At 45.9% G+C, this 103,216-nt stretch carries 87 protein-coding genes and 1 tRNA gene (1 of these 88 running past the window's edge); 47 read left to right on the top strand and 41 right to left on the bottom strand.

Translation table 11 applies throughout. The features are described from left to right. The 4 genes from QUA54_RS04600 to QUA54_RS04585 form a co-directional block, all read right to left on the bottom strand. On the bottom strand, positions 1-2,873 hold a 2,873-nt coding region (locus tag QUA54_RS04600), incomplete at its 3' end, for a HEAT repeat domain-containing protein (RefSeq protein WP_333413561.1). 232 nt (positions 2,874-3,105) lie between these two features. Further along, positions 3,106-4,041, bottom strand: coding sequence for a fused MFS/spermidine synthase (locus QUA54_RS04595; protein ID WP_333413560.1), 936 nt, complete (start codon positions 4,039-4,041; stop codon positions 3,106-3,108). Between the two features lie 84 nt (positions 4,042-4,125). Then, complete coding sequence (locus QUA54_RS04590; protein ID WP_333413559.1) at positions 4,126-4,734, bottom strand: adenylate/guanylate cyclase domain-containing protein; 609 nt, start codon at positions 4,732-4,734, stop codon at positions 4,126-4,128. Between the two features lie 10 nt (positions 4,735-4,744). Next, positions 4,745-5,476 (bottom strand): response regulator, encoded by a 732-nt coding sequence (locus QUA54_RS04585; RefSeq protein ID WP_333186678.1) that lies wholly within the window; start codon positions 5,474-5,476, stop codon positions 4,745-4,747. Between the two features lie 325 nt (positions 5,477-5,801). Here QUA54_RS04585 and QUA54_RS04580 point away from each other — a divergent pair, with 325 nt between their 5' ends. Further along, positions 5,802-6,161: a hypothetical protein gene (locus QUA54_RS04580; RefSeq protein ID WP_333413558.1), complete on the top strand. Its 360-nt coding sequence runs from the start codon at positions 5,802-5,804 to the stop codon at positions 6,159-6,161. Positions 6,162-6,316: 155 nt separating this feature from the next. Here QUA54_RS04580 and QUA54_RS04575 read toward each other — a convergent pair whose 3' ends face one another. The 4 genes from QUA54_RS04575 to QUA54_RS04560 form a co-directional block, all read right to left on the bottom strand. Then, on the bottom strand, positions 6,317-7,225 hold the full coding sequence (locus tag QUA54_RS04575) for an ABC transporter substrate-binding protein (protein WP_333413557.1): 909 nt from the start codon (positions 7,223-7,225) through the stop codon (positions 6,317-6,319). A 320-nt stretch (positions 7,226-7,545) separates the two neighbouring features. Then, entirely contained in the window at positions 7,546-8,331 is a 786-nt protein-coding gene (locus tag QUA54_RS04570) for an ABC transporter ATP-binding protein (protein WP_333413556.1), read from the bottom strand. 142 nt (positions 8,332-8,473) lie between these two features. After that, the gene (locus QUA54_RS04565) at positions 8,474-9,466 is read right to left on the bottom strand and encodes an iron ABC transporter permease (protein ID WP_333413555.1); all 993 of its coding nucleotides are present in this window, start codon (positions 9,464-9,466) and stop codon (positions 8,474-8,476) included. Positions 9,467-9,513: 47 nt separating this feature from the next. Next, complete coding sequence (locus QUA54_RS04560; RefSeq protein WP_333413554.1) at positions 9,514-10,068, bottom strand: methyltransferase domain-containing protein; 555 nt, start codon at positions 10,066-10,068, stop codon at positions 9,514-9,516. Positions 10,069-10,244: 176 nt separating this feature from the next. On the opposite strand from QUA54_RS04560, the gene QUA54_RS04555 reads away from it, so the two are divergent. The 3 genes from QUA54_RS04555 to QUA54_RS04545 are packed head-to-tail and all read left to right on the top strand — an operon-like array spanning position 10,245 to position 12,659. Then, the gene (locus QUA54_RS04555) at positions 10,245-10,691 is read left to right on the top strand and encodes a SufE family protein (RefSeq protein ID WP_333413553.1); all 447 of its coding nucleotides are present in this window, start codon (positions 10,245-10,247) and stop codon (positions 10,689-10,691) included. A 14-nt stretch (positions 10,692-10,705) separates the two neighbouring features. Beyond that, on the top strand, positions 10,706-11,611 hold the full coding sequence (locus QUA54_RS04550) for an alpha/beta hydrolase (protein ID WP_333413552.1): 906 nt from the start codon (positions 10,706-10,708) through the stop codon (positions 11,609-11,611). Beyond that, positions 11,589-12,659, top strand: coding sequence for a DUF6282 family protein (locus tag QUA54_RS04545; RefSeq protein WP_333413551.1), 1,071 nt, complete (start codon positions 11,589-11,591; stop codon positions 12,657-12,659). Before QUA54_RS04550 ends, QUA54_RS04545 begins: the two co-directional genes overlap by 23 nt. 75 nt (positions 12,660-12,734) lie before the next feature. Here QUA54_RS04545 and QUA54_RS04540 read toward each other — a convergent pair whose 3' ends face one another. From QUA54_RS04540 to QUA54_RS04525, 4 genes are all read right to left on the bottom strand, one after another. After that, positions 12,735-13,667: a hypothetical protein gene (locus QUA54_RS04540; protein WP_333413550.1), complete on the bottom strand. Its 933-nt coding sequence runs from the start codon at positions 13,665-13,667 to the stop codon at positions 12,735-12,737. A 191-nt stretch (positions 13,668-13,858) separates the two neighbouring features. After that, positions 13,859-15,034: an ATP-grasp domain-containing protein gene (locus tag QUA54_RS04535; RefSeq protein ID WP_333413549.1), complete on the bottom strand. Its 1,176-nt coding sequence runs from the start codon at positions 15,032-15,034 to the stop codon at positions 13,859-13,861. A gap of 23 nt (positions 15,035-15,057) precedes the next feature. Then, positions 15,058-16,122, bottom strand: coding sequence for a DMT family transporter (locus QUA54_RS04530; RefSeq protein ID WP_333413548.1), 1,065 nt, complete (start codon positions 16,120-16,122; stop codon positions 15,058-15,060). Positions 16,123-16,264: 142 nt separating this feature from the next. Next, positions 16,265-16,765 carry a thioesterase family protein gene (locus QUA54_RS04525; protein ID WP_333413547.1) on the bottom strand — a complete coding sequence of 167 codons (501 nt, stop codon included), beginning with the start codon at positions 16,763-16,765 and terminating at the stop codon, positions 16,265-16,267. 142 nt (positions 16,766-16,907) lie between these two features. Between QUA54_RS04525 and QUA54_RS04520 the strand changes: the two genes are divergently transcribed. Continuing rightward, positions 16,908-17,759 carry a universal stress protein gene (locus QUA54_RS04520; RefSeq protein ID WP_333413546.1) on the top strand — a complete coding sequence of 284 codons (852 nt, stop codon included), beginning with the start codon at positions 16,908-16,910 and terminating at the stop codon, positions 17,757-17,759. A 120-nt stretch (positions 17,760-17,879) separates the two neighbouring features. Here QUA54_RS04520 and psbM read toward each other — a convergent pair whose 3' ends face one another. Further along, the gene (psbM, locus tag QUA54_RS04515; protein ID WP_015177760.1) at positions 17,880-17,993 is read right to left on the bottom strand and encodes a photosystem II reaction center protein PsbM; all 114 of its coding nucleotides are present in this window, start codon (positions 17,991-17,993) and stop codon (positions 17,880-17,882) included. A gap of 24 nt (positions 17,994-18,017) precedes the next feature. On the opposite strand from psbM, the gene QUA54_RS04510 reads away from it, so the two are divergent. Then, positions 18,018-18,143: a hypothetical protein gene (locus QUA54_RS04510; protein WP_333413545.1), complete on the top strand. Its 126-nt coding sequence runs from the start codon at positions 18,018-18,020 to the stop codon at positions 18,141-18,143. A gap of 153 nt (positions 18,144-18,296) precedes the next feature. Here the strand turns inward: QUA54_RS04510 and QUA54_RS04505 are convergent, their stop codons facing one another. From QUA54_RS04505 to QUA54_RS04480, 6 genes are all read right to left on the bottom strand, one after another. After that, on the bottom strand, positions 18,297-18,593 hold the full coding sequence (locus QUA54_RS04505) for a 2Fe-2S iron-sulfur cluster-binding protein (protein ID WP_333192449.1): 297 nt from the start codon (positions 18,591-18,593) through the stop codon (positions 18,297-18,299). A 147-nt stretch (positions 18,594-18,740) separates the two neighbouring features. Then, on the bottom strand, positions 18,741-20,636 hold the full coding sequence (locus QUA54_RS04500; protein WP_333413544.1) for a TolC family protein: 1,896 nt from the start codon (positions 20,634-20,636) through the stop codon (positions 18,741-18,743). Between the two features lie 141 nt (positions 20,637-20,777). After that, the gene (locus QUA54_RS04495; protein WP_333413543.1) at positions 20,778-22,163 is read right to left on the bottom strand and encodes a TIGR03279 family radical SAM protein; all 1,386 of its coding nucleotides are present in this window, start codon (positions 22,161-22,163) and stop codon (positions 20,778-20,780) included. A 521-nt stretch (positions 22,164-22,684) separates the two neighbouring features. Continuing rightward, entirely contained in the window at positions 22,685-25,243 is a 2,559-nt protein-coding gene (locus QUA54_RS04490) for a sigma 54-interacting transcriptional regulator (RefSeq protein WP_333413542.1), read from the bottom strand. Positions 25,244-25,721: 478 nt separating this feature from the next. After that, entirely contained in the window at positions 25,722-26,492 is a 771-nt protein-coding gene (locus QUA54_RS04485) for a class I SAM-dependent methyltransferase (RefSeq protein WP_333413541.1), read from the bottom strand. A gap of 142 nt (positions 26,493-26,634) precedes the next feature. After that, positions 26,635-26,970: a hypothetical protein gene (locus tag QUA54_RS04480; RefSeq protein ID WP_333413540.1), complete on the bottom strand. Its 336-nt coding sequence runs from the start codon at positions 26,968-26,970 to the stop codon at positions 26,635-26,637. A gap of 74 nt (positions 26,971-27,044) precedes the next feature. On the opposite strand from QUA54_RS04480, the gene QUA54_RS04475 reads away from it, so the two are divergent. Beyond that, positions 27,045-28,403, top strand: coding sequence for a tetratricopeptide repeat protein (locus tag QUA54_RS04475; RefSeq protein ID WP_333413539.1), 1,359 nt, complete (start codon positions 27,045-27,047; stop codon positions 28,401-28,403). A 432-nt stretch (positions 28,404-28,835) separates the two neighbouring features. Here the strand turns inward: QUA54_RS04475 and QUA54_RS04470 are convergent, their stop codons facing one another. Beyond that, the gene (locus tag QUA54_RS04470; protein WP_333413538.1) at positions 28,836-29,738 is read right to left on the bottom strand and encodes an undecaprenyl-diphosphate phosphatase; all 903 of its coding nucleotides are present in this window, start codon (positions 29,736-29,738) and stop codon (positions 28,836-28,838) included. 447 nt (positions 29,739-30,185) lie between these two features. On the opposite strand from QUA54_RS04470, the gene QUA54_RS04465 reads away from it, so the two are divergent. The 3 genes from QUA54_RS04465 to QUA54_RS04455 all read left to right on the top strand — a co-directional run bounded on the left by QUA54_RS04465 (position 30,186) and on the right by QUA54_RS04455 (position 33,089). After that, a complete protein-coding gene (locus QUA54_RS04465) occupies positions 30,186-30,800 on the top strand; it encodes a thylakoid membrane photosystem I accumulation factor (RefSeq protein WP_333413537.1) in 615 nt (204 codons plus the stop codon). 149 nt (positions 30,801-30,949) lie between these two features. Next, positions 30,950-31,882, top strand: coding sequence for a trypsin-like serine protease (locus tag QUA54_RS04460; RefSeq protein WP_333413536.1), 933 nt, complete (start codon positions 30,950-30,952; stop codon positions 31,880-31,882). A gap of 145 nt (positions 31,883-32,027) precedes the next feature. After that, positions 32,028-33,089: a mannose-1-phosphate guanylyltransferase gene (locus QUA54_RS04455; RefSeq protein WP_333413535.1), complete on the top strand. Its 1,062-nt coding sequence runs from the start codon at positions 32,028-32,030 to the stop codon at positions 33,087-33,089. 94 nt (positions 33,090-33,183) lie between these two features. Here the strand turns inward: QUA54_RS04455 and QUA54_RS04450 are convergent, their stop codons facing one another. Continuing rightward, complete coding sequence (locus tag QUA54_RS04450) at positions 33,184-33,900, bottom strand: hypothetical protein (RefSeq protein WP_333413534.1); 717 nt, start codon at positions 33,898-33,900, stop codon at positions 33,184-33,186. A 644-nt stretch (positions 33,901-34,544) separates the two neighbouring features. Here QUA54_RS04450 and QUA54_RS04445 point away from each other — a divergent pair. The 9 genes from QUA54_RS04445 (at position 34,545) to QUA54_RS04405 (ending at position 42,355) form a co-directional block, all read left to right on the top strand. Beyond that, complete coding sequence (locus QUA54_RS04445; protein WP_333413533.1) at positions 34,545-35,249, top strand: DUF1003 domain-containing protein; 705 nt, start codon at positions 34,545-34,547, stop codon at positions 35,247-35,249. Positions 35,250-35,392: 143 nt separating this feature from the next. Further along, positions 35,393-36,127 (top strand): cadmium resistance transporter, encoded by a 735-nt coding sequence (locus QUA54_RS04440; protein WP_333413532.1) that lies wholly within the window; start codon positions 35,393-35,395, stop codon positions 36,125-36,127. A 110-nt stretch (positions 36,128-36,237) separates the two neighbouring features. Then, on the top strand, positions 36,238-36,864 hold the full coding sequence (locus QUA54_RS04435) for a hypothetical protein (RefSeq protein ID WP_333413531.1): 627 nt from the start codon (positions 36,238-36,240) through the stop codon (positions 36,862-36,864). 128 nt (positions 36,865-36,992) lie between these two features. Then, positions 36,993-37,235, top strand: a complete 243-nt coding sequence (locus QUA54_RS04430) for a hypothetical protein (RefSeq protein WP_333413530.1) — start codon at positions 36,993-36,995, stop codon at positions 37,233-37,235. A gap of 452 nt (positions 37,236-37,687) precedes the next feature. Next, a complete protein-coding gene (locus tag QUA54_RS04425) occupies positions 37,688-39,340 on the top strand; it encodes an AarF/ABC1/UbiB kinase family protein (RefSeq protein WP_333413529.1) in 1,653 nt (550 codons plus the stop codon). A 263-nt stretch (positions 39,341-39,603) separates the two neighbouring features. Continuing rightward, the gene (locus tag QUA54_RS04420) at positions 39,604-39,810 is read left to right on the top strand and encodes a hypothetical protein (protein WP_190661448.1); all 207 of its coding nucleotides are present in this window, start codon (positions 39,604-39,606) and stop codon (positions 39,808-39,810) included. 233 nt (positions 39,811-40,043) lie between these two features. Next, positions 40,044-40,988 (top strand): UV DNA damage repair endonuclease UvsE, encoded by a 945-nt coding sequence (gene uvsE / locus QUA54_RS04415; RefSeq protein ID WP_333413528.1) that lies wholly within the window; start codon positions 40,044-40,046, stop codon positions 40,986-40,988. A 105-nt stretch (positions 40,989-41,093) separates the two neighbouring features. Next, the gene (locus QUA54_RS04410; protein ID WP_333413527.1) at positions 41,094-41,765 is read left to right on the top strand and encodes an SOS response-associated peptidase; all 672 of its coding nucleotides are present in this window, start codon (positions 41,094-41,096) and stop codon (positions 41,763-41,765) included. Between the two features lie 203 nt (positions 41,766-41,968). Beyond that, positions 41,969-42,355, top strand: a complete 387-nt coding sequence (locus QUA54_RS04405; protein WP_333413526.1) for a VOC family protein — start codon at positions 41,969-41,971, stop codon at positions 42,353-42,355. 120 nt (positions 42,356-42,475) lie between these two features. On the opposite strand, the gene QUA54_RS04400 is transcribed toward QUA54_RS04405, so the two are convergent. Together QUA54_RS04400 and QUA54_RS04395 are read right to left on the bottom strand one after the other, a co-directional pair. Next, positions 42,476-43,093 (bottom strand): CP12 domain-containing protein, encoded by a 618-nt coding sequence (locus QUA54_RS04400; protein WP_172190894.1) that lies wholly within the window; start codon positions 43,091-43,093, stop codon positions 42,476-42,478. A gap of 99 nt (positions 43,094-43,192) precedes the next feature. Beyond that, the gene (locus tag QUA54_RS04395; protein ID WP_333413525.1) at positions 43,193-43,561 is read right to left on the bottom strand and encodes a hypothetical protein; all 369 of its coding nucleotides are present in this window, start codon (positions 43,559-43,561) and stop codon (positions 43,193-43,195) included. A gap of 27 nt (positions 43,562-43,588) precedes the next feature. Between QUA54_RS04395 and glpX the strand changes: the two genes are divergently transcribed. The 3 genes from glpX to QUA54_RS04380 all read left to right on the top strand — a co-directional run bounded on the left by glpX (position 43,589) and on the right by QUA54_RS04380 (position 49,295). Next, on the top strand, positions 43,589-44,626 hold the full coding sequence (gene glpX / locus QUA54_RS04390; protein WP_333413524.1) for a class II fructose-bisphosphatase: 1,038 nt from the start codon (positions 43,589-43,591) through the stop codon (positions 44,624-44,626). Positions 44,627-44,771: 145 nt separating this feature from the next. Then, positions 44,772-46,064, top strand: a complete 1,293-nt coding sequence (locus QUA54_RS04385; RefSeq protein ID WP_333413523.1) for a glutamyl-tRNA reductase — start codon at positions 44,772-44,774, stop codon at positions 46,062-46,064. Between the two features lie 222 nt (positions 46,065-46,286). Next, a complete protein-coding gene (locus QUA54_RS04380) occupies positions 46,287-49,295 on the top strand; it encodes a UPF0182 family protein (protein WP_333413522.1) in 3,009 nt (1,002 codons plus the stop codon). Between the two features lie 146 nt (positions 49,296-49,441). Here QUA54_RS04380 and QUA54_RS04375 read toward each other — a convergent pair whose 3' ends face one another. From QUA54_RS04375 to QUA54_RS04360, 4 genes are all read right to left on the bottom strand, one after another. Continuing rightward, on the bottom strand, positions 49,442-50,185 hold the full coding sequence (locus QUA54_RS04375) for a hypothetical protein (protein WP_333413521.1): 744 nt from the start codon (positions 50,183-50,185) through the stop codon (positions 49,442-49,444). Positions 50,186-50,323: 138 nt separating this feature from the next. After that, entirely contained in the window at positions 50,324-51,274 is a 951-nt protein-coding gene (locus QUA54_RS04370; protein ID WP_333192738.1) for a PIN domain-containing protein, read from the bottom strand. A gap of 240 nt (positions 51,275-51,514) precedes the next feature. Further along, on the bottom strand, positions 51,515-53,146 hold the full coding sequence (locus QUA54_RS04365) for a site-2 protease family protein (RefSeq protein ID WP_333413520.1): 1,632 nt from the start codon (positions 53,144-53,146) through the stop codon (positions 51,515-51,517). 345 nt (positions 53,147-53,491) lie between these two features. Continuing rightward, positions 53,492-53,565 (bottom strand) — tRNA-Arg (locus QUA54_RS04360). Between the two features lie 940 nt (positions 53,566-54,505). Between QUA54_RS04360 and QUA54_RS04355 the strand changes: the two genes are divergently transcribed. The 3 genes from QUA54_RS04355 to QUA54_RS04345 all read left to right on the top strand — a co-directional run bounded on the left by QUA54_RS04355 (position 54,506) and on the right by QUA54_RS04345 (position 57,949). Beyond that, positions 54,506-55,183, top strand: a complete 678-nt coding sequence (locus QUA54_RS04355) for an Npun_F0813 family protein (protein WP_172190886.1) — start codon at positions 54,506-54,508, stop codon at positions 55,181-55,183. A 539-nt stretch (positions 55,184-55,722) separates the two neighbouring features. Further along, positions 55,723-56,787, top strand: a complete 1,065-nt coding sequence (locus QUA54_RS04350) for a hypothetical protein (RefSeq protein ID WP_333413519.1) — start codon at positions 55,723-55,725, stop codon at positions 56,785-56,787. Positions 56,788-56,941: 154 nt separating this feature from the next. Further along, positions 56,942-57,949: a hypothetical protein gene (locus tag QUA54_RS04345; protein WP_333413518.1), complete on the top strand. Its 1,008-nt coding sequence runs from the start codon at positions 56,942-56,944 to the stop codon at positions 57,947-57,949. Here the strand turns inward: QUA54_RS04345 and QUA54_RS04340 are convergent. Both QUA54_RS04340 and QUA54_RS04335 read right to left on the bottom strand, forming a co-directional pair. Beyond that, complete coding sequence (locus QUA54_RS04340; RefSeq protein WP_172190883.1) at positions 57,946-58,221, bottom strand: lipopolysaccharide assembly protein LapA domain-containing protein; 276 nt, start codon at positions 58,219-58,221, stop codon at positions 57,946-57,948. The genes QUA54_RS04345 and QUA54_RS04340 overlap by 4 nt on opposite strands. A gap of 365 nt (positions 58,222-58,586) precedes the next feature. Then, the gene (locus QUA54_RS04335; protein WP_333197749.1) at positions 58,587-60,020 is read right to left on the bottom strand and encodes a phosphoglucomutase/phosphomannomutase family protein; all 1,434 of its coding nucleotides are present in this window, start codon (positions 60,018-60,020) and stop codon (positions 58,587-58,589) included. Positions 60,021-60,901: 881 nt separating this feature from the next. On the opposite strand from QUA54_RS04335, the gene QUA54_RS04330 reads away from it, so the two are divergent. After that, the gene (locus QUA54_RS04330) at positions 60,902-61,996 is read left to right on the top strand and encodes a hypothetical protein (RefSeq protein WP_333413517.1); all 1,095 of its coding nucleotides are present in this window, start codon (positions 60,902-60,904) and stop codon (positions 61,994-61,996) included. A 48-nt stretch (positions 61,997-62,044) separates the two neighbouring features. Here QUA54_RS04330 and QUA54_RS04325 read toward each other — a convergent pair whose 3' ends face one another. The 3 genes from QUA54_RS04325 to nagA all read right to left on the bottom strand — a co-directional run bounded on the left by QUA54_RS04325 (position 62,045) and on the right by nagA (position 64,904). After that, positions 62,045-62,437 carry a DUF423 domain-containing protein gene (locus QUA54_RS04325; protein ID WP_333413516.1) on the bottom strand — a complete coding sequence of 131 codons (393 nt, stop codon included), beginning with the start codon at positions 62,435-62,437 and terminating at the stop codon, positions 62,045-62,047. Positions 62,438-62,768: 331 nt separating this feature from the next. Next, positions 62,769-63,455: a magnesium protoporphyrin IX methyltransferase gene (bchM, locus tag QUA54_RS04320; RefSeq protein ID WP_333192757.1), complete on the bottom strand. Its 687-nt coding sequence runs from the start codon at positions 63,453-63,455 to the stop codon at positions 62,769-62,771. Between the two features lie 219 nt (positions 63,456-63,674). Next, positions 63,675-64,904 (bottom strand): N-acetylglucosamine-6-phosphate deacetylase, encoded by a 1,230-nt coding sequence (gene nagA / locus QUA54_RS04315; protein ID WP_333413515.1) that lies wholly within the window; start codon positions 64,902-64,904, stop codon positions 63,675-63,677. Between the two features lie 218 nt (positions 64,905-65,122). Between nagA and purE the strand changes: the two genes are divergently transcribed. Together purE and QUA54_RS04305 are read left to right on the top strand one after the other, a co-directional pair. Beyond that, the gene (gene purE, locus QUA54_RS04310) at positions 65,123-65,644 is read left to right on the top strand and encodes a 5-(carboxyamino)imidazole ribonucleotide mutase (protein ID WP_333413514.1); all 522 of its coding nucleotides are present in this window, start codon (positions 65,123-65,125) and stop codon (positions 65,642-65,644) included. Positions 65,645-65,727: 83 nt separating this feature from the next. Next, positions 65,728-67,329: an ammonium transporter gene (locus QUA54_RS04305; RefSeq protein WP_333413513.1), complete on the top strand. Its 1,602-nt coding sequence runs from the start codon at positions 65,728-65,730 to the stop codon at positions 67,327-67,329. Positions 67,330-67,630: 301 nt separating this feature from the next. Here the strand turns inward: QUA54_RS04305 and QUA54_RS04300 are convergent, their stop codons facing one another. Then, positions 67,631-68,233, bottom strand: coding sequence for an IS607 family transposase (locus tag QUA54_RS04300; protein ID WP_333413512.1), 603 nt, complete (start codon positions 68,231-68,233; stop codon positions 67,631-67,633). 282 nt (positions 68,234-68,515) lie between these two features. On the opposite strand from QUA54_RS04300, the gene QUA54_RS04295 reads away from it, so the two are divergent. From QUA54_RS04295 to QUA54_RS04260, 8 genes are all read left to right on the top strand, one after another. Beyond that, entirely contained in the window at positions 68,516-69,427 is a 912-nt protein-coding gene (locus tag QUA54_RS04295) for an SGNH/GDSL hydrolase family protein (protein ID WP_333413511.1), read from the top strand. A gap of 418 nt (positions 69,428-69,845) precedes the next feature. Next, the gene (locus QUA54_RS04290; RefSeq protein WP_333413510.1) at positions 69,846-71,279 is read left to right on the top strand and encodes an ammonium transporter; all 1,434 of its coding nucleotides are present in this window, start codon (positions 69,846-69,848) and stop codon (positions 71,277-71,279) included. Positions 71,280-71,549: 270 nt separating this feature from the next. Further along, positions 71,550-72,755 (top strand): 4-hydroxy-3-methylbut-2-enyl diphosphate reductase, encoded by a 1,206-nt coding sequence (locus QUA54_RS04285; protein ID WP_333413509.1) that lies wholly within the window; start codon positions 71,550-71,552, stop codon positions 72,753-72,755. A 732-nt stretch (positions 72,756-73,487) separates the two neighbouring features. Next, positions 73,488-75,446 (top strand): CHASE3 domain-containing protein, encoded by a 1,959-nt coding sequence (locus QUA54_RS04280; protein WP_333413508.1) that lies wholly within the window; start codon positions 73,488-73,490, stop codon positions 75,444-75,446. After that, positions 75,409-75,870 (top strand): response regulator, encoded by a 462-nt coding sequence (locus QUA54_RS04275; protein ID WP_333413507.1) that lies wholly within the window; start codon positions 75,409-75,411, stop codon positions 75,868-75,870. The genes QUA54_RS04280 and QUA54_RS04275 overlap by 38 nt, the downstream gene beginning before the upstream one ends. A gap of 177 nt (positions 75,871-76,047) precedes the next feature. Further along, positions 76,048-77,523, top strand: a complete 1,476-nt coding sequence (locus tag QUA54_RS04270; RefSeq protein WP_333413506.1) for an ATP-binding protein — start codon at positions 76,048-76,050, stop codon at positions 77,521-77,523. A gap of 422 nt (positions 77,524-77,945) precedes the next feature. Then, positions 77,946-80,864 (top strand): response regulator, encoded by a 2,919-nt coding sequence (locus QUA54_RS04265; RefSeq protein WP_333413505.1) that lies wholly within the window; start codon positions 77,946-77,948, stop codon positions 80,862-80,864. A gap of 124 nt (positions 80,865-80,988) precedes the next feature. Then, positions 80,989-81,486 (top strand): hypothetical protein, encoded by a 498-nt coding sequence (locus tag QUA54_RS04260; RefSeq protein WP_333413504.1) that lies wholly within the window; start codon positions 80,989-80,991, stop codon positions 81,484-81,486. A 73-nt stretch (positions 81,487-81,559) separates the two neighbouring features. Here QUA54_RS04260 and QUA54_RS04255 read toward each other — a convergent pair whose 3' ends face one another. The 3 genes from QUA54_RS04255 to QUA54_RS04245 all read right to left on the bottom strand — a co-directional run bounded on the left by QUA54_RS04255 (position 81,560) and on the right by QUA54_RS04245 (position 86,175). Continuing rightward, positions 81,560-81,925 carry a response regulator transcription factor gene (locus QUA54_RS04255; protein ID WP_039886668.1) on the bottom strand — a complete coding sequence of 122 codons (366 nt, stop codon included), beginning with the start codon at positions 81,923-81,925 and terminating at the stop codon, positions 81,560-81,562. Positions 81,926-82,234: 309 nt separating this feature from the next. Next, complete coding sequence (locus QUA54_RS04250) at positions 82,235-84,568, bottom strand: polysaccharide biosynthesis tyrosine autokinase (protein WP_333413503.1); 2,334 nt, start codon at positions 84,566-84,568, stop codon at positions 82,235-82,237. 134 nt (positions 84,569-84,702) lie between these two features. Next, positions 84,703-86,175 carry a polysaccharide biosynthesis/export family protein gene (locus tag QUA54_RS04245; RefSeq protein WP_333413502.1) on the bottom strand — a complete coding sequence of 491 codons (1,473 nt, stop codon included), beginning with the start codon at positions 86,173-86,175 and terminating at the stop codon, positions 84,703-84,705. Between the two features lie 205 nt (positions 86,176-86,380). Between QUA54_RS04245 and QUA54_RS04240 the strand changes: the two genes are divergently transcribed. The 3 genes from QUA54_RS04240 to QUA54_RS04230 all read left to right on the top strand — a co-directional run bounded on the left by QUA54_RS04240 (position 86,381) and on the right by QUA54_RS04230 (position 90,460). Then, complete coding sequence (locus QUA54_RS04240; RefSeq protein WP_333413501.1) at positions 86,381-87,799, top strand: O-antigen ligase family protein; 1,419 nt, start codon at positions 86,381-86,383, stop codon at positions 87,797-87,799. Between the two features lie 130 nt (positions 87,800-87,929). Next, entirely contained in the window at positions 87,930-89,267 is a 1,338-nt protein-coding gene (locus QUA54_RS04235; RefSeq protein ID WP_333413500.1) for a flippase, read from the top strand. Beyond that, complete coding sequence (locus QUA54_RS04230) at positions 89,264-90,460, top strand: hypothetical protein (protein WP_333413498.1); 1,197 nt, start codon at positions 89,264-89,266, stop codon at positions 90,458-90,460. Before QUA54_RS04235 ends, QUA54_RS04230 begins: the two co-directional genes overlap by 4 nt. 39 nt (positions 90,461-90,499) lie before the next feature. Here QUA54_RS04230 and QUA54_RS04225 read toward each other — a convergent pair whose 3' ends face one another. Both QUA54_RS04225 and QUA54_RS04220 read right to left on the bottom strand, forming a co-directional pair. Beyond that, positions 90,500-91,201, bottom strand: coding sequence for a CatB-related O-acetyltransferase (locus QUA54_RS04225; protein ID WP_333413496.1), 702 nt, complete (start codon positions 91,199-91,201; stop codon positions 90,500-90,502). 13 nt (positions 91,202-91,214) lie between these two features. Continuing rightward, positions 91,215-91,925, bottom strand: coding sequence for a glycosyltransferase family 2 protein (locus QUA54_RS04220; protein WP_333413493.1), 711 nt, complete (start codon positions 91,923-91,925; stop codon positions 91,215-91,217). Between the two features lie 620 nt (positions 91,926-92,545). Here QUA54_RS04220 and QUA54_RS04215 point away from each other — a divergent pair. The 6 genes from QUA54_RS04215 to QUA54_RS04190 all read left to right on the top strand — a co-directional run bounded on the left by QUA54_RS04215 (position 92,546) and on the right by QUA54_RS04190 (position 98,650). Then, positions 92,546-93,454, top strand: coding sequence for a glycosyltransferase family 2 protein (locus QUA54_RS04215; RefSeq protein ID WP_333413492.1), 909 nt, complete (start codon positions 92,546-92,548; stop codon positions 93,452-93,454). Between the two features lies 1 nt (position 93,455). Then, the gene (locus QUA54_RS04210; RefSeq protein ID WP_333413489.1) at positions 93,456-94,613 is read left to right on the top strand and encodes a glycosyltransferase family 4 protein; all 1,158 of its coding nucleotides are present in this window, start codon (positions 93,456-93,458) and stop codon (positions 94,611-94,613) included. A 115-nt stretch (positions 94,614-94,728) separates the two neighbouring features. Then, the gene (locus tag QUA54_RS04205) at positions 94,729-95,958 is read left to right on the top strand and encodes a glycosyltransferase (protein WP_333413487.1); all 1,230 of its coding nucleotides are present in this window, start codon (positions 94,729-94,731) and stop codon (positions 95,956-95,958) included. 59 nt (positions 95,959-96,017) lie between these two features. Then, a complete protein-coding gene (locus QUA54_RS04200) occupies positions 96,018-97,100 on the top strand; it encodes an NAD-dependent epimerase/dehydratase family protein (protein WP_333190622.1) in 1,083 nt (360 codons plus the stop codon). Positions 97,101-97,175: 75 nt separating this feature from the next. Then, positions 97,176-98,021 (top strand): WecB/TagA/CpsF family glycosyltransferase, encoded by an 846-nt coding sequence (locus QUA54_RS04195; protein WP_246276971.1) that lies wholly within the window; start codon positions 97,176-97,178, stop codon positions 98,019-98,021. Positions 98,022-98,497: 476 nt separating this feature from the next. Further along, positions 98,498-98,650 carry a hypothetical protein gene (locus tag QUA54_RS04190; RefSeq protein ID WP_333413484.1) on the top strand — a complete coding sequence of 51 codons (153 nt, stop codon included), beginning with the start codon at positions 98,498-98,500 and terminating at the stop codon, positions 98,648-98,650. Positions 98,651-98,790: 140 nt separating this feature from the next. Here the strand turns inward: QUA54_RS04190 and QUA54_RS04185 are convergent, their stop codons facing one another. The 3 genes from QUA54_RS04185 to QUA54_RS04175 form a co-directional block, all read right to left on the bottom strand. Then, positions 98,791-99,750 (bottom strand): DUF362 domain-containing protein, encoded by a 960-nt coding sequence (locus QUA54_RS04185; protein WP_333413482.1) that lies wholly within the window; start codon positions 99,748-99,750, stop codon positions 98,791-98,793. Positions 99,751-99,875: 125 nt separating this feature from the next. Next, positions 99,876-100,202 (bottom strand): hypothetical protein, encoded by a 327-nt coding sequence (locus QUA54_RS04180; RefSeq protein ID WP_172190955.1) that lies wholly within the window; start codon positions 100,200-100,202, stop codon positions 99,876-99,878. Positions 100,203-100,374: 172 nt separating this feature from the next. Then, entirely contained in the window at positions 100,375-101,799 is a 1,425-nt protein-coding gene (locus tag QUA54_RS04175) for an aspartate ammonia-lyase (protein ID WP_333413481.1), read from the bottom strand. A gap of 365 nt (positions 101,800-102,164) precedes the next feature. On the opposite strand from QUA54_RS04175, the gene QUA54_RS04170 reads away from it, so the two are divergent. Both QUA54_RS04170 and QUA54_RS04165 read left to right on the top strand, forming a co-directional pair. After that, positions 102,165-102,614: a hypothetical protein gene (locus tag QUA54_RS04170; protein WP_333413479.1), complete on the top strand. Its 450-nt coding sequence runs from the start codon at positions 102,165-102,167 to the stop codon at positions 102,612-102,614. A gap of 263 nt (positions 102,615-102,877) precedes the next feature. Continuing rightward, positions 102,878-103,216 carry the 5' end (the start) of a hypothetical protein gene (locus QUA54_RS04165; RefSeq protein ID WP_333413477.1) on the top strand. Its footprint extends 1,527 nt past the window's final position, so only the first 339 of its 1,866 coding nucleotides appear in the window; it begins with the start codon at positions 102,878-102,880; its stop codon lies off the right edge, out of view.

Genomic DNA, 103,216 nt, shown 5'->3' with positions numbered 1-103,216 from the left:
GAGTCTGAATCTTCAACGAGTTTAAGTAATCCCGGAATCGCCCGATAGTCACCGATTTTGCCTAAGGCATCTGCCGCGCTCCTACGCACATAAGAGTCTGAATCTTCAACGAGTTTAAGTAATCCCGGAATCGCCCGATAGTCACCGATTTTGCCTAAGGCATCTGCCGCCCTCCAACGCACATCATAGTCTGAATCTTCAACGAGTTTAAGTAATCCCGGAATCGTCTGCTCGTCACCGATTTTGCCTAAGGCATATACTGCGATCATACGCACATAAGAGTCTGAATCTTCAACGAGTTTAAGTAATCCCGGAATCGCCCGCTCGCCACCAATTTTGCCTAAGGCCTCTGCCGCGTTCCTACGCACATCATAGCGTGAATCTTCAACAAGTTTAAGTAATCCCGGAATCCCCTGCTCGCCCCCAATTTTGCCTAAGGCCTCTGCCGCGATGTTACGCACATCAGAGTCTGAATCTTCAACAAGTTTAAGTAATCCCGGAATCCCCTGCTCGCCACCGATATTGCCTAAGGCATTTGCCGCCCTCCAACGCACATCATAGTCTGAATCTTCAAGGAGTTTAAGTAATGCCGAAATCGCCTGCTCGTGACCGATTTTGCCTAAGGCCTCTGCCGCGATCTTACGCACATCAGAGTCTGAATCTTCAAGGAGTTTAAGTAATGCCGGAATCGGCTGCTCGTCACCGATTTTGCCTAAAGCATCTGCCGCGCTCCAACGCACATAAAAGTCTGAATGTTCAACGAGTTTAAGTAATCCCGGAATCGCCTGAACGTCACCGATTTTGCCTAAAGCATCTGCCGCGCTACTACCCACATCATAGTCTGAATCTTCGTCTGAATCTTCAAGGAGTTTAAGTAATCCCGGAATCGCCCGATAGTCACCGATTTTGCCTAAGGCATCTGCCGCGCTACTACGCACATCATAGTCTGAATCTTCAACGAGTTTAAGTAATCCCGGAATCGCCCGATAGTCACCGATTTTGCCTAAGGCATCTGCCACCACCCTACGCACATAATAGTCTGAATCTTTAACGAGTTTAAGTAATCCCGTAATCGCCCGATCGTCACCGATATTGCCTAAGGCATCTGCCGCGCTACTACGCACATGAGAGTCTGAATCTTCCACGAGTTTAAGTAATCCCAGAATCGCCCGATCGTCACCGATTTTGCCTAAGGCCTCTGCCGCGCTACTACGCACATAAGAGTCTGAATGTTCAACGAGTTTAAGTAATCCCGGAATCGCCCGACCGTCACCGATTTTGTCTAAGGCAACTGCCGCCCTCCAACGCACAGAATAGTCTGAATCTTTAACGAGTTTAAGTAATCGCGGAATCGCCCGATCGTCACCGATTTTGCCTAAGGCATCTGCCGCGCTACTACGCACATGAGAGTCTGAATGTTCAACGAGTTTAAGTAATCCCGGAATCGCCTCATCCGATCGCACTTCCCCCAAAAGCCCAACCTTCAACCACCCCGGCACATCCAACCCATCCACCAACCCAACCGTGCGCTTCTGAAACTCCCGCTGCACCTCCCCCGCCAGCCGCGCCCCCAACATCAAATCCACCTCCAAAGCCAGCCGCACCACCCGCACCGCCTGCACCTCATCCCGCAACAACGACAGCATGAACGCCAGAGGCTCCGTCCATTTAAAATAATTCAAATAGAAATGCTGCAACCGTTCATCATCGATCGCATCAATATGCCTTTCAACCAACAGTTTCAGCAACGCCCGCCCCGCATAATACTCCTGAAATAATTGGTGATGAAACTCAATTTCCTCCGGCTTTGCCGCCACCTGCAACAGATGGTGCTCCAGCAAATCCTCTAGCCACTCCTTCGCCTTGGTTGGCGCATCCAGCACCCCCCGATCGCGCAACCAGCACTCCAAAATCCCCTCAGCCAGATCGCGAGAAATCGCCACCCAACCATCCGTGGGGCGCTGCGAGTCGCCCTGCAACATCACAAAAGCCAACTGCTGCAAAACCTCCGACTTGAAGCGCCGAAAACCATCCGAAACCCACGCACCGCCTTTAAACTCCTCATACTGGCGATCAAACTCCTGAAACAACTCGCCCTTACTCTGGGGAATTTTCCCGGTATTTTTAAACACCTTACACATCATTTCCAGTAGTAACGGCGTTTCGGCAATCTCTCGCAGGCGATCGCCCAATTGTCGCAGCAGCGAATCCCCATGTTGCGGCAAATGCTTGTGCACAAACTCCCGCATCTGCGGTTCCGTCAGCGCGCACATCTCCAGCTTTTTCTCAATGCCCAAAGATCCGCCCAGCGCCAAATCCCGCGTCGTGAAAATCATCGCCGTATCGGGATTGTCGTCGTGGAATAGCTGCAAATCCTGCCGCCTTTGTTGCGATGGCATCTCATTCACGCCATCCAGCAACAGCAGCAACCTGCCATCCAGCAGCAAATCATCCACCTCTTCCGGGCAAACTCTCAGCTTTGCCTGTCGAAATTCGGCACAGATAGCTTCTAAAATCGAGCGATCGCTCCTCAACTGCACCAACACCGGAATCGGTCGATCGCCCTCATTGAGCGCTTCTAGTGCCAATTCCCACCGAAAACGCTGCAAAACCGTCGATTTTCCCGAACCGGGCTTGCCCACTAGCAGCACTTTTCCCTGCTGCACGTACTTGCGGAGTCCCGCCAGCACTTCCAGCCGATCGATTTTCGTTTCTGGTTTATTTTTTGCGGATGGAGGTTGCGATGAATCCTCCGGTGGAATTTCCACCTCCACCTCCACCTGTAAATCCGTCAGGGTGTAGAGATGCTGTTGTTTTTTATAAGACTCAACCAGGAATTGCAGATATTTAGGAAAATCAACTGGTGTCGCCATTTGATTATAGATTTTAGAATATGGGTTGATTATAGAATTTTTTCTCGATCGGCGATCGATGCTGAAAATTTGGGAAAAAAGTAGCATCAATATTCTGTGTGAGTAACCATCATCTCGATCCCCCCTAGCCCCCCTTAAAAAGGGGGGGACAAGAACTTACTCAAAGTCCCCCTTCTTAAGGGGGATTTAGGGGGATCGAAACTTCGATAAAAGCGAGATATTATTATCAATATCAGAATAACCAGCAATCAAAATAACCAGGGGGCGGCGCATCGTCATGCAAAATTTGAGTTCGATCTAAATTAGCTACAGCTTCCGCCAATTCTGTACCTAATTTTACTTCCTGTGCTCTCTCTGTTAATGGAAATGAAAATTGATAGCCATCTTGCAAATATTTTGCCCTAGCAACAATCTCGTCTTTCTCTAAAATAGCGCTGTTAGTACCAATCAAAACGCTGTTAATGTCCTTCCACGGACACAAGTACACCTGAGAAAACACGCTTTGAAAAGTCTTGATTTTTTCCGCATAAAACTCATCTCTTTGCAACAGATTTACCAGCACAACTCCCTCACTTGACAAGCGTTTTTCGCAGAGTTGATAAAATTCTTTCGTGGCCAGCCGGTGCGGAAAGTAGCCGTTGCCAAAAAATACGTCGGTCATGATGATATCGTACTGCTTATCGGGTTTTTGCTGTTCCAGATACTCTCTGCCGTCTTGAATTGTCACACTCAGCCGATCGTCCAACTGCACCCCAAAACACTGTGTAGCTGCTTCGATCGCGATCGGATCGACATCCGCACATTCTATAACAGTTTCGGGCAAATAGTGGTGCAACACTAAGGGAATTCTGCCGCCGCCAAAACCAGCTATGTAGATTCTTTGAGGTTGGTTTTGCCACACTAAACCCAACATCATCGCCTGAGTATATTCAGACACTAGATGTAAAGGATTGTTGAAATCGCAAACAGATTGCAGTAAATCTGTATGCAAATTAACTTTTTCTACTAAAGATAGCTTAATGTGCGATCGATCTTTTGTGACTGCAACATAGTGAACACCAGAATCTTTGCAAAAAATAACTTTGTCTGGCTGTTGTTGCAGCCAAGCCAGCCGCTGTTGAATGGCAGCTAAATTCATACGTTGCCAATTTTGGCGATCGTCAATCATGTAATAGCAAATCCCACTTATTTCTTAGTCTGCGCAGGCGGACGAAAGTTTGTGTAAATGCGATTTTAATCGCGAATATATAAATTAAGCAGACAGTATCCGTTTGTATGCCACCAACTCCAAACCCGAAATCGAAAAATCCACTCTTTCCCAATCTTGCTTGTCACCTTCCAAATTTTCAAAGGCTGCTGAGGTGAGCAAAATCTCTCCCCGTTCCGCTAAATCCTCTCCCAGCTTCGATGCCAGATTAAATTCGGAACCGTACATATCCTCTCCTTCCAGCATCAAAACATCGCCGCAACCAATACCAATGCAGAGGTGAATGTCCATTTCCGGCGGCAGTGTCGTGTTAACAGCCGCCGTTTGTTTCACAGAGTCGATCGCAGATTCCACCGCCGATTTTACATCGGTAAATACTGCAAAAATATTGTCCGCTTCCTCCTTGACTACAGTACCGCCACATTCGGAAATTATCGGTTTGACAATTCCGTGCATCCGGTGAATCATTGCCAAAAAATGAATGATTCCGTAGCGGACTGTCGTGCGCGAAAATCCCGACATATCCATTACTAAAATTGCGTAATTTTTGCGGAAAGTGGCATTAATTTTTTCATCAATTTCAGCCATTCTTTCGGGATGTTCGTTTCTTTCTTGCAGCAACTTTTCCAAGTTAGCCCGGTTATTTGTTTTCATTGAAGTTTATTTAATTTAATTCCCAATCGCGACACAGTTCTTGAGGGCGGCCAGCCGGATGAACCGCACAGTTTAGCCCGTCCCTACCGTAATAATAATCGCAGACTTTGCAAGGTTTAGTTTGCTCTAATTTTTTCCTCAAAATTGCCCGGATTGTCTGAACTCGGTTGCGATACTTGTTGGCATTCGAGTGACTCGGTTCAATTGCCAAAGCTTGCTCGAAAGCTGCTAAGCTGGAATCGTACAATTTAATAATTTGGGGGCTGTATTTTGTCCAAGCATCGGCGTGGCTTTGATAAAGTTCGACTGTATTTAAATTTAAAATTCCGTATTCAGTCCAAGCGTCAGCAGAAGCTCGATCGAACTTAATATTGGCATTGAGCAAAACTTTTTTGATCGTTGCCAAAAGTTCCCTCGGCTGCCAAGGTTTGCTAACATAAGCCTCGGCGCGATCGCCCTGGAACCTGGAAAATAAAGCTAACTGCTGTCCCTTCCCTGTTAAAAATACCACCGGTATGTTCCGAGTTTCGGGATTAGCTTTAATTAAACGGCAAACGCCGTAGCCGTCTAAACGGGGCATTATGACATCTAATAATACTAAATCGGGGCAATTTTTCTCAATTTTATCCAGCGCTTCCACACCGTCAGATGCCTGAATTACATTCAATCCGCTGCATCTCAACTGATGTGAAATGCACTCGCGCTGGCTGCGGGAATCTTCCACAACTAAAACTGTACTCATCACTCCTCACCTAATTTTTGAGGTAAACTTGTCCGCTGCTGCGAGTTGTCCTTGCTGAAATCAGTTTACCCGCATAGGATGAATTTGTTATCACTCGCAATCTAAATTTACTCAAATTGCAACAAATCTTAAACAGGGAAGCAAAGGTGATACTTATCAGAAAATGCTGGTTTTCAATAGGCGGATAATTGTTCAAGGTTTTGGTAGCAAATATGCGGCTTTTAAGCCTTAATAACGGCAAATCGTACTGATGTCGGACGAAAACATTGTTGAATTGCAACAGATAATCGGCTACTGTATACGTTGAAGTTCTGAAGGACGACAAATGAATCGATTGCTCCTCACTTTATTGGTAAGTCCAACGCTGTTTGGATCTGTGATGTCTTTAAGCGCGATCGCAAATCCCGCTCAAATTGGCGAAACACCAAGCCAATCGGCTGATTCGCCCAAGTGCGTGCGATCGCCCCACACTCAGCGCCTGACTTGCGTGCGCCTCCCCGCCAAAACCGCTGCTGCTAATTCTCAACCAAAAATCAGTTGGCAGGGCCCTGCTGACGAACAGGTGGCAATGCTGGACTTTTCCGAAGAAGAAAGCGATGCCGCCGTGGCGATGTTTGGCTGCGACTGCCCGGCTTGTATCAATTCGCTGCGCCTGTTGCGCGGTGTGCCGCTGTTACCGGTGTAAGGCCGATCGATCGGACAGCATTGGGAATCAGGCTCAAAAACCAGGTTTCCGATCGCTGCGCGCTTTTGAGTGCCTTTAGCTTTCTCCTTTTTGAGAAATTGCAGTCAATTTGTTCCATGATTTCTAGAGATTTTGTATCTCTCAAAATCGGGTCTCTACTTTTTAGCTAGAACTTGTTTAAGTTGAGCAGTTGCTTGCTCAATTTTTTCGATACTGCCTGGGTTGACCAATCCGTAGTAGTCAAAAACGTAAACTCGATTATTTTTTGTGGCTGTTAGTTGATTCCAAAATGAATCAGATTTAAATTGGTCTAAAATTCCTTCTCCCCGATCGACTATAATGATTACTTCGGGATTAGCCTCTAAAACCTTTTCCGCTGAAAGCGTCACGTAGCCTCGCACGGGGCTATCTCCTTGCAATTGGGCTGCGACATTTTTCACGTTAAACTTACCCAGCAAATCTCCAGCCCAACTGCTTTGATTCGGCGATAAAATCGGTTGTCTGCTTACCAAAACTAAAGTGGCGGGCTTTTGATTCGGGATGTCTGCTAAAAATGTTTGGTAGCGTTTTAACAGGGGTTCGGGATTCGTATTGAGGGATTGAGCTAAAGTGGTTGTTAACTCTTCTAGGGATTTCCAGCTATCAACTTGAGTGAGTAAAGTTTTAATTCCAAGCTGCTGCAATTTTTGCATTGTTTGGTCGTGAAATCCCGACGCACCTACCACCAAATCCGGTTTCAATGCGATGATTTTTTCCAAATTGGGAGGGGTGCGTTCGCCAGTGACTGCGGTAATTCCTGTAAATTTGGAGTTGCTGCTGACTAATTTGCTGCCGGGAATTCCTACAAGTTTGGTTTTGTCGAGTTGATGGATAATATCGGCGGTTAAAGGTGTTAAAGCTACAACTTTTTCTACAGATTCGCTGTTAGTTGTTTGTGGTTGATTGGCTGATGGCGAAACAGCAGGAGTTGATTGCTGAAGTTGTGGTGGAGTTGCGGCGGAGCAAGCGGCAAATGCTAAACTCAGCAGCAGGATAGCGGTACGAGAAAACAAAGTTTTGTACATAGTTTAGGCTGGAGTGACAGCGAGTTTAGGCGCGGTAAAGACAGAATTGACGGGAAGTTCGATCGCACTTTAGCGCTTAATGATTTAAATATCAATAGTTTACGGTAGATTTTGTATAAAAAACCGCCTTTGTTGCCTGAATGCAAATTTTTTAAGTATCTCTTAAGTTTTATTCCACCCTTGGGAATCAAGACTAGGTAATAGTTTAAAGCCTGTGGCACTCAGATAGAACAGCGGATTGCGGCAATCAGTTAATAGAAATAATTATGAGTAAATTGAGAACTTAGTGCTAGGGCAAGGTTATACTTATCATAAAAATATTAAGTGTGAAGAGTAGGAGCGATCGCACAAATCTGCAAGCCTACAGAAGTTTCTAAAATGATAGCTTCTACGCCAAAAATCTCAGCTAAATTATCAGGAGTTAAAACTTCTGCAGGAGTTCCTACACAAAAAAGTTCTCCTTTATTTAACATAGCAATCCGCGAACTGTACCTAGCAGCTAGGTTAATTTCATGCAGCACTGTAATAATCGTCAATTTTTGTTTTAAATTTAGTTTGTTAAGCAACTCTAACAATTGCAACTGATAGCAAATATCTAAATAAGTAGTAGGTTCATCTAATAGCAAAACTTGCGGATTTTGAGCCAAAGCTAAGGCGAGGAAAGCGCGCTGGCGTTCGCCTCCTGAGAGTTGTTCGACGGGGCGATCGCGAAATTCCTCAATCCCAGTTTGAGCGATCGCAACTTCCACCTTGTCCGCATCTTCTTTGCTCAATTCCCACTGCCACCAACCCTGATGAGGAGAACGCCCCAAACTAACTAATTGCCTTACCGTCAAACCTTCTGGCACTGTTTGCTGCTGCGGCAAAATCGCTAATTTTTGAGCGACAACAGCCGCAGGTTGAGTATGAATTGCTTTGCCATCAAGCAACACACTTCCTTGCTGCGGAGTTAGGATGCGGCTAACTAACTTCAAAAAAGTAGACTTACCAGAACCGTTGGCACCGATGAGACTCAACCACTCACCAGGTTGCAAAGATAAAGTAATGTTGTGGGCGATCGCAACTTCGCCGTAACCCCCAGTTAAATTTTGAATTTCTAAAGACATTATATTTGGTTATTTGTTATTTGTTATTGGTAATCGGTAATCGGTAATTAATTTTGCGTCTTCCTTCTTCCCTCTTCCTTCTTCCTTCTATCCTTTACATCCGTTACATCATCCGTTGCCGAACTTCCTTCTTCCTTCTTCCCTACTGACTAGAACGCCGATAAAGCAGCCAAACAAACAGCGGAGAACCCAACAAAGCCGTAACCGTACCCACAGGCAATTCTACCGCACCCAAACGAGCCAAAAAATCCGCAAAAGTCAACACCCAAGCACCGCCGATCGCACTCAGCGGCAACACAAACCGATAATCATTACCAACCAACAAACGCACGCCGTGAGGCACAACCAATCCCACAAAACCAATCAATCCGCCGATGCTGACAGCACTCGCAGCTAGCAAAGTAGCAACACCCCCAATCAACAAGCGCGATCGTACCAGCGAAACCCCCAAACCAACAGCTAAATCGTCGCCCAAAGCCAGCAAATTTATCGATCTCCCCAAAAAACATCCTAACAGCAAAGCAGCCAAAATATAAGGTGCAGCAACCTGCAAATCTGACCAACCGCGACCGTTCAAACTGCCGATCAACCAATTCAAAGCAGCTTGCAAGCGGCTGTCTTCAGCTAACAGCAGCAGCGTAGTTTGTATTGCCCCAAACAGAGAACTCACAGCCACACCAGCTAATACTAAACGTTCAACAGAAATCCCCGTTTTAGTTTTTCCCAAAAAGTAGACCAGCATCGAAGTTAAAATAGCGCCTATCCAAGCCGCCAAAGGCACCCAAGTTTGAAATATTCCCAAAGTCAGCATGGTAATCGCAACCAACCCTGCACCAGCCGAAATTCCTAATACAAAAGGATCTGCTAAACCGTTGCGGAGCAACCCTTGCAGCAAAGCCCCGGACATTCCTAAAGCTGCACCAACCGTCAGCGCGGCCGCAACTCTGGGCAAACGCAATTCCCAGAAAATAGTTTGATTGACAGCATCGCCTCGGTGCAGAAATGCTTGCCACAATTGATCGGCACTCATCGGCACCGCACCAAAAGAAAGCGAAAGGGCGATGGTTAACAGCAAACCCAATCCTAAGAATACAACTGCCTGAAAAACTCGATATTTTAGCCAGATTTTTTTCACAATATATTATACCGCTTTGCTTTTAGATAAATAGCCTTTTTGCAGAGTTATTTCTGTGCGATCGCCCAAACTACCAAGGGAAAATCCGGCTCGTTTGCTAGCGAATGAATGGAGGGATTGTAAAGTTCCCACCTCGCAAAGTTTGCCACCACACAAGCTCGGTTTCCCCACGCTCCTGTTTGAATGTTTTCTAAATTAAAACCGCATTCAGCAAGCAAGTATTTGATGCCAGTTTCTGTCCAGCGAGAGCAGTCTGTAGGATAATCGTGAATGCGAATTAAAAATGGTGTAGTTATTAAAAAGTAACCGTTGCTGTTGAGCATTTTATATATATTTTTGCCTGCGCGGTAAGGCCAAAGTAAATGTTCAAATATCTGCTCGGCAACGATCAAATCAAATGTTTCGTCGAGGCAAGACTCGCAAATATCAAAATCGGGATATTTGAGCGATTTATAGCTTTTGAAAGACTCCCAATTACCCCAACTATTTCCAGAAATTTCTAATACATTCAATCCATCGGGCTGCAAGCTTTTAACTATGCTGCGCGTTTCGCGGTTCATTACGACTCGACACCAATCTTCGTTAACAGCACTAAATACCATATTTCCTCTGTTTTGAATGCTCGAACTCGTTAACTACAATAACAATAACCCATTCACCTGAAGACGGCTTCAGCGCGACCAGATGAGTGCAGAGCAACGCCGATGTTGCAAATCGAACACACCTGCTGCTACAATAAAATTTATAATATTAGCAAAATAAACTGCTACTTGGAATCATGTCCGCAAACACCGCGCTACCCGCAGCCTTAGCTAAAATCGTCCAGCGCTTTCAGCGACACTCCGATCCGAAACAGCGCTACGAACAACTGCTGTGGTATGCCAAGCGACTCCCAGCATTTCCCGAAAGCGACAAACTGCCTGAAAACAAAGTTTCTGGCTGCGTATCGCAAGTTTATATTACTGCAAATTTAGCAGACGGAAAAGTTTTGTATCAAGGCGATTCAGACGCTCAGTTAGTCAAAGGATTAGTTGGCTTGCTGGTGGAAGGTTTGAGCGGATTAACGCCTGCTGAAATTGTCAGCATTACCCCAGATTTTATTCAAGACACGGGATTGAATGTGAGTCTGACACCTTCCCGCGCTAACGGATTTTACAACATTTTTCAAATGATGAAAAACAAGGCACTTGCTTGTGAATTGAACAAGCAAGCCGAAGCAAATTAAAAGAATAAACAGCCATGACTCAAACTACAGATTTAACAAAATCAAGTTCTGGCAACTATCCCGCCGCAGTTCAAGAATATCTGTGGAATTGGAAAGAAACCCAAATCAAAGTTATTTACGAAACCAGAGGACAGGGAAATCCTGTATTGTTGCTGCCGGCATTCAGTACGGTTTCCACGCGAGAAGAAATGCGTCCTTTAGCAGAATTGTTAGCTCCTAAATTTCAAGTTGTGAGCTTAGATTGGCCGGGTTTTGGCGAATCTGATCGCCCGCGAACCGACTATCAACCGCAATTATACCATCAATTTCTCAAGGATTTTGTTGAGGCAATTTTTAATAGTCCGGTTGCTGTAGTTGCAGCAGGTCACGCTGCGGGTTATGCGATGCAATTAGCGCAATCAAAGCCCAATGTTTGGTCAAAGATTGTGTTAGCTGCGCCGACTTGGCGCGGGCCTTTGCCGACGATGAGCAAACAGCAAAGCAGGTGGCATGGAATCGTGAGAGAATTAGTACGATCGCCCTTAATCGGTCAATTCCTTTACAAACTGAACACTGCGCCGTCATTTCTCAGTCTCATGTACCGCCGCCACGTCTATGTCGATGCTGCAAAAGTCACGCCTGATTTCATCCAAAGCAAATGGCAAGTGACGCAAAAACCAGGTGCTAGGTACGGTTCCGCCGCCTTCGTGACTGGTGGTTTAGATCCGGCAAAAGTGCGATCGGAATTTACAGATCAATTTCAACAGTTAGCAGTGCCGGTGATGGTTGTAATTGCTGAAAATGCGCCGCCCAAATCCAAGGCTGAAATGGAAGCATTAACGGAATTACCGGGTGTTGAATCGCGAGTTATTCCCGGTTCTTTGGGTATGCACGAAGAGAATGCAGCAGATTTAGCAAATGCGGTTAAATCTTTTTTATAAATTGCTTGAAATTTCCACTTCTCCAGTCCGCGCAGGCGGACTTTGTTTGTGTAGCCCCGAATTATATTCGGCGGTTTACTATTTGGCGGTTTATATCATCAGAATAACAGCGGTATTTTGGCTAAGTTTTTCTTCTTTTTCTTGGCCACTGTATGCTTTAGGAGATCCGCCGTTTGCTAACTCACAAGAGAGTATTATTGAAGGTGCGATCGACTTTCACATCCATTCTTCTCCTGATGTGATTCCCCGCAGCTTAGACGATTTTGAGGTAGCTAAGTCAGCGGCGCGATCGCACATGAAAGCTGTTGTATTGAAAAATCATTATGCCAGCACCGCAGCGCGGGCAGTTTTGGTTAATAAAATAATACCAGAAATCCAAGTTTTCGGGGGAGTCGTTCTCAATTATGCTGTGGGTGGCATTAATCCCGAGGCTGTAGAAGCAATGCACCGCATCGGTGGCAAATACGGTAAAATAGTGTGGCTGCCAACGGTTGATGCTGAGCATCACTTGCAGGTTTTTCACAAGTCGGGAATTGGGATTAAAGTTGCGGAAAATGGCAATGTTTTACCGGAAACAGCAGCGGTGTTGAAGATGGTAGCAAAAGAGAATTTGGTATTGGAAACCGGTCATATTTCCTCAGAAGAAGTGATGGCGGTTGTCACTGAAGCCAACCTTCTCAACATTAAGAACATCCTGATTACCCACGCAATGGCAGATGTACCCGGTTTGTCCTTAGAAAATATGCAAAGAGCCGCCCAGATGGGAGCTTTTCTAGAACTAGCATTTGTTAACGATTTGATGGGAGAAAATGCTGCTGATGAGGGACACAAAAACTGGCATCAAGTTTCTATTAGCAAGATGGCAGCAGCGATTAAACTAATCGGAGCCGAGCATTTTGTTATGAGCACGGATTTGGGCAGAAAACCCGATCCTTTACCTGCAGAAGGCTACAAGTTATTTGTAAAAAAATTGCTAGAGGAAGGCATTTCTCAACGCGAAATAGATTTAATGATGAAGGAAAATCCAGCTCGATTGTTAGGAATTTAGGAGTAATATTATGTCTCATGGCATAACTATTCTAAAGTTTGTAGCGAGGACTTTTGTCCTATCTTTGATTTTTCGTCAATTTGGCTCTACTTCAAGTTCTTGAGATTCTTTCTCGCCCGCTGGGGAGTTTGTTTGCAATTCGGAGAGCTGCGAATTTAGCTGCAAGCGTTCTTGATAGACGGTTTCTAAATGATTTTCTAATTCCGCTACTTGAGATTGCAGTTGATTTTGAGCCTGATTAGCTATATAGATTTGATTTTGAAATTCCGAGATTTGAGAGTAAAGGTACGATCGCTCTCTGTTAGCTGTTTCTAATTCCGATTGCAGTTGCGATCGCTCTTTTTCGACTACTTCCTGTTGAGCTTGCACGCCCGAAAGTTGAGACTGAAGTTCCTCCCCCTCTTCAATCGAGCGATCGAACTTAATTTGAATTTCCAACAACTGGCTTTGTAGCTGCAATCTGGTTTGACTAGCAGTTTGCAACTGACTCTCAAATTCAGACAGCAGAGCGTGAAATTGAGAACGTTCTGCATCAACCGCCTCTAACTCTGCTTGCATTTCCAGCAATTGATCGTTAAGCTGCGATCGCTCCTGCTCCGCAACTTCTAACTGATATTGAAGTTCTGCCACTTCTGCTAACTGCGACTCAGCTTGTTGAGCATTTTCTAACTGCAATTCAGCAATCAGAGAATCAATTTGCGATCGCTCCTGGGCAATTCCTCCCAAAAATTCTTCCATTTCCGACACTCGATTATTTAAAAAATCTTGCTCGCGAGTCACAGTTTCCAAGCGACTTTGCAACTCGGACAATTCAGAATTTAGCTGATTTTCATCCTCCATCTTTTGCCGCAATTCCAAATTCCTGGAATCCAACTGAGCCTCCAAATTCGAGATGGCTTCCTCCGAACCCTGTATACGCACCAAATTGCGGGAATTTCGCTTATTCAAAATTAGCCAGCAGACTAAGGCCCCAGCTCCAAATCCTATTAATACAAGTAATGCTTCCATTTGTTGTATCTAATTGATATAAATTGATTAATCTTGATGCTTGCCCAAAAAATGGACATCAACAAATCGCTATCTTACTCAAAGCTATCACAACTTGCAAGCCTGTATTAACTTGGTTCAACAATTTATATTTATTGACAAATACCTTTTGTTTACAGGTAAGGTGCGCCATACGCACCCTGCAAGCCCGATTAATGCAGCAAATCCACAATATGAGGAATAATCTCGATATGCTGAGTCAGCAAATAATCCAACCTATCCGCTAGTAAACTAAAAATTAAATCGTTATAACTCATCCCGTATTCCCCCAAACCTAAAACCACCAAACTCGTCACATTTTCCCCTGGGTGTTTCAGATCCGGTTTGGGATTTGCTTCCAAAACATAAAGCGAGCCATCAGCATCACTTCGGACATCAATCCGCACCAAACTATTCAAACTAAACTCCCAATAAATTTTTCGAGCTAACTCAATTAACTTTTGTTTGAGTTCCGCTTCCTCACCGCCCATCAACCGTCCTCGATCGGCCGTAATCGCTTTTTGATCCATAGAAGTAAAGATGCGTTCGTCAGGAGCTAGCACCCGCTCGATCGTCGAAAAAGCAAAGGGTTTTGTATTTTTATCAAATCTGCCTTTAGCATAAGTAACATAGCCGCAAACCGCTACACAAAATTCTCGTCCCGGTAAATACTTCTCAATTAAAGCAGTATTGTGAGTTGCTCGGTGAACTTCCGAAACGGCCTGAGACAAACCCTCAACTTTTTCTACAAAATGAACGTGCAGCGAAGCGCGGCCGGATACTGGTTTAACAACAAACGGCCCTTGATAGTCACCAAAAGCAATGGCAAAACGCTGATGCAAATGAGGCTGCAAAATCCCTTGAGAAGGATGCCAAGTCATAAAAGGAGCAGTTTTAATTCCAACTGATTGCAATTCCCGTTTAAAAGCGTGTTTGTTATCTAACGTTGAACTGTTTAAAGGATTGTGACCGACATAAGGCATTCCCAACATTTCTAACAAAGCGGGAGTGTGACAAACAGGATTATAGCCCTGGACTCCGCCAGTATTTAGCCACACTAAATGGATATTTTTTTGTTTGAGTTGTTCCGGCAATTTCATGTCGTCTGGCAAGACAAAGACGTGGTTGAAGCCAATTTTTGCTAATGCTTTAGCAATCTCGCGGGCTACGACTTCGTAACTCTTCCAAGAGCGAGGATTGTGAGTTTTGTAAATCACTGATCCGGGGCGATCGCAGTCGCCGCCGAACACTACAGCAATCCGCAATTTAGCAAACAGCACCTCCAAATATTGAGGGAGCAAACTAAAGTCATAATGCCAGCGATTCATGCTAATTGATGTTGGGTTCATTTAAGTATGTTTTCCTTTGTGTTTCATTTTTGAGCGACCGAATCGCTAGATTTTCCCAAATATATTCCAGCCAAAACCACAGAAAAAGCAAACCAATTAAACAAGCTCAAACTTTCCGAAAACAGCACCCAAGCCATAATAGCGGTAATTACGGGTTCTAGCAGCAGGAAAAAAGCTACAAATCCCGACGACAAACGACCGAGACTGTGGATGAGCAGTCCCTGACCGAAAGCTTGGCAAATCACCGCCAAACCAATAACAGTCAGCCATCCCTGCCAAGAATAAGGGAAAACTCGATCGCCCGCCAGCAGAACCAGTGGCAAAACCAATATACTGCCAATGAAACATCGCCATATCAATATAGTTGTTGCCGGAAACTTGGTTCGCAAATGTTCTGAAATTAGCAGATTTCCTGCATAAAACATCGCCGATAAAAGAGCAGCAATGTCACCGGCAAAATTGTCTCTCGCAGCTTGCAAATCGTCCATGCCGATCGCAATTGCGCCGGACAAAGCCACCGCCAGTCCCACCAAAAACCTGTTGTCAAAGCGCCGCCCCAACAGCAGCCATCCCCCCAAAGTAGTAAATAAAGGAGTTAAGTTTCGCAGTACAGTAGAATTAGCGACATTAGTCTGACTCAGCGACCAAGCCCAGAAACCCACAGAAGCAGAAGAAACCACGCCTACTGCTGTTAACAGCATCACATCTTGCAGAGTGTAGTTCGATCGCCCTTCAACTTCAGCCCCAGACATTCGGCGACGCGCAGCACCCGCACCGTTCCACAGTCCAAATACCACAGTTGCTATCCACAAACGGTTAAAAACAGTAGCATTCGGGCTGATTTCCCGTTCGCTCAACCTCATAAAAATCGCAGCCAGCGACACAGCCAGTAGCGCCGCCGACAGCGATGCGATCGCCCCAAATTTACCTTGACTGTCAGCTAATTCACCATTTTTTAAATTTTCCGGGCTTCCAGAAACAATACTTGTCTTTTCTTCAGTTATTAAGGCAGACTTTAACTCATTATCCTCCAAAATATTGCGTTGAAGTTCAATATTTTGCTCTGGTAATCCCAGTTTTTTTGACATTATTAAAAGTTCCAATGAAGGCAGAAGGCTGTTGTGTAGGGTGCGTGACGAAATAAAATTTGGGCGGCGAAGGGAGTGACTCAAAAGTCACGCACTCTACTTACTAGGGCTGCACAAACTATTTTGTATAGTTAACAGCAGCTTAGGTTGAAGGTTTAACAGAAAGCCTTGTCAAAGCCTCCTTCAGCGCGGGCGGCAATTGGCGGATAATCTTGCCCTTGTCGCGATCGACACCAACCAAAGTTACCTGTGCCGTCACATATAACTCCTGAGTATCAGCCGATCGAATTTCGTAATCCCAAAGCAGCCGCACACCCTCGCTAGCAGCTATCCGCGTTCTGACTGCCACAGATTGGCCCATTTTTACAGAGCGGTGGTAGCGCAGCGAAAGTTCCACCACGGGCAATTCCAAACCCTGCGCCACCCAGTCTGCATACTCGATGCCGAGAGAGCGCAAACTTTCCACCCTAGCTTCCTCCATCCAAGCCAGATAAGTCCCGTGCCAAACCACACCGCTGTAGTCAGTATGGTGAGGGTACACTCGCACCAAATATTCAAACCAGCCCTCAGAGTCGATCCCGCGGCGATTTTGAATGGCACCAGTCGGTGCGAGTTCTGGTTGAGTTCGATCGTTCTCTAACACGTTACAAATTGTTCCAAAACGCTACATTTCTACAAATCATAAAGCAAACTTCAGGCTTATGCTTGACATTAAGCAACTCGAGTACCAACGCCCTAGTTAGAGCGTCGCACAAGAAAACTCAACTATTTTTACCGCCAAAACTATGATAGAAAAAATTTTAGTAGCCGTAGCCGGTCGCGGCTTGTGCGAAGAGATGTTTAATATGTTGATGGACATCCCTTCCTTGCAACAAACCTCTGTCACCGTCTTGCACGTCGTGCCGCCCCAAGTAACTTCCGATGGCATGGCCGAGAAGTTGGAAGAAGGAGGCAGGATTTTAGCACAAGCAGTCCAGTCTTTGAAAATAGATCCCAGCAAAGTCAATCCCCGGCTCAAACAGGGAGACCCGAAAACAACAGTTTGCCAAGTCGCAGAAGAAGAAAAATCCGACTTAGTAATTATGGGTTCTCGGGGACTCGGACGGCTGCAATCGATTTTGGAAAACTCAGTCAGCCAGTACGTTTTCCAGCTAACATCCAGACCAATGCTGTTAGTAAAAGACGACATCTACGTCAAAAAACTCAAGCGCGTCATGGTGGCGATCGACAAATCAGAAGCTGCCAAACAGTCATTGCAGCTTGCGCTATCTTTGGTCAAAGGAGTCAGTGGCGGAGAGATAATTTTAGTACACGTCACCAAAGATTTGACGGGAAAATCCACCGAAGATTCAACAGCAAGTGCTGAAAAAGACTCGGTATTGGCTCCAGCAGTAGCAATAACGAAACAAATGGGAGTTAGCTACCGCTGTGTGAGTGCTACAGGCAAGCCAGGGGAAGAAATTTGTCGGATTGCAGACGACTTGAATGCCGATTTGTTGGTGATCGGTTCCCCGGATCGGCGGCCCAACGTTGCCAAAAGCTTTGTGGATATCGATCGACTCCTGGGAAATTCGCTATCAGACTACGTGCGAGTTTATGCCAACTGTCCCGTCTTGCTAGCCCGCACAGTCGCCTAGACTCTCATCGTTAACACTTAGCAGCCAACACTCAACATTTAACAAAAAAAGCGCCTCAGCAAAAAGCTGTTGGCGCTTTTTTTTGCAAGCAGCAAAGGCAGACAGAAATAGCAGCAGTTGCTAATCTTTTCTACCTTGACGGCTAGCTGTTTGAATGTACAGAATGATTAGAAAAACACTGGGAACCAATACAAAAAGAATGGTTGCCACAAACCCTAAATCGTTAACTTCCATGAAGACGCTCGCCTCTATCGGAAAATGGAAAAACACACACAACTAGGATATCACTCAAAGGCAAAAGGCAAACTCGAAGACAGAAGGAGAGCTTGCGGACAAGCGTCGAAACCCGGTTTCTGCCTGGATGCCTCGCTGCCCAATCTTTAATTTGTCGTAGAAACCAAGTTTCTTTTCCTAAGCTAGAAAAAGGCGTAATTATACAGTGAAATAGGAAAAAAAAACAAAATTCTTGCATTTTGCATTTTTCTTTCCTTCTGCATCTCTAGCATCCCTAGCGTTCAGCGTTGTGCCTTCTGAGAGTCACGGCTTAGTCTTCACGCTGACCTCGCCGTTGACCGTAGCTTGACAAGCCAACCGATAGTTTTCGGGCTTTTTCTTGAGCTTGCGGTTTTCAAAATCAGTGCGGGGCGACAGATTTTCACTTCCCTCGACAATTTCCACAATGCAGGTGCCGCATTGACCTATGCCCCCGCAATTCATCATCTTTCCCGAAAACGTGTACAAATCGATGCGGTTTTCTAGAGCTTTGAGCCTCAAATTCGCTCCGTCTGCTGCGATGACTTCCTGATTTTCCTTCACAAACTTGATATTGGCCATTGCCGATTCCTTAACGCAGTTGACATGGAACTCTCTTACAAAATATTAACTAATGTGTCGGACGTTTAATACCCGATGTCTAATTGCCTTGGTGATTAAAGGACGCGCGTGCGTAGCTATCGGGTAGGGAATTGTCCCAACCCAATCTCAAGGAGCATCCGAGAGGTTATTAGTGGGAAGATTGCTCACAGCCCGCTGAAGAGACGAAAGCCCCAGGTTGTAGGTGACAATTGCTGACAAGCGGTTTCTCTCAGCCCTAGTCAAATCAGTTTCTGCCTGAATCACATCCGTCTGAGTACCCACGCCAGCTTGAAACCGCAGTCTCGCCAGACGCAGAGCTTCCCTTGACTGCAAAACTCCCGCCTCAGAAGTTTCGATATTCTCAAAACTCGACTCCAAGCCAAAATAAGCTTGTTCCACTTCCCGACGCACCTGGTTGCGGAGTTGGTCGAATCGACTTTCGGCGATCGTAATCTCAGCATCCCGCTGTCTCGCCCTGGCGTTCGCCGCGCCCCCGTCGAAGATACTCCAAGTCAGACTCGCCCGGATCGAATACCCGTCTGCCCAGCCGCGAGCAGCATACGGGTTCGGGTTATCAGGGTCTTGTCCCAGTACGTTGTAACTACCCCCAACGCTCAGTTGAGGCAAACGCCCCGCCTGAATCGATCGCCTCTGCTGCTTGCTGATATCCCTCTGCACCAACTGCTGTTCCAACTCGGGGCGATTCCTAAAAGCCTGCACGATACTCTCTTCCAAAGACAGCCTCCAAGAGCCCGCTTGCTCTACCGGGTCAGCCGCTGTCAAGTTCGCCGACTGGCTGATATTCAAAATCTCAGCCAGACGCCGCTGGGCAACTCGCTGATCGCGACGGGCAACTGACAGTTGTTGCACTTCGTTAGCCAAATTTGCCTGAGCCTGCAACACAGCAAACCGGGTTCCCACCCCGGCCCGTTCCAAAGCTTCGGCATCCCGCAAACTTTGCTGGGCATTTCTGACCGAAGCTTGGCGGATGGCAACTTGTCCGTCCGCGTTTTGCAAGGTGTAGTAAGCCTCAGCAGTGTCGAAGCGGAGTTGCTCGGCTTGGCGTTCCACATCCAGTTCCCGAAGGCGCAACTGTTCCTCTGCCGCGCGGATGTTAGCGTTCCTGCCTCCGAACAAATCGATGTTGTAGCTCAACTGCAAAGTGCTGTTGAGACTGTTGCTGCCGAAATTTGTGCCGGCTTGGAGGGGGGGCTGCCCGGTTCCGTTAGCCCGAGAGTTGAACTGGCGCTGCGTCGCCCGGATTCCGAGTTCTCCGCCGGCACTCACAGAACGGCTGGCGTCCATTTGAAAATTCAGGTCGGGATACAGAGCAGCTTGCTGTTCGCGCAAAGCGGATCTGCTTTGTTCCACTTGCTGTCCGGCGATTTGCAAAACTTGGCTGTTGCGGCGGGCGAGGTCGATCGCCTGCTGCAAGGTAATTGACTCTGTTTGCTCGATCCTGACATCCTCGGGGTTTGTCGGAAACAGCAGCGGATTCGGGTTGGGTTCCAGGGAAGCCGGAGGGTTGGTGTCTAAAATGCCCCTCGGAGTGAGAGGGGGGAAACTTTCGTTCGGAGTGCCCCGGATAATTTGTACCGGGGAACTCGGCACAGGAACATTGTTGAGAGGGCTCGGGGAAGGCTGCTGAGCGTCTGTCGGTCCCAAACCTCTTATAGGTGTCGAACCTGCCTGAGACAGAGTTGATGGGGAAGCCGGAGCAGCCTGTTGAGGCTTTGATGCTTGCTCGGGCTTGGTTGGGGGAGTTGATGCGATCTTCGCTCCCCCTTGCTGCTGAGACTCGGAGGTTGGCGGGTTAAGGGCGATCGACTGTTCGGGATCTGAGGCTGATTCTGGCGCTGCGTTCGAGGTCGATCGAACATTCTGCCCTAATTCGAGCTGATTGCTAAGGGCTAAACTGTCCTGAGATTGAGCCGGAGGCTGTGCTGAAGCACTCTGTGCGGCGTTGCTGAAAGTAATTGCAGCGCCCACTCCGACTACGATGATTTGACGAAAAACACGCATAATTTTTTAATTACTCTGCAATCCTAGAGACAATTTTAGAGCAAGATTGAGGTCTCAAGTTTCTAGTCTGTAGCCTGAACTCGACGGTTACAAGTCACAATTACCATACTCATCTTAACTTTTGAATGTTCGATTCAAAATTTAGAATTTAACTTCAGCAGTTGCCAGACCGATCGCCGCCGAGATTAGTTCCTCTACTCCGCTAACCGGCAAAATCCGGGTTTTCAGCAAGCTGGCGAGCTGTTCGAGAGTCATGTCGTCGAGAAAACGAGGTTCCCCCTGTTTTAGCATCACCGACGGCAGCAGGATGCCATCTCCCAAGTCTCGCCCCTGCAAAGCTTCCAGCAAATCTTGCCCGGTGAGCAAACCCGTGACAGTGATAGTTTGTCCCCAGTAGCGGCTGCACAGTGCTGCCATGTTGACGGACAAGCCGGGAATTTGGTTTAGTTGTTGTACGATCGGCTCAAAAGCTTTTTCTACAGCATTCCCCACCACCCAAACCAACTTTCGCGCAGGCTCGACTTGCATCGGTTGCAGCTTCTCAAAAGCCGTTTCAAACTGCTGGATAAACTGGCGGATTGAACCCACACCGTTACCAATTTGGGGATAATCTTCGTAATCAGCAGCCGACGGCAAATCTAAACCAGCTATTAAAAACCACTCGTCAGCCAGCCAAATACAGCGCGATTTTGAATTCTGCTTTTTCGCCTTTGGGCCGCCCTTTCCTTTACTCAAAAGCACTTGAATTTTCTGCACTTGCTCGATTACTTCTCGCGCTTTTTCCGCAGTAACTGCGATCAGTTCATCTTCCGCTGGGCGAAAGCGAGTTAAACCCACGGGCACTACAGCCACCGATGCTACAGCGGGATTATTTCCGGTATGAAACTTTGCCAAATCTAACAAAGTGCGTTCTAAATGTTCGCTATCATTAATACCGGGACAAACAACTACTTGAGCGTGAATTTGCAAGCGGCGTTCTTGAAACCATTTGATTTGTTCTAAAATCTTGCCAGCGCGGAGATTTTTTAACAGCCTAATTCGCACTTCCGGTTCGGTAGCGTGCACCGAAACATAGAGAGGAGAAAGCCGCATTTGTTCGATTCTGTCCCACTCTTTTTGAGTCAGATTTGTGAGAGTGAGATAGCTACCGTAAAGAAAGCTGAGGCGGTAGTCATCATCTTTTAGATACAAAGTTTCGCGCTTTCCCGGAGGCTGCTGGTCGATAAAGCAAAAAGGGCAGCGGTTGTTGCACTGAATTAGTCCATCGAAGAGAGCTGTTTCAAATTCCACTCCCAAGTCTTCGTCATAATCTTTTTCTATTTCTAACTTGTGACTTTTGCCTTTGGCATCTAAAACTTCTAGTTCAAGAAATTCATCGGCGCACAGGAATTGATAGTCGATCAAGTCGCGGGGTTTTTGACCGTTGACGGCGACGATTGAGTCTCCTGGTTCAAATCCGATTTCGGCGCAGATGCTGTCGGGGATAACTTTGGTGATCAGGGCGGGCCGGATTGATAAGTCGCTCATAAGTTCGGGATTAATTATTGGGTGAAATTGAGTTCTTTACAGAGTTTTTTGAGGTTTTCATGTGTAAATATAACCCTCGTACTATCTTCCATTCACCTGTCTCAATTATACAGGTTTAGTTTAGTTTAAAAAGCTGAATCGGACTAGGACTGTATCACTATCCACAGCAAAAGCGCGAACCATTCATTTTATTAGCAGCAACAGGTTTATTCCTATTAGCCCTTGCATTCCGTACTGTCGATCGGGCAATTTGCCCTTTCTTGTCAAGTGGGACTCATTTCCTGTGGCATCTTTGTAATGGTGTTTTCCTGTACCTGTCAGCACGAAGTCCGATCTTAAATTGTCAGAAAAAACTCAAAACTAAAAGTAGAGGAGCGTAACATACAGCAGATTCCATGTTGATGAAGTACACCGTAAGAACGATGGAGCGAGGTAGGGACACGGCAGTGCCGCGTCCTCTATCTGTGCTGATTATCGTCCTGCTTTGCACGGGAATAATAATATATCGCGCCTACTCACTCTCAGGTTCCTACGATCGCATACCACAAACTCAGCATCAGGCACAAACTCGCTAAATGTTGTGGAATCAAAGATTTAATTGAGCGCTTGGCAATTTGTTGAGTCACAAATATTGTAACTAATAATGATACAATCAAAGTTAAACCTTGCAAGAAACTAATCACCGCTGGATCGCCAATAAAACTCGGTAAATCGTCTCTAATTTGTCCGAAAGTGGCAAAAGCTACAGGAATCACTCGACCGCCTTCCTGCAAACCCAATCGCCAATAGTGAGCCAAACTACCGCCCCAGACTAAGGGTAAATAACCGTAGGCGAGAGAGACAAATGAGAGGGGTTTGTAGGTTGTAAATGGCATGGTTTCTGCTTGTCCCAATCGATAAATTGCCTGCATGATTGCGTAGGCAATTAGGGGAATCATCGGCGGGATAATTAACACTGCGATCGACAGTCCTAAATGAGGTAAAAATTGCTCTAAATTGATGCCCAGCCCCAACCAACTATTTATCTCCGGCAAGCGATGCAGATAAATACCGCCTAATAATAGAAATAACAGGGCAACTTCATAACTGTGAGGAACGTGGGTAGTCCATAATTCGATGCCGGGAGGGCGCAGATTTAATTCTACCGATCGATGCGGACAAGCTTTCAAGCAAGTCATGCACAACACGCAATCTTTATTATCGGTTAATTGGGCGGGATGGGAATAGATCGGACAGCCATTAGTAGTTAATCCTTCCCCCAAGCCGGGGCCGCCTTTGTAACATTGGTAGGTGCTGCATTCCGCCGCGCAGGTTCCTTGTTGGGCGCGCAGTTCGATAATTGAGAGTTTAGCAAATAATCCATTCATTCCCCCGATCGGGCATAAATAACGACACCAAAATCGCCTCTCGAAGATTAGGGAAAAAATTACCGCTCCGGCGGTGATGAGCAACAACAAACAACTGGATAAATAGGCGGTATTTTCTAAATTCCACAACTCTTCCCACAGAAATATCAGAGTAAATAGTCCAAATAGAAGCCAGCCACCCCATTTTTCGGCTCGTTGGCGCGGCCATTTATTGAGAGTTCGAGGGAAAATTTTTAGCGATAGTTTTTGGACGATTTCCCCATAAATCATAAAAGGGCAAAAAGCACACCACAATCGCCCGATGATGGGGAATAATAATAAAATTAACGGCCACCACCACGCCCAAAAGATATTTAGGGCAAAATTATGTTGTCGATCTTGGGGAGCAACAAACAGGATAATTACCACCAATGCAAACACCCAGGTGGTAAACCAATAATTCACGCGATCTGGATACCAATCGCTCCGTAAAAATTGCCGAAATTTTGGATAAATATTTAATAAATTCACCCGAAACTTTTGTTTCTTCGCTGCCTGGGCCCAAAACACTTCTTCAGTTAATACCTTACTCCCCTGTGCTTGAACTAAGGCGCGATCGACCATTCCCTGCAATTCCTGCAAATTACCTGGAAAATCGTAGGCTTGTAAGCGGCGAATTGCTTCCGGTGTAACTTTGGGCTTGACTAATTTCTTTTTGCGACCAATGATATTGAGATAATAGTTGACTTGTGCCTCTAAATCTGTTTTTCGCACCCGCAAGGATGGGACTTTAATCTTGTGTTGTGTCAGCTTATCTAGCTTGGGCTGCACAATTTCTGAGATTAAAATTATCCGGGCCTTACTAGAACGCGGTGGTCGCGGTATTTGTCCTTCCTTGACAACTGGCGTATAGGTTCCCTCGGTTAATAATTGCTGAATTTGGGGGCATAATTGAGCGGGTAATTCTTGCACGTCATTTAAAATTAACGTCCCTTCTCCCAACCATTCCAACAGCCCCGGTTTGCCGCCCAACCGCCCGAATAATTCTGCTCCATTGCTCTGAAGTAAAGCACTTTTAATCTGAATAATTGGCTCGTTGCGGCGATGGGAACCGAAATGAATTAAAGCAGCTAAATTATCTTTTTCTAAACCAGGTTCGCCAGAGATTAATACCGAGCGGCTGTCACTCGATGCCGTGCGAATTTGTTGGCGCAATTTCACTGCATAACGACTATTGCCAATGACTCCTCGTTTCGCCCTAGGTACTAGATAGCTGCGGAGGGCATTTTGACGCTCTCGTTCGTAGGCAATTTCTGCTTCTAGCTGCTCTAATTTCGCCGCCAAACGTTGAGCGTAGGCTTCGGCGATCCGTGGATATCTTGCTAGCAAACCACGCCAGCGATCGGCACTAATTACCCAAAATTGACACTCTGTCCGAGCAATAATTCGACTATCCGCAGGTTGCGATCGTTGAAGGGCCGATAAATTGACGATCGCCCCCGGTAATAAACTACTCCCCCACATTAAACCCGGTTGTTTGCGGTGGTATCGATCGGCTTGTCCTCGTTCTAGGATATAGAGATTAGTGACGGGCGTATCTTCTATTACCACTCGAAATCCAGGGGGAAAAGTTGTCATCTCCATTTCACCCGCGATCGCCTGTAAAATCTCGCGGGATAATATGCCTAATTCGGTGCTCGATTCGAGCCAGTTAACTAATGTTTCGGTAGACATCGCTTAGTGTCGGCGAAAGCCGAATCGTGGTGGTTGGTGTAGGATATATATTTTTGGGCGTTGCTGATTTAAGGTATGACTGGCTCAATATGCAAGTCAGAGAAACCAGTATCCACAAAACTTCGGGATTTTCAAGTTACTTTTTTCATACCCTGATTAAGCAACGCCCAATATCGATAGCTTGTTAAATTTGTGCAGTCATAGTGAATCCTCCATTTAAAATTTTCGATTTTTAATTGTTACTCACTTTTGATTATTTGGCGAACGTGATTTAAATGCTGAACAGCTTATAACGGGGTTTAAGAATAGTCATTGCAGTTCCCTGTCATAGTAGACTTAATTATACACTTTTAAATTGCCATAAGAATGAAGGAAACTTTAGCCGATCGCGATCGGGAGCTTGGCTTGACGCACATTATAGGAATTAGCAGCAGCACTTGAATTGCGATCGGCATTACCTAATTCCATTTCCCGCTAACTATAGCTTTGCTTTCTCGCCAACAATCACAGCGATCGGAACCGCATAATGAACTTCATTTCCTCGTTCATGTGCGCCAACCCCCAGATTGTCAACACCAATATCCTCTCTAAAAATTTGTCGCACCTTATTGTCATCGCCGGGATTTGGGAAAGAAGCAGCTAACTGCTGTTCAAGCTCTAATTCTACCTTGTAAAATGCCAAGTTGATATTTTGAAGATTGGCATTCGCGACTAATTGGGGCAACTCTTCCAGAGTCAAGGCGCGAGTATGAGATGGATCGCGCAACTTCTCAATCCGGTCATAAGCATTCACTTTATCCGGTGGCATCGCAACATCAGCAATCAGAATTCGACCGCCCGGACGACACACGCGAACCATCTCCGACAACACAACATCTGGCCGCAAAAAATGATGGAAAGCGTAACGACTCAGAACAATGGAAAAACTATCATCCGCAAATGGTAGCATCTCGATATCGCCTTCCTGCCATGAGAGATTAGTCAAGTTTTTTTGCTGTGCCAAAATCTGGGCTTGTGCGATCATTGCTGGTGTTAAATCAATGCCAATAACGCGACTGGAAACCGCAGCAAAAGCACAAGCAACAATACCCGGGCCGCAAGCAACATCTAGAACTGTGTCTTTGTCAGAAACACTCGCCATTTCTATGAGCAGGTACAGAGACTCTTGATTTGTGTGAGCGTACAATTTAGAGAATGGAATTGCCTGACGAGTGAACTGGTCGATGATGGATTCCTGATGTGCGGTCATAGTTTAGGATGTGGCTAGCGGAGAATGTTTACAGTTTAACTTGTCTAGGCTGAATTTGGCGATCGGGCGATCGCTAAATTCATCCTAGGCGAGTGAATTGTCTTTAACAGAATTGACTTGTGTGGTTACTGAATAAACAGCATTATATTTTTTCCATAAACAGTCCTGCAATCTGCACATTAAAAGTGATTCCCGATCGCCGAGGCTGCCATCCGAGTCGCACCGCTTGCCCTATCCATTGTGCTGCATCAGAGGGTGTTACTGGTTTCACTTCGTTAATATCCACCAAACATTGAGGATGAGGTCGATCGGTGAGGATAACTAACACCGAACCCTGTTTTTCAGCGTGTTCGACACCAACATGAATATTTCCGCCAGCGTAGCATGATTGCGTATAAGTAGCTTGTCTTCGGATTAGCCAGATGAAAGGCTGCCCATCAACAATTATTTTTCTTGTTCCTTTTTTCGGTATTGACATAGTTTGCTAAAGTCGATCGCCTTTACAATCAGGCTCAGTTCTGGGTTGTGAATTAATCTGAGCTGTGAGAGAATATGTATCAAAAATATGTATTTATGAAACTCAAAATTTTGAAGGGACTCCTGACAGGGTTAGTTGTTTCTGCCAGCACAACAGCGCTCTTTTGTCAACCCAGCCGTGCGGGGAATCATAGCTTTTTGTGCAACGGTACTCTCAAATATATTAGCACTGGGATTCTGAACGGAGAACCAGTTTTCAATCAGGGGATTCCGATTAATACCAGTTTGAGATTATTAGCATCAGCTCAAGTGGATGTAGGGGTAAAGATTCGCAGTGCGTCTGCGGCGGCTGCGCCCAAAGCTGAGGATTTCTTTATTCAGGGTGAGGAAAAATATGAAAAAGGAGATTATCAAGGCGCTATAGCCGCTTACACTCAAGCCATCGCGCTTAATCCTAATTATGCAGAAGCCTACAACAACCGGGGAAATGCCCGCTATATTTTAGGAGACAATAAGGGTGCTGTAGCCGATTTCAACGAAGCTTTGCGAATTAATCCTAACTATGTAGAAGCCTACATCAGCCGGGGAAATGCCCGCGATGACTCAGGAGACAGCCAAGGTGCACTCGCCGATTACAACGCAGCTTTACGAATTAATCCCAACGATACCTCAGCCTACTACAACCGGGGAGTTACCCGCTATCGTTTGGGAGACAACAAGGGTGCTGTAGCCGATTACACCGAAGCTTTGCGAATTAATCCTAACTATGCCTCTGCCTACAACAACCGGGGAATGGTGCGCTCTCAATTAGGAGACAGCGAGGGTGCTGTAGCGGATTTCAACGAAGCTGTGCGAATTAATCCTAACTTATCCCAAGCCTACGGCAACCGGGGACTTGCCCGCTATAGTTTAGGAGACAAGGAAGGTGCGATCGCGGATTTCAACCAAGTTTTACAAATTAATCCTAACGATGCTCTTGCTTATTACCACCGGGGGAATATCCGTTATGTTTCAGGAGACAACCAGGGTGCACTTGCCGATTTTAACGAAGCTTTGCGAATCAATCCTAAATATGCGCAAGCGTACATCAACCGGGGGAATGCCCGCGATGATTTAGGAGACAGCCAGGGTGCTGTAGCCGATTACAACGCAGCTTTGCAAATTAATCCTAACTTTGCCGGTGCCTACTTAAACCGGGGCGTTACCCGCTTTCGTTTAGGAGACACGCAAAGTGCTGTAGCCGATTACAACGCAGCTTTGCGAATCGATCCTAACTTAGCCGGTGCTTATTTGAGCCGGGGACTTGCCCGCGCTAAAGAGGGAGACAAACCCGGGGCGATTCAAGACTTTCAGAAAGCAGCAGATTTATTTCAGCAGCAAGGCGATCAGAGTAACTATGAAAAAGCCATTAACAATCTGAGGAAACTTCAATAAACTGCAAAAACTCCCCAAAGGTCGATCGCACTACTAATCGCTAAAAAATAGAATACCCAGAGTCCCGACTTCTTTAAAAATTTGAGGATCTAATTAAACATTATCAGCATCAGATAGTTTAAATTTTTTTGTATTTTTTGTTACTCTAGCCCGTCTGAATGAGCTGTGTAAATAAAAGAAAAGTGGTAAGCTCAAATTCACGAAAAAAAGGGGTCAGACAAATCGTTCGCCTTCCTCTTTAACGGCACGCGCGCACATTTTATCTAAATCGTCCGATCTAAGTTTATTTTAGACTGCATGAATAGATTCTCTGGCTGTTGAGGTTTCCGACTTTCTTTCATTCATAATAATTTTGTAATTCGGCGTTCTAGTTCTTAATTCTACCGAGTTCAGAGCGACTTATGTCGCTCCTACTGCTCTCGGATTTACTTTTTAAATATTGTTCACTGCCCCACCTGCAAGAGCGGTCAAAATGGCGACGCCAAATGCCAGCCGATACCACACAAACACCCACGTATTTTGAGTTTGCAGGAACTTCATCAGCCACGCGATAGACAAATAAGAAAACACAAATGCCGAAATCGTTCCCACTATAAAAGCTGCAACTCCAGCATCGCCGATTCCTTCTCCCAAAGCACCCTTCAATTCCACTAATCCAGCCAGAGTAATGGCCGGAATTCCCAATAAAAAAGAAAACCGCGCGGCCGCGGGTCTTTCTAATCCCATAAACAATCCTGCTGTTAGGGTAGAACCCGATCGCGAACACCCCGGAATCAATGCAATTGCTTCAGCTAATCCCATCAAAATGCCGTCTGGGACAGTTAACTTTTCAAAAGGGCGCGAGCGCCTGCCAGTTTTTTCTGCTATTGCTAACAGCAGCGACATGACTATCGAAGCAATCGCGATGCTGGCTAAACTTCTGAGTGGCGACTTGTCAAAATCTGGAACCAATGCCTTGATTAGCAGCCCAAAAAAGACTATAGGTATTGTTCCCAAAACAATTCCCAATGCGATCCGAAACTCTTGCGATTTGTAGTCGCGCCGCACCAGGGCATCTACAGCACCAAAAGTTATATTTGTCAAGTCTTTCCAGAAATACCAAAGCACTGCAACAATGCTGCCCAACTGAATAACAGCAGTATAAGCAACCCCCGGATCGCCCCATCCTAGGGCGATCGGCACTACCTTCAAATGAGCGCTGCTGCTGATGGGCAAAAACTCTGTTAATCCTTGTACAATTCCTAAAACAATCGCCTGCACCAGATTGATTTGAGCGGGCCCGGCAACATCAGCCGCGGGCGTTTGGGCGAGGAGTGCCTCAAGCAAAGCTATCATTAGTTGTGAATTCCCAGTTATCAGTTTCTAGTAATCAGTTGAATTTAAGAGGATGTTTTAAAAGTCTGGTCAGGTATAATTTAGCCCTGATGATTGGGCTTAACTGAGACGATAAATCAAGGTTTGGGCCCGTACTTAGATGCTTCTTTGTGCCAACTATGAGGTCAAACGACCCTTTTAAAACATCCTCTAAGATCTTGCACTCTTCTGGGAAGCTAGAAGCCCACCCCACCAAAAATAAATTTTATTGTGGCGCGGACACTTCCAGCCCGCCCTAGTTCTCTTCGGTCAGTAGAATCACCGTGTCGATCGCTACAACAAGCAAAATATGATAGTCGATCCGAAACTACTTTAACCTACTCAACAACATTTGCCTACATTGGGGTGATAAAATTATCAAAGTTTTTGCATCGGATTTCGCCAGCATACAGCAACTGCCAACAACCTATGATACTTCCTGACAAAAAAAAATCAATTGTTACTGCTGCTTCTGGCCTGGGCTTGCTGCGGCGAATCTTGTCAGCCAGTCTTTTAACAGTGGCGATCGCACTTAGCTTGATACTGCTAACCGGCACGCCACCAGCCTTCGCAACTCTCACAGACGATCGCTATGACGGTACAATCTTTGCCCTCTACGCCGGCAACGGTTCCCTAGTTCCTCCTAAAGTCAAACTCACAGATTCTTTCAAACGCAATAAACCCGTATTGTTAGTGTTTTACACTGACGACAGCAGCGACTCCAAGCAATACGCGATCGTCGTCTCTCAACTCCAGGAATTTTACGGCCGCGAAGCCGATTTTATGCCTATAACAGTTGACTCTTTGCCTCCGCAACCGTCACCGAAACTCACCGAACCGAGCCATTACTACGAAGGTTACGTACCTCAAACTGTCATTCTAGACCAATCGGGAAAAGTAGTTTTTAACGAGAAAGGACAAATACCCTTTGAACAGGTAGATGATGCTTTTCGGAAAGTATTTGACTTGCTGCCCAGAGAAAAATCACTCCCGCGCAAACGCCGTGTCGTGAACGAACTTAACGTCGAATTGTCGACGAAGTAAAATATTGCAATAAGAGGACACGGCACTGCCGTGTTCCTACCCGGATTAATTGTATAAAAACTGCGCTGCCGTCTCCTGATTGTATGTAACATTAATTCCCATAGTACCGGATTTAATATAACAGCTATTCAATCAATTCAACCTCAAAAATGAAGTCAGCAATAAAAGTTTTATTAATGGCTGTTTTGACTGTATTGTTAGTTTTAGAAACAGCAGAAATCGGGCGAGCAATAATTAGTGCTTTTGGTAACAGCAGTTCCCGCAAACCTTTAGCTTTCAATCAATATACAGGCGTCGCCTATCTCGAACCCACTCAATGTACGGGTTCGCTGCTAACAGGAGGATTGTACGTTCTCACGGCCGCCCACTGTCTGAACGGAGGCGGAGTCAAGGTTCCTGCAGAAACGGCAATCAAAGCAAATTTTAAATTGCCTAGCGGTGAAGTTAGGATCTCTGTTAGCAATTATTATATTCATCCGGGTTGGAATGGTTATGAGTCAGAAGTTGGCAACGATATTGCTATTTTAAAACTGAAAAGGGTCGCACCAAAAAGTATTCAACAGTACGATATAAATAGAAACAAGAATGAAGTCGGCAAAGTATTGACAAAGGTGGGATACGGATATATAGGTTTAGGTGCAAAGGGACAAGATGAAAATTCTAATTCTGAGGCAAAAAGATATAGCGGACAGAATCGCTATGATGCTTTAATTGATGTTTTGAAAGATGCTACAGAATCAGATATGTCCGATTTGGTTTTGGGAAGTCAATTAATCTTTGATTTTGACGATGGAAGTGCGGAACGGGATACTTTGGGGAGGCATTTTCCGAAGTTGCGCGATCGAGGTTTGGGGAAAAATGAGATAGCTACGGCTAGCGGAGATTCCGGCGGGCCTTCGTTTGTCGATGGGAAGATTGCGGGGATTAGTTCTTGGGGTTATAGCGATCGGGGATTTTTCAAAACAAACATCGCCGATATTGATAAAATTGACGACAATGGCAGTTTCGGGGAAATTTCCGGCGACACGCGGGTATCGTTTTATGCTAATTGGATTGACAAGATGACCAAAAATCCCTCCTAGGCATTTTTAAAATCCCTACTAAATAAAAAACGTAGCGCGTTAACGCCACGCTGCCAACAATTAATTAGTTCGATCAATTATATCACGAGCGTTTCAATCCCTCAAGTCTCAGGCAAAATAGATCAGAACCGTTTAACTTCAAATCATGACCAAAACCTTAATTCCCGTAATTCTCGCCGGCGGTAAAGGCGAACGTTTCTGGCCACTAAGTCGCAAACAGCGGCCCAAGCAGTTTTTGAGTCTCGACGGTAGCGGCAAGAGTTTGCTGCAAGCAACTGCCGATCGACTATTAACATTAGGTAACGGTTGGGACGATTTGTGGGTGGTAACGTCGGAAATGTTGGCGGCGGGAGTCCGCGAACAGTTGCCGCTGCTGCCTCCTGAGAATTTGCTGGCGGAACCAGAGGGTCGGGATACGGCGCCGGCGGTGGCCTGGACTGCTATAGAAACTGCGAAGCGTTACGGTGAGGATGCGGTGGTTGGTTTTTTCCCGGCGGATCACTGGATTGGGGAACCGGAGGAGTTTGAGAAGACTTTGGAGGCGGCGGCTGATTTGGCGAGAAATCAGGATGCGATCGCCACTTTGGGAGTAAAACCGAGTTATGCTTCGACTGGTTACGGCTACATCGAACAAGGCGAGGAAATTGGCAGTTTTGGGGGTTTTCCGGCCTATCGGGTGGCGAGGTTTACGGAAAAGCCCGATCGCACAACTGCTGAAGAATTTGTAGCCAGCGGCAAGTTTAGTTGGAACGGCGGAATTTTTGTATTTCGAGTCGGAACAGTCTTGACAGAATTGCGAAATCATGTACCGGAAATGATGGCAGCTTTGGAGGCAAAAGGCGCGCAGGCGTACTCAGAATTACCCAAAATTAGCATCGATTACGCGCTGATGGAGAAGACGCAAAAAGCCTGTGTTCTGCCCGTAGGCTTTAGCTGGGACGATTTGGGAGATTGGAATGCGATCGGCCGTTTGCTGCAAGGAGACAAGCCCAATGTGGAGTTAGCAAAACACGTCGGAATTGACACCAAAGGCGGGATTTTCTATGCAGCCGATGAGAATGAGGTCATTGTCACCATTGGTTTAGAAGATGTGGTAGTTGTCAGAGATGGCAATGTGACTTTGATTGTGAAAAAAGAGAGGACGCAGGAGATTAAACAAGTAATTAAGGTGTTGGGAGAAGATGACAAGTTGAAAGATTTGTTGTGATGTAAGTACGGCACAGATTGGGCAGGCGAATACAAAGGATTAATCACTCTTTATCCAGAATTTCGTTTTTTAATCTGTGTCGTACTTTACTATTCTACTTTTGTTGTTCGCACTTCCACAGAAGCCATTTTTCTAGCAGAGTCATAATTAAAGCCTTTGCTTCTGATAGTGGCATAGGTTCTTTTGGTGGATCGTTGTTGTTGTTATCGACACCATGGCGTGCATCATCACCAATTGCCCTTTGACTATTAGCAGTATGCGTGAATAGGCTAATCTTATTTTTAGTCCACTGTTGAATCTTTTTTTTACCAGCATCATTCTGGACAATTTCATAAACTTTGTAAAGATTAATCCAGTTAGGTTCAAACTCCGTAATTTGTCTGAAAACATTTTTAACTATCTCGTCTTCTTCTGCCAGCTTCATCCAGGAGTCAAACTCTAAAATAGGGATTATATCTTGACCGCCTTCTAGTTGGATAGAAACAGAACAACTTGAACCAACGTTAATTGTGGCTGAAAGCGCACGCCACCCATGACGCTTACCTTCTTCGTCAACTTCGTAGATCATATCAGGCTTAAGAAGTGGAAAATCTGTAAATTTAATCCTTGCAACAGCACTTATGTCTCGAAGAGGTTTAGTAGCTTCCCAATATACAGCAGAGTGATTCGTTAGTGATTCCCAGCGCGAAGAAGTTAGGTAATATTTACTATTGTCTGTGATTAAGCTAAATTCATCTGATGAACGCAGCAAGTTCGACAAATTGTCAAAATCAGACTTTTTAACATCTTCTAGTAAAACTAGCCATTTCATTGAAAAAACCTCCTAATCCTAATTTTGAATAAAATACAACTTTATAAATCAACTCGGCTGGACGGGATCACCCTCGCAAGTAGTCTGGGGCGACTTTCGCCATGAAATCTCGTTTGCGACTTCCCGTTAAATTTTGGGCTGCATCGAGGAATCTCGCGAATCATTGCATCACTCAGTATCTTCTGGCTTTTTTGCGATTTTAGGAGAGGCAATCGCCAATGGTGGCATTGCCTCTCCTCTATTGGGCCTGGGACTTTATTTTTTCCCAAGTCCCCAACTGCGTAAACGCGCTTTACGTCCACCTCCCCTGGCACGCTGACGGGGTTGCTGGAACAAGCGCCGGCTCATACAGCGCAAGGCGCCGCAAGAGGGCATCCAAGGCTTTCTGGTTTAATTCGGTCATCGCCCGCAGGAATCGGTCAAGGTGAGCGCGTACGTTCCATGTTGAGCCTTCCCCTCACCCTGTCTCGTTCTTCCTATTCTCTCCTATTTCGCAACAAGCCTATAAATTGAAGTGATTGATTTGATAAAAAAGAACATTTGCTCTTATGAGTCGAGGTTGACTAAAGTAAAGCCATGAAAGAAAAACGCCAGCGAACATTAACCAGTCAGCTTCAACTAGACTTTCACCCGTGAGGTTTGCCATGAAATCCACTCAATCCAAAAGCGTTAATCCAAAAGTGAAAACCGCCAGCCATCAAATGCCTTTACAGCTTACCCTTCAAAAACCAGAGGAAAAAGCCTTAACTCGCGGACAGCATTTAGCAGATACCCTAGCAGCGAAAGTGGGTTCGTGGCCGTTTTTGATTGGACAGACAGTAGTCCTCGCCGGGTGGGTGGGCGCGAACCTGACACCGGGCCTTCCTCACTGGGATCAGCAGCCCTTCATCCTGCTCAACTTAGTATTCTCTTTTGCCTCTGCTTACACTGCACCGATTGTGTTAATGAGTCAAAACCGCCAGTCGGATGACGAACGCGAACAAAATCTCTACAATCATCAAGTTAATCTCAAAGCTGCTCACGATGTGGTATTACTGCACGAAAAGATCGATCGATTAAGCCACCACATTCCTGACTTAATGGAAAAGCTCAATCAGCAACAGCCATCTGTCAGTCCCATCAAAGTGATGGTGATGCCAGCCCCCGTTAAGGCAATTACCGAAGGTAATGAAGCAGCTAAGCCGTCTGCTTCCGATCGGAAGCAGAAGCCTGAGGTTCCCATCCTACTTCCCCAAGTATTTAAATCGAAATTTGACTCATCTAAATATGCAGAAGTGATGCCAATTTTACTTCCTACTCAAAAGCCCTTAACACATTCGGTATCCGCGTCAACCTATTTCAAGCTGTGACAATCGACTTTATTACTCAGTGAATGAGAGCGTCAGTTTAGCCAATCTGTCAAGTAACACTTTTAATACATAAAACTCCTCAAGATCAATTAATTTTCGGCACTTTTCCAGCAATCCTACCATCACCATCTAGGCAGTTAGATATGAACCCCTTGATTACCGCTATTTCCACAGGTTTTACAGCTTTCACCGCCACAAATTTAGATGATATTGTCATCTTGCTGCTGTTTTTCTCCCAAGTCAATGCTGTTTTTCGGCGCCAACACATTGTTACAGGACAATATCTTGGCTTCGCAGCACTGGTGCTGCTTAGTCTTCCTAGCTTCTTTGGCTGTATGATGGTGCCGCGCCCTTGGGTGGGGATCTTGGGGTTAGTACCAATTGCCATTGGAGTCAGCCGCCTGGTTAATCGAGATACAGAGGCGGATGATGAAAATACAGCTACAGATTCGCCTCCATCCACTATCTTTGCTAGTATTTTATCGCCACAAACTTATAGTGTAGCTGCGGTTACATTTGCTAATGGAGGTGATAATGTGGGGATTTATGTCCCGTTGTTTGCCAACTGCACTTGGGATAGCCTGCTAGTGATTCTGAGCGTCTTTTTCTTGCTAGTGGGTGTCTGGTGTTATGTGGCGTATCAACTAACTCGCATGAGCGCGATCGCGACCCTACTTGTCCGCTACGGTAATTCCCTTGTTCCCTTCGTTCTAATGGGTCTGGGTACGCTGATCCTGCTCGATAGCCATACTCTAGAGAATCGCGATTTAACGGTAGTTACTTTAGCTATCAGTTGCTTGTGGCTGCTGATATTGCTTAAAGACAGTTATCAATCGTTAGAGACTGCACCTAAAATCGAAAAATTTGAGGTAAACTAGGGTTCAAGTTTCCTCCACTTTGCTGAAGTTGAAAAATAATTTATAATTTCAGCAAAGTGGAGGGGTTTTCTAAGAACAAACTCTGATTTCTTACACAAAGGACAACAAAAATGAGCAAGTTTTTCAAAGTAATTCTGGTGGCTTTAGTGCTTTTCGTAAACTTAGCTGTAGCTCAGCCTTCTTGGGCCGGCAAGGATTTCACAAAGGGGGCTGACTATGCGGAAGTGACACAGGAATTGAATCAACTTTTGTCAGCTCAGAGCGATCCTTCGACTGCGGGTTATACACCTGAACAGTACCAACAGCGGTTGGGAGAATTGCAAATGCAGAAGTACGTGATCGAAACTGCTAAAAAGCGGGCTCAGTGTCGTAATCAAACTGGGCAAACGCTGGCAGTTTATGCGAATAAGCAGAAAAAATCGCCGACGCAACTTTATTTCCTGGCAGCCGGTGAGATTACAGATGATGATTGGGATTGCGATGGTATTTACTTGCCAGCAGAGACTCAAGCTACTTTAGGCCCGGCGACTGAGCCACTTTCTTTGGCTGAACCGGTTGCTATTAAGGTTGTAGATGGTACGCAGCTAGTTGCTACAACGAATCCAGCAACGGGTGGTATTCAATTGAATGTTGCCCCTGCTAAAGTTTTTAAAGCGGGTGAGACAACTTGGGCCCTACCCTCGTTTTCTCAGGCCCAGATTAATGCACAAGTTCCTACGCCGCAACTGATTGATTAATCCTTCTTTAGGAACGCTTAATAGTTGGGGACTTGGGAAAAAATAAGGTCCCAGGCCCAAAAGAGGAGAGGCAATGCCACAATTGGCGATTGCCTCTCCTCTTTTTTAGATCGCAAAAAAGCCAGAAGATGCTGAGTGATACAATCATTCGCGACATTCCTCGATGCAGCCCAAAAGTTAACGGGAAGCCGCAAGCGGTCAACTCGGCTGCAAATATGACGTGGAAGGGACTCAAAGCAATTGTACATTTGCTAGAAACGACCTATGAAAAAGGGATTAACGTTCTATCTCAGGAACTAGAAAAGTACCTCCGCTTCTGGCTTCGCTCTTCCATCCTGCCTAAATCGGATATCGCAATTGTTCCCACTTGATTGGGATTTTATTTAATCGCCAGTCGCTTTCTGGTAAAAATACTTTAGGCTGTTTCTCAATCAACTTATTCCACTCTGCGGAATCGACAGAGGGCAACATCTTTTCAATATATTTTACAACTAGGGAATGCAAAATATTTTTTCCATTCTATAGACAATCCTGTGCAATTCAATTTCTTATAACTATAAGTAGCACAGGATTTTAGCTACACAAACTAACAACAAATAAGAAAAATATTCATCAGCAACCTGTATCTGATTATCAAATGCTGTAAGAGTGTAAACGATGAGGAGTATGCCAAAGCCAAAAATCGATCGCCCCCACACCCCAAAGTTCTCACGCCCATTCCCACTATTTCGCCCAAGTTATTCCCCAAGACACTGGTCAGCCCGGTCAACAGCGCTATCCTAGTAGTTATATAGCCCTTAAACCCGATCGACCCGGAGGCCCCTTGTTCAGCCTAGTTCAAAACACTTCTCGCAAAGGAGAAATTCTAGAGGTCGTCTTCCGCAACGGTTGGGACTACATGAAAAGCCTCCTAACCGGTCGCAAAACCGACGCACCCAGTCTCCCAACTCCAGCAGTTCTCCGCAATATCCTCGTCGAATTAGGCCCAGTTTTTGTCAAATTGGGGCAATTGCTGAGCACCCGTCCCGACCTTTTACCTGCCACCTACATCGAAACACTCTCCACGCTGCAAGCGGAAGTACCGCCCGTACCGTGGTCGGAAGTAGAAGCAATCGTCCGCCAGGAACTCACACAATCTCTCGAAAATACCTTCGCCAAATTTAACACTGAAGCCGTCGCCGCAGGTTCGATCGCCCAAACCCACAAAGCTACTTTAAAAGATGGTCGCGAAGTCGCCCTCAAAGTTCAGCGCCCCGGTATTGATATTGTCATCGAACAAGATATCGCCGTGCTCCGAGGTTTGGCAGAACTTGTGATGCTCACAGACTTCGGTCAACAATACGATATTGTCGCCTTAGCAGAAGAATTTGCGATCGCCCTGCGTGCAGAACTAGACTTCATTCAAGAAGCCAGCTACACAGACGAACTGCGCCGCAATTTATCTAAAAGTAAATGGTTTGACCCCACACAAGTTGTCCTACCAGAAATTAACTGGGAGTTAACTACAAAAAAACTTTTAGTAATGGAGTGGCTGAACGGAGTCCCGATTTTGTTAGGCGATTTGCAAGGAATTCGCCACAAAGGAGATGTAAATGCCGAACGCGAAGAAATTACAACGCTGCTTTGCCGCGTTTTCTTCCAGCAGTTGTACATCGACGGATTCTTTCACGCAGACCCGCATCCCGGCAATTTATTTTATCTCAAAGATGGCCGGATAGCCCTGCTAGACTGCGGCATGGTCGGCAGATTAGACCCGCGCACTCAGCAAAATTTGACAGAAATGTTGCTGTCAATTGTCGATTTAGATGCTCAGCGCTGCGCTCAATTAACTTTGGAAATGGCAGAATTTGCTCAGCCGACAAGTTTAGTTAATCTAGAGAACGATTTAGCTCGAATGCTCCGCAAGTATTACAATGTGAGCTTGTCGCAAATGAACTTGTCGGAAATTTTTTATGAGGTGCTGGAAATCACCCGCAAAAATAAAATTCGGCTGCCCAGCAATCTCGGTTTGTATGCAAAAACTCTAGCTAATTTGGAAGGACTGGCGCGCTCTTTTAATCCGCGGTTTAATATTGTAGAGCAGGTGAAACCGCTGATGACCGATATGTTTCGGCGTCAGTTATTAGGAGATGACCCGGTGCAAGCTCTGCTGAGAACTGCCCTGGATCTGAAAAGCTTATCTTTGCAATCTCCGCGACAGGTGGAAGTGCTTTTAGACCGGGTTACTTCGGAAACTTTGAAGTGGAACTTGACACTAAAAGAACTCGATCCGCTACGCCGCACTCTGGGGGATTCTGCGAACCGACTTTCTTTTAGTATTGTTGTGGGTTCGCTGATTATAGGGGCTGCAATTATTTCTTCTAACGCGCAAACTTCTCAGCTATCTTTTCTGAGCACTGGTTTGTTTGGGGCGGCGAGTTTTTTGGGTTTTTGGTTGATTATTAGCATTCTGCGATCGGGTCGTTTGCGCAGTTGATTGGAAAAGGGAAAGGGGGAAAATTAGGAGATATAGCTATCCATTCGGAAAACGCGCAACTGGCTTTTTTTGTGAACGACGAACCGCAAAGACTTTCTTGACGGCTATGTTGAGAAGAGAAGAGAAAGATTTCACAATTGATGCAAGGAGTGCTATAGCATCCTCAACAGTTAAGCAACATCTCTGACTTAAGATAGGCGATCGCCCGCAGCAGCTAAGTCTAAGCTAGAAATTGTTCCATAAACCTAATTGAGGAAAAAAAGATGAGTAGCGGTCACGCCAGCCATAAAGGCTCTTCCACAAAACCCAATACCAACACTAACGGTCAAATTACATCCCCTGCTGACCAACCCGCTGACCCGCTAAATCAAGAAACATCCGGTTATCCGTTCCATAACGAAGCAATGGAAAATCCTGTTGCCACCGCGCGGCCCGACGAAGAGGCTGAGTCTGGCGAAGAACAGCAATAGTTATATCGATTAAATTGGCATCGATATGCTATCTGCGACGCGGTTGATTAGAGGTTTGATAAAAATTAGGTTTCTACTAATTACATCTTGCACTTCCAGAGTCCGCCAGCGATTTCAATCTCTGCCGGACTCTTTAGGCAGGTTTAGTAGTACCTTACAGCTTCACGACAAAGGACTAAAGTCCTTACGACAAAACTATTTAACCTAAAATTCAAGTTAGGAATTATTGATAAATGAGCGGGATTAATCAAGTATTGGAAAAGGACAAATTGCCGGAATTGGGATTAGTCTGCATTACGACTTCTGATGCAGTTCGCTTTCGTACTGTCACGCGGAAGCGACTTTTACAGCTTTCGGAAATTGAACAAGAAACGGTATTGCGCGAGCTTTATGCAGACAACTTAAAACGACTTGACAAAGCGATCGACTTCTGTTCTGTTAATCAGATAAAGCTCTACCGCATGACTTCTGCACTGTTCCCTTTTGCAGATACAGATTTGGGGGAAGCAGTGCTACACTCCATGACTGAGGAATTGCGGAATACCGGCGATCGCGCTTTGTCTTTGGGCATCCGCTTGGTACTCCACCCGGATCAATTTGTCGTCCTGAGTTCCGACAAGCTTTCTGTGGTTGAAAACAGCATTAAAATTCTTGCGACTCATGCTTTAATTTTAGATATGTTGGGACAGCCCCGATCGCCCCAGGCACTGATGAACATTCACGGCGGCAAGAGCGATCGCACTTCGCAGCTCAAATCAGTCATCCGCGACTTGCCAGAATCCATTCGATCGCGCTTAACCTTTGAAAATGACGAATACGCTTACAGTTCCTCGGAAATTTTAGAAGTTTGTCTCGATACCGGCGTACCAATGGTTTTTGACGCCCACCACCACGTCATTCACGAACATTTAGAAACTTACGACGATCCCAGCGTTCCCGAAATGCTCGCAGCAGCCCGCACAACTTGGTCTGTTCCTGAATGGCAATTAGTACACATATCGAATGGCAGAGAATTTTTTGCCGATCCGCGCCACAGTGATTTAATTACAGAAATGCCTAATTGCTATTATCAAGCTCCTTGGATTGAAGTAGAAGCTAAATTCAAAGAATTAGCGATTGAAAAGTTGCGCGCCGAATGGTTGTCTGCGAATGTTCCACAATTTAGCAATGTCTCTTAGGGTGGGGTTTTCAAACCATCTTTGCCTAACACCAATAATCTCGAAAACCCGCCCCGCCCAACGGTAAATCGCAATCTACCTTTTTGTTAATACCAATTATAAATTATGTGCGGACGATACACTTTAACTACTTCAGGTCAAATCATAGCCGAATTCTTCAAACTGTCGGCAGTTCCCGATATCAAACCGCGATACAACATCGCCCCAACTCAATCAGTTGCCACAGTAACAGTTGAACCAGAAAAAAGCCAGCGACAGTTCCAATTTATGCGCTGGGGTTTGATTCCCAGTTGGGCAAAAGACATCAAAATAGGCAGCCGCATGATTAACGCGCGATCGGAAACTGTAGCCGAAAAACCTGCTTTTCGCAGCGCCATCAAGCACAGGCGGTGTTTGATAGTCGCTGACGGCTTCTACGAATGGCAGCAGCAGGGAAAGAACAAACAGCCTCACTATTTTCAAAAGGCAGACGGCGAACCTTTTGCTTTTGCCGGTTTGTGGGAAAATTGGGAATCTCCAGAAGCAGAAAAGATTGTATCTTGCACTATAATTACTACGGCTGCTAACGAAACAGTGCAGCCGATGCACGATCGAATGCCGGTGATTCTCTCCGACAGCGATTGGGAACAGTGGCTAGATCCTTCTGTTAAAAATTCTCAGGATGTTTTGCCGCTGTTAAAGCCGTATGCTTCCGAAGCCATGAAAGCAAAGGCGGTGAGTGCGATCGTCAACAGTCCAACTAAAGACAGTCCAGAGTGCATTCAACCCATAGAATAAACCTATAATTAAGCACCGCCTGCTGTAAAACCAGGCAAATAAACTTGCTTTCACTATAATCATTGGAAGTGACAAAACCGAGATAGGGTGGGTTATAATCTAAGATAATTTTTGAGTTGTAGCTTTGGTTCTATCAGCCACAGTTTAACTCACTGGTTATTTTCTCAAAGACTTTTCTTCATCTTAAAATCAGGGAAAACAATATGATCGGATACGTTACACTCGGTAGCAACGATATTGAAAGTGCAGCAAAGTTTTATGATACTTTGCTTGCTGAAATTGGCGCTCGACGATTCATGGAATTCGACGGATTTATCGCATGGAGCGTTTCTCCCGATCGACCAGCACTTGCTATTACAAAACCCTTTGATGGTAACACAGCAACTGTTGGCAATGGAGTAATGATAGCTCTTCAAGTTGACAGTCCAGAAAAAGTCAACTTAGTTTATAACAAAGCGATCGAACTTGGAGCTAAGGATGAAGGAGCTGCGGGACCAAGAGGCGTGTTGCCAGGGTTCTATGCGGGATATTTTCGGGATCTTGATGGGAATAAGCTCAACGTGTTTTGTATGACTGAGCCAAACACTTAAGATTTTTATTTTTCGTGAGGCTGGCCGAAAACCAGCTATTTCCGATTGTTAGCTATTAGTTATCAATCTTTAAATAAGAGTTGATAACTAATAACTAATTACTAATGACTAATAACTAAATTAACTCTCGTACATCCGCGCTTCAGCCGCCTCGGGATTTTCCTCGCAATACTCGTCAAAAGCCGTTTTCTCAAGCTTCATCGATCGCTGGTGAGAAGCCTCAGCCTGCATTTCCTCTACAATATCCCACGCTACCGCGCACTCTCTAGAAGTAGCGCCTTTCTCGGCACAGATAGTTCTGGCATCCCCGATCGCCCGTTCGATTTCTTCCTCAAATAAAACACTTTTCGGCTTCTCGACAAAATCGCTTTTTGTCAAGATATCGGTTACTGAAATAATGCCCAGCAGTTTGTCTTTAATTACCGGAGCTCGGCGGATTCGGGTATTCGCGAACAACCTCGCCACGTATTCCACGCCCAAGTCGGGATTCACCGTGATGCACGGTTTGGTCATAATCTCGAAGACGCGGACTTTCTGCGGGTCTACTCCGTAGGCTGTTACTTTGTAAACAATATCCGTTTCCGTGACAATTCCGTAGGCGTCTTGTTCGTGGCGGCGTTCCACAATTAACGCGCGCAAACACAGTTCGTTCATCATCGCCACCGCTTCAGCTACAGTTGCCGAACCGCGAATGGTAACAACATCTGTGGTCATAATATCTTGGGCTTTCATCATCATTTTTTATTGCTTCCTGCTTATAAAGTCTAGTGCGTCCCGATTTTGGGCTGTCCTTTTGATTTGTCATCCATCATGAGGACTGACCCTCAAAAACCCGGTTTATACTAAAATATTGGGTTTAGTAACGATAAATCCGGTCAGCAACTGGGTTCCTGATGAATCGTGCGATCGCAAACTAATCATAAAACCTTTAACGGCACTCGGGATGACAAGTTGCCTGAAACCGCCGATCGATCCCCCGGAACCTCCGGAAACCCGCGAGTTCCCGCTCAGACGTGCTTTTTGTGCGATCCCCCAAGCAAGAGTGAAGTATGGGGGCGATCGCTCCTTGAGCTTGTTTGACTCAGATTTTCCAGCCCCAGGCTCAAAGAAGCAAAAGTTAACACAAACTAACCAACTGCTTGCGCTCGCACAGATCCCCGCCTCTGATAAACTTGATTGCTGGGAGTGCAAAAGAGCACAAGGCACGCATCAGAAGTTGAGAGGATCTAGTTCGTGGACAATGTAATCGGTTTAGAGATTATCGAAGTAGTTGAGCAGGCAGCAATCGCTTCCGCTCGCTTGATGGGCAAAGGCGAAAAAGATGAAGCCGACAGAGTGGCTGTAGAAGCCATGCGGGAGCGCATGAACAAAATTCATATGCGCGGTCGCATCGTGATCGGCGAAGGCGAACGCGATGACGCACCCATGCTTTACATCGGCGAACAAGTAGGTATTTGTACCCGCGAAGATGCCAAAGAAATCTGCAACCTAGATGAATTGATCGAAATTGACATCGCTGTTGACCCCTGCGAAGGTACTAACCTGGTTGCTTACGGTCAAAACGGTTCGATGGCAGTTTTGGCAATATCTGAAAAAGGTGGTTTGTTTGCTGCTCCCGATTTCTACATGAACAAATTGGCTGCTCCTGCTGCTGCTAGGAATCATGTAGATATTCGCAAGACGCCAACCCAAAACCTCCATATTATCTCTGATTGCCTCGGCCGCAGTATTGAAGATTTGGTGGTGGTCGTGATGGATCGCGATCGGCACAAAGGTTTAATTAATGAAATTCGGCAAGCGGGTGCAAGAGTTCGGCTGATCAGCGACGGCGACGTTTCGGCAGCGATTTCTTGCGCGTTTTCTGGTTCCAACATCCACGCACTTATGGGTATTGGCGCAGCACCCGAAGGCGTGATTTCCGCAGCAGCAATGCGCTGCTTGGGCGGTCACTTCCAAGGGCAGTTAATTTACGATCCGGCTGTTGTCAAAACTGGTTTGATCGGTGAAAGCAAAGAAAGCAATATTGCCCGCCTGAAAGACATGGGCATCACAGACCCAGACAAGATTTACAATGCTGAAGAGCTGGCATCTGGAGAAACAGTTCTGTTTGCAGCTTGCGGGATTACCCCCGGAACGCTGATGGATGGAGTTCGCTTCTTTGGCGGCGGCGCTCGCACTGAAAGTTTGGTAATTTCTTCTCAGTCGAAAACAGCTCGATTTGTGGATACAATCCATATGTTTGACCAGCCGAAATCTTTGCAATTGAATTAGTGATTAGTTAGTTGTTAACAGTTAAATGTTAACAATTAACAGTTAACTGTTAACAGTCACCGATGATCAGCAATTAGCGATAAACTAATAACTAATAGCAGGTGACTGTTAACAACTAAGAAAGAAATAGTGACAAATCACAGATATGAATATTGCAGTCGTAGGTCTCAGCCACAAAACAGCGCCGGTTGAAGTTCGCGAAAAACTGAGCATTCCAGAACAGAAAGTTGAAGCGGCGATCGCCCAATTGCGCGGCTACCCGCACATTCAAGAGGTTGCCATCCTCAGCACTTGCAACCGCTTAGAAATTTATATCGTTACCAGCGAGTCGGAGCCTGGTGTGCGAGAGGTTATTCAGTTCCTTTCCGAATGCAGTAAAGTTCCTTTGCCGTCTTTGCGCCCTCACCTGTTTATTTTACTGCACGAAGATGCGGTGATGCACTTGATGCGAGTGGCTTCTGGGCTAGACAGTTTGGTGCTCGGAGAAGGACAAATTTTGGCTCAGGTGAAACAAACTCACAAACTCGCCCAGCAGTACAAAGGTGTAGGCAGAATTTTAGAGCGCTTGTTCAAGCAAGCTCTCACAGCAGGGAAGCGAGTTCGCACGGAAACTAGCATCGGTACCGGTGCAGTTTCGATCAGTTCAGCGGCGGCAGAATTGGCTCAAATGAAGGGTCAGCATTTAGCAAGCAGCAAAATTGCGATTATCGGTGCTGGCAAAATGTCGCGGCTTTTGGTGCAGCATTTGCTCTCAAAAGGAGCTAGCCATATTTCGATCGTCAACCGCTCTGTGCGGGGCGCCCTGGAGTTGGCCGGCCAGTTTAAAGATGCTGAATTGCACCTGTATCAGCTCTCAGAAATGATGCAGGTAATTGCCAGTTCCGACTTGGTTTTCACCAGTACGGCAGCTACCGATCCCCTGTTAAATAAAGCTAAATTGGAAGCTGCTTTAGACCCAAATCGCCCTTTGATGTTGGTGGATATTTCTGTGCCGCGCAACGTTGACTCGGATGCGAACGAACTCGCTAATGTGCGATCGTTTAATGTGGACGACTTGAAAGCAGTGGTAGCTCAAAATCACGAAACCCGCCGCAAAATGGCAATGGAAGCTCAGGGCTTGCTGGAACAGGAAGTAGAGGCTTTCGATCTCTGGTGGCGCAGTCTGGAAACTGTTCCTACAATTAGCTGTTTGCGGGATAAGATAGAATTGATTCGGGAACAAGAGTTAGAAAAAGCTTTATCGCGTCTTGGTTCGGAATTTTCGGAGAAACATCAAGATGTGATTGAATCTTTAACAAGGGGGATTGTGAATAAGATTTTGCACGATCCGATGGTACAGTTGCGCGCTCAGCAGGATATTGAGGCGCGGCGGCAAGCGATGCAAACTTTGCAAACACTGTTTAATTTGGATGTGGATGTCAATCAGCAGTACAGCTAGTTTGTCATTAGTCATTGTCATTAGTCATTAGTCGGTTGACAGGAAAGCAGTTAGCCGTTGACTGGAAAGCAGAAGTCATATTATGTCCGGTCAATTACCATGAATAAAAATGCCTCCAACCCTTGTGGCAAAAGCATCATTCGGGAGGGTAAATTGCTCGAACCTGATATCAGTTATCATTCAACCAATAACTAATGACTAATAACTAATGACTAATAACTAATGACTAATAGGCGAATTTATCAAATAATCCTACTGATTGCGGGGCTATGGCTGGTTTTTGAATTTGCCTCCCGCATTGCGGCAGAAATTCTGTGGTTTCAGGAAGTTGGATATCTTCAGGTTTTTCTGTTAAAGCTGAAAACTCAAGGGTTGCTGGGGGCGATCGCAATTGCTGTTTCTTCTGCCTTTTTATTCGGAAATTTGGCTTTAGCCCGCCGCCTGCAGCATCCCGCAGAGAAAATGAAATCGCCGGTTGCGGGGGCGCTATTCGCTTCACTGAGGGCGAACAAAACGGGGAAGAATTACGAATTACCGGTTGCTAAATCCCAAATTACCTTTTCCTGGCTGCTGTTGGCGGTATTCGGATTGAGTTCGATCGCAACTTTGACAGTAATTCACTGCGGGCTGTTAGCTGCAAACAGCCTCACCTATTTCGGTATAGCTGACAAGTTGCCTGCACCGTCGGTGCAATTGGGAATACAGTCAATCCAGCAAATAGGGGTGCAGCTATTTTCTCGCTGGTGGGAGTTGGGCTTGCTGCTGGGGACAATGTTATCTATAGCAATTAAGCCTGATTTTTGGCTGCGGGCGATCGCCCTTTTTCTCAGTTTGGCGATCGGGCTGATTGCCGCCAGTCGCTGGACAAACGTTTTGCAATATTTGAACCCTACTAATTTTAACACAACCGACCCTCTTTTTAATCAAAATATTAGCTTTTATGTATTTATTTTGCCAATCTTAGAGTTGCTAGGATTCTGGCTGACAGTTGTATTTTTGTACGGTTTAGTATCTTGTGCTTTAACATATTTGCTGTCGAGAAATAGCCTGAGTCAAGGGGTATTTTTGGGGTTTTCTCGATCGCAGCAGCGGCACTTGTACGGGTTGGGTGCAGCTTTTATGCTAGCCGCCGCATTCCGCTACTGGCTGGGGCGCTACGCATTGCTGTATTCGCGGGGAGACGTTACTTACGGGGCAAATTATGCTGACGTGACGGTGCGGCTGCCCTGCTATGGATTTTTGAGTATTTTGGCGGGGGCGATCGCACTTTTGATGCTGTGCCAGGTTTGCCAACTCAAAATTAACAATGAACTCATAAAAAAGATTATTTTAGCATGGCTAAGTTTAAGTTTTTTGGGAAGTTGGCTGCTGCCAACAATTGTGCAGCAACTCCTCGTTAAGCCCAACGAACTAGCACGAGAAGAGCCGTACATCCAGCACAGCATTGCCTTTACTCAAGAAGCCTTTGACCTCAAACAAATTGAAATAAAAACTTTCGATCCCGTCGGGCAACTTACTTATTCCGACTTAGAAAAAAATAAACTTACTATTAGCAACATCCGGCTGTGGGACAAACTACCGCTGCTGCAAACCAACCGACAGTTACAGCAAATCAGACCCTATTATACATTCCTTGATGCCGATATCGATCGCTACACAATCAAAAATGAAAAAACAAAAAATGGAGATGCGGAAAGCCAACAAGTGCTTCTGGCAGCGCGGGAATTAGATTACACAGCAGTTGCCCCCGAAGCTCAAACTTGGGTGAACGAACACCTGGTTTACACTCACGGTTACGGCTTTACTCTTTCTCCCGTAAATACAGTCGGTGTAGGCGGTTTACCCGATTATTTGGTCAAAGATATTGGAGTTGCAGCCCAGAAAGGAGAGACTGCTTTGGAAATAACGAGCGATCGAATTCGGGCCAGTATTCCGATCGGCTACCCGCGAATTTACTACGGCGAAGTAACCGATACAGACGCGATGACAGCCACAAAAGTCAAAGAATTCGACTATCCCAGCGGCGAAGACAATGTTTACAATACTTACAGCGGTAGGGGCGGAATTGCGATCGGCTCTATGTGGCGGCGCTGGCTGTTTGCTAATTATCTCAAAAATTGGCAAATGGCGCTGACCCGCAATTTTACGCCAGAAACTAAATTGCTGTACCGCCGAAATATTAACAAAAGAGTCCGGGCGATTGCTCCTTTTTTGCGCTACGATTCCGACCCGTATTTAGTAGTAGCAGACGCCAATCTTAGCAAAGATGATATAGAAAAAGAAAAGGATGAAAATGGCAACGAGATTAAGGCTTCACCCTCGGTCACCGATCAATCTCCCAACTATCTTTACTGGATTATCGATGCCTATACAGCCAGCGATCGCTATCCGTATTCTGACCCGGGAAATCATGAGTTTAACTACATCCGCAACTCCGTTAAAGTAGTGATTGATGCCTACAACGGGTCTGTTGACTTCTACGTTGCCTACCCCTCCGACCCCATTATTAACAGTTGGATTGCTATTTTTCCCGGACTCTTCAAGCCCCTTGACAAAATGCCTCCGGCTCTCCGCAAACATATCAGATATCCAGTAGATTTGTTGAGCATTCAATCGGAACGCTTGCTAACTTATCATATGGAAGACCCGCAAGTATTTTACAATCGGGAGGATTTGTGGCGAGTTCCCAACGAAATTTATGGCAGCGAACAGCAGCCCGTAGAACCGTATTATTTAATTACGAAACTGCCAACGGAAACAGCAGAAGAATTTATTTTGCTGCTCCCATTTACACCAGTAAGCCGCAACAATTTAATTGCTTGGATTGCAGGGCGATCGGATGGTAGCGATTACGGAAAATTGCTGCTGTATCTGTTTCCCAAGCAGCGATTAGTTTACGGCCCGGAACAAATAGAAGCTTTAATTAACCAAGATCCTGTTATTTCCGAACAAATATCTCTCTGGAATCGCCAGGGTTCCAAAGCAAATCAAGGAAACTTATTAGTAATTCCGATTGAACAATCTTTACTGTATGTGGAACCTCTTTACTTAGAAGCCGAGCGCAATAGTTTGCCAACTTTAGTCAGAGTTATTGCTGTCTACGAAAACCGCATCGTCATGGCAGAAAATCTTAATTTGGCACTCAAGGCACTTTTTCAGGCAACATCTACCAATAAACCCGCAATTGTGCGACCTGTAGAAGGAACTAAACCAGCTTTAAAGAGTGAATGAACCGATATTGACGCTCTTGATGCACAGAGAAAATACAGCGAAAATATAAGAGAAAGAGAGAAATTTATTTAGCTTTATGGGTCTGAGATTATTTACATCCACCTGTTTCACTAGGGCATTGCTCATGTAAACTACTGAGATTTCTGTTAGTTAGCCGCCTTGATATCCTGCCACCAAACATAGACATAGGGCCACATCAATCTCTCGTCTCCTGCAGAATCTAGTTTCACTGTCACCTCATAACGGTCAATATGCGTGAGTTCGCCAGTTTTGCCATTCAAATACAATTGTTTGAGATTGTCGGTGAGAATTTCTACCCTTTGATTCAACAGCGGAAGCATCTGGGTAGAAGAACCCTGAAACGGATTTTTGCCTTTGATCACATAGCTGCCCATCAAAGATAAGTACATTGAAGCTAGGAAAAATATTGTACATAAACCCACAATTACCAGTGTTTTTTGTTGTGGAAAACTGGTATAAACGCTCGCATATCCTACGCTCATAGTTCCAAAAAACAACAAATTTGGCAGGTACAGCCCATCTTCCAGAAACACCCTACCAAAAAATATGAGGGCTACCTGAAAACCAAATAATGCAGCCACCCAACTCCACCCAGTTAGCAACGATGCAGATAGTAGCCAATTCATTGCTACAGTAAGGGCGATCGCCATTACTATTGCCCCAAGTGGTGCTGCATAATCGTACTGTCTGAAGGGAAGAAGAACAAAAAATACTAAAGCATAAGCAAAACCCGCAAAAGCCAGTGCTAATCCACTAATTATTTGGTTCCAGTTCAGCATGACGAGGGATTTTTGGAGCGGTAAAGTAAAGCGTTCATCTTCTCTTCTGATAGTAGCCGTTGAAAATTCCCAGCGGACTAAGGGCAGCAACTCTAATCGTAGGGTGCGCCACGAGCAGCTTACCGCTATATTTAGGGGAGCGAACCAATTTGTTAGCCTCGCGTGCTATCCCAGTTTCCAAAGGCAGAAGTCAGCAGGATCAGAAGGTAGAATTTTCAGAAAACCAGATTATTTAGGGTCGATCGACTTAACAAATTGTTGCACAGGCTGCGGTAGAGCCGGCACAAAAGTCTTTCTAAAACCCTTAACATCGAACACTCGCCACAAAATACCCACCGCTACCGTCAAGAAAAATAACGCTCCCAAAAAATTGAACGCACTAGACAGGAAACCGCTGTTCCTTTTTGGCGGAGGTGTAATATGTTTCAGCCGATATACAGCCGGCTCGTAATCTCTGGACTCCTCGCGACTGCGGGACGGGGTTTTGGGGCGGGCACTCGCACTGCGCATCTCAGTCAAACCCGTTTTATGAGTTTTACTAAAACTGCTGGACGACTTCAATTCAGAAGCGCCGCGCGTCCCCGTTAAGTTGCTAGCAGAAGCCCCCGTTTGGCCTACCGCAGCCTCCTGAATTCTGCTGTTAGAGCGCTGAGTCGATTTGCGATCGGCGAGGCTGCGCATCAAACTTTGCAATTGCTGAGTCGCCGCCGGCGGGCGTTCCCCTTTCCTCGCCCAATTTAACAGCATCGCCCCGGTAATCCCGCAGAGATTCGCAGCCCCCACAGAAGCCAGCCGCTTCAGCAGAGGCTGGCTGTTGGACACAAAAATCACCAAAGTGTCGGGGTGTTCCTGAGCCAAACCGTAAACGCACTGAGCCGTCGCTACCACGAGCATTGCTGGCTTGCTTTGATTTTTGATCGAAGGTTCCAGAGCTCGGTGTGTTTCCTGAGCGTCAGTTGCAATCCAGCCGCTGTCGGCAAAAAAGCGCATAAACTCTCTAGCTACTTGCTCTTGAGCTTTTTCCACCGCTTGCCCTGTCAGACGATCTATTTCGTCGTACACTACTTCCGGAATATAGCAAGTCCCCACCTTGGCATATTCTTGCCAAACTTGAGTTCTGCCAGCCATTAAAACATCTGCATCAAAAGTTACCAATACAGGAGGAAGTTGATTAGCCATGACTTTATCCTATAGGCTCAGATAAGTTATTTAAACTCGATCTATCAAGTTTAAACAACTTTTGGGTTATAAAAAAATCAACTTTTGGTAATAGATAAATTGCCTAGGGCGGGGATCTTAATTGGAAATTAGTAGTTAGGAACCCGATCGCCCGAATTTCCCCAGTTCGATCGCTCAATCCCTATATTCCACTAATTTACCGCAACCCAAGAGCCTATTACCAAAGACGCGCGGCTACTGTTAGTTCCCGATTCCCAGACGGCCCGCCAAAGCCGGAGTCAACGGCAACAGCGCAGCAATCATCAAGAACAAAGCTAGCAAACCCAAAGCCGCGCGAGCGTCGTCAGGCTCAGTTAGCTCGTTGAGGCTCGGCCGCTCCAGATTCCGCTGTAAAATCAGAATCACGATCGCCCAATACAGAGCCAAAGGATTAACTAAAGAAGCGATCGCCAGCACCACAAACGTCGCCAAAGTAGCGCGACTTGCTATTTTCCGACCGTAGATGGCTTGCACGATTCTACCCCCGTCCAACTGTCCCGCCGGCATCAAATTAATCGCCGTTATTACCAAGCCCAACCAACCGATAACTACCAGCGGGTGAACGTCAACAATCTGCTGCTGCAAGGCCGAACCCAAAACCACTTTTGCCAAAGTTCCCACCAAAACCGAGCCCTTGAAAAATTCTGCGGGAATTTGAAACAAACTGCCGGGGTGAGACAGCAGCAAACCCGTTACCAGCATTAGCAGAGAAACTATTCCCCCAGCGGCTGACCCGGCAAAAGCGATGTCAAACAAAACTTTACGGTTGGGCAGCAGCGACTCAAAACGGTCGATCGCTCCAAAACAACCTATCTGCAAAGTTGGTATAAAAAACGGCCAACTCAAGCCAACTTTGTACCGATTTGCCAGCACTCGGCGAGCGATTTCACCCGAGCCTAAAACCGCCCAAATTCCCGCTGCAATTGGCAGAACTTCTAGATATCGACCCGGCGAGTTAAAGAAATCGAAACCTAGCAGCAAACCGCCTGTCTCTAAGCTAGTAGCAATTGTTGCCAGCAGCAGCACGACTGCTAGGATTTTTTGAGATACGGTAGTTGGCTGCGGGTCGTTGGTGCTGGGCAAGATAATAACTACTGGCTTGTCGTCCTGATTTTCTACTAAAAATAGGCGGTAGCGATCGTTTAATCTTTCTTCCAAACTTGCCGTCAAACGTGAGTGTACTTGTTCTGGATCTCCCCGGAGATTGCCTTTCAAGATTACCCCATCTTGATAGGGAATCGTGTCTGTGGCAAAGAAAGTATCAATTCCAAAGATGCCTTTAATTGCCTTGAGGTCTTCAACTGGAACGGGAATTATTTCTGATTCATTATTCGCAGGTGACGAGGTGACGATCTTAATGGTTTCTGGGCCAGGTGGTCGCTGCGACTCAGGGGCCGAGAAAGCATCGCTTTGCGACTTTACCTCAGCAGCATCGGGGGGCGATCGCAGCACTGCATCGGATGCAGCCTTACGCAATTGCCGGCCCAGATAAATGTACAATCCCGTGGATGCCACCAGCAGCAACAATACCGCAACTAGATTGAGGTAAATCCCGGCGGCGAACAAACCAAAGAACAGCAACCAGGGACTCATCAGCGCAACTGACTGCAACCAAGCCAAAATTCCCAGTTTGCCAAAAGGTCTGGCGCGATAAAATCCCCAACCCAGAATTCCCAGAGCAACTAATACGAGCGCAATTGTTGCCGTATTTTCCGATGCAACTATAGGCATTCCGGCTGCTTGCGCGAATAGGGGCTCTAATCGGTCGATCGCGCTGCGGTCGAGTAATAGCATTAAATTTTGGGGAATATGAAATAGAGTTGTTGGGAACATATCCAAACCTGTCGGAAACTAGCCTGATTACTAAGGATAACCCCTGAGGGCTAATCGGCCTACAACCTGCTGCTGGTGCTGTTTGAACATCGCAGGCTCTAGGCTATTGACACAATAGACTTGTTATGATACCACATCGGCTATAGCAAACATATACTCAGAAGGGTAGCAGTGTCGATCGCCCGCAAGCGGGAAGATGAGCCCTGGTTTGGCAGGCGGGGCTTTTTCAAGGATTTGTTTCGGATTCGAGCATCCGAAACAAATCCGAAACAAATAAGATTTCAACCGCTCTCTCCTTTTCGGGAAAAAAGTGCTGAAACCCTTGATATCACTAAGTTTGTGTAACGGGTACGGCAGGACTTGAACCTGCGGCTCGCTGCTTAGAAGGCAGCTACTCTATCCAACTGAGTTACGCACCCAACTCAAAAATCGCTAACAAGATTATTGTATCGGTGCAGTGTGCGATCGAGCAAGTAAATAATGTTATGACTTTCGCATAAACCGGTTTGATGTACGAAAATAGGGGGTGGATCGCGAGGGATCGGGAAAAAAACCAAGGTGATGAGAGTGCTTGTGCGTCCAAGAGTGTATCTGACAAAAGCTGGAGCGACTCACCTGCAAACAGCACAATTGTAAATTTCCAATCAAAACTAGGTACGGCGTGAACTAATGTCAGGTATTTAGAGGTCGAGTTAAAACCCAAATATTTTGTCGATCGGATATCTCCATAAAATAAGACGGGGTTCAGACATGATAAGAGTCACAGGTGCTTTTTCGGAGATGTAGATCTGTTATGTTAACATCCGATAGTGGTAAAGCCTAAAACGCTGACCGCATTACCGAAAAACCAGAGATCGTCCCCTGATTTTAGGCATGAGTTGAGCCATAATGACTAATTTGCTGATATTTAGTTATGTTTCCTAACATTGTGCTCGACTTGATATTTGATAAAAATGTGGTAGAACTAGGATTGAAAGACTCAGGTGAAAATCCTTGATGCTATGGAGCCTGTATATAAGCTTCCTGTACGGCATTAAAGCAAAAGAGTCAATCGACCGCTCGGCACGAGCGCGAAAATCAAGCGTTGCCAGTACAGCAGTTGTAAATTGTGGGCGGGCGATTTTCATTCGTGCATTGATTGATACCCCAAGGCTGAGAGACAATCTCAGCTTAGATACTTGTTAGCATTGGTTAGCAAAAAAGTATCGTAACGCTTGAGGAGAGCACCATCTCTGGGTGATCGGGAGCAATCCTGCTAATTTAAGTGGACTCGCGGAATCAAGAATCCCCTCGCCTTTAGGCATGGGGAGTGTCAAAAGCACAGCACCTCGGCCATGACAGGAGTCAAATCGCAGTGTCATGTTTATTCTGAAACGGCAGGATGTTGAAATAACCAATTTTCAACACCCAAAACGGGATCAACAAATTCCCATTCTCAATTATCAGGGGCAGACTTTTCGCCTAATCAGCGCCTTCAACGGCAAGCAAGCAGAAGACGCCAGAGCCTTGTGGCGGGACTTAACCGACAACCGAGGCAAAGCCTGTGTTCTGCTAGAAGAGCCGGATCGATATAGCGTCTGGGGAAAAGTCCGTTTAGATCAGCTTGCCGGTGAAGAACCGGCAGGTAATGAAGCAGCAGCCAAAGCACCGCTGTTCGCGCAAGGTTGTCTGCTGCTCCTCCAAGCTGTTTACTTCGATGTAGAAGACCTCTTAGGTGCAAGGCAAGCCGCATCGTTTCAGAAAGATATCGCCAAGGTATTTCAGCAGGGAAACTTCCCCCAGGCAGACTCCGCTGATGCGATCAAAAATTGGCTAACCGTTAGTCCATTGCAAAATCACAAGGCGCCCCCTTGGCAAGAGCAGCATCTCAAGACCTTATTGCAAGAACTCCACCGTTTGGGTAAATCATACTTTGGCGATACGGGATTCGCTGAGGGAGTGAGCGATGTGCTGCAAGATATGCCAGCAGCGGATCGCACTCAGTTTATAGATTGGCTGAAACAATCAGCCCTCAACAAGTTGTGGATCGCAGCATAGAAGATCTTTGACAATTGCTCAGACAATTGCGCCCAGATAATTGCACTGTAGGGGGTACGCGATATACAGGTTGGATTACCAACGTGTATTAAGCAACCAAATTGTTGAGTCGTTTTGGAAGCCAGTTAATGTCTGGCAATTTAACTAAATTTCGATCGCTCGCACTTCCCCACCCATAATCATTGATAGGAGTCGGGGAGTGCGGAAGTAAAAAAACAGATACAGCAACATTTGAGGGTATAATTTCTGAGATAGATTTGGTACTGTAAAAGCCTTAATGGTTGAGACATATACCGTATTTCTATCATTTATTTCCGGGCAAAAGATCGACTAACGACTAATTCCTTGAATTAGTAAATAGATATTATTCTTGCTTAGTCTTTCTAGAGTGTAGGAGGGCAAAAGTCCCAAGGACACGCTGAGGACGCCAGTTTTTCCGGGAGCGTCAGACAAAGGTTCTGTTGCGAAAGAATCCTCATCTACAATCAAAGATTGAGATGGGGTGCGTTCAACCGCTAGTTATGTCTCGTGGAATCCCTATGAGTAGCACTTCAGAAAAGTCATCTACATCTTCATCTTTACTGTCAGCTCAGACCCTAGTAATTGCGGGCATTGTCTGGGCTGTAATGGCACTGCTGTTCTTTTTGCTGTTCAGCGTCCCCTTCTCAGCAGAAGAGGGTTTACCTCTTTGGTACTCGATCGGCACTTATATTTTTGAATGCGGAGCATTCTTAGGAGCTACTTTAGTATGTTTTAGAAACTGGCAAAGCCCGCACATGGTCAGCGGGCGCAACGTCTGGCTGGGCATTGGTCTGGGGATGCTGTTCTATTTCATAGCCAACGTGCTGTTCGGGATTTGGGAACTCTATTTCGAGTTAGACCCGGACGTGTCTCCAGCAGATGCGTTTTATCTGGGAAGCTATGTGGTACTGATCGGGGGCATGGTTCTAGCTGTGACTTCCAAGCGCCTGAATCTAGAAATTTGGCAGTGGGGTTTGTTAGCGGGAATTGCAGCCTTCGGGATTGCTGTAGCTATCTGGGTTGCTGCACCTGACTCTTGGAGGGCACAGCTAGGAATGGCTCCCGCAACCACTCAGGAAGTAGCGACAGAATCTGCACCAACAACCGCGGCCACCGGAAGAGCGCCTGCTTTGGACAATTCGTCCAAGTTACAAGCAAAAGGAGCAGCAGCGACTGATGCTGAATCAGCACCCGCAGAAGAAGAAGAAGCAGCAGAAACCAAAGCTCCCGCATGGGTGATGGCACTTGACAAGCAACTGTCGCCTCACAAAAATGCAATCAATTTGTTTTACATCGTCGGGGACGTTTTTCTGCTGATTATTGCTACTGCACTGCTGCTGGCGTTTTGGGGAGGACGTTTTTCCCAATCGTGGAGGATGATTGCGGCTGCAACTTTTTCGCTTTACATCGCAGATATGTACTTTAAATGGCGCGATACTCAGGCTGAGGGTGCTTATCAAAGTGGCAGTTTGCTGGAAGTCTTTTTTGTTTTCAGCGGCATCCTGTTCGGGATTGGAGCTATCTTGGAACATGACATCTCAACCCGTTCTCGCCAGAACAGGCGCAGTCGTCGCGCAGCGTAGCGATTTGAGATTCGAGTTGCTTTGGCAAGCGATGGAGACGCGAAAGCTTTTTTGCCCTTGTCGGCATCTCCGATCTTGAAATCGAAGATGAAAAATCACAGTTCGCTGACTGCTAGCCTGCGTCTTTTCACGTCTTTTTGCTGGAAAACTTGGCATGACGCCTACAAAACTCTCCGATTCAGACAAACGGGAACTCATCAGGCTGTACCGACAGTCAAACGAGAATACTATCACTCTGGCAAAGCGCTACGGAGTGAGCAGTTCGACTGTGAGGCGCATCATTCAGGGGGCTTTGTCGGAGCCGGAATACGAATTTCTCGTTCAGCAAAAACAAAAGCGTTTGTCCGATCGCACAAATGTTTCTGAACCGACAGAGGCGACTACAGAGTCGTCGGCAGATCGCGAAACCGATCCTGTAGGTGTCCCCCTGTCGGAGTCAGTCCCAGTCCCGCAGTCAGCCTCAAATTCGAGACCGACGATCCGAAAGCGTTCGGGACCGGCCCCTGAACCAGTTGCAGAACTCGAATTTCGAGGAACTGTAGAGTCTGATTTGGATGTTTCTGATTTGCCAGATGCCCAGGCACCCAATCTTGGCGATCGTAGCCACCGCGCTGTTGTGACTGGTGAATTAAAGGCAATGCTGCCAGCAGAAGGGCTGCTGGCAGGTGAAGATTTTAGCGATTTTGAGGAAGATGAGGAGGAGGATGAGGAGGAGGATGAAGATGATTTAGATGATGACTTCGACGAAGATTTAGATGATGAAGACTCTCTGTTTGAAGGCAGTCTGCTGGGTTCAAGATCGTCGGGCGAGTCGATCGAGCTTCGGGCTACAGGGCTGATTCAAGTTTTGCCTTTAAGCGAAGCGTCTCTTCCCAAAATTTGTTATTTGGTGGTCGATCGGGCAGCGGAGTTAATCACCAGACCTCTAAAAGCTTTTGGCGAACTGGGTCAAATTCCGGCAGCGGAGATTCGCGAGAAAACCCTGGCAGTGTTTGACAATCACCGAGTGGCCCGCCGATTTGCTACTCGCAATCAAAGGGTTTTCAAGATTCCTGACAGCAGTATGCTGCAAAAAGCGGCGCCTTATTTGCTAGCTAAGGGAATTACTCGGTTGCTGATTGACGGTCAGGTATATTCCCTCGAAGGGATCAAATCTACTTAATATTGTACGGTGTCGGATTCTTCTGGATTTGCCTGAAATTTAGGACGCGAGTTTTGGGAATCTGAAAGGTTCCACAGCGGTTGCAGTAGCGCACCTCCGATCAGTCCTGCACTCATGCTGATTGCCAATACTATTCCTACTGGCATTTGTATCGATTTAAAAAAGATAAAGTTTAAGGATACTGGGGCGGCGTTCTGCACAGAGATAATGCCGATCGCGCTTGCTAAAATTGCTACTAAAAAACTAATGGCGAGCAGAGGAATTGTTTTCATAAACGGGTTTACAGGCTAATAATTTAACTTATATACTTGTTTTATAATCTAAATCTGTGTAAAAATTTTAGTTTTGCAAACAGCCCACTAGATAAAAGCATACAATAAGATTAGGAAAAAGTCAAGTAGATGCGGAAAAGATTGAGTATTTTTTATCAACTAAAAGTCAAACAAACATAAATAAATTTACACATACCAAACTTACACAAATCCAAGTGTATTGCAAATATATAACTGGCCCAGCATTATTGATGATGAATGTTCAGAGGCTTTATAAGATTTATAAAAAATATGTAAGGTGCGCATTGCGCACCTTACAATCTCAAGCGGTAGGAGAAAAACCCCGGGTTGGAATAGGTAGAAATTTAAACAGGTTCTAGCTGGGAAATTACCTTTTCCATGTATTGGGCAACTTGGGTTTCTTTTTCCACAGAATTTGTTTCCATGTAAACGCGCATTAAGGGTTCAGTTCCCGAAGGGCGCAGCAGTACCCAGCCGCCGTCTTCCAGATAAAGTTTAATCCCGTCTTTGCGGCCGATTTCCTTAACACCAATACCTGCTACTTCTGTGGGGGGATTCTTGGTAAAAGATTCCAAAACGGCTGCTTTGTGGGCGTCATCTAGGTGCAAGTCCAAGCGTTTGTTGTACAGGGGGCCGTCGGCTTCTTTAATGGCTTCTTCGACTAGCTGAGAAAGCGGTTTTCCTTCATAGGCGATCGCCTCGGCAACTAGCATATCAGCCAAAATCCCGTCTTTTTCGGGGATGTGACCCAAAACGCTCAAACCGCCAGACTCTTCGCCACCGATGAGCACCGCTGTTTCCCGCATTTTTTCGCCGATGTATTTAAAGCCGACTGCGGTTTCGTAGATTGTTAAACCGTACTTGGCGGCCAAATTGTCTAGCAAGTGAGTAGTTGCGACGGTACGGACGATCGCCCCAGTCAAGCCTTTATTCTTAACTAAGTGACGCGCCAGCAGCAACAGCACAGTATTTGGAGTCAAGACATTTCCCAACTCGTCAACAATACCAAAACGATCGCTGTCGCCATCCGTAGCCAAACCCAAATCCGCCGAATCCTTCTTAACAGCTTCCACCAACTCGACTAACTGTTCCCCCTTGGGCTCGGGCATTCCGCCGCCAAACAGCACGTCGCGGTAGGTGTGAAAACTTTCGACATCGCAGCCGCAGTGTTCCAAAACGCCGTCGAGATAGCCGCGAGAAGTCGAGTAGAGAGCGTCGTACTTCACCTTCAACTTAGCAGAGCGAATCCGCTCCACATCTATCAAAGTATAAAGAAACTTGAGATATTCGGGTTTCGGGTCAAAACTGGAGATTTTATCGTTGTGGCTGCCTTTGGCTGGGGCATCAGAAGCACCAGCAATATTGGCCACAATTGTATCAGTAATTTCCGGGGTTGCCGGGCCCGCGTAGTCGGGGATGTATTTGATGCCGCAGTAAGGTGCGGGATTGTGCGAAGCCGTGAACATCAGGGCTCCTGCGGAGTTTAGATGCTTGGCGCTGTAAGCAATGACTGGTGTGGGGCAATCTCGATCGACCACTTTCACCGTCCATCCCAAATCTGCCAATACTTCTGCCGCGGTGCGGGCGAACTCGTCTGCCAGAAAGCGGGTATCGTAGGAGACTAGAACTGGACGGTCTTTGGTGTAAGCGGTTTCTAGGTAACTGGCGATCGCCCGGGTGACTTTTCGCACGTTGGCAAAAGTAAAGTCATGGGCAATCAGTCCCCGCCACCCATCGGTTCCAAACTTAATTTCTGTTGAATTGCTGCTAGCGCTCATTTTATCCACTTCCTCTCGTCCTACTAATCCTACCCGAAGGCATAGCCTTAAAGAGCTAGTGGCCGTGCTGTTTTTGAGTAGCGATCGTCCGTGGGGCCCAATTAACCCCATCTTATGGCTATGGGGGCAAGCTCTCTCTTTAGGATGAGGACTCGAACCAGCCGGAGTTGATAATATTGAAGAGCGATCTGGCAAGCCTATCTAAATTCCGGTTTTGAAAGGTGGTTTGGCGATCGAATAAACGCTTCAATAAACGCCTATCAGTTGCGGGCGATTGGAAAAGCTAAAAAAAAGCTAAAAAAAAGCTAAAAAACCGCGATGGCAATGGCATTAACTAAACGCACATCAATTCTATTGTAATCTTAAATTTAATTATTTATTTATAAAAGCAGCTTGTTTTAGTTGTGACCGTTTCCTAACAAGCGCAAGGCTAAAAATAAATTTTTCATTTAGCTAGGGAAATAAATTAATCTAAATCACCGCTCGCTGGTGCTTTAGCATAGGTTATTTGAGAAACTAGGGCGATCGACCAAAGCGCTCCTCAACAAAGATCAAGTATTTCAAGCAGCAGTTTTTTTGAGGCAGACTTGACTTTAATTCTCAGGTTATAAGACCAATTAAATTTATTTATAGCCCTCTTTATAGGTCAACAAAATAAATTAAGGTCACGATCACAGGGTGAGGGTGATCGATCGCACAATAAATAGCGTTATTAACGTGCAGCTTGTAAAAAATGCAGGCATTAGAGCCAAATTGCTTAAATATATAAGCATAATGGTAGATGACTGTCAGCTTACAAATGCAGAAGATTGTAGTTAACAACGTTGTTAAAAATTAGGGGAATCGATCGGGTGCGACTTTATAAAAAAACGAGGTTTATCATGACGGGTATTTCCCAACTATCTTCAAAGTCTTTACCGACAGCAGACAAAATTGAACAGGGCGACAGTTTGGCGTCTAGGGATATTACCGGATCGGACACTCACAAACTCGCAGAGGCTAAAGGCGTCAGCGTTTCTTCCTTCGCAGTTAGCTGGGCAAAAAAATATTACAGTATAGTTGCGGCACGAGAAAACCAAGCGCCACGCCAAATTCCCCCAAGCCCAGAGTCAACCTATTTTGAGGGAAATCGAGCTAAAATAGTTGACAAATTGACAAATACCCTGAAATTAGCCAGCGAGATAGCTTGGAATAGAGTAGAAGCTCTTTTAGGGGAACAAATAGAGCGGCACGGGATCTATCCGAGCTTAATTAATCCTTTAGAAATTGTGGCAGACTCTCGCACCTTATATCGCAAAGCAATAGACGCTTACGCGGAGAGAGAACCTATTTTTCGCTTGTCAGTGCTGGTGGGAAAAGATATTATCCAAGTCAGGCGGAAATATTCACAGACCGATCCGTTAGTGCTGGCATTTGTGACGGTGGAGTTTCAATACACTAGCAAAATCTTGTTAGGATGTCTTTCGGAGTCAGAGCGATCGAAATTTGCACCCTACTTAAAAATTGTAGACGACTACCTGCACATTCCCTACGGAGAGATTAACGAGGCTGCGACGAATCACTCTCCAAATTCAAGAGCTCTATTAGCTGTTCAGCATTTGTGGCAGCATAAAACTGAGATTGCTAGTGCAGTGTACGAGCGCGCTAGTTTCCAGCATCAAGGATACCGCAGCAGCAGCGGGTATTTGACCGATCGAGAGATAAAAATTTCTGGTATCCGGGATGTCGAGATTTTTCAAAGCTATTTGTGCTGGTGCGTTTTGGAAGGTAGTATTCGCCCGGTACAGCAAGAATTGTTTCCCATTTGCGTGATGTTGTACCCCAAACTTCATGTAAGTTGGGAGTTAGTGCAGGATATGCTGCTGATTTTGTTTTGGGAAATATGCGATCGGCTTCCCGCTGAAGATTTAACGGTATTTGTACCTTACTTGCGTACTGTGACTGAGATGTTTTCGAGTGATGTGTTTGAAAATTAGGTAATTGGAAATTGGGAATTGGTAATTGCCTCAAAATTTACCAGTTGCCTATTTAAAACTAAAAGCTGCGACTGCCAAACATCCCCAACCGACAATAAAAGCAACTCCGCCCAGCGGCGTAATTGCACCCAGCCATTTGATGTCAGTCAAACTCAGGGCGTACAAACTGCCTGAAAAGATGATAGTGCCGGCAATAAAAGCCCATCCAGCCACGGCAAAAAAGGTTTGAGACTCTTGGGCGCGGCTCAAGAGTAAAGCGACGAGTAATAGAGCTAGGGCATGGTACATTTGATAGCGGGCGCCAGTCTCAAAAATTGCTAAAGCTCGATCGCTCAATTGATTTTTCAAAGCGTGGGAGGCGAAAGCACCGCCTGCAACGGATAAACCTCCGAATAAGGCTGCGGCTGCTATAAAAATGCGCATTAAAATTAGCGTTGACATAATATTTATTTAATTGGGAAGAAGGAAGAAGGAAGAAGGAAGAATGAAGAAGGAAGAATGAAGAATGAAGAAGGAAGAAGGAAGAATGAAGAATGAAGAAGGAAGAGGGAAGAATGAAGAAGGAAGAGGGAAGAAAGAAGAAAGAAGGAAGAGGGAAAAACATCTAATTTTTGATATCGAAGGTGCGCGGTGCGTGCCTTACTTGTCATTGCGAACGTCCGCGAAGCAATCGCAGAGTATGGAGGTTCACTGGCGTAACTCTGGAAAGGGAAGGTGCGCGGTGCGCACCCTAGGTTTACGATCAATTAGCTTTTTTGCAGATATTTTTAACCTATTTCCGCACAGCTTCCAGCAAGCGAGAATAATAAAAGCTAGTGCTATTCATGGCTGTTCTTTTAACAACAAAGCCGTTGCTTTCTAAGATTTTGATAATATCTGCTTCGCGGTGCTGGTAAGCGCGGGTAGTTTTGCTCGGGCCGGGGAAAAGTTCGCCAAATTTTTTGAGGGCGGTGAGTGCTAAAGTTTTGGGGGCAAAACTGATAATTAGTCGCGATTGGGCGATCGAACTTAGGTGAGCGATCATTTCCGCAGCCTTATTTTGAGGATAGTGGATCAGCACGTCCAAACATATTACTGTGTGGAAATTGCCGGTTAAAGCTTCCAAATCTTGGGCGGCGAAGGAGATGTTGTAGAGCTTGCCGGGAACTGCTGTCGATCGATCGTAGGCTTCTGCTACCATCTTTTCAGAAATATCGCTAGCGCAAACAATTGCCCCAGCCTCAGCCAGAGGAATGCTCAGAGATCCCACACCGCAGCCGGCATCGCAGACGGAAAGCCCGGGCAAATTGCCGTCAGCTTGCAGCCATTCGATGACTGTATCCACCGTTTTCTGGTGCCCGGTGCGGATGTCTAGCTGAACTTTATTGACTTTGCCATCGCCGTAAATTCGCTGCCAGCGATCGAATCCCGTCGAGTTAAAATACTGTCTAACTATAGTCTTGTCGTCTACCAAATTCATCGATCTGCCTGCTGCTGAGTTATTGCCAACGGTTAGATATTATATAGCAATCCGGTTCGGAAAACGCGCAACTGGCAACCATCGATCGATTTTAGATTGGCGATTTTAGATTTTAGATTAAAACCGCCAATCTAAAATCTAAAATCGATCTCGTAATACCAGTTCCCACATTCTTAATTCTTCAATCCTTTAATCTAAAATCTAAAATGGTGTAACGGGTTAAAAGAGTCGATGCCAAGCCAATTCCTTTGTCGCCCCATTTAAATTCCAGCGCAACAATTGAGTGGCCGATTTGCCAATAATTCCGGAAACTCCGATCGCACTTCTCGGAGATTCAGTTGCCAGCGCGATCGCACTTTCGGCGTCGCAAATCCCCCATTTCACCAAATTCTGCACTCCCGCCAACAGCGGCAGAGTTGTGCCTGCCAAAGTAGCAGATTCCAGGGGCGAGTGGTAATCTAATCTGACCCAAGCCGTACCTTTTCTGACTTCAATTTGTCGGGAATCCCAAGGATAAACACCCTCAGGCAAACCCAAAGGAGCCAAAGCATCGCTCACTAAAAAAACGCCTTTTTCATACCTACCAGCGCGCAGCAAAAAATCAATCATTGTCGGAGAAACGTGCTTGCCGTCAGCAATTAAACCGCATTTTACGCCCGGAGAAACGATCGCCGCTCCCAACAAACCCGGTTCTCGGTGGTGCAAACTCGGCATCGCATTAAAAGCGTGAGTTACCATTGAAGCTCCCCGAGCAAATGCTTGCTGGGCTTGCTCAGCCGTCGCTTGGGAGTGTCCGAGGCTGACGGCAATTCCCAAACTTTGCAAATAGGAAATGACTTCGCCCGTGCTGTCTAACTCCGGCGCTAAAGTAATTATTTTGACAATATCGGCACAATCTCCTAAAACTTGCTTGACATTTTCTATAGTTAGCGGTAATAAAAACTCAACTGGGTGAGCTCCTCGCTTCTGGGGGTTGAGAAAAGGGCCTTCGAGGTGAACACCGAGAATTTCCGCTGTTTTGGTTTTATTGATTGCCGGAGCAGCGGTTTGTACAGTGCGGATATAATCAGCTATCGTCGAGAGCGATCTCCGAAATTTATCGAGCGAAGTTGTTACCAAAGTCGGCAAAAAAGCATCGACTCCCTGATTCCACAAAAATTGACAAATTTTCGGCAAAATTTCAATTTGCTTGCTTTCTAAATCGGGGAAAGCAAAACCCAGGGCCCCGTTAATCTGCAAGTCAACACCGCCCAGAGAAAGCCAATCGCCTGCTACATCAATCACTTGCAAATCGGGAGGACAAATCCGTTTAAATACGGCGTCCATCGGCCAAACTTCTTGAATGATGCCCGTTTCGTCAACAGCAAGCATCTGCAAATCCTTGTAACCCGGGAGGCGAGCATTGAGAATATCTGTGGGGGCGGCAGTTGGGGTTGTGGCTTCAGTCATCCGATTTTAGATTTTAGATTTTAGATTTTAGATTTTAGATTGGCTCCGATGGATAAATCTGGAGGCTGCTTATGAGGATGCGGAGCTTTTTGCTTTCTGGATGGTGGCTTGTAACCAAATTGCTTTCGAGCCTGACTTTTGCTACAAAATATCTAAATTTGAGTTAACGCCATAATTTAAAATTACCATTAATCTGAAATCTAACATCTCAGCATTGCATGAATGAACCAACAGTTGGAATTATCATGGGTAGCGATTCGGATTTGCCAACCATGTCTGAAGCGATCGCAGTTTGCGAAGAGTTCAGCGTTGCTTGCTCCGTGGCAATCGTCTCCGCGCACCGCACCCCCTCGCGCATGGTGGAATACGCCCAAACCGCGCACCAACGGGGCTTGAAAGTCATTATCGCAGGTGCCGGGGGAGCGGCGCACCTCCCAGGCATGGTAGCATCTTTAACGCCCTTGCCAGTAATTGGGGTGCCTGTACCGAGCCGCCACCTGCAAGGGGTAGATTCGCTGTACTCGATCGTGCAAATGCCAGCCGGGATACCCGTAGCCACAGTGGGGATCGGCAACGCTAAGAATGCTGGCTTGCTGGCAGTTCAGATACTAGCAGCTCATCAGCCAGAATTGCTAGAGCGAGTCCTGAATTACCGCAAAACCTTGTCCGAATCTGTAATGAAAAAACAAAATCAGCTAGAACAGCTAGGCTATCAAAACTATCTCAATATGAACAAATAATCCATAAACTTTTGTAGTAAAATTGGAAAGTTTTCCGAATATTGCTGAGCTTACTAGCCGTAAAGAGGGTGAAAGTGATTAAAATGACTGTCGGAAAGAAAAAGTCGAAACAAGTCAGGCGGGAGTCTTTAAATTTGCCAGCAGCTAACTTTTTGACCAAAGTTAACAGGTTCAAGAAATTACAAAGGACGATCGCCCGCCTCAGTCCAAGTTGGCAAGCCTGCATACCTTTAGCTGCAATCATCGTCTTGGTGTGGGGATATGCCGCGGTAGCCCAAACAGCTCCCGCGCCAACCACCGAGGAACAATTAGCAAGCCTTAAGGTGGGCATGGATACCATGTGGGTCATGGTTGCTGCGATGCTAGTGTTCTTTATGAACGCCGGTTTCGGTATGTTGGAAACCGGTTTTTGCCGCCAAAAAAATGCAGTCAACGTGCTGTCAAAAAACTTGATTGTTTTTGCGCTTTCTACGATCGCATTTTGGGCGATCGGCTTTGCGTTAATGTTCAGCGACGGCAACGGTTTTATCGGCAGCAGCGGCGGATTTTTTCTGTGGAATGTAGCCGACAACAGCCCCGCCACAGGAGACGCTTATCAAGGCATTTTCGACTCGCTTAACTGGACGGGAGTCCCCCTCAACGCTAAATTCTTTTTCCAATTAGTTTTTGCGGGAACTGCTGCCACGATCGTTTCTGGAGCAGTTGCAGAGCGAGTTAAATTCATTGACTTCTTAATTTTCTGCTTGCTGCTAGTAGGCATTGCTTACCCAATTACCGGACACTGGATTTGGGGCGGAGGCTGGCTCGCAAAAGCCGGCTTCTGGGATTTTGCAGGTTCGACAGTGGTTCACTCGGTAGGCGGTTGGGCTGCTTTGATGGGAGCGGCATTTTTGGGGCCGCGGATCGGCAAGTACCGCGACGGCGATACTGTGGCGATGCCGGGACACAATATGAGCATTGCCACCTTGGGCTGTTTGATTCTGTGGTTGGGTTGGTTCGGGTTTAATCCCGGTTCGACAATGGCAGTCGATCCAAATGCGATCGCCCACATTGCGATCACCACCAACACCGGCGGCGCCTTCGGGGGAGTTGCTGCAACGATTACAGCTTGGCTGTACCTGGGCAAACCCGACCTTTCCATGATTATCAACGGCATCCTCGCCGGCTTAGTCGGCGTAACAGCTAGCTGCGCTTGGATCAACGTGCCCAACTCTGCCATAATCGGCACGATCGCCGGTATCCTGGTAGTTTTCGCAGTCACTTTCTTTGACAACTTGAAAATTGACGACCCTGTAGGGGCAACTTCAGTTCACTTAGTCTGCGGCATCTGGGGAACTCTGGCGGTTGGGCTGTTTGCGGACGGGCCTACAACTGGACTTTATACCGCAGGCCCGGCAGCCGGATTGCTCGTGGGCGGAGGTTTCGGTCAACTCTGGGCGCAGTTGGTCGGCATTATCTCTGTAGGCGGGATGACTGTGCTGCTGAGTACGATTTTTTGGATGGCACTCAAAGCTTTGCTGGGTATCCGCGTTTCTGCTTCAGAGGAGGCTGAAGGTTTGGATATCGGCGAACACGGGATGGAAGCTTACACCGGGTTTGTGAAGGAAACGAGCTTGGACAACAGAAGTGAGAGCAGCTACGGCGGTTATGCTGGGGGTTCTGGGGGGAGGACTACCAAACTGTAGAGCGTGCGAAGAGATCGCTCTATTCAGCTTTCGTGTCTTAAATTAGCTATTTATAAGCTAATTCACCCCTTTATTCAGAAAAACCAAAATCTGAAATAGCCGCCAACTTATGGCTGTCTATCGTTGTGCTCGCGTTTCAATCTTCAATGCGAACGCGGGCATATTTTTAATTGTTAGTTTACTTTTAATAGCTACATATAGCAGTTTTCGAGTGCCTGAGATCTGCGCCGATAATTAGTAATTGGTAATGGGGAAATGGGAATTGAGAATCTGTAACTGACGAGCGTTGCTGTTGTATTGGTTAGAGTTGATCGGCAATTGCTTTAAGTTCTTCAATGATGCGCTTATTCTTGGAATTCCTGCTGCCATAAATGCCGGCTGAGAACACGGTGATTATTTCTAGTACATCTTTAGCTAAATCCTCCTCACAGCTAGCATCTTCGGTTTGATTGATAATCACTACCTCTGTCCCAAAGTGTTCGCACAAATTAAAAATTAGTTCAGAACCAAATCTCAGCATTCTGTCTTTGTGAGTTAACACCAACCTTTCTACTTGATTGTCTGCGATCGCCCGAATTAGACGTTGTAAACCCCGCATACTGTAATTTACCCCAGAACCCACATCATCAATGATTTGGAATTGCCAGCCGTGAGATGCACAAAACAATTCCAAAACTTGTTTTTGTCTGTCTAAATCATCTTTTTGGTCGTGACTGCTAACCCGAGCGTAAGCAACCGTTAAAGCGCCGTTGGGTTTTAAGCCGAGAAGATGAGCTAGGTCATAGCGTCTGTGACCGTTAGCCGTGCGTTCCGGTATTAGCTTGCCTTCGGCTTCCCACCTGCGTAAGGTGGAAGCGCTCACACCTTTAATTTTGGCTGCTTCAGTTATAGTTAATTTTTTCATTTTTGGATTTTAGCATCAGAAATGAGTAAGTTCGATCAGTTTTAGATATATTTGTGTGGAGTGCTGCGGCTTTGACAAATCCGATTTCGGTGCAAGAAAGTTTGGTAGCCAGATTTTTTATGGTAAAGTAGTGCGAAAAAGCAAAGTTCTGCATCGCCGCCCTTGCCCAACACAGCACAGTGCTTGATTCTTACAAGAATTGAGGCTTTAATTGAGCGGTAAAATTTGATGCAGCAATGAGTGCAAATTATTCGGTGTGATGCCTGCAGATAGCTTGAGTTTATGGAGAAGTTTGGAGGAGGTAGCAGAAGTAGAACTCATAAATCCCTCTTAGGGATGGAAGTTAGCCGATCGAAAACTGTTCCGGTTTGGGCTTTGCTATCTTTGGTGACGAACGGTGTACTGATGCTCACAGTCGCTCAACTACTGCTGCGGGGACACAACTTGACAGAAAGCTTCCAGGCCAATGATGCGGTGACGGCAGAAAGCGCCCAGGAACAAATTGACCAATCGGTGACCTCTGCAAACGCAGTGCTAGACGTTCCCGTTCCAGGACCGCGACATAAATGGACTTACCAGCAGTGGGTGACGCAGTTGGGTCGCGAAGCTGAGGCGGCGGCGGAGAATCGACCCTCAAGACTGAGTGTTTTGGCTGGGGATTCTCTGAGTATGTGGTTTCCGACCAAGCTGTTACCAGTCGATCGAATTTGGCTGAATCAAGGGATTTCGGGTGAGACTTCCGTGGGTTTGCTGAAGCGGTTGCAGTTGTTCGATCGAACTGCGCCGGATACGGTGTTTGTGATGATCGGGATTAACGATTTGTTGCGGGGGGCCAGCGACGAAGGGATTTTGGACAACCAGCGGCAGATTATTCGCGATTTGCGGTGGGCTCACCCCAAAGCAGAAGTAGTTGTGCAGTCGATTTTGCCGCACAGCGGGGAACAAGCTACTTGGGAAAATCGCGATCGGCTGTTGGCAATTCCTAACAGTCGGATTCGGGCAATAAATCGGCGGCTGAAAGAAATTGCTAGTTCTGAAAATGTTTTGTATCTGGATTTGTACCCGCTGTTTGCGGATGCTGACGGCAATTTGCCAACCGAACTCAGCACAGACGGCTTGCACCTTAACGATCAAGGTTATCTGGTTTGGCGATCGGCCCTGCAACTGTTCGGTCAGATGCAGTTGAAAAATTAGTCATTAGTTAAAAAAAAGATGTACGAGGAAGTCATATTCTTCCCAACTCTCCCACTCTCCCCCTCCCACTATCCTCAACTCGCCCTCCCCAAATACTCTGCTGTCACGGGCTATGTCAAGTAACGACGGATAGATGAAGAAATATGATCGTTAGCTATTTAGTATAGGGTGATACAGAATTCCTGTTTGTACAAATGGTGCAATCCAAAAGGCATAGACCATTGGATTGATAGTTGACGAATTTAGATGAGTCCGGCTATACGAAGTCGGGGGTTGAGGATGGGGGAATTATCTATTGAAGATTTGTTCCGCTAAAACAGGGACTTAAAACCAAAGCACTATTGCATCTAAAATTCTCGCATCTAAAATCGGCCCGGTCTTCCCTGAAAATTGCTGAGTATGAGAAGGTACAACTAACGTGATCAAAAAAAGTTTAACGATCGGCATCATCGCCCTGTGGCTGTTAAGCGTACCGCTGACGGACAATGCCTTAGCTCAAGCTGCTGATGCAGCACCTGCAGCGGTGGCGCCTAATCCGATCGACACCGGCGATACGGCCTGGATGTTGGTCTCCGCAGCACTGGTATTGCTAATGACACCGGGGCTGGCGTTTTTCTACGGGGGACTGGTGCGATCGCGCAACGTCCTCAACACCATGATGATGAGCTTAGTCATGATGGGACTGATCGGCGTCACCTGGACGCTGTGGGGCTACAGTTTGGCATTTGACGTTTCCACTCCAGCGTCCGAAGGCTTTGGGCAAGGGATCGAAAGCTTCATCGGCGGCTTCGACTGGATGTTCTTGAACAACGTCACGGCGGACAAACCAGATCCGATCGGCTACGCACCGACAATACCCCACCAAGTCTTCATGGTGTACCAGATGATGTTCGCCATCATCACTCCCGCACTGATTTCCGGGGCGATCGTCGAACGGGTAACATTTAAAACCTATTTTTGGTTCGTGCTGCTGTGGTCTACCTTCATCTACTCTCCTTTAGCCCACTGGGTTTGGGGTAGAGGCTGGCTGCAGGCGATCGGCTCTCTGGACTTTGCCGGCGGCACAGTGGTACACATTAGTTCCGGTGTCTCTGCGGTTGTCGCAGCTTGGGTAATCGGGCCCCGCAAAGACCACTTGAACAAGCCCCACACCCCCCACAACGTACCCTACGTCTTGCTGGGAATTGGGATGCTGTGGTTTGGCTGGTTTGGCTTCAACGGCGGTAGCGCTTTGGGTTCTGGTTCTTTAGCCACAGTGGCTTTTGTCACCACCATGATTTCAACAGCAGCCGGCGGTTTAACTTGGACAATCGTGGAATGGGTGCTCAGAGGCAAACCGACAGCAGTGGGAATTGCTAGCGGTTTCCTAGCGGGATTGGTGGGCATCACACCTGCGGCTGGATTCGTGCTTCCAGTCGGGGCGCTTTTGATCGGATCGATCACTTCCGTTTGCTGCTTCTTTGCCGTTAGTTTCCGGGCTAAGCTGGGATTTGACGACTCTTTGGATACATTCCCGATTCACGGCGTCGGCGGGACTGTGGGCGCGATTCTGACTGGCGTGTTTGCGACTAAAGCGGTTAACGCTGCCGGAAATGACGGGCTGTTTGCCGGGAATCCGGCGCTAATCGGCACCCAGTTGGTAGGCATTCTAGCTACTTACGTGTTTGCGGCTGCGGGCACTTTTGTGATCCTGAAAATTTTGGGGCAGTTTATGGATCTGCGAGTGCCGTCATCTGCTGAAGACCAAGGTTTGGATATCGGCCTGCACGGGGAAGAAGCTTACGGTGAGGATTTTGCCGGCGGTTTCAGTTCGTTGGAATCTGGTTCTCCTTTTTCGCCGAAGAAAATTTGAAACTATCATAAGACTGACGCACTCAAGCCTGTGAAACCCGGTTTCTTTGTAGATTTATCGGCTCCCAAGCAGATTTTTCTAAGAAACGGGGTTTCTTTGCCGGATTTTGCGCCGAAGAAGGTTGGAAGCTAGGATTGGCAGTCAAAGTCAAAAATACTTGTGTAGCCCCGTTTTGCCGTTGTTGCAGACGGGGTTTTCAAATTTGAGATAGGAATTCTCCAATGGTTCTAAAATCAAAGGTAATTAACCTAGATTGCAACTCGATACCGCATGGATACTAAAGCTTTTAAACGATCGCTCCAACAGTCTGAAAACTACCACCGCAAGGGTTTCGGACACGAAGCTGAGGTAGCTGGCGTGATGCAGACGGCTTATCAAAGCAGTCTGATCCAGCAAATTCGCGACAATAATTACAGGCTCGAACGCGGCGCAGTCACGATCCGGCTGGCTCAGGCTTTTGGGTTTTGCTGGGGGGTGGAACGCGCTGTAGCTATTGCTTACGAGACTCGCCAGCATTTCCCCTCCGAACGGATTTGGATTACTAATGAGATTATTCACAATCCCTCTGTCAATCAGCATTTGCGGGATATGGAAGTTGGTTTTATTGCTGTTGAGAAAGGGCAGAAAGATTTTTCAGTTGTCGATAGCGGCGATGTGGTAATTTTACCGGCTTTTGGGGCGAGCGTGCAAGAAATGCAGTTGCTTAATGATAAAGGCTGCAAGATTGTTGATACTACTTGTCCTTGGGTTTCTAAGGTTTGGAATACTGTTGAAAAGCACAAAAAGAGAGATTGCACTTCAATTATTCACGGTCAGTACAAGCATGAGGAAACTGTTGCTACGAGTTCTTTTGCTGATAAGTATTTGATTGTGCTGAATTTGCAGGAAGCTGAATATGTCAGCAATTATATTTTGCACGGGGGCGATAGGGCTGAGTTTCTTGCTAAGTTTAGTAAGGCTTATTCTGCTGGTTTTGACCCGGATCGGGATTTAGAAATGGTGGGAATTGCTAACCAAACTACTATGCTCAAAACTGAGACAGAGAATATTGGCAAGTTGTTTGAAAAAACGATGATGCGGAAGTTTGGGCCTGAGAGTTTGAACGAGCATTTTCAGAGTTTTAATACTATCTGCGATGCGACTCAGGAACGGCAAGATGCTATGTTGAGTTTGGTTGAGGAAAAGTTGGATTTGATGCTGGTGATTGGGGGTTTTAATTCTTCTAATACTACGCATTTGCAGGAAATTGCGATCGACAAAACTATTCCTTCTTATCACATTGATTGTGCGGAGCGCATTTTACCGGGAAATCGGATCGAACACAAGCCTTTGGGGGGAGATTTGGTCGTAACTGAAGGTTGGCTGCCGGATGGTAAAATTGTGGTAGGCGTGACTTCTGGTGCTTCTACGCCTGATAAGGTTGTTGAAGATACGATCGATCGCATTTTGGCGATGAAAGCCGCTGCGGTTGCCTAATTATATCGTTTCCGCTGGCATCGGAATAATCATTTTTCGAGTGCAGTGCGATCGTCTGGCTATGTTTGCGAGGCAGACGCTCGATCGCGCTCGCAAACATAGTATTATTCCGATGTTACCGGATTTGATATTCAACTAATTTCAACCAATTAATGCTCGGCTTTTACCCGCTCGCTTGCATTTCTTATAATATTCACCCGCGCGATCGCCTCTGTGAATTTCTCCCCTGCGTCCAACGAATTAATTTTTAAATAAAATATTAAAAATTAGCCTTTTTTTGGGGTAAAAAGCTTGACGTGGCTGGCTCGATAATGTATTATTTAATAATGGGAATAGTGCCAAAATTTAAATTTATCTCACCACTCCCATTATCTAAAATATACCCCAAAAATCCACTTAAGTCAACAGGTAAAAACTCTTTTCTTTGCGCCGCGATTTGAAACTGTGAAAGCAGCATAATAGATGCAACAAAACATGGTGAATAAAGCTTTGTTAACCATCCTAGATCGTGTGGTGGCTGCCTGAATCAGGCGATGTAAGAAAGCGATTTCTTACATCTCCGACTTAAGGGGGATGCGAGGAGGAGCGTGGCTAAACGAAAGACAAGATCGATCGCACATTTGATCCTTAAATTTATAGGCTTTTGCCGCCTGCTTGCACGCGCCAAAAATTCGGATACTCTTAATCCAGCTAAAATAAAAGAAAAAGCAGGAATCGCGTGCCGAGTATGTCATGAAACAATCGCTGACTAGCCAAATCACCGCAGGTATCGGAATGGCCGTGGCGCTGTTGATTTTCAATGCGGCAACTTCCTACCGCAACACTCTCAAGTTACTCGAAAACGAACGCTGGGTGGGCCACACTCACCGAGTTTTAACCGAACTCGAAGCCACGCTTTCCACCTTAAAAGATGCTGAAACCGGAGAGCGCGGTTATTTACTGACGGGAGAAGAACGGTATTTAGAACCTTACAACAGCGCGATCGCCCGCGTCAACGAACAAATAGTCGGATTGCAGCAGCTAACCGCCGACAACAACCGGCAGCAACAGCGCATTCGCGACTTGAAAATTGCGATCGACTCTAAATTAGCCCAACTTGAAGGAACCATCAATCTGCGACGCGAACAAAACTTAGAAGCAGCCCTGCGACGAGTAAAATCCGGTAGGGGAAAGCAAATCATGGGCGACATTCGGCAGCAGATAGCGGTCATGACTGCCGAAGAAACTAAGCTATTGCAGCAGCGCGCCCGAGAATCTCAAGCGAGTGCTAATTTGACAATCCTGACTTTTACTGTTGCCGCTTTAGTAAATTTTCTGTTGATGGTGTTGGTTTACTATTTGGTGAAGCGCGATCGAACTTTGCGCGACAATGCCGAAATCAAGCAAAATCAACTGTTAGAACAGCTAGAACACGATCGCCACTCATTAGAATTAACCGAAGAACGTTTTCGCAGCGCCATTCTCGACGCCCCGCTGCCAATTATGCTGCACGCTGAAAACGGAGAAGTTTTGCAAATTAACTGCGCTTGGACAGAACTCTCAGGCTACCAACACTCAGAAATTCCCACAATTGAAGATTGGACAGAAAAAGCTTACCACAACCGCAAATCTCTAGTGAAAGCAGATATCGATCGACTGCACCAATTAAACGCGCGCATTTCTGAAGGCGAATATATGATTGCCACAGCCAGCGGCGAAAGTCGAATTTGGGACTTTTATTCCGCACCTTTAGGCAAGCTTTCCGACGGCAGAAGTTTAGTAATTAGTACCGCCATTGACGTAACTGCGCGCAAACAAGCAGAAGCAGAAATTCGGATGCTCAACGCTACCTTAGAACGGCGAGTGGAACTCCGCACCACTCAGCTTCAAGCAGCTAACGAAGAATTAGAAGCTTTCGCCTATACCGTCGCTCACGATTTGCGTGCCCCCCTGCGGGGAATGCAGGGATTGGCTGAAGCTTTATTAGAAGATTACCGCGACCTCCTCGACGAACTCGGTCAAGAATACGCCCAGCAAATTGTCAATTCTGGGCAACAATTAGAAGCATTGATCCAAGATTTGCTAGCTTACAGCCGCCTGAGCCGCAGTGATTTATCGCTGCAAGCTTTAGAGTTAGAATCTGCTGTCGCCGAAGCAATTGCTATGGTACAAGCCGACGCTAAATCCATGGGCGCTCAAATCAGTGTTCGATCGCCCTTGCCTGCGGTAATTGCCCACCGCGTTACTTTAGTTCAAGTAATCGCAAATCTGCTCACCAATGCTATAAAATTTGTCGAAGGTGCATCGCCACGGGTGCTGATATGGGCTGAGGAAATTGAGCTGCCTCAAGAGGGAGAGACAAATAGCGGAACAGCGGGAGAATTGGAAAGGGGAAGAGTGGGACAATGGGAGCATTCCCAGTTACTGATTACCAGTCGCGAATTGCCATTCCACATCATCCGTCTGTGGGTAGAAGACAACGGCATCGGTATAGCTCCAGAACATCAAAAACGGATTTTTCGGGTTTTTGAACGGCTGCACGGTATCGAGTCTTACCCCGGAACTGGTATAGGATTAGCTATTGTACAAAAAGGAACCGATCGCATGGGCGGTCAAGTTGGAGTGGAATCTCAATTAGGACAAGGCAGTCGATTTTGGATACAACTGAGGAAGCATGACCCAAACGCAGACGATTTTGCTGGTGGAAGATAACCCCGTTGATATTCTATTAATGCAGCGGGCATTTCGCAATGAGACTTTTGCTAATATTTCCCTGCACATTGTGCGAGATGGAGATGCAGCGGTTTTTTATTTAAATGGTGACGGAGAGTATAGCGATCGCGATCGCTATCCTTTACCCGCGATAATTTTACTAGACTTGAAATTGCCCAGGCGCTCCGGTCACGAGGTTCTGGTTTGGCTGAAGCAGCAGCCGGAACTAAAACGCTTGCCGGTGGTTATGCTTACTTCTTCTAAGGAAACAATTGATGTCAAGCGAGCTTACGATTTAGGGGTGAATTCTTATTTGGTTAAACCGATCGGGTTTGCTTCTTTGTTGGAAATGATGCAGAGTTTTAGGGAGTATTGGCTCAACTATACGGAACTGCCGGAACCTAGAGAATGTTCGGGTTTGTAGTTGCGGTTCCCCGGTTTTTCTTCCTCGTTTTTTCGTTACCAGGCTCTTCGTGGTCAGGAGGAAATTAAGTTTCTAGTCAGAAAGCCCGTCCTCTATAATCTTAAAGGGGCGACCTCCAACATTTTTATAAGCGATCGATCCGCACTCTATCTGACAACCCAATTATCAATTGTTAAAGTGGTACACATTCTGGTAATTGACGATAACCCAACGGATCGGCTGCTCGTCAAACGCGAGTTAGAGCGGCAATTCTCACAATTGCAAATAACGGAAATTTCCGACGATAGATTATTCGGGGAAGCACTGAATCGAGGGGGATTCCATCTGGTAATTACCGACTACCAACTGCGCTGGACGAACGGTTTAGATGTGCTGAAAACTATCAAAGCCAGTTATCCAGAATGCCCGATTGTAATGTTTACGAATACTGGCAACGAAGAAGTTGCTGTAGAGGCGATGAAGTCAGGATTGGACGACTACATTATCAAGTCGCCGAAGCACTACGTCCGCCTTGGCGTTGCGGTTCGCGCAGTGCTCGATCGAGTTGCCGCATGGAAACGAGTCGCCCGACTGGAAAATAAACTTAATTCTCTGCTAGAACGCTTAAATGTCGGAGTTTTTCGAGCTAGTTCCGAGGGGAAGCTTTTGGAAAGCAATCAAGCTTTTTTGCGCTTGTTTGATGCCAGCAATTTAGCAGATGTCCAAGGCATTTATCTCCAGCAATTGTTTTTGCAGCCGCTAGATGCAGGAGAGTCTAGGTCTCAAAATCTCGAAATTACATTTCCTTTGGCAGACGGTCGAGTAAAATGGATTCGTTTTACTCAATATCTCTACAGCGCAGAAGGTGAAAGTACGATCGAGGGATTGGTTGAAGATGTTACGGAACTCAAGCTGGCCGAACTTGCTTTGCGCCAATTTAATGAAACTTTGGAAGACCGAGTGAGAGAGCGTACTGCTGAGTTAGAAGAACTTAATGCACAGCTCGAATCGTTTACCTATTCAGTTTCTCACGACTTGCGCGCTCCTCTGCGGGGAATTTTGTTTTTTGCTGAAATGTTGCTCCAAGATAAAGCCAGCGAGTTGGATGCTACCGCACAGGATTACTTGTATCGGATGACCGACGCTGCAAGTCTGATGAATACTTTAATCGAAAATTTGCTAGAGTACAGCCGCCTCAGCAGGGCTAACTTGCCGCTAAAAGCAGTCTCTCTTAATTTAATTGTGGCTCGCTCGATCGCGCAACTAGAGGCTGAAATTTCCCAAAAACAAGCTCGGATAACCGTTGTCGAACCGCTACCTGCGGTGTTGGCACATCCTCCTACGCTGGTGCAAGTCTTGGCTAACTTGCTCTCCAATGCTATTAAGTTCGTGCAGCCTGGGATAGAGCCGCAGGTGCGAGTTTATGCAGAAGCTGAGGAGGAATATATATATCTTTGGGTAGAAGACAACGGTATTGGTATTGCAGAAGAATTTCATGAGAGGATTTTTGGATTGTTCGATCGCCTGCACGGTCAAGAAGTGTATCCCGGGACGGGAATTGGGCTGGCGATCGCTCGCAAAGGAGTCGATCGGATGGGCGGTGCGATCGGGCTGAAATCGACACTGGGAATCGGTACCCGATTCTGGGTAAAATTGCGCAAGTGCGATTTTTGAAGAAGCAAGTTCGGCAACGACGCAGAGTACAGGATTTTAAAGATGAGGTTGCAGGGAAAAGGTTTTTTAACAGCAATATTCTGCTGTAGCTGAAAGAATCAATCAAACCGCTTCCTCAAACCACAATACAGAAGAAACAAGTAGTATAGTAATAGTTAACCGATCTCTTGCACCGTTCCCGCCAGAGCACGCTTTCTGATCTTTTCTACAACAACTGAATAATTTTTTTTTGTGGGGCACGCCCCTGAAAGGGTGGTTGAGGATATTAGAATCGGTAAGATATAATAAAATAAAAGCAAATACAATCAACTTATTTGCAAGTCTAATTACCTAGCCAAGTAAATATTCAAATGATCGAGATTGCTTAATAACATATTCTTAGATTAAAGATTGTTTGCGCCCATACAAAAAGTAAAAGCCCAATGCTGTCTATTCTGTTAATCGACGACAACCCGAACGATCGCCTGATGATAGATCGAGAACTGAGGAAAACTTTTACCGATTTAGAAATTAAGTCGGTTATTGATATCCCAACTCTCGAACAAGCCCTGACCGCCGGGGGTTTTGACATAGTAATTACCGATTACCAACTGCACTGGAGCGACGGATTAACTATTCTCCAAAAAGTTCAAAGCCGCTACCCAAATTGTCCGGTAATTATGTGTACTGACAGCGGCAGCGAACAAGTGGCAGTCGAAGCGATGAAAGCGGGTTTAAGCGATTACGTATTCAAAGGGCGGCACTTCAAGCGGCTGGCCGGGGCAGTGGGCGAAAGCTTGAAAAAACAGCAGTTGCGCGAGAACTACGCGAAAACGTCGGCGCAGTTGGCAATTTCGGAGGAAAGGCTGAGGTTGGCGATCGAAGCCTCGAAAATGGGAAATTGGGATTGGAATTTATTAAATGGCGAGGTCGTTTGGTCTGAGGGACACGAAGTGTTATTGGGGTTGGAAAAAGGCAGTTTTGGGGGAACTTACGAAGCGTTTTTTGCCTGCATTCACCCGGATGACCAGGCTTCGATCGCCCGGGCTGTTGCCTTTGCTTTAGAAAACAAAATAGAATACCAATACGAATTTAGAGTCATTTGGCCCGACGGCAGCTTGCACTGGATCGCGAGTAGGGGCAAGTTTTTTGATGATGATACCGGTAAATCGGTACGATCGAGCGGCGTGGTTTGGGATATTACCGATCGCAAATTATCGGAAGCCAGGGTGCAAGAAAGCGAGGAAAATTTGCGCTTTGCCCTAGAAGCAGCTAACACCATGGCTTTTACCTGGGATGTGGCATCGGGGGAAGTCCGCCGTTCGTCCAATACCGCAACCCAGATTGGTTTGGGCCCAGACAGCACCTGCGGTACTTTTGAGCAAAAAAAGAATGCGGTGCATCCAGAAGACCGCGAAACCTTTTTGGCAGATGTGGATGCCGCACTCAGCGGGACGGGAGTTTACGAGTCGGAATACCGCCAAATGCGACCCGACGGCTCAGTGATTTGGCTTCACGACAAAGGGCGGGTGGTTTTTGACGCATCCGGCAGACCCTTTCGGCTCTTCGGCGTGGCGATCGACATTACGGATCGCAAACAGTTAGAATACGACCGCGAGCGGGCGTTGGCGCGCGAGCAATCGTATTTGCGCCGCCTGCAAAAGTTAACCTGCGCGTCAGTTGCCATCAACTCCACGCTGTCGGTGGCAGAAATACTTCATTTAGCAGCAGATAGCGCCCGCCAAATTCTAGAAGTCCACCAGGTAGCGGTCAACCTCAACCCTTCCACTAACTGGGATGCGGGAATGAGCAAGTTTTCCATGTCAGAAAAATACGCCGCGTGGCAAGATTACTGCGAAGCGCCAGACGGTACGGGCGTTTACCAGGAAGTTTGCCAGCATCAACGGGCGATGCGCATGACTCAAAGCGAGTTAGAGGCTCACCCGGCCTGGCGGGGGTTCGGCAAGGCTGCGGGCAAGCACCCGCCGATGCGCGGCTGGCTGGCCGTACCGCTGACGACTCGGGACGGCAGAAATCTGGGATTGATTCAGTTGTCCGACAAGTACGAGGGGGAGTTTGCCGAAGATGACCAAAGTATTTTAATGCAGTTGGCTCAGGCGGTGTCGGGGGCGATCGATAATGCCCGGCTTTACGAGGAATCTCAGCAGGCAAACCGCATGAAAGATGAGTTTTTGGCAACTCTTTCTCACGAGCTGCGATCGCCCTTAAACGCGATTTTGGGCTGGGCGCAACTGCTGCGGCAGCGCCGTTTCAGTCCGGCTGCTACTGGGCGGGCTTTGGAAACGATCGAGCGAAATGCTAAATTGCAAACTCAATTGATTGATGATTTGCTGGATATTTCGAGAATTATTCGCGGCAAGTTGACTTTGAATCCTTGTACGGTAAATATGATTTCGATGGTGGAAGGAGCCGTGAATACGGTGCGGCTGGCCGCCGATGCTAAGTCGATCGATTTGCGGTTTGCAATTGTAGATTTGGGCTTGGAGACTGCTGAATTTTCCGAACCCGGGGAGGTTTCTGGCAATCCTAAATCTCAGTTAAATCCGAAATTTTGGGTATCAGGAGACCCCGGCCGCTTGCAGCAAGTGATTTGGAATTTGCTGACGAATGCGATTAAGTTTACGCCGCCCGGGGGGCGAGTTGATATCCGGCTGAAGCGAGTTGATTCGGAGGTTGAGCTGGCTGTTACCGACACGGGAATTGGGGTGGCTGCGAATTTTTTGCCTTACGTGTTTGAGTCTTTCCGGCAAGCGGATGCTGCGATTACTCGCAATTATAGCGGTTTGGGGTTGGGTCTGGCGATCGTCCGGCAGTTGGTGGAACTCCACGGCGGCACGGTTTGGGCCCAGAGTCCGGGACTGGATATGGGATCGACTTTTACTTTCCGTCTCCCTTCGATGCAGGTAAATTCGATCGCCGGCGCTTCCTCGCCGGTTTTGGCTGGCGCTGGTAATTTACTGGGAGTTAAGGTTTTGCTGGTTGATGACGAGGTTGATTCGCGGGAATTTATGAGGTTTGTCTTGGCAGATTCCGGGGCCAAAGTTAGGGCTGCATCGTCTGCTGCTGAGGCGTTTGAGGTGGCTTCGCAGTTCGGGCCGGATGTTTTGGTCACCGATATCGGAATGCCGGAGGAAGATGGCTATTCGCTGCTACGAAGGCTGCGCTCTTTGAACATCAAGGGAGAGAAATTTTGGGCGATCGCTCTGACGGCTTATGCTAGGGATGAAGACCGCGATCGTGCTTTTGCTGCGGGTTTCGATCGGCATCTGTCTAAACCTGTTGCACCCGAGGTTTTGGTAGAGACTATAGTCCAGTTCAGGCAGCAAGCGCTAACAACATAAAAAACTCAATTAATAATTAGGAATTGGTAATTGTGCCCTGCTTTGAGACTGGTTTCTCGATTAGGTGTAACACTTTATTAGTTCGGGTTAATATGCTAAGATATCCAAAAACCACGGTAATTAAGTGGACAAACTTCAGACAGACATAGAGGCAATTTACTCTCAGATTGAGGAATTGCGCCGGGAACGCCAGCAGCTTAGCAATACCGCGATCGTCCCCGCTGGGGATTCGCCCCAAGCGATCGCCGATGCTTACCGCCGTCACGCGAGGGAAACAGCACAAGTGTCGGCAGAAGTCAAGGGGATTGATGATGCGATCGTTGCTCTGTCTGCTCAACTTAATCAGAAACAGCAGCAGTCGGTAAACTTGCAAAGAATCACTCCGATGGAGCAGCAAGTTGAAGAAGGAAGAGCGCTCGCTCAGGGACACGCGGAACGGATTAACGAACTGGCGGCGGAACTGGCGGCGGAAGTGAAGGGACTCAAAGCCATCGCCGACCAAATTAGCCCCAGCTACTGGCAGGTTTATTACAAGCCTTTTATTACTGGTTTTAAGAGTATTTCTGTTCCCTACGTGAGATCGGACGGGGATGTTTGGACTATTGTCAATCGAGTAGTTTAGAGAGGCTGCGGGAACAGAAATAAGAAGCACTCAAGACAATTTTTTTCCTTTTTCCTGTCCCTATTCCTCTACCTCAACCCCGCAGCAGTTGCTTAATAGTGCCGACCAATTCTTGAGGGTGAAATGGCTTGGCGATGTAAGCGTCGGCTCCTTGTTTCATTCCCCAGTAGCGATCGAACTCTTCGCTTTTGCTCGAACACATTACCACCGGCAAATTTTGGGTTTTAGGGTCGCTTTTGAGCCGGCGACAGACTTCGTAGCCGTTCATCCGGGGCATCACGATATCCAGAACGACTAAATCTGGGCGGTTAGCCTTGATTTGCTCTAGAGCTTCTACGCCATCACTCGCTACCGTGACGTTGAGCCCTCTACCTTTGAGCAAGTCGGCGATCATCTCCCGCAGAGTGACGCTATCATCAACAACCATAACTGTACTCATAGAATAATCCCTACCAAGTTTCTGGGTTGAAACGTTTACATTAACGTTTACCTTCAAAGGTGTCTTTTCCTGATTGAGATTGCGCTCTGCTAGATGTAGTTTACCCACTTTTGCTGATTTCTCAATCATTGTCTGAGTAATTATCGCAAAATTAAAGATCCGCGCAATCTCGGTTGACACACGAGGCTCTGTCCGTTAGTCTATCATTTTCTTTCTCAAATGGTACTTTTATCCAAAAATGAGGGTGTAGCTTGGTTGTGGGTTTCCGGTTGAGAACGGTGGCGCTCGGTCGCCTGCATCAACATTTGTCTAATTAGGATTTTTCGTACCTAAAGCAGATAGTTTTTGGTCGTAGAGCGTCTCTAAAACGACCGGGCGCTGGCGGTAGCTGTGACCGGTGTTTTTGCAGCCGTTAGCAACGATTCCCAAGACGGAAGCTCCAGAAATTTTTAATTCTTCTAAAACTTTGCGAACTTGCGATCGGTCTGTTTGCCCAATTTGGACAACCATAATCGTACCGTCTGTGTGAGCTGCGATCAAGTGGGTGTCTGCCAAGCCGGCTAGTGGCGGGGTGTCATAAATCACTAAGTCAAAAAATGCTTGAAATTGCTCCATCAAATAGTGCATTTTTTTGGAAGAAAGAAGCTTGATCGGATCGGGGGGGATTTGGCCGGCGGTGAGTACGAACAAATTGTCTTGGTTCGGGGCTCGCTGAATCGCGTCGTTGAGGCTGAGGTCTGTGGAGATGGCATCGCTAAGCCCGCGCACGTTTGGCAGTCCTAACTTAGCGTGCAGTTGCGGGCAGCGCAAATCTGCATCTACTAACAATACTCGCTGTCCGACTGCTGCTGCGGTGGCGGCCAGGTGCAAAGCTACTGTAGATTTGCCGTCTCCGGCTACGGCAGAGCCGACTAACAGCGATCGAATCGGCCTGCCTGCACTGAGCAAGTGAATGTTCGTGTAGAGCGATCGAAATGCTTCTAAAAATTGATAGTCCAAGTCGCTCAAAATACTTGGCCCGAGCATTGGAGGAGTACGTTGAGCTTCGCGCGGTTCGACAACTTCCACTTTCGAGTTCGATCGAGCCGATGTTAGTTTCCTCGGTCTCGCTGGCGGTCGGCGCTTGACTTTTTTGGTAAACGGAATCACCCCTAGTATCGGCAATCTTGTGGCCATTCTCAGTGATTCTGGAGTGTGGAAAACAGTATTTAGCATCTCTACGAGCAAGCCGACTGCTATGCCCAGCAGACCGCTTAAAATTACTGCCAGCGCTAACTGTTTTTTGGTTTGTTTGACGGTAGCTGTTATATACCTACCGAATTTATCTAGGGGAATTTCCGGAGGATTGATCAGCACCCAGGGTACTTGCTGCTGAGCCGCATCGATCCGCAAGGCTTCTCGTTTTGCCAAGAAGTCCGACAAACTTTTAGTAACTACTTGCAGTTCCCGCTGTAAATTGTCGTATTGTCGGGTTGTCACTGAAAAGTTTCTAATTTTTTGGTTCAGATCATTTTGCAAAGCAGTCATTTCGCGATCGCGCGCTTCAATTTCTTTGATTTGGGTTTCTAAAGTTCCCATCACCACTTCTTTTGCTTGTTTAGTGGCGGTTAACATCAGCTCTTCCCGACTTTTTCGCAGCGCTAAAACAGGCAAACTGTCTTCTCTGTACTGAGCTAATTTCATTGACAATTCGGTGTCTATTTTCTGAATTTGACCTAAGAGTCCGCCGTAAGCTTGTCCTTGGGTCATCAGCAACCCCTGGGGATTATTTTCGTTGAGTAATTTTTCATAGCTTTGGTAGAGGTTGCGCATCCCTTTTAGCTGTAGTCGGATTTCTACTTGCTTGCCCCGAATGCTTTGAACTTGTTCAGACAGTGATTTTCCCTCTAGCTGAGGCTCAAACAAGTTGCTCTGCTGCCGCAGTCTTTGGACTTGCAGTTGCAGAACTTCCACTCTTTGTCGGAGCTTGGGCATCTCCATATCTATAAAATTAATGCCTTGATTAATGCCCGTCAGCCGTTGTTGCAAGCTGTACTCTAGATAAGCTTTAGAAATTTTATCCAATACGCCGTAAATTTTTTTAGGGTCTGAATCTTTGTAGCGAACTTGTAAAATTTTTGTGCCTTGTTGTTTGCCATCTTTTGTGTAGCTGATGCGGCTGATAGACATTTTTGATAGCAGTTCACTATAGTTGATCTTGGGATAAGCAACTCGCAATTCCTTAATCACTGGCTGCATCATTTTGGGACTGCGCAAAATCCTAATTTGGGTTTCGTAGTCTACTAAGCTAATTCCTTCTATATTAATTCTTGCTAAGTCAGCCGCTTGGGTGTTGTTTAATTGTTTGGATTGCAAACCTTCAGCCGTTGCTGGTTCTACTAACAGGGAAAAAGAGCCTTCATAGTCAACAGTTATGCTTTTAGAAGTGGCGAGGATTGCTGTTCCTGCGAGGGCGCTCAAAGCAATGGTGGCTGCTGCCATCACCAGGAAGCGGCGGCGTACCACGCCTAACAGCCAGGACAAGTCTAGCTTTTCTTCCTCTGTCTCCTCGACGAAGTTATCTCTGTAGTTCTGAGCCGAGGAATCCGGCAGTTTGCCGTTTGATTTAGGTGTGAAGGGTTGGTAATCTTGTCTGCTATCCATATTCAGTCTGCGTATTTTTGAGGTTGATATTTTTGAGGTTGATATTTGTGAAGCGGCCGCGTCGCTACTGGGGCATCTTATTTTTTAATTTATTCTAGCCTTGCCAAGAATTATCCACCTCACCAGCCGCGTTCTTACCTAAATAAAAATCGGAAAACGTTTATAAAATTTAACACTCCCGTAGCTGGCCCGACAGGCCCGATTACAGCGTTGAGGCGATCGACAAAATTGACGAGACCCCTGCGAGATACGATAATCATGTCGTTGTTGCGAAGTTGAGGATTGGTTTCTTCGTTAATTCCTTGAGTTAAATTGACTTCGATCGTCCGTTTAGTAGCTGTACCGTCGGTATTGAGGCGGACTAGCTCAACTCTATCTCTTCTAGCTCTGGTATTCTCGTACCCAAAAAATCCTCTGGAAATTAAAGCTTGATTCAGCGTGGCATTAGCTGGGAGTCTCAAGGGATCGAGGGATGTTCTGAGTTCTCCTACTACATAAACGTTAATGCCGGTGGGAGCAAAGTTAGTGGTAGCGAGCACGCCAGCTTCTGCGGGGTTGACGATCGCAGCTTTGGGCACGATGATCGTGTCTCCCTCCTGGAGGATGGTATCTTGAGCGCCGTCGCCGGATTCTAGAAACTGCCACAGGTTGACTGGGATAATTTGTTCGCCTCTTCTGGTGACGCGCCGCACTTGGATTTGCCGGATGTCGGCATCGGAGGTGATGCCGCCGGCTAGCTGAATGGCCCGGATGACGGTGGGGAAACCTTCGCGGCTGAGGTCGTTTGTGGTGTTGCCGCCGATGACGACGTAAGCCCCTGGGCGGGTGACTTGGCCAACGATGGAGATCGATCGAGGTTTTTCTGGGGGTGGCGAAAAGTTGGCCGTCGCAAATTGACGAGCTTCTGCTTGGTTGAAGTTGGCGACTGTGGGAATCACGATTGTGTCTCTGTCTTGCAAAATGATGTCTTGAGAGATGTCTCCTTCTTGCAAGAATTTCCACAGGTTGACGTTGAGCACTTGATCGGGGCCGTCTCGTTGGGGACGGCGGACGCGGATGTTGCGGATGTCCGCGACACCCGTGACGCCTTCTGCGAGTCTGATCGCTTGGGTGACGGTGGGGTACTGGACACTCGGTGAGGCTCCCGGGCCAGGAGTTAGGGTGATGGTGAAGTTTCCGGGCCTGGTGACTTCTCCGATGACGCCGACGTTGAGGGGGCGGGCGGCGACGAGGCTGACTGTGACGATGGGGTCTTTGAGGACGCGGCGGTAGGCGTTGCGGATGAGGTTGGTGGCTTCTACTAATGTGCGACCGCGGATCGAGACCAAACCGATCAGGGGCAGGTTGACTGAACCGTCGGAAAGGACTTCGTAGCCGCGGCTGAGTTCGGGTACTTCGAGTATTTCTACTTGGATGCGATCGCCGCCTCCTAGTTTGTAGCTTTCGGGCGATCGCCTAACGGGTGCAACGGTCTGGGCTTGGTCTGCGCTTAGCGGGATGGGCAGTTGTGCCGGGGTGCTTCTGGGGTCAGCGATGACTGTGGAAGCAAACAAGACCAGACCCACAACCGATGGGGCAATATGTCTTGGAAAATGGGTGTTAACCATAAGCCACCTAATTTTATTCACTATGATTTATATAAGTTTAGCCTTTTTAGTGCTGGGCAAAAAGCTCATTATTTTAAGCTATAGCCGAAAAAATAATGCTGTATTTTTGCTTTATGGCTAATTTCTGTGTTAGCGTATTTCCGGGTTTACGGCTATATTTTATATCTAGATAACTTGAGCTTGTTTTTAATAAAGGAAAGCAATTATGACTCAACCAGTGTCTATACCGAATATGCTGAAAGAGCTGATTTTAGGTAATTATTCATTAACATTGATGGTAATTGCTATACTCGCGATCGCGACTTTGCTATTATTTCAATTGGCCAGCATTAAAAAAATAGGTGTGGCTTTTGAAAAAAGCTTTGCTAGTCTTTATATTTTTATCTCTCCGTTTCTAACACAAACTCCTTTTAACTACTTGCATTTTGTTAATTTGCAAGACCCAGAAGGCGGTATTCTAAAATTGCTACCTTATTTTTTTTATCCGTGGATACTATTAATTCTATTTTCTAGAATTAAAGCTTTTGGTAGCAACTTTATAGATTTGTTTGCCAAAGTATTGCTCGTTAATCCTTTCTTTTTACTTTATACATTACTGCCATCACTGTCTACATTATGGTCTCTAGTTCCTGAAGAAACGCTAAGAGCAGGCTTAGCTTTTTCAGGATTTACTGCTTTCGGATTTTACTTAGCCGCGCAATATAAATGGGATGATCTATCTCGTTTTTGGCGGTGGGGATACACGGCACTGGCTTTGGCTAGTTTTATACTCAAACCACCGGGAGCAGGCGATTTTGTCGGTCTTACGCAATCTAAAAATTCCCTCGGGGGAGTTCTAGCTTTATGTACGGCATTTTGGTATTTGCATTATTCTCAAGGAGCTAAAACTAACAAAGAACGCTGGATTTCTTTGGGAATGATGTTATTTTCATTTTACCTCGTGAGGGCTAATAAGTCGGGCTCGGCTCTAGTGATTACTATCATATTAATAATTGCAGTGTCCTCGCTAAGCTTTCTTAAAAAGTTAAGTTTTCAGTGGGCATTTACTGCTATTATATGTTTCCTGGTGGTCAGCATAATTATGACAGTTTTTGTACTAGACAACCTAGAGGATATTATTGTAGGTGGGTTAGGCAAGGACTTGACTCTAACTGGGCGGACTGAATTCTGGCCGCAGTTAATTCATGCGGTCAACCAGCGCCCCTGGTTTGGCTACGGATACAATGGATTTTTTCAACAAGATAAGTTAGGTTCCGCTACTCCTGCTTATTTTATTTATACTCCTAATGGATTTCAACCGAAAAATCCTCACAATGGCGCGATCGGGATCTTGTTAGCCTTCGGTTGGCCCGGATTAATCTTAATGATGATTTCTCTGCTTCTTAATTTGGCTTATGCCGTTCGGTATTTGAGTCGTAGCACCGTGGAAGAAGCGGGAATGCCTATTTGTTTCCTGGTGTCTATTATTATGAGCAACATCACAGAAGCTTATATCGTGACAACCGGAAATGCTTGGCTGAGTTATGTAATGTTGACAGTTCGACTTGCCATAGACAATGCTAGTAACACTTCCAACAGTAGCAGCAACCCTCCAAGGCGTTCTGTAGCTCGTAATGTCCACTGAAGTAAGGTTCGTTGGGAATATCGCTGATGTGCCAAGCTGTGCTATAATATTATCTAACGAGTCTAATTTTGCTGCATAGCCAAGCGTTCCACAACCGCCTTTATATTTTCTAAACACTTAAAATCTTCTGATGTTAGATAAGCTAGCTGCGGTAAGTCAAAAACTTGGGCCTGGTCTGCGCCAGGTAATAAGCAACATAGCTTGGCTGTTCACTGACCAAATCTTACAGATGGGTCTGGGTTTAGTCGTAGGCCTGTGGGTGGCTCGCTATCTAGGCCCGGAGCAATATGGCTTGCTCAACTACGCCCTCGCCTTTGTATCTCTATTTAGTGCGGTAGCCTCAATGGGGTTGGGCAGAATCGTCATTCGCGATATCGCTCGCAACCCTGAATGCAAAAATGAGACCCTCGGAACTTCCTTCGGACTGCAATTTATTGGCGGTCTGATTACTCTGGTGTTAACTGTCACCGTGATTTCCCTACTTAAGCCGAATGACAGTTTGACTCGCTGGCTAGTGGGCATCATCGCGGCCGGAACTATTTTTAATGCTTTTGAGGCGATAAATTTTTGGTTTCAGTCCCAAGTCCAATCAAAGTATACAGTATTGGCGAAAAATTCGGTATGTTTTTTCGTCGCTGCTCTCAGAATTGGGTTGGTGGCAATTAAAGCCCCCCTGCTTGCTTTCGCCTGCATTCGATTGGCAGAGGTGGCAATGGTAGGCATGGCTTATGTATATTTTTATCAGCTTACTGGCAATAAGATTAAGGATTGGCAATTCAATTGGGGACGGTCCAAGGAACTGCTAGTGGAGAGTTGGCCGATAATTGTGTCAGGATTGGCAGTGTATGTCTACTCGAAAACCGATCAGATTATGCTCGGAGCTATGAATAAAAATGCTGAACTGGGATATTATGCTGCCGCTGTTAAAATTGCGGAAATCTGCGATTTCTTACCGATGATCATATCAAGCTCTATTTTTCCGAAGTTAGCAAATTTGAGAAAAAACAATTATCAAGAATATCTAAATAAATTTCAAGTTTATTCAGATCTTATGATATTTTTATGGTTGGGAGTGGCAATCCCCATCTCATTATTGTCTCCGTTGATCGTGAATCGGCTTTACGGGGAAGAGTATGCGAAGTCAGCAGCGGTACTAGCAATCTATGTTTGGACGCAATTTGGCAGTAACTTTGGAGTAGCCCGGAACACATACTTTACCATCGAGGGTCAGTTGCGCTACGGTCTTTACTTAACTGTGGTCGGTTCTATTTTAAATGTAGGGTTGAACTTGTTCCTGATTCCTAAGTATGGAGCTTTTGGAGCAACTGCTGCTACTCTGATAACTTATTTTTACGTGATTATATTAGTCAATTTCTTGATTAAGGAATTGCGACCTTTTGGAAAATTTATCTGGCGCTCTCTCAACTTATACGAAGCAGCTCGTAGAATCAGAGGATTGATACAGTGATTGAAATTAAACCAAGCATTCAACAGCGCTCGAATTGCCCCTATTGCGGAACCGAACTTAAGCCCAAAAGTGTTCTGTGGCAAGGTATCCACATTGTTCTGGACTCTAAGTGCGAGGGATGCTGCAGCGAAATAATCGACGATTTGAGAGTAGGTCATGGAGTAAAAAACTACATCCAAGTTAATTTAATAAAAAGAGAAGTTTTTGCAGCAGATACTTACAAAAAGGAATGGTTAGGCAAACCCTTACTCAATTCACTCCAAAATCCTCAACCCGAAAAACTTGAGATTGTAAAAGAAATTTTTAAACCCTGCAATCGGGTAATTATCTTAAACTGTATCGATCATCTTTATGGTCACTCCTTGCTCAAGTTGCTAAATGCACAAAGGCACTTAGAATGCAACTCGGACTACGGGTTAGTTGTGATAGTTCCTAAGTTCTTAAGGTGGATGGTTCCCGATGAAGTTGCAGAAATCTGGACAGTACCTATTTCTTTAAAAAATGGCCAGAATTACTATCCCAGTTTCGCCGAGTTTGTGGAAGAAGAAACTAAACGCTTTGATGAAATTTATGTCAGCGAAGCTCATTCTCATCCCAGTCAGTTCGACATCACGCGGTTTACTAGAGTTCCCAAACATAACTTTGAGCCAGAAAAAATAAAAATTACTTTTATTTGGCGGGAAGATCGTTTATTAGTTAACCGTTTGCTGTTCCGAGTGCTTAGAAAAATAGATCGACGAGCAATGTCACTGCCATTGCAAAATTTAAAAATTCAGCAGTTATTTGAGAAGATCAGGTTGCAAGTACCAGAAGCAAAATTTGCAGTGGCTGGTCTGGGGACAAAAACTAAGTTTCCAGAATGGATTGAAGATTACAGGGTGGATAGTTTTAATGAAAAAATTGAAAAGGAGATTTGCCACCTTTATTCAGAGAGCCGCTTAATAATTGGTCTTCACGGCTCCAATATGTTGCTACCCTCTGCTCATGCTGGTATGACAATTGATTTGATAGATGAGCGGTGGGGAAACTTTGCCCAAGATATTTTATACCAAGAAAGCGACCCTAGAATTGCTAGTTTTCGCTATAGATTTTTGCCGTATCAGACGAGCAATGATACACTGGCATTCATAGCGGCTGTGATGGTTCTCAAGTGGTCTAAATTTAAATCCCAGATGACTGCTGATGTTATATAACGTCCGGCTAATTAGACATAATACCGAATCCGCTAGCATTCAACTATTTTCCGTGTTATAAATATGGATGAACTTGTCAATGTTGTGAAAGTCTTTGACATTTTTTCTCAACCATTGTTCATCCTTGTCCCACCACTTAAACTTCAGCAGAAAATCAATCTTTTGTTCATCAAACCTATAGCGAATAAGTTTGGCGGGAATTCCTCCACATATAGCATAAGGTGGCACATCTTTTGTGACAACGGCTCCAGCTGCGATGATGGCTCCATCACCAATAGTTACACCATCTAGAACAATAACATTTGAGCCAAGCCAAACATCATTGCCGATATGGACAGTTTTTTCCTCTTCTTCAAAATATTTTTGGTCTACAAAGGTTGTCCCTACTAGCATCTTGGGCGAATAAAATATCGGATGGCTTGAAACAAAATTTCCCACAGGATGTACGCCTAAGCGAATGATGCAGTTTGGCCCAATCGAACAAAAATTGCCGACAACACCATTGAAAATTCGGGTATTCTCGCGCACATAAGTGTAAGAACCAATGACAGAATCTTCTATGGCTACGCGACTCGACACACTAACATTGTGACTGATAGTTGAATTGGTAACCAAAGCCATATAGTCTTGATAAAAATTATTATACTTAAACTTGTTTTTCCACCAATTGACTAAAAATCGCAGATATTCAGTGATCGGATTTTTGAGTATAGAACTGAGAAATGTTGAGAGTTTAGACATGGTTACTAATTACTTATTCAAGGTTAAATATTGTGCTGCCACATAACTTATTTATTTTTTTCTTAATACGCCTGATTAATGCGGGATGATAATCATAAAATGTATCTTGAGTGTATTGATCCGCTACAAAATTTCGGATCGCGTGGTTGGGATGCCTTAAAGGAAAGGTCATTGCTGCCGTTGGCATATTACTGTATATACTATCTTCTTGTGAAGTATGGGTGGCTTGACTGCCAAATCCAATATTAGAAATTAAATTTTTTTCTGGAATAATAGCAAGTCCATTTTGAACCCAACAAGTAAAAAGCCATCTAAAAAACCAATTGTTGACAGTTCCATCATAGGAAACTTGAAAAGCACTATCCCAAACTTTTACAGATTGAGGATTAGCTAATAAATTTTCAAGAAAACCTGCTTCCCGAAGTTGAGGCCATAACTTCATGTCAACATCATAGTATTGCCATGCTCTGCGCCAAGTCGCCCATCCCCAACAGTTACTAAAACGCGAAAAATAGTAACTGTCTTCTGTTCTTTTTCTCCCAAATTGGAAATTTACACCGCTGATTGACATAATCCGTTTGTCATCTCGGTAATGCTCTAATAACTGTTCACAAAAAGGGAAGAAGCTCGGGTGTGGCAAACAGTCATCTTCGAGAATAATTGCTTCCTCTACGGTATTAAATACCCAGTCGAAACCGCTAGAAATGCGAGCTTTGCAACCCAAATTAATCTCTGAATAATTTTTCAGAACTTCACAGTCCCAATCGACCCGATCGATAATTGCACGTACAGCGGCGCACTTTTCAGCTTCACCAGGTTTGTTGGCACGAGGGCCGTCAGCAATTACTAACAGCTTAGGCGGTTTAACTTGTCGAATCGCCTCGAAGACTTTTTCAGTAGAATCAACTCGATTGAAAACAACGAAAACAATGGGAGTTATTATCTGCGAATGTGGCATTTAAACTGTTCAACTCCAACGATTATAAATATTTTTGCTTAGTAGAACTCATTATAAATGTGCTAGGAAGCTGGCAGTGTTGGCCTGTTAACTTAAGTTCTAAATTCCAATTTATCACCAAAAAGTTCGCAGGTCAACTATAATACAGAAATAGTTGAGCCAGACCGACTTCTAGGACTGACGCTCTTAAACTCTCAAACATTGATACCCCGACCCCCTTCGCCAAGTGGGGCACTCTTAAAGACCTTTTGTGAAAGGTGGGCGAGCGACTGCGTAAGCCCTAATTTCGTTCTTATAGCGGCGGTTGCAACCGCCGAGCGAGTGGCTAAATAAAACACTGTTATTTTTAGCCTTACCTATCGTTAAAAACCGCCAAACAGGGAAGAATGAACCGTACTAATATCGCCGTCCTTTTAACTTGCTTCAACCGCAAACAGAAAACATTAGCTTGCTTAGAGGCTCTTTTTAACCAGGCACTTCCAGCCAATGTAGATATTTCCGCCTATATAGTCGATGATGCCAGTACCGACGGTACCAGCGAAGCAGTTCACCAAGCCTACCCTCAAGTGAAGATTTTTCATGGGGATGGCAATTTATTCTGGAACGGCGGAATGCGCTTTGCTTTCACCGAAGCCATGAAAGACGATCCCGACTACTACCTTTGGCTGAACGACGATACAATTATGTATCCAGAAGCCCTTAAAACCTTATTAACAACCAGCAACCAACTCGCTCAAAAAGGAGAAACAAAAGCCATCGTCTCCGGTTCTACCTGCGATCCCCAAACGGGTAAAACTACTTACGGTGGTGTGGTGCGAGACCACCCCATTCTTCCCTTCCGGTACCGCCTTGTAGAACCAACTCAAGAAGCTCTACTTTGTAGCACAATACATGGCAACTGCGTTCTACTTCCTCGCAAGGTCGTCCAACTTGTGGGCAACCTAAATCCTGCTTTTGTCCATTATATTGGCGATTGGGATTATGGTTTACGAGCGAGACAGAAAGGATGTACAGTTTGGATTGCTCCCGGTCATTTAGGAACTTGTTCCCTCAACCCACAGGTGACAAAAACTGCCGCAAAAAATTTGAGCGAAGGGTTAGATAAAATGAGCACGCCGAAAGGTTTATCCTTTAAAGATGCGACCCTGCAACCGCCTGAAGAATGGAAAGTATTTACTCAGCGGCATGGTGGCTTGTTGTGGCCAATTTATTGGCTGCTACCTTATCGAAGGTTAGTTTGGCTTTCAGTGTTGAGTAAATTGGGATTGACTAAAAACAAAACTCAAGGTGAATAGGATGGTTGATAGAAATGAACTCCGCATTGCTTGGCTTGTCCCGGAAGTGGAACTGGGAGCCTACTGGCAGCCTGTTTTGAGGGAATTTACAAAAATTTTTAAGAATACTGTATTTTATACTGGTCGTGTTTGGTCTGGGTTCGATCCGACCCTGCCGGGATCTTCGGCAATTCAGTTAGTAGGGGAGACTAAATTTGTCGAGACGGAAAAGATAGAAACAGGATACGATCGCGGATTCATTGTAGTATCGCCTAGTATTATCGGCTATTTGCTAAAATTTAGACCTCATGTGGTCTTTCCCCAAGCTTTCTCTTTGTGGACTGTAATTGTTGCGTTCTTAAAACCGCTACTGAGGTGGAAAATTGCGATTATTTACGATGGTAGTTCCCCAAATACCGACTTTCGAGATTCCAGTTTTAGGACATTTGTGCGCCGCATCCTTGTGCGGTTTGCCGATGCTTTTGTTGCCAATAGCAATGCAGGTAAAAAATATCTGATGGAAGTTCTAAACGTACCGGAGGATAAAATTTTTACCCGAACCTATCTCGTACCTGATGCGGGAGCTTTGCTGAAACGATTAGATCAAACTCAGCCCCCCAACTTGCAGTTGAAACGCCCGATTTTTCTGTATGTAGGGCGCATCACGGCGAGAAAGGGAATTCAAACGCTTTTAGAAGCTTGCGCTATTCTTAAAAATCAAGGTTATGTTGATTATTCGCTGTTGATTATTGGCAAGGGAGATCAGCGGAAAGAACTGGAAACATTTATTAAAGAGTGCAATTTTGAAGAGCAAGTAACGTGGGCGGGATGGGTGGAATATGGAAATTTAGGTGCTTATTTTCAGCAAGCTGATATTTTTGTGTTTCCTACTTTTGAGGATGTCTGGGGTATGGTTGTACCCGAAGCGATGGTGTTTGGAAAACCAGTATTGTGTTCAAATGGTGCAGCTTCCTGTGAGTTAATTGTGTCAGGCGAGAACGGTTATATTTTCGATCCTAGGGGTGCTAAAGAGTTAGCGGATAAAATGCAAAGTTTTCTAGATAATCCTGATTTGATTAAATCCATGGGAGAGCGTTCACGACAGATAATTTCTCAAAAAACTCCGGAAACAGCCGCGAAAGCTTACGTCGAAGTTACATCTTTCTTGATGGAGAAGTAGGTGAAGGAAGTTGGGCAATGGATTTTGTAAGGAATTTTGTAAGGAATTTAACGGATGGAGGGAATAGGGGATAGGGAATCGGGAAAAATTAGCCATTACCAATTAGCAATTAGCAATGAAAGTTTTATTATCTGCGTTTGCTTGCGAACCAAATCTCGGCTCTGAAGAGGGAGTAGGATGGAATACCGTTATCCAATCTGCTAAACATCACGAAAGTTGGGTATTTACTCGCACGTTTTGTCGATCGTACATTGAAGCAGAACTAGAGCGGAACCCAGTGCCAAACCTGCACTTTGTTTATTTCGATCCGTTTGGGTGGAGCGAAGATTGGAAGGGGAAACAAGGATTGCTGCAACTTCACTACTATTTGTGGCAAATCTGGGCTTATTTTATCGCTCGTAAGCTCGATCGCGAAATCGGTTTTGACATAGTACATCACGTAACTTATGTCAAACATTGGTCTCCAAGTTTCCTGGCGCTGTTGCCGCATCCTTTTATTTGGGGGCCTGTAGGAGGTGCAGAAGCAGCACCAAAGCCTTTTTGGCAAGATTTTAGCCGTCGGGGCAAAATTTACGAAACGCTGCGAGCATTGGCTCAAAGCGTAGGAGAACGCGATCCGTTTGTGGGGCTGACGGCGCGCCGCAGTGCCGTGGCGCTGGCAACTACGGAAGAAACCGCCGCCAGACTGCGATTTCTCAAAGCAAAAAACGTGAAGATTTTCTCCCAAGTCGGTTTATCGCAGCAGGAAATTCAAGAACTAGAGCAATTTCCTATCCCGCCGGAGCAACCAATTAGATTCATCAGTGTCGGTCGTCTCTTACACTGGAAAGGGGTGCACTTGGGACTCCGTGCATTTGCGGAGGCAAAGCTGGAAAAATCGGAATACTGGATTGTGGGAGACGGCCCGGAAAGGCAGCGTTTGGAAGCTTTGGCAACAGAATTGGGACTGGCAAATAAAGTATTTTTTTGGGGAACTTTATCTCGCACTGAAACTCTTTCTAAAATGGGGGAGTCTCACGTTCTCCTCCATCCGAGTTTGCATGACTCTGGCGGTTTTGTCTGCACGGAAATGATGGGGGTTGGCCGTCCGACGATTTGTTTGGATTTGGGCGGCCCAGCTACTCAAGTGACCGCCCAAACGGGCATTAAAGTGGCTGCTACTGAACCCGATCGCGCTGTGCTAGGTCTAGCAGAAGCTATAGTGTGTTTAGCCCAGGATAGTGAATTGCGATCGCGCTTGGGTCGAGCGGGTCAAACCCGCGTCAGGGAAATCTATGATTGGAATATCAAAGGTAAATTCTTTGCCCAATTGTGCGAAGATGTATTCGAGGGAAAATCAGAATAACTTCTGATTTGTTCGATCGGGCAAAACAAAGAAAACTATATTTTTTCAGGCGGTGAAACGTGGGCGTTGCAATCATTACTGGCTCTGCGGGTTTAATTGGCTCTGAGGCTTGTAAGTTCTTTGCCAAACAAGGCTTAGAGATAGTTGGCATCGACAATAATATGCGCCAGTTCTTTTTTGGTGCTGATGGTTCTACAAACTGGAATCGCCAACTGCTCGAAAAGTCCTTGGGTACCAAGTATTATCACTTAGATGTGGACATTCGCGACTATGAAGCGATTACCAATATCTTTCAGCGGTACGGCGAGTCGATCGAATTAGTAATTCACACAGCAGCCCAACCCAGCCATGATTGGGCTTCCCGTGCTCCGAAAATAGATTTTACCGTCAATGCCAACGGCACTCTCAATCTTCTAGAAGTAACTCGCTTGTACTGTCCTAAAGCGGTTTTCATTTTCACTTCTACTAATAAAGTATACGGCGATACGCCAAATAAATTGCCTTTAATTGAATTAGAACACAGATGGGAAATTGAAGCGGGTCACACTTACGAAAGCGGCATTCGGGAAGATATGTCAATCGACCAGTGCCTGCACAGTTTGTTTGGTGCTTCTAAGGTAGCTGCTGACATTTTAGTTCAAGAATACGGTCGGTATTTTAATATGAACACCGCTTGTTTTCGCGGAGGCTGCCTGACGGGTCCCAATCACTCGGGAGCTCAATTGCACGGCTTCCTCGCATACTTGATGAAGTGCGCCGTGACGGGAACTCCTTACACCGTGTTTGGCTACAAAGGCAAACAAGTCCGCGATAACATTCATAGCGCTGATTTAATTTCGGCATTTTATGAATTTTATAAGGCTCCCAGAAGCGCCCAAGTTTATAATACTGGAGGAGGCAGATACAGCAATTGTTCGATGTTAGAAGCAATCCAGATGTGCGAGGCAATTGCGGAACGCAAATTTAATTGGACTTATGCTGAAGGGAATCGCATTGGCGATCACATTTGGTGGATTAGCGACAATTCAAAATTTTCCAGTCACTATCCTAACTGGAAAATGAAATATAACGTTAAACAAATCCTACAAGAGATTTATGAATGTAACCGCGAGCGTTGGCTGAAAGAAGGGTCGGATGGTTGAGCTGAGAAAAAAGAATGTGCTGGCAATTTTGGGAAACGATGGAATACAAAGTTAAAGAAATCCTACAGGAGATTTATGAGTGTAACGGCGAGCGTTGGCTTAAAGAGGTCTTCCATGATTGATAAAGGGAAAAAGAATGTGCTCGGCATATTAGTAAATGCCGTTAATTATGAAGCGGCTGTTAGCAAAATTATTGCAGCAGCCAGCGCCGGAAAACCAATGTCAGTTTCGGCTCTAGCGGTTCACGGTGTAATGACTGGGGTTCTTGACAGCACTCATCGCTATCGGATCAATCACATTGACTTAGTATTGCCAGACGGACAGCCGGTCAGGTGGGCGTTAAATTGGCTCTACCACACGGAATTGCCCGATCGAGTTTGCGGCCCGAATGCGATGTTACAAATCTGCGAACGTGCCGCAGAAGAAGGATTATCTATCTATTTGTACGGCTCTCAAGCTTCTGTGCTGGAAGCTTTATCTTACAATCTTTGCCAACGTTTTCCCAAGTTAATTATAGCTGGAACTCAGCCTTCTAAATTTAGGCAGGTTTCGGCCCAAGAAAAACAAGAAATTGCGCAGCAAATCCGCAACAGCGGTGCAGCAATTACTTTTGTCGGTTTGGGATGTCCGCGACAAGAAGTCTGGGCTTACGAATACCGGGACGACTTATCAATGCCGCTGATTGCTGTAGGTGCTGCTTACGATTTTCATGCGGGTAATTTGGCTAAAGCTCCTGAGTTTTTATCTAAGATAGGTTTGGAATGGCTGTTTCGGATGATTAAGGAACCCAAGCGCCTTTGGCAGCGCTATGTTTTTTTGAATCCGCTTTATATATGGCTGTTTTTGTTGCAAGCTTTGAAAATCAAACAGTTCGACCCCACAGATGCCACGCCGCCTGTGGAAGAAGTATTGTATGGTTGAAATTTTAAGAGCTGTGGTGAATGGTCAGTTTTCACAAATAAAAAGTTTAAAGCCCAAAGTAGGAATAATAAATAATTATTTTGACTTTCGAGTTTAAGCTGGTGATGATTGGGATCTCGAATTAATAGGGTGTTTTCTATGACTTATGTGTTGCTTGTTTTGTAACTACTGTCTAGGTAACAGAAAAAGCGTCAGCCGTCCTTGTTGTATGATTTTGATGGTTTGCTCTCGACAGCCAGTGTAGTCGCACCCTAAAGTTATCGTGGCGAGGTTTCTTATTTTGTCAGAGTTGATTTATGGCAGAGAGGATTGGCTTTTGTCTTGATTTATTCCTGGATTGACCAAGAATTTCTTGATGGTACCCGCCACGTGATTTATCCGTGGAATCAATCCAAAATCTAAAATCTAAAATCCTCAAGCCCCCGAATTTATCCGTGGGGTCAATCGAAAATCTAAAATCTAAAATCTAAAATCGAATGACTGGGATTTCGCCATTGGGTTCAATGCTTCTATTTTGGGAAATTGGGTGGCTAGGATTAAGGGAATTGACAGCTAAGAGCATTAAGGCTAAAGAAGGGGAACAGCTCAGCAAAGCCACTAGGTTTTTGTTGGCGATAACTTTCCAGTAGACGTGCAAGATTTTAGTTTAACAGATCGATCGATGGATTTGAGGCGAGCGCATAAAATTTCACTTTTTATTTGAGATTGCTTATTGGTATTGAAAGTCCGCGCAGGCGGACTTTCAAGTTTGGGGATAAGTCGAGTCTAATTATTTGCCAGCGTAAGCAGCCATCCGTTCTTTGATAAACCGGATATAAAAATGCCTGAAAGTAGACTTAATTACCCGCGGCATACCAAAGTCGATCGGCATCATACTTTCGGGCAGCTTCCAATCCAAAACCTTGAGAGTTTCCGGTTGCAAAAGCGGAAAATCAATCGCCTCTAAATTCGAGCAAAGTCCCAATCTCATCGCCGCAGCTACAGTCGGAACCGCCGCCGGATCGGCATTAATAATTTCAACTAAAGTTCTGTCCAAGGCAAACACATCATCAGAAGCGCCCAAAATTCCCAAAAACTTAGGTTCGCCGCCGCTTGGCCCGTTACCTTCGTGACCGATAATTGCATCCAAAATCGTCAAATTTGGGTTAATTGCTCGGGCAGTTTCTACCAGCATTTCACCGAATCTGGCGCTATCTTTGCCAGCTTCCATGTGCCACCAAGCCTTCATTTTGCCGGGGACGCAGCCGAACAAATTTTTCACGCCCATTGTCACCGTTAATTGAACGTGAGATTTGAGTTTGGGCAAATTAATCACTACATCTGCTTCCATTGCTTCTTTGCAAATTCGCAGATGATTGAAATCTTCGCTGACAGTTTCGTAGCGTTTTCCTTGAAACTCAACTACTGGCAAATTCAGTTCTTCCAACAGCGGCAAATAACCGTTGGCTTTGGCTACACCCATTGCGCTACCAAAAGCTGGACTATCACCTAAAAATGGTTTTCCTCCCGCTTCAATGACCATTTTAGCCACACAGTAAACCAATTCCGGGCGGGTGACACATTCTTTGGTAGGGCGAGAACCGGTGAGGAGATTGGGTTTGAGTAAAACCCGATCGCCCGATTTGACAAAAGCCGAGATTCCGCCCAAGGGTGCGAGCAAACTTTCTAAAGATGTTTGCAAAATTTGGCGATCGTATGAATTGGCGCGAATTAAACTAACAACAGACATAATTATGAATTAATTTGTAATTGGTTATCGATGGGGAATAATCTCAATGTAACGCACGCACGGATCGCCCTAAGCAGGGCGATCCGCGCGCACCTTACCAAGAATAATCTCAATACAAATGAGTCCTAAGTATCCATCGCCAATCTACCAGCAGCAGCCCGCTGCATGGTACTAACTCGCAGCGAGTTAGAGAATACTCCTTGACCTTGCAGTTCAGGGATAGCAGGTTTAACTTCAACTTTCACCAACCGGGCAGTACAGATAAAAACCGTTTGATCGGCTAAATGGAAAGTCAACCAAGGTTGGTTTAACAAATGCAGCACTTCGTCTTGGAATTCTTGTGCAGGCATCGGAATAGTAAAGGTTTCGGTGTGACCTTCCACATAATGAAATGTCACTTGAGTCGTGTTCTCTTTATCTTGAGTTAATTTGCCAAAAGAACCTGCGCGCATAAATCTTGCTCCCAAACTTTAGACTATAAAAAAATTCAGAATTAAATGTAAAAGATTGAATTCTGAATTCTTTAACTTTAACCTGTGACAGCCGTTAGGCACAACTCAGAAGGCAGAATGCAGAATTCAATCAATTTCAGCCTTCTAGTTTCTAGCTGATAGCTTCGAGATCCTAAGCGTTAGCAGAAGATGCCGGCATCGCACTCATTTTTTCTAAATCTAGAACTTTTGCCAAGTCTTCTGCACTCATTAAACCCCTTTCTAGCACAATTTGCCGCAAAGATTTGCCGGTTTCTAAAGATTCTTTAGCGACAGCGGCGGCGTTGAGATAGCCGATGTGAGTGTTGAGGGCGGTAACAAGGGCGAGACTGCCTTCAGCATAAGCGAGACACCGATCGCCCTTAGCTTCAATTTTGGCGAGGCATTGTGTAGTCAGCGCGCTGATGGTATTGCCCAAAATTTCGATGCTGTGAATGAGATTGTAGGCAATCAGGGGCATCATCACGTTCAATTCTAATTGTCCCGCTTGGGCTGCCAGGGCGATCGCGCTATCGTAACCCATAACTTGAAAACAAACCATCGATGTCATTTCTGCCATCACAGGATTGTATTTCCCCGGCATAATTGACGAACCGGGTTGCACGGGAGGCAGTTGAATTTCTTTCAAACCCGTTTTCGGCCCTGAGTCCATCAAACGCAAGTCGTGGGACATTTTAACGCAATCTTGAGCGAGATTTCGCAGTGTACCGGAGACATTTACAAACGGTGCCATACTCTGCATAGCTGCCATTAAATGCCTTGCTGGTTTCAGGGGGTGGTCGATTAATTCGGAGAGAATTTCAGCAACTTTTTGACAGTATTCAGGGTGAGTATTTAAGCCTGTTCCTGCCGCACTTCCCCCCAATCCCAGAGATGTCAAATCATCGGATGCCCTGTCAATTCTCAAGGTATGTTCTCTGAGAATTTGCGCCCAAGCGCCGAAGGTATCGCCGAGTCGAACAGGCACAGCATCTTGCATATGAGTGCGGCCGGATTTTACAATATCTTTGAATTCTTCTGCTTTGTTTTCTAGGGCAACTACGGCCTCCGACAAAGCCGGAAAAAGAGTCTTTTCTAACGCTAACAATCCGCCGATCCGAATCGCCGTCGGAATCACATCATTTGTTGATTGACCGTAGTTTACATGATCGTTAGGACTGACGCGCTTGTAGTTGCCTTTTTCCTCGCCCATAATTTCCAAAGCGCGATTTGAAAGAACTTCATTAACATTCATGTGGTGAGAAGTTCCAGCCCCGGCTTGGTAGACATCAACTACAAATTGGTCGCGCAATGTGCCCGCTAGGATTTCTTCTGCTGCTTGGACAATTGCTTGACTGATGTCTTCTGGAATGCAGCCGAGTTCGCCATTGGCGATCGCCGTTGCTTTTTTAATTAAAACACAAGCATCAACGTATGTTGATAAAGGCTTAATGCCGCTAATCGGGAAATTTTCAATAGCCCTTAGAGTTTGGATGCCGTAGTAGACATTAGATGGGATTTGTTTGTCTCCCATCGAGTCGCTTTCGGTGCGGTAGCTGATGGTTGGGTGTTCGCTCATATCGCCTTGTTTGTGATGATTGGGAATTGGGAATTTTTTTTAACAATGCTGACTGCCACTGTTGTTTTACCGCCCTGGCGGGCCCAGTAAAACAAAAGTCACGATTGTAAATAATTATCTCACAGTCCGAGTTAAATCTCAAAGCTCAAATCTTAATTTAAGATTATTTCCCTAAAATCGTGCAACTGCGCTCGATATTTTAATTTTTATTAAATCAGCAATTTAAAATATCCAAAGTGATTATTTAAATAGTAGATAATCTAGATAAATTCTAGAATTTAAAAATGTAAATATAAAATTGGACAATCCAGATCGACTTGGCTACAATTATAAAAATAAACCATTTTCCAAGAGTTTTCAAAGCCATGAACAAACCAGCAAAAAGTTTCAAACACTCGCTAAATACTTTGATAATCGGCTTATGTGCCTCTGCGATTTTTCCGGCTTCAGTAAAGGCTATATCCCGCATTGTTCCCACCGCAGCCATCCCGGAAAAACCGGCGATTTTAATGAGTCAGCAACCGCAGGAGATTCAGTTTAAGCGCGGTGCTAGTTCAGCGGAAGTAAAAGGAGGAGTAGCGCGCGGCGAAGTCATGATTTATCTGATTAGCGCCAAAGAAGGTCAAACCATGAATGTTGAGATCCAATCAGTTGAGGGAAATGCTGTTTTTAAGGTGGTCGCTCCCAATACAAACGCCGTAGCTGAAGGAGAAAAAAGCTGGTCTGGAGAATTGCCGCAGACAGGAAAATATCAGATAGTCGTCGGTACAGAACGAGGAGGCGCCAGTTACACTCTGTCAGTTTCGATCGACTAATTGTATGGTCCGTGGTCACGAGATATTCAAGCTGCTTGGGGATTGTGGGTAGCGGCGCACTCTACGTTCTAGAGTAGTTGTGTAATTCCGAGTTTTTTAGATAGCCTACTTTTGTACTTAATCGGATAAAAATCGCGTCTGTTTAACAATAAATATTAAACCATACTTCGGAATTTTGTTACAAAAATTCAAGTTAGAATTTTCGGAAAGTTGTTATATTTGGTAGCACAAACAATTTTGCAGCAGGCGAATTGCTAAAAATTATGCCGCGTTACCAAACCCTAGATGATGTTACTACCCTCCAAGAGGCACTCGAAGGAATAATTGTTGAAGATTTAAAAAAGCTGAATGCACTGTTGTCGGGCGATCGTAAATTAACCCGCAAAGCAGACCTGGTGGCTGGGATTAAAGAGCAAATGCAGGGACAAAAACTCAAGCAAGTTTGGGCGCAATTAGACGACCTGCAAAAAGCGGCCGTAGCGGAAGTTATACACGGGTCAGGTGGTGGCTATGATGCCGATGTATTTGTGGCGAAATACGGACAACAACCAAACTGGGGAACAAGCGATCGCTATGGATACAACCGAGAACCATCCCTACTA

Source organism: Microcoleus sp. MOSTC5, assembly GCF_036701825.1.
Lineage (GTDB): Bacteria > Cyanobacteriota > Cyanobacteriia > Cyanobacteriales > Microcoleaceae > Microcoleus > Microcoleus asticus.
Note: the sequence above shows the minus strand (reverse complement) of the source record. Positions and strands in the feature narration are given on the sequence as shown.

Bases quoted from the DNA above. Each gene is read 5' to 3' on its own strand.
- QUA54_RS04595 (WP_333413560.1), bottom strand. From the start codon at position 4,041: ATGATTGACGATCGCCAAAATTGGCAACGTATGAATTTAGCTGCCATT.
- QUA54_RS04590 (WP_333413559.1), bottom strand. From the start codon at position 4,734: ATGAAAACAAATAACCGGGCTAACTTGGAAAAGTTGCTGCAAGAAAGA.
- QUA54_RS04585 (WP_333186678.1), bottom strand. From the start codon at position 5,476: ATGAGTACAGTTTTAGTTGTGGAAGATTCCCGCAGCCAGCGCGAGTGC.
- QUA54_RS04580 (WP_333413558.1), top strand. From the start codon at position 5,802: ATGAATCGATTGCTCCTCACTTTATTGGTAAGTCCAACGCTGTTTGGA.
- QUA54_RS04575 (WP_333413557.1), bottom strand. From the start codon at position 7,225: ATGTACAAAACTTTGTTTTCTCGTACCGCTATCCTGCTGCTGAGTTTA.
- QUA54_RS04570 (WP_333413556.1), bottom strand. From the start codon at position 8,331: ATGTCTTTAGAAATTCAAAATTTAACTGGGGGTTACGGCGAAGTTGCG.
- QUA54_RS04560 (WP_333413554.1), bottom strand. From the start codon at position 10,068: ATGGTATTTAGTGCTGTTAACGAAGATTGGTGTCGAGTCGTAATGAAC.
- QUA54_RS04555 (WP_333413553.1), top strand. From the start codon at position 10,245: ATGTCCGCAAACACCGCGCTACCCGCAGCCTTAGCTAAAATCGTCCAG.
- QUA54_RS04550 (WP_333413552.1), top strand. From the start codon at position 10,706: ATGACTCAAACTACAGATTTAACAAAATCAAGTTCTGGCAACTATCCC.
- QUA54_RS04545 (WP_333413551.1), top strand. From the start codon at position 11,589: ATGCGGTTAAATCTTTTTTATAAATTGCTTGAAATTTCCACTTCTCCA.
- QUA54_RS04540 (WP_333413550.1), bottom strand. From the start codon at position 13,667: ATGGAAGCATTACTTGTATTAATAGGATTTGGAGCTGGGGCCTTAGTC.
- QUA54_RS04535 (WP_333413549.1), bottom strand. From the start codon at position 15,034: ATGAACCCAACATCAATTAGCATGAATCGCTGGCATTATGACTTTAGT.
- QUA54_RS04530 (WP_333413548.1), bottom strand. From the start codon at position 16,122: ATGTCAAAAAAACTGGGATTACCAGAGCAAAATATTGAACTTCAACGC.
- QUA54_RS04520 (WP_333413546.1), top strand. From the start codon at position 16,908: ATGATAGAAAAAATTTTAGTAGCCGTAGCCGGTCGCGGCTTGTGCGAA.
- psbM (WP_015177760.1), bottom strand. From the start codon at position 17,993: ATGGAAGTTAACGATTTAGGGTTTGTGGCAACCATTCTTTTTGTATTG.
- QUA54_RS04510 (WP_333413545.1), top strand. From the start codon at position 18,018: ATGGAAAAACACACACAACTAGGATATCACTCAAAGGCAAAAGGCAAA.
- QUA54_RS04505 (WP_333192449.1), bottom strand. From the start codon at position 18,593: ATGGCCAATATCAAGTTTGTGAAGGAAAATCAGGAAGTCATCGCAGCA.
- QUA54_RS04500 (WP_333413544.1), bottom strand. From the start codon at position 20,636: ATGCGTGTTTTTCGTCAAATCATCGTAGTCGGAGTGGGCGCTGCAATT.
- QUA54_RS04495 (WP_333413543.1), bottom strand. From the start codon at position 22,163: ATGAGCGACTTATCAATCCGGCCCGCCCTGATCACCAAAGTTATCCCC.
- QUA54_RS04490 (WP_333413542.1), bottom strand. From the start codon at position 25,243: ATGTCTACCGAAACATTAGTTAACTGGCTCGAATCGAGCACCGAATTA.
- QUA54_RS04485 (WP_333413541.1), bottom strand. From the start codon at position 26,492: ATGACCGCACATCAGGAATCCATCATCGACCAGTTCACTCGTCAGGCA.
- QUA54_RS04480 (WP_333413540.1), bottom strand. From the start codon at position 26,970: ATGTCAATACCGAAAAAAGGAACAAGAAAAATAATTGTTGATGGGCAG.
- QUA54_RS04475 (WP_333413539.1), top strand. From the start codon at position 27,045: ATGTATCAAAAATATGTATTTATGAAACTCAAAATTTTGAAGGGACTC.
- QUA54_RS04470 (WP_333413538.1), bottom strand. From the start codon at position 29,738: ATGATAGCTTTGCTTGAGGCACTCCTCGCCCAAACGCCCGCGGCTGAT.
- QUA54_RS04465 (WP_333413537.1), top strand. From the start codon at position 30,186: ATGATACTTCCTGACAAAAAAAAATCAATTGTTACTGCTGCTTCTGGC.
- QUA54_RS04460 (WP_333413536.1), top strand. From the start codon at position 30,950: ATGAAGTCAGCAATAAAAGTTTTATTAATGGCTGTTTTGACTGTATTG.
- QUA54_RS04455 (WP_333413535.1), top strand. From the start codon at position 32,028: ATGACCAAAACCTTAATTCCCGTAATTCTCGCCGGCGGTAAAGGCGAA.
- QUA54_RS04450 (WP_333413534.1), bottom strand. From the start codon at position 33,900: ATGAAATGGCTAGTTTTACTAGAAGATGTTAAAAAGTCTGATTTTGAC.
- QUA54_RS04445 (WP_333413533.1), top strand. From the start codon at position 34,545: ATGAAATCCACTCAATCCAAAAGCGTTAATCCAAAAGTGAAAACCGCC.
- QUA54_RS04440 (WP_333413532.1), top strand. From the start codon at position 35,393: ATGAACCCCTTGATTACCGCTATTTCCACAGGTTTTACAGCTTTCACC.
- QUA54_RS04435 (WP_333413531.1), top strand. From the start codon at position 36,238: ATGAGCAAGTTTTTCAAAGTAATTCTGGTGGCTTTAGTGCTTTTCGTA.
- QUA54_RS04430 (WP_333413530.1), top strand. From the start codon at position 36,993: ATGCTGAGTGATACAATCATTCGCGACATTCCTCGATGCAGCCCAAAA.
- QUA54_RS04420 (WP_190661448.1), top strand. From the start codon at position 39,604: ATGAGTAGCGGTCACGCCAGCCATAAAGGCTCTTCCACAAAACCCAAT.
- uvsE (WP_333413528.1), top strand. From the start codon at position 40,044: ATGAGCGGGATTAATCAAGTATTGGAAAAGGACAAATTGCCGGAATTG.
- QUA54_RS04410 (WP_333413527.1), top strand. From the start codon at position 41,094: ATGTGCGGACGATACACTTTAACTACTTCAGGTCAAATCATAGCCGAA.
- QUA54_RS04405 (WP_333413526.1), top strand. From the start codon at position 41,969: ATGATCGGATACGTTACACTCGGTAGCAACGATATTGAAAGTGCAGCA.
- QUA54_RS04400 (WP_172190894.1), bottom strand. From the start codon at position 43,093: ATGATGATGAAAGCCCAAGATATTATGACCACAGATGTTGTTACCATT.
- QUA54_RS04385 (WP_333413523.1), top strand. From the start codon at position 44,772: ATGAATATTGCAGTCGTAGGTCTCAGCCACAAAACAGCGCCGGTTGAA.
- QUA54_RS04380 (WP_333413522.1), top strand. From the start codon at position 46,287: ATGACTAATAGGCGAATTTATCAAATAATCCTACTGATTGCGGGGCTA.
- QUA54_RS04370 (WP_333192738.1), bottom strand. From the start codon at position 51,274: ATGGCTAATCAACTTCCTCCTGTATTGGTAACTTTTGATGCAGATGTT.
- QUA54_RS04365 (WP_333413520.1), bottom strand. From the start codon at position 53,146: ATGTTCCCAACAACTCTATTTCATATTCCCCAAAATTTAATGCTATTA.
- QUA54_RS04355 (WP_172190886.1), top strand. From the start codon at position 54,506: ATGTTTATTCTGAAACGGCAGGATGTTGAAATAACCAATTTTCAACAC.
- QUA54_RS04350 (WP_333413519.1), top strand. From the start codon at position 55,723: ATGAGTAGCACTTCAGAAAAGTCATCTACATCTTCATCTTTACTGTCA.
- QUA54_RS04345 (WP_333413518.1), top strand. From the start codon at position 56,942: ATGACGCCTACAAAACTCTCCGATTCAGACAAACGGGAACTCATCAGG.
- QUA54_RS04340 (WP_172190883.1), bottom strand. From the start codon at position 58,221: ATGAAAACAATTCCTCTGCTCGCCATTAGTTTTTTAGTAGCAATTTTA.
- QUA54_RS04335 (WP_333197749.1), bottom strand. From the start codon at position 60,020: ATGAGCGCTAGCAGCAATTCAACAGAAATTAAGTTTGGAACCGATGGG.
- QUA54_RS04330 (WP_333413517.1), top strand. From the start codon at position 60,902: ATGACGGGTATTTCCCAACTATCTTCAAAGTCTTTACCGACAGCAGAC.
- QUA54_RS04325 (WP_333413516.1), bottom strand. From the start codon at position 62,437: ATGTCAACGCTAATTTTAATGCGCATTTTTATAGCAGCCGCAGCCTTA.
- bchM (WP_333192757.1), bottom strand. From the start codon at position 63,455: ATGAATTTGGTAGACGACAAGACTATAGTTAGACAGTATTTTAACTCG.
- nagA (WP_333413515.1), bottom strand. From the start codon at position 64,904: ATGACTGAAGCCACAACCCCAACTGCCGCCCCCACAGATATTCTCAAT.
- purE (WP_333413514.1), top strand. From the start codon at position 65,123: ATGAATGAACCAACAGTTGGAATTATCATGGGTAGCGATTCGGATTTG.
- QUA54_RS04305 (WP_333413513.1), top strand. From the start codon at position 65,728: ATGACTGTCGGAAAGAAAAAGTCGAAACAAGTCAGGCGGGAGTCTTTA.
- QUA54_RS04300 (WP_333413512.1), bottom strand. From the start codon at position 68,233: ATGAAAAAATTAACTATAACTGAAGCAGCCAAAATTAAAGGTGTGAGC.
- QUA54_RS04295 (WP_333413511.1), top strand. From the start codon at position 68,516: ATGGAGAAGTTTGGAGGAGGTAGCAGAAGTAGAACTCATAAATCCCTC.
- QUA54_RS04285 (WP_333413509.1), top strand. From the start codon at position 71,550: ATGGATACTAAAGCTTTTAAACGATCGCTCCAACAGTCTGAAAACTAC.
- QUA54_RS04280 (WP_333413508.1), top strand. From the start codon at position 73,488: ATGAAACAATCGCTGACTAGCCAAATCACCGCAGGTATCGGAATGGCC.
- QUA54_RS04275 (WP_333413507.1), top strand. From the start codon at position 75,409: ATGACCCAAACGCAGACGATTTTGCTGGTGGAAGATAACCCCGTTGAT.
- QUA54_RS04265 (WP_333413505.1), top strand. From the start codon at position 77,946: ATGCTGTCTATTCTGTTAATCGACGACAACCCGAACGATCGCCTGATG.
- QUA54_RS04255 (WP_039886668.1), bottom strand. From the start codon at position 81,925: ATGAGTACAGTTATGGTTGTTGATGATAGCGTCACTCTGCGGGAGATG.
- QUA54_RS04250 (WP_333413503.1), bottom strand. From the start codon at position 84,568: ATGGATAGCAGACAAGATTACCAACCCTTCACACCTAAATCAAACGGC.
- QUA54_RS04245 (WP_333413502.1), bottom strand. From the start codon at position 86,175: ATGGTTAACACCCATTTTCCAAGACATATTGCCCCATCGGTTGTGGGT.
- QUA54_RS04240 (WP_333413501.1), top strand. From the start codon at position 86,381: ATGACTCAACCAGTGTCTATACCGAATATGCTGAAAGAGCTGATTTTA.
- QUA54_RS04235 (WP_333413500.1), top strand. From the start codon at position 87,930: ATGTTAGATAAGCTAGCTGCGGTAAGTCAAAAACTTGGGCCTGGTCTG.
- QUA54_RS04225 (WP_333413496.1), bottom strand. From the start codon at position 91,201: ATGTCTAAACTCTCAACATTTCTCAGTTCTATACTCAAAAATCCGATC.
- QUA54_RS04215 (WP_333413492.1), top strand. From the start codon at position 92,546: ATGAACCGTACTAATATCGCCGTCCTTTTAACTTGCTTCAACCGCAAA.
- QUA54_RS04210 (WP_333413489.1), top strand. From the start codon at position 93,456: ATGGTTGATAGAAATGAACTCCGCATTGCTTGGCTTGTCCCGGAAGTG.
- QUA54_RS04205 (WP_333413487.1), top strand. From the start codon at position 94,729: ATGAAAGTTTTATTATCTGCGTTTGCTTGCGAACCAAATCTCGGCTCT.
- QUA54_RS04195 (WP_246276971.1), top strand. From the start codon at position 97,176: ATGAGTGTAACGGCGAGCGTTGGCTTAAAGAGGTCTTCCATGATTGAT.
- QUA54_RS04190 (WP_333413484.1), top strand. From the start codon at position 98,498: ATGACTGGGATTTCGCCATTGGGTTCAATGCTTCTATTTTGGGAAATT.
- QUA54_RS04185 (WP_333413482.1), bottom strand. From the start codon at position 99,750: ATGTCTGTTGTTAGTTTAATTCGCGCCAATTCATACGATCGCCAAATT.
- QUA54_RS04180 (WP_172190955.1), bottom strand. From the start codon at position 100,202: ATGCGCGCAGGTTCTTTTGGCAAATTAACTCAAGATAAAGAGAACACG.
- QUA54_RS04175 (WP_333413481.1), bottom strand. From the start codon at position 101,799: ATGAGCGAACACCCAACCATCAGCTACCGCACCGAAAGCGACTCGATG.
- QUA54_RS04170 (WP_333413479.1), top strand. From the start codon at position 102,165: ATGAACAAACCAGCAAAAAGTTTCAAACACTCGCTAAATACTTTGATA.